We start from the raw sequence: 115,343 nt of genomic DNA, 5'->3' as shown, positions 1-115,343 counted from the left end.
GGAAAAAGGAATTAACTATTCAAATATAGAGGGTACAGGAATACATGGTTCAATAACAATTGATGATTTGAAAAATTTCATGAACAATAATCCAGTAGAAGAAGTTATGGAAGTCAATCAAAATAAAGTAGTAGAAAAAGAAGTACGGCAAGAAGTTACCAATATTTCTCAAGTTAATAACATTAAGGTAAACATAGGAGAAAATGATTTGGTAACTAAGATGACACCAATGCAAAATGTAATAGCAAAAAAAATGCATGAGAGTTTATTGACAACAGCTCAAACTACAATTGCCACTGAATTAGAAATTACTAACTTATCAAAAGTATATAAAGGATTGAAAGAAAAGTATAAAAAAGTAGGAGTTAAATTAAGTTATACAGCTCTTATAATAAAGGCTGTAGCTGAAGCACTTGAAAATCATCCTAAACTTAGAACACAAATAGTTGATGAAAATCATTTTAAAGTAAGTAGCGAAATTAATATAGGTGTAGCTGTAGATATTCCAAATGGCTTGGTGGTACCTATAATAAAAAATGCAAATTTAAAAGACTTAAAAACAATATGTATTGAACTAAGTGATTTAAGTGATAGAGCTAAAAATAACAAGTTAAATTCTGATGAAATGAGTAATGGAACTATTACTATAACTAACTTAGGGATGTTTGGAATAACATACTTTACCCCAGTATTAAATACACCAGAAAGTGCAATTTTAGGTATTGGAAGTATAATAGAAAAAGTTCTTGTAAAAGATGGTGCATTTTACGCTGGTTCAACAATGAATATGAGTTTAACTCATGACCATAGAGTAGTAGACGGAGCTCCTGGAGCACGTTTTCTTCAAGAAGTCACACAAAATCTTTTAGATTTTAGATGGATGTAATTCAGCCAGATTTAAAGTGATTTTATAGTATACCAGTAATCTGACAGATAGTTTGTTATGCGTTTCTCGAAAGATTTTTTCTCTCCAAACTATCTGTCAAAATTAAGATATAGCAAAAAATTATATGGAGGTTACTACATGAGAAAAGTAGATTTGATAATTAAAAACGCTTATCTAATTTCAATGAATAATGAGAGGGAAATACTAAATGATGCTTGTATAATAATTGAAAAGAACAAGATAATTGATATAGGAAAGAAGAATTTACTAGAAAAATACATCTCTGAAAAAATTATAGATGCTAGAGGTAAATTTGTTTTACCTGGATTTATAAGTACTCATTCTCATCTATTTCAGACTTTGCTAAAGGGATTAGGAAGAGATAAATTATTGTTAGACTGGCTTGATAGCTCTGTTAGAAGAGCTATACATAAAATAGATGAAGAATGTTGCTATTATGCAGCTTTAACAGGATGTATAGAAGCAATTAGAACAGGTACAACTACTATACTTGACTATATGTACTGTCATGGAAAAGAAGGTCTTGATGATAGTATAATTCAAGCATTTGAAGACTTAGGAATAAGAGGAATACTTGGTAGAGGATTTACAGATACAAGTAAATTCCCAAAAGAATTTGGTTGTACCTATCATGATACAGAACAAAAGTTTTTTGATGATGTCAGAAGATTAGAGAAAAAATATAGAGACCACTCGAGAATAAGTTTAGCATTAGCTCCTGGTATTATATGGGATAACACAGAAGAAGGATACAAAGAAATGAGAAATATAGCCAATGAGCTTCATATTCCAATAACTATGCATTTACTTGAGACTAAGGACGATGATAAATACTGTTTAGAAGATAGAGGTATGAAGACTGTGCCATATCTTGAAAAAGTAGGAATTTTAGGGCCTGACTTTATTGCAGTCCACTGCATACAAATGTCAGATGAAGATATAGAGTTATTTAAAAAATATGATGTTAAAATATCTCATAATCCAGTATCTAATATGGTTCTAGCAGCAGGAGTAGCACCAATTCCAAAGCTTATTGAAAATGGATTGACTATAAGTTTAGCTTGTGATGGCTCAGCGAGTAATGATACTCAAAATATGTTAGAAGTAATGAAAATGACTACATTATTACAAAAAGTTACTCATAGAGATGCAAAGCTTTTACCTTCGTCAAGTGTACTGGAAATGGCAACACTTGGAGGAGCAAAATCCATAAATAAATTAGACTGCTTAGGGTCAATAGAGATAGGAAAAAATGCTGATATTATAATTTATAATCCATATAAAAGTGCAATTTCTATACCAGTTCACGACCCAATTAGTTCATTAATATATTCATCTACTCCAAATAATATAGAAACTTCTATTATAGATGGAAAAGTAGTTATGGATAAGAATCAAATAGTTAATATAGATGAAGAAAAAGTAATCTATAAAACTCAAAAAATATCAAGTAAGTTAATAGAGGATGTTGGTCTAGGAAATATGCAATGGGGAAAAAGAATTTATGGATTATAAAAAATAATTGAGAGAAGGTGGTCAAAGTATGAATAAGCTTGAGTTTTTCAATATACCAAAACATAACTTAAAAATAAATGTATTAAATAGAAATGAAAAGATATTAGACAATATAAAAGAAGAATCTAATGAAAATATCTGTATACCAGATGCTTTAGAGTATTATACAGAGTTGTTTTTTCCAAAATCAAAAGATAAAAGACCATATATATTTTCATCTATGGTGCTTTCATCTGATGGAAAAATGGCATATGAAGACAATAAAGCAGGCCCTTTAATTGGAAAAAATAATTTTGTTGATCCAGATGGAGCCTTGGCAGATTTTTGGGTTTTAAATGTTCTAAGAGCATATTCAGATGCTGTAATTATAGGGGCTAGAACGTTGCAAAATGAACCTGGGATAACATGCCATGTATTTGATGAAAGTTTGACACAGCAAAGAAAAGACTATTTAAATAAAAAATATCAGCCATGTGGAGTAGTAGTTTCTTTTGATGCTAGAGATATTCCATTTGACCATTATACATTTAGAGTTGATAAGAGTCAGGAATATAAAATGGTTATAGCCACATCTCCAAATGGTTGGGATTATATAAAAGAAAATTCTCCTTTAAAACACATATGTATAGGGAGTTTTAATTCAATTAAGGATGTTGATGATTATAAATTTGAAGAATTATACAAAGATTTTGATGTTTGTCCTGTAATTGTTACTGGTAAAGATAGTACTCCAGACTCTAAGATATTACTTTATGTACTTAAAAATCTAGGGATAGAAAAAATGTGTATCGAATCTCCTTCATACTGTACTCACCTAATTGAAAATGAATTATTAGACGAATATTTTATGAATTATTCCATGGTATTTGTTGGTGGAAAAATGACTCCAGGCTGTACAACAGCTTATAGCCATTTAGAACATCCACATTCGGAACTATTGATAGTAGGAATGCATAGAAATAATTTTATTTTTACACGTCAGAAACTTTGCTATGGTATTAAAAATCAAGTAGATTTAACAAGCTATAAATATTGATACTAAAATTTTAATTATAGATATTAATATCTATAACTTAAAAGGAGGAAAAATAAATATGAACGCTGATTTAATCGTAATTGGTGGTGGTCCAGGTGGGTATGTTGCAGCGATTCGAGGAGCTCAACTGGGGTTAAAAGTTATAATTGTAGAAAAGAATGAATTTGGAGGTACTTGTCTAAATACAGGTTGTATTCCTACAAAGACACTATTTAAAGATGCACAGGTTTTAAATTATTTTAATCATGCTGAAGAATATGGGATAAAAGTTGATGAATATAAATTAGACTTGGAAAAAGTTCAGAAAAGAAAGAAACATATAGTTAAGACCTTAACTAGTGGTGTAAAAGGATTATTAAAAGCAAATAAAGTGACTGTAGAAAAGGGAGAAGCAAAGTTAATAAGTAAGGATTCTGTAGAGATAAAATTAGAAGATGGCTCAAAGAAGATAATTAAAGGAAAAAATATTTTAATTGCATCTGGTTCAAAATCTTCTAAGCCTCCTATTAAAGGGATTGATTTGGAGGGAGTAATAACAAGTAAAGAAGCTTTAGAAATAACTAAGTTGCCTCAGAAATTAGTAATAATTGGAGGTGGAGTTATAGGAATTGAGTTTGCAGGAATTTTAAATGAATTTGGTTCAGATGTAACTATAGTTGAGTTCTTGAATAATATAATTCCTATGGTTGATAATGAGGTATCTAGTAGGTTAACTAAACTACTTAATAAAAGGGGGATTAAAATACTACTTTCATCAAAAGTAGAAGAAATATCTAAGAGTGATAAAGAACTAGTAGTAGATATAAATCAGAATGGAGAAAAAACAAAGATTGCTTGTAATAATGTACTTATATCTACAGGAAGAGAGTTAGATGTAGATGGACTAAATCTAGATAATTTAGGCATCAAATATGATAAAAAGGGAATAAAAGTCGATGAAAATTACTGTACATCTGTACCAGGTATTTATGCAATTGGAGATGTAATTGGAGGAATAATGCTTGCACATGTTGCATCTGAAGAAGGCAAAGTAGTTGTTGAACGAATTGTAGGGGAAAAAACAAGTGTAGATTATGACTTAGTACCAAATTCCATTTTTACTTTTCCAGAGGTATCTACAGTTGGATTGTCTGAAGAAGAAGCCAAAAATAAAAACTTAGACTATGTCGTTGGTAAATTTCAGTTTTCTGGTAATGGAAAAGCTCTTACAATGAATGATTCAGATGGTATGGTTAAGGTAATTGCTTCAAAAGATAAGACTACAATATATGGGGTTCATATCATAGGGCCTAATGCTAGTGATTTAATTCATGAAGCTGTAATTGCAATGAAAGCAATGTTGACAGTTGAAGAAGTTGTAAGTACTATGCATGGACATCCAACATTATCAGAAGCTTTTGCAGAAGCTACTATGGGAATAGTAGGTAAAGCAATACATGTACCTCCTGCTAGAAGGTAGTCTTGCAAGAAGTAAAAATAAAGAGTGGTTATATGCAAGAATATTATGTTGAAAGTACTTAAATGTAAAAAGCATTTAAATAAAAAAGTAGTCAAATATTAAAGAGGGAAGTATATAATATGAAATTAAAATCATTTGAAAGACCTTTATTTATTGAAGAGCTAACTTTTAGGATAGATACTAAATTAATAGAAAAGTACTTACAATTAGATTATGAGATTTGGATTAAAGGTCTAGAATTATTAGAAGGATTTGCTGGTTCTGAGATATGGATTAGTGAAAGTAATCCAGGAGAAATAACATCAATAATATATTGGACAGATTACAAGTACTATAAAAATATTGATAAAGATTGGCTAAGTGATAGAAAGAAAAGAATGTCTGAATTAATGGGAGAAGGAAATTTAGAGTTTGTAAGAGCAGAGCATGATGTCAATAAAAAGTATAAACTTAGAGAATATAAATAATAAGATTAAGTGCACTAAACAACTATACATAAATAATATTTTAGTTAAAATAAATATCATTTAAGTTAAGAATTAACTAGATTAAGATGTGTATAGCTCAAAATTAATTGTTAATAAATTCATGGTCGTAAAGAAAAATAAAATTTATGGGAGGATTTATTTTATGAAAGAGCACGATACATCAAAATTTCATCTAGAGGGAAAACCGCCTTTTAAGGAAGCTTTACCTTTAGGATTACAGCATTTTGTTTCAATGATAGCTGGTAATATGGTTCCAGCTATGCTTATATCGAATATAGTAGGGCTTGATAAACAGATGTCAACTATGCTTATGCAAGGTGCTATGTTGGTAGCTGGAATAGCAACTTTACTACAATTGTACTCAATACCACTATTTAAAGGGCATAGGCTTGGTTCAAAGCTTCCTGTAATAATGGGAACAAATTATGTGTTTTTAGGTGCATGTCTTTCAGTAGCTGGCAAATATGGGCTTAAAGCTCTTTTTGGAGCTCAAATTGGAGGGGCAATAGTAGTGTTTTTTATAGCCTTTGGAATTAAGAAGATAAGACATTTATTTACTCCAATTATAGCAGGTACAATGATTGCCTGTATGGGTATTAGTCTATTTCCAACCGCTGTAAAAAATTTAGCTGGGGGAGAAGGCTCAGCCACATTTGGAGAACCTATAAATTTCGCAATAGGACTTATAGTTGTTGTAGTCATAATTTTGCTTATGAAATTTGGCAAGGGTTTGGTTCAAGATGCTGCAATTTTAATAGGTATAATATTTGGTTATTTAGTATCACTTGCATTTGGATTGGTTGATTTTTCTGCAATTCAAGGGACATCAATACTTTCTTTTCCAAAGCCATTGGTATTTGGTCTAGAATTTAGACTTGATTTGATATTAATGTTTGCCATTTTATTTATGGTAGCTATAGCTGATATGATGGGAGCAGCAACAATTGCTACAATGGGAGCTATGAATAGAGAGGTTACAGATAAAGAATTAGAGTCTGCTACAATGGGAAATGCATTAACATCTATAATTGCATCTGTATTTAGTTCAATACCAACAGGAGTATTTGGTCAAAATGCTGCAATCGTAGCTATAAATAAAGTTACTAGTAGATTTGTATTGTCAATTACAGGAGTAGTATTAATTTTAGTTGGATTTTCGCCATTATTGGGTGCAATAATAACTACTATACCTTCATGCATAATAGGAGGGGTCGCTTTAATCGTATTTTCATCAATTGCTATGGCTGGTTATGATATGATAAGTCAATGTGGATTTACGTCAGATAACAATCTTATAGCAGGAGTTTCAATTACCTTAAGTATAGGTATAACTTCAGTTCCTCAGACTTTAGAAAAGTTTCCAGAGATTATTAGAACCTTAGTTGGAAATTCTTGTATAGTATCAGTATTTATTGTAGCAATGATAATTAAATATATATTATCAATAAAATCGAATAAGTCTAATGATATAAACATAGAGGCTTAAATTAAAATTTGTGGGAGGTATAGTTATGGCTAAGATACTAGGAATATGTGGAAGTCCAAGAAAAGGAGCAACTGAATATGCAATACTACAAGCTTTAGAGGAAGCTAAAGAAATACCAGGAATAGAAACTGACTTTTGGACTGTAAGAGGAAAAAATATAGGTCCATGTATACATTGTGATGCTTGTATGAGAAAAGCAGAAAAATGTACTATACAAGATGATATGGGCGAACTAGAAAAAAAATTGCTAGAAGCAGATGGATTTATAATAGGTTCTCCTGTTTATGATATGGGAATAACTGCTCAATTGACTGCTGTGTTAAATAGATTAAGACATATGTATTTAGTACATGGATGTAATTTGCAAAATAAAGTAGGAGCTGCTATAACTACTGGTGGAACTAGATATGGTGGACAAGAAATGGCCAGATTACCAATAATAAATTTCTTTTTAATGCATGAGGTATTGGTAACAGGAGGACTTATTGGAGGATACACTGGTGCTAGTATTTGGAGTAAAGATGCAAAAGAACAAGGTGCAAAAGATGATGAAGTAGGCATGAATACGATAAAAAGACTTGGGAGAGGTCTAGCAGAAGCTGTTAAAATATCTAAATATGGTCTTGAAAAATGGAATATTGAAAAAGAAGAATTAGGAATAACAAGTGAAACTGAAAAAAGTCCTGTAAAAGACCACTAAAATTTATATTGCCCATACGTAAAATTTAATTAGCCCCTCTTAATATATGATACAACCCATCATAAATATTAAGAGGGGTAATTTTGTATTTAAAATTATTTGTAATAAAATAAGATATATTAATAAATATGATAGAATATATATTATAAATTAAATTTTATAAATATAAGGGGGGGAACTTTGAGTTCTTATAAATTTCTTATGTTATAAGATTATAAGGGCCAATATTTTATGCGGGAGTTATTAAATGTAACACTTATAATAGTACTTGTTTTAATAAATGCATTTTTTGTAGCTTGTGAATTTGCTATGGTAAAGCTTCGTAGTTCTAGGATAGATACTATGATAGCTGAAGGTAATAATAATGCTAAAAGGTGCAAAATAATAAAAGATAATCTAAATTCCTATCTTTCTGCATGTCAACTTGGGATAACACTTTGTTCACTTGCACTAGGATGGATGGGAGAATCTACAGTTAAAGAGTTAATATTGCCAATAATAAGTATATTTAATCTTAGTGAAAGTGTTATATATACAATATCAATTTCTATTTCCTTTTTAATTATAACAATGGTAGAAGTTGTAATAGGGGAGCTTGTTCCTAAAGCCTTAGCACTTTATAATACAGAGAGAATAATGCTAAGTACATCTTTTTTGTTGATTGGATTTTATAAATTGACATACCCAATAATATACTTTTTTAATCTAAGCACTGATTTATTTCTTAAGCCATTTGGATATTCACAAGCAGATGAAGTTGATGAGCCACATACAGGTGATGAAATAAGATTATTAGTTGAAGAAAGCTATAAAAGTGGGCTTATAGATGAATCAGAGCAAAGATTAGTTGACAATATTTTTGAATTTGAAGAAAAGAAAATTAGAGAGATAATGGTACCTAGAACTGATATGATTTGTATATATGAAAGTGACTCGGAGGAAAAGATATTATCTATTTTGAGAGATGAAGGTGTTACTAGGTATCCAGTATGTAAGAAAAATAAAGATGATATATTAGGATTTGTACATATAAGAGATTTGTATAATCAAAAAATAAACAGAAATAAAATTGAACTAGGAGAAATACTTAGAGATATTATATATATATCAGAAAATTGTACTATAGATAAGGCTCTTGAGAAATTAAGAAAAGAAAAACTCCAACTTGCTATAGTGGTAGATGAATATGGTGGTACATCTGGTGTAGTAACAATTGAAGATATACTGGAAGAGATAGTAGGAGAAATTCAAGATGAATTTGATAAAGAAGAAACTCATATTAAGAAAATAGGAACAAGTTCTTACTTAGTTGATGGAACTGAATCAATCAATGATATCAATAAATACTTTGGGCTTGATATAGAACATGATGGATTTGATAGTATAGGTGGTTGGATATCCTATATGCTTGGTTCAAACATTAAAGTAAATCAAAGTGTAACTTTTGAAAATTACAATTTTACTATATTAGAATTGGATAAATTGAGGGTTGTAAAATTAATCATAAAAAGTGTAATATAATTATATCAAAAAATATTGGAGGAATTGTATGCAAAAAGTAGAAGGAATTATTTTTGATATGGATGGAGTTTTGTTTGATTCAGAGAGAATCTCTCTTGAATTTTGGATAGAGACATTTGAAAAGTATGGATACACTATGACTAAAGAAATATATACATCTGTTATGGGAAGGAATCGTAAAGGGATAATAGAAGGTCTTACTAAGATATATGATAGCTCTGTGCCGATATTAGATTTGTATGATGAGAAAACTAAAAATATGATTGAATTTATGGATAGAGAAGGAGCTCCTATCAAATTAGGAGTTAATGAATTAATATCTTTTTTAAAGAAAAATGGGTATAAAATGGCAGTTGCAACTTCTACAAAACGAGAAAGAGCAGTTAAAAGATTAGCCAAAGCAAATTTAAAAGAATACTTTGATGCTATAGTTTGTGGAGATGATGTTGTAAACTCTAAGCCAAATCCAGAAATATTCTTAAAGGCAGCCAAAAAGATAAATGTTAATCCCGAAAATTGCATTGTTATAGAGGATTCCCCTATGGGAGTAGAGGCTGCTTATAATGGGGGTATAAAATGTATAAATGTACCTGACTTAAAAGAACCAGATGAACAAATTAAAGAACAATCACATAAGATACTTGAAAATTTATTGGAAGTTAGAGAATACCTAAAAAGTTTAGAATCTAAAGAATGTTGTAGCCTATAATATGAAATATTAAATCAAAGAATTTAAATTTAATTTCTTTGATTTAGAATAAATCCATGAATATGAGAAAAAATAATTATAAACAATTAGGAGGAATATTCATGGATAGTGTAGGTTCTCTATTATATTTTTTATTTAATTTTTTCTTGTATGGTTTTATAGGTTGGATAATTGAAAATTTATATAGTTATTTTACTCAAGGTCATTTTCAAGAAGATGGATTTTTGAATGGTCCGTTTAAACCAATGTATGCAATTGCAATGTCTATTATAATAGAGGTCTCAAGGTTTATTGACCCAAATAATATATTTGCATTGCTTTTACTATGTTTAGTAGTGCCAACAACAGTAGAGTACATCACAGGCATAATTATGAAGGTATATTTTAATAAGGTATATTGGGATTATTCAGACTATAAGTACAATAATAGAGGAATAATATGTTTAAAATTTTCTATGTACTGGACTATATTGACTTTTATTGGAGTAAGGTATCTTCAAGTGTATGTAGTTGATAATTTATATAGTTTAATAATACCTTATTGGCCAATTATAGCAACTGTATTATTGATAGCATTGTTTGTGGATGAAATTTTTACTATAAAATTCCTGAGAGGAAATAGAGATATAATATAACTTTAGAAGTATAAGGTAAGTTTAGATTGTAGTTAAAAGAAAGCTATGCTAAAATGGTGAAATCATTTAAAGTTAGCTTTCTTTTTTATTTGATGAAGTTAACATTCTAATAAGTTTCAAAAGTTTATATAGAGTATTATTTATTATATGGTATTACTTATTTAAAATAAATTATAAAAAATGAGGAGTGTTTGAATGGTGAGTAAAATAAGATTTTGTATTATTGGTACAAGTAATATATCAAAACTATTTTTAAGAGCTGCATCTAGGATTGAAGAGTTTGAACTAGTTGCTGTATATTCAAGAGATTTAGAAAAAGCTAAGGAATTTGGAAAGATGCATGGGGCAAGTCTGTTTTTTGACGATTTAGAAACCATGGCTAAATCAGATGTTATAGATGCTATATACATAGCTTCTCCAAACGCAATGCATTCAAAACAAGCTATTACCTGTCTAAAACACAAAAAACATGTGTTGTGTGAAAAATCATTAGCATCTAACTTAGAGGAAGTAAAATTAATGATAAAGGTTGCAAGGGACAATAATGTATTGCTTATGGAAGCTATGAGAATTACATGTGTTCCAAATTTTAAAGCAGTTAAAGAAAATTTACATAAGATAGGTAAAATAAGAAGATTTTTTGGAAGCTATTGTCAGTATTCTTCAAGATATGATAAATATAAAAATGGAATTATAGAAAATGCATTTAAAAAAGAACTGTCAAATGGTTCATTGATGGATATTGGAGTGTACTGCATACACCCTATGATAAATCTATTTGGTGCTCCAAAATGTGTAAAATCATTTTCTCATATGCTTCAAACTGGAGTAGATGGAGAAGGTTTGGCTATATTCCAATATGATGGTATGGATGCAGTAGTTCAGTATTCTAAAATAGCTGATTCTTACATACCATCTGAGATACAAGGAGAAAAGGGAAGTATAATAATCGAAAAACTTAATTTGTTTGAAAGGGTGGTTATTAGATATAAAGATGGAACTGAAGAAGATATATCTATTTTAAAGGAAAAAGAAGAAGAGAAACCTAGAGAAATAGAAGGAATATATCATGAACTTATTGAGTTTATAACTCTTATAAATAATAATAAAATAGAGTCTGGTATAAACTCACATGAAAATTCAAAGATAGTAATGGGAATTATGGATGAGATAAGAAGACAAGGAAAGATTGTCTATCCAGCTGACAGTCTGTAATTTATTTAAAAATATATAGGATATGAGGTGGTAAATATGGAGAATATAAATTGGGCTATATTGGGTCCTGGAACTATTGCATCAGAATTTGCACAAGCTATGAGTGAGGTGAATTGTAAAGTGTATGCTGTTGCTTCAAGAAGTCTTGAAAGAGCAAAAAACTTTGCAAATAAGTTTGATATAGAAAATGTGTATGATGATTATGATAAAATGCTAGAGAATAAGAATATAGATGTAGTGTATATATCTACTCCACATTGCAATCACTATGAATATATAATGAAAAGTCTAAAAAATGGTAAACATGTGTTGTGTGAAAAAGCTATAACAGTAAATGGAAGTCAACTAACTGATATTATAACTTTAGCTATTGAAAAGAACTTAATAGTAGCAGAGGCGATGACTATTTATTATATGCCTTTATATAAAAAATTAAAGGAGATAGTAGAGTCTGGAAGTTTGGGAAAAATTAAAATGATACAAGTATCCTTTGGAAGTTGCAAGGATTATGATGTTAATAATAGATTTTTTAGTCAAGATTTAGCTGGTGGGGCATTGCTTGATATTGGTACATATGCACTTTCATTTGCTAGGTACTTTATGTCATCTCAACCGAATGAAATTTTAACAACTGTTAAGAAATTTGAAACAGGTGTGGATGAACAATCTGGAATAATTTTAAAGAATTCTGAGAATGAGATGGCTGTAATATCATTAACTATGAGAGCTAAGATGCCAAAAAGAGGTATTCTTGCATGTGAATTAGGATTTATAACTGTAGAAAATTTCCCAAGAGCATCAAAAGCTACAATAACTTATACAGATGGTGGAAGAATTGAAACTCTAGAATATGGTGATACAGAAAAAGCTTTAAAATATGAAATTGAATATGTCAATAATTGTATATTAAATAAAACAAAAGCCAATACTCTAGAATCATCTATAGATGTCATGAATTTAATGGATGAAATAAGAAAGCAATGGGGATTAAGATATACTTTTGAGTAAATTTAATTTTAAAATAAGTTAAATTGTATACACAATTAAGTATTAAAATGTCAAATTATAAAAAGAAGAAAATCACTAAAAAGATTCCTTTTTCAGTGATTTTCTTCTTTTTTTTTACAAATTTGTAACAGAATAAAAAAAAGTTTTGGAGATTTTATTACAATTTTGTAGTTGAATATATACATTAAAACTAATATGATTAATAATAACATAAATTTGAATATTTTTAGAGGAGAGAAAATATGAGAAAATTGATATACTTTATTACACCATTTATAATAGGCGTAGTATTTTTATTTGGGTTAGACAAATTTCTTGATTCTAAAACTGATGAACTTTTGAGGGAGAAAAATCTACTTCCAATTATGGATGATACTTTAAGTGATATAAAGGATAAAGGTGTTACAGCAAATAATCATTTTTTGAGAGAAAAAGATATTATGATTTTGGGGTCATCAGAACTTAGTAATTCAACAAAACAACATCCAAAGTACTATTTTAATACAGATAGGAGCAAAAACAAAGTATTTGCAATTGGTAGAGCTTATACTCAGACATTACAAGATGCTGCAGTGTTAGGAAGTATGAATCCTAATATTGATAATAAGAAGGTTGTCTTGTTAATTTCTATGCAATGGTTTATGGAAAAAGATGGAGTCACAAGTCACCATTACCAGTCTAGGTTTTCACCAATACAATTTTATCGTTTTTTAGATAATCCAAAGATATCTAAACAAAATAAGATTGAATATATAAAAAAATCAAGTAAGCTTTTATGGGGTAGTGACGAATATAAGGCAGAAGCATTGTATGCCAAGCTATATGAACCTAAGACAGTGTATGAGAAAGCTGAGAAGGTGTTATTAGAGCCTTATTTTCAAGGGAGAAAATACTGTATAGAGCTTAAAGAAAAAGGGATACTTTATAAGAAATTAATTAGGCTAGATAAACACAAAAAAGAAGGAAGAAAAAAACCTATAAATTGGTCACATGAGAAAAAGAAAGCTATTGAAGATGCTAAGAAGAGAGTAGGTAACAATCCTCTAAACATTGACAAGTATTATTACAATGAGCATTTTAAAGATGGTCTAGAGCAATATAGAGGAAGAGATAAGGGCATAGACTTAGTAACATCTAAGGAATTTGAAAGTTATAAGCTTTTATTAAATGTATGCAAGGACTTAGATATTAAACCAGTTGTTGTACTAATTCCAAGTATGGGCAAATTTTATGATTTAACTGGTATCTCTGAGAAAGAAAGAAATCAGTTTTATGATAAGGCACAGAATATAGCAGAAAGTAAAGGCTTTGAAGTTATGAATCTTAAAGATAAAGGTAAAGAGAAATATTATTTAAGAGATGTAATGCATCTTGGAACGAAAGGATGGGTAGATGTCTGTGAGAGATTATTTAAAATATTTAAAGAGCAATAAAGAATTAGTAACTAGTATTTGTTTAACTATGATTATAATATTGGCAATAGGTGTTTTAACATTTACACCATTTAAAGAGTTGCCATTTATTTATAATGGATTTTAAAGGAGAATTTTTATATGAAAATTATTGAAGGAATAAAAAAATATTCAAATACAAATAGAATAGCATTGACATGTAATGGAGATAAACTTTCTTATAAAGATTTAAATGAGTATTCAGATGCTATATCAGTTTTTCTAAAAAATGTATACAAAGAAGAAGATACTCCTATAGTAATCTATGGTAATAAAGAAAATATGATAATGGCATGTATGATAGGAGCTTTAAAATCAGGTAGAGCATATGTTCCTCTTGATATTAGTTTTCCACTAGATAGAGTTTTTGAAGTTACTAAGGAAGTAAAGCCAAAAGTATTATTTAACTTTAGTGATGAAAAAGACTTTGGAGATATCAATGTAATTGATAAGAATAAATTAAATGATATAATAAGTGAGTATAAAGGAAAGTCATTACATAAAGAAAACTGGGTAAAAGGTGACGAGAATGCATATATACTATTTACATCAGGTAGTACTGGAAAGCCAAAAGGGGTTCAAATAAGTTCAAATAACTTAGATAGTTTTGTAGATTGGATAAGTCCTTATTTAAATATAGATGGAAGTGAAAAAGTAATAATGAATCAAGCAGCATATTCTTTTGACCTTTCAGTGACAACAATATACCCTGGTCTTGTTCATGGAGCTACATTATTTTCAATATCAAAAGATGTACTAGCAGATTATAAAGAGCTATTCAAACAATTTGGCGAATCTAATATTGCAGTATGGGTATCAACACCTTCTTTTGCAGGTGTATGTGTAACAGAAAAAGAGTTTAATAGTAAGATGCTTCCTAAACTTGAATCCATGATATTTATAGGAGAAGCACTTTCAAAAAATCTTACTAAAGAACTTATGAGTAGATTTCCAAATACAAGAGTTATCAATGGATATGGACCAACTGAAGCTACTGTTGGCGTAAGTGTAAATGATATGACTCAAGAAGCTATAGATGATGAAAAGAGCCTTCCAGTTGGATATCCTATGCAAAATTGTAAAATAAAAATACTTGATGAAAATGGAAATGAACTGAAAGAAAATGAAAAAGGTGAGATTATAATAGTTGGACCATCAGTTTCAAAAGGTTACTTTAATAATAAAGAGAAGACTGAAGAAGTATTTTTCTATGATGAAATAGATAGTGTAAAGTGGCGAGCTTATAAAACTGGTGATATGGGATATCTCTTAGATGGAACTATATACTATTGTGGAAGAAAAGATTTTCAAATTAAGTTAAATGGATTTAGGATTGAAATAGAAGATATAGAAAATAATTTGAGAAAAGTTCATAATGTAAAAAACGCAGTAGTTTTACCAATATATAAGGATGAAAAAATTGCTTATTTAAAAGGTATTGTTGAGTTAAATGAGAAGAATGATTTAGGTAATATCAAAAATGGGATGATGATAAAAAAGGAACTAGGAAAGTATATACCTTCGTATATGATTCCAAGAAATATTGCAATAATTTCTGAGTTTCCAACAAATATCAATGGTAAAATAGACAGAAAGAAACTTATGGAGGAAATTTAATGATTTTTTCACAGTATGGAGATTATTTTTATCTTTACATATTATTATTAACATCAATACCAGCAGTGATTTTAGGTTTAATGGGTAAAAATATAAAGTATTATGGTATGTTGGCAAGTTTATTTATGATATTTTTGATTGTAGGAATAGATGTTCAGTTTAAATACTTGTTGATATTTATCATTTTAGAAGTAATAATAGTCAAAGGATACGAATATGTAAGAAGAAAAACTAAAAACAAATATATCTATTGGGGATTTTTGTCTGCATCAATGCTTCCGATAATAATTAATAAAATATCTCCAGTTACATCTTTTGGATTGATTGGATTTATTGGAATATCATACTTAAATTTCAGGGCTATACAAATGGTTATTGAAATTTATGATGGTGCTATAAAAGAAGTTAAGATTTCAGATATGCTTTATTTTATGTTGTTTTTTCCAACACTGAGTTCTGGTCCTATTGACAGGTCAAGACGATTTGAACAGGATTTAGAGAATAAAATATCTAGAAAAGAGTATCTAGAAGAATACTTATTGCCTGGAATAAAAAACATTGTTATGGGAGTAGGTTATAAGTTTGTTATAGCATTTTTGATAAATACATATTGGGTGTCAATAATACCTAAAGATATGAGGTTTATAAACATTTTAAGTTATATGTATGCATATAGTTTATACCTGTTCTTTGATTTTGCAGGATACAGTTTATTTGCTATAGGTACAGGATATATATTTGGAATAAAAGTACCTATAAACTTTGATAAACCATTTATAAGTAAGGATATGAAAGAGTTTTGGACAAGATGGCATATAAGTCTTTCAAGATGGTTTGGAGATTATATTTTTTCAAGATTTGTTATGTCTTCAATGAGAAAGAAAAGATTTAAGAAAAGAACTACTGCTGCTCATGTAGCTCAGATGATAACAATGATAACAATGGGATTTTGGCATGGACTAACTTGGTTTTACATTGCTTATGGTGTGTATCAAGGCTTAGCACTTGTCTTAACTGATATATATCAGAGAAAATCTAAATTTTATAAGAAACATAAAAAAGAAAAATGGTTTGAGAGAGTTCAAATTTTCATTACATTCCATATTGTATGTTTTGGATTATTGATATTCTCAGGATATTTAGCTTAATTTTAAGGAGGCAAATTTATGCAGGAAACAGTTATAGAAATATTTGAAGATGTATTAGGAACTGATGAGATAAGAGATGATTTAGACCTTAACTTATTTGAAACAGAGCTTTTAGACTCATTAGCTATAATTGAAGTTTTACTTGAGATTGAAAATAGACTTGGAATAGAACTTCAACCAACTGATTTAGAAAGAAAAGACATGTCTACTGTAAATAATTTAGTAAAATTCTTAGAAACAAGAAAATAAATTAATAACTAAACGTTTAATTATTAATTTACATAATAAAAGATTATAAAGTCCATCTAATATTGATATTTGATGGATTTTTTTATTGTAAAGAGATATAACTTAGTTGTATAAATAATAAAATAGTGAAAAGTTTAAGGTATGAATGAAAGATTGCATGCTATATAAATTAATAGTAATATCTATTGTAAGATATACTATATTAAATTGAGTGAAATATCTTTTGTCATATATTAGAATTACTTTATGAGCTTAGATGTTAATTATAATCTTATAAAAGTAGAATACATATTTAGGAGGAGAACTTAATGTCTTTAAATTCAATAGATAGAAAAAAAGAAATATTAGAACTGCTAGATGCAAAAGGAAAGGTGAATACTAAAGAATTAGTAAAAAAACTAGAAGTATCATCGGAAACAATAAGAAGGTATTTGGAAGAATTAGAAAGTGAAAATAAGTTAAAAAAGGTTTATGGTGGTGCTGTAAAAATAAATTATGGAGTAATTGAGCCAGAACATATAAAAAGAAATAGCACTAATTTAGAAAAGAAACAAAGTATTGCTAAGTATGCAGCTAAATTTGTGAATGATAATGAATCAATTGTAATAGATGAAGGGACTACTAATTTACAAATTGTGGATTACATAGTTTCTATAAAAAATCTAAAGGTTATCACCAGTTCTTATCCTGTGCTATCAAAGTTGATTTCATATGAAAACCAAGGCGTATTTGATGGAGAAGTTATATTCATTGGTGGTAAAGTAAATTTAAAACATCAAAGAACAGCATGTCAGATGTCAATAGATGCTATGAAAAACTTATATGTAGATAAAGCATTTATATCTAGTGAAGGTATAATTGACAGCTTTGGAATTAGTAGCATAGACCAAAGTAAAGCTTTATTGTCAAAAGAGTATATAAGAAATTCAAAGGAAAGTTTTGTATTATGTGATAGTTCTAAGATAGGAATTGTAAGTATGTACAAGATAGCTGATTTGAATGAATTAGATTTTGTTATTTGTGATGCAGAACCTCCAAATGAATGGAGAGATAAATTAAATGAATCAAATATAACATGGATAGAAGCAAAATAGAAATGATAAATTTATAAAATTTAACCAATTCATAGATTTAACCTAAAAAGAAGATTACAAATTTTAATTTTTTGTATAGAGTTTTAATGTGATTTTTATATTGAAAACTAAAAACAAGTAAAAACAATTAAAAACATAAATTTAATATACATTTAACCTAAATATGATGTATAATTAACATGAAAAAGTTATACTTTAAAAGTAAAAACAATTAAAAACACGAAAATTCTAAATGAGAATCTATGGAGGTTATAAATATGAAAAAGTTATATGGAGAAAAAATAAAGGCAGTAGTATTTGACTGGGCTGGAACAACAGTAGATTATGGATGTTTTGCACCTCTTAATGTATTTATAGAGATATTTAAAAGAAGAGGTATAGATGTAACAATGGAAGAAGCAAGAAAACCTATGGGAAAATTAAAAATAGATCATATAAGAGAAATGTGCGAAATGGATAGAATAAAAAATATTTGGGCAGAGAATTTTGGAGGATTTCCAACAGAGGAAGATGTAAACAAACTTTATGCTGAATTTGAACCTATGTTATTTGAAACTCTAGAAGAGTATACAACTCCAATTCCTCATGTTGTTGAAACTATTGAGAGATTAAGACAAAATGGATTAAAAATAGGTTCTACAACAGGTTATACAAGAGAAATGATGAATATAGTTGAACCAAATGCAGCTAAAAAGGGATATTCACCAGATTTTCTTGTAACTCCATCAGAAGTATCTCAAGGAAGACCATATCCTTGGATGTGTTATAAAAACGCTGAAGCTTTGGGAGTATCTCCAATGAGTGCTATGGTAAAAGTTGGAGATACATTAAGTGATGTAAAAGAAGGTGTAAATGCTGGAATGTGGAGTGTTGCTGTAATAAAAGGTTCAAGTGAATTAGGACTTACACAAGAAGAAGTAGAAAATATGGATAAAGAAGAATTAAAAGTTAAGATGGAAGCAGTTTCAAAGAAATTTAAAGAAGCAGGAGCGCATTTTGTTATAGAAACTATGGCTGAATTAGAAGATGTTTTAGTAAAAATAGAAAATGAAACAATTAAGTCAGATTTTGTACCAGAAAATGATTACATATTACTTACACCAGGACCATTATCTACTACTAAATCAGTAAGAGCATCTATGTTAAAAGATTGGTGTACATGGGATGTTGAATATAATGATTTGGTACAAGATGTTAGAAGAAGACTAGTATCTTTAGCTACAAAAAATACAGAAAAATACACAAGTGTATTAATGCAAGGTAGTGGTACTTTCTCAGTGGAAGCTACAATAGGAAGCACTATCCCAAAGAATGGTAAACTTCTTGTAATTGCAAATGGAGCATATGGGAAGAGAATGAAGGACATATGCAGTTATTTAAATATAGAATATGTTGACTGTACATTTAGTGATGTAGAAGCAGTTGACTTAAACAGAGTGGAAAATTTATTGAAAGAAAATAAAGATATTACACATATATCAATGGTTCATTGTGAAACTACTACAGGTAGATTAAATCCTATACAAGATATAGGTAAGATTGCAAAAAAATATAATAAAGTTTACATAGTTGATGCAATGAGTAGTTTTGGTGGAATTAAAATTGATGTTGAAGACTTTAATATAGATTTTTTAGTGAGTAGCTCTAATAAATGTATACAAGGAGTACCAGGATTTGGTTTTATAATAGCTAACAGAGAAGAATTAGCTAAATGCAAAGGAATTGCTAAATCTTTATCTCTTGATGTATACGCTCAATGGGAAACTATGGAAAATAATAATGGTAAATGGAGATTTACTTCTCCTACACATGTTGTAAGAGCTTTTTATCAAGCATTACTAGAGCTAGAGGAAGAAGGTTCTGTTGAAAAAAGATATGCTAGATATAAAGAAAATCAATTTACAATATCTTCGAGATTAAAATCTCTAGGGTTTGATACATTGGTGAATGATGATGCTCAGTCACCTGTAATAACAACTTTCCTATATCCTAAGAATGCAAAATTTGAATTTATGGAATTCTACACTTATCTAAAAGAAAATGGATTTGTTATTTATCCAGGTAAATTGACTGATGTAGATACATTCAGAATAGGAAGTATAGGAGAAGTTTATCCAAAAGATATGGATAGATTAGCTGAGGTAATCGAGAAATTTATCAACATGTAGATTATATAAGTTCATTGATAGGTTATAAAGTTTAGAGACAAGTATATGTAAATAGTTAAATAATAGAGGGTATTTTATTTGAATTGGAAATCTAAGAAAGATTCATAGTTCATATAAAATATTTCCTCTATTATTTTTTTGTCTGTCTTTAAAGGAGGATTGTTTTATTCATCGAGATTATTATACTTGACAACGTAACAATGTTTTGTTATATTATATTCAAGAACAAAATAAGTTATTGAAAGGAAATCATTATGGATGGAGAATTACGTTCGCTAAATTTTAATGGAATGGGAAAATGTAAAGGTGGAATTTTTGATGAAGTTAATATAGCAGGTACAGGAAAAATAGATGGAAATATAAAATGTAATAAATTTGATTCTTCAGGTTCAGCAAAAGTGATTGGAACAACGGAATGTAATGAATTTTTTACAGCAGGATTGAGTAAAATTGAAGGAAATATATTGGCATCACAAGTGACAATATTTGGACTTCTTAAGTGTACTGGAGACATAAACTCAAGTAAAGTTAAGTCTGGAGGAATTATCAATGTTGGAGGAAACTTAAAGTCAGATATTATTAGCGGAGAAGGATGTCTAAAAATCAATAAAAGCATAGAATGCGAAAGTGTTGACTTAAGTGGAATTTTGGATTGTAATGGATTTTTAAATTGTGAAGAACTTAAGATAAGTTTGCATGGAACTTCTAATCTAAACGAAGTTGGTGCATGTAGTGTAAATATAAAAAAGGGACATGGCGATTATTGTAAAAGCTTTTATAGAGCTGAAAAAAAGAGTGGAGATTTTGAAAAGGCATCTTCTAATCTTAGAAATCTAGGTCTACTGTCAGTTAAAAAATATACAGAAAGTAGATTATTAGCAAATGTTATAGAAGCAGATGAAATCAGTTTAGAAAATAGTGAAGTTAAAATTGTAAGAGGTAAAAATATTAACATAGGCAAAGGTTGTTATATAGAGAGTTTGGAGTACAGTGAAAACATAGATATTGATGAAAGTTCAATAGTTGTTGAAATAAAGAATGTAAATGGAAAAGTAAGTCTAAATAATGAAAAAGTAAATCTAAATAAAGATAAGTAATATTTAGGCTTAAAATAAAATTTAAAATGAGGTAATGATATGGAAAATGGAACTATAAAAATACTTGGAGAAGGATTTATCAATAGTGGAGAATATGAAAGTATAAAAATTATGGGAAGTGCTAGGTCAAAAGGAAATATAAAATGTAATGAAGTAAATGTATTTGGAAATGTAAAGTTTGATGGAGATATTAGTATAAAAAACTTTGTAGTAAATGGAAAAGCTACTATAAAAGGGAGTCTTAAAGCTGAACGTGTAAGGGTTAATGGGCAACTTAGTATAGATGGAGATGCAGAAATAGATGATTTGATTATAACTGCTCAACAGAAAATTAATGGAAATTTAAAGTGTAATAATGTTACAGTAAAAGGTCAATTAATTGTAAGTGAAAGTATTTATGCACAGGATATAAAAGTTTATGGTGAAATGAGAAATAAAGAAAATATAGAATGTGAAGATATAAAGGTTCATGGAGCAATAAAATGTGATGGTCTTTTAAATGGAGAAAACATATATATCTATTCAGGAGGAGGTTCTTATTGTAAGGAGATAGGAGCAACTAATATAGAAATAGGTAGAAGTAAAGATATTTTTACATTTGGGATTAAATTTATTAACATTTTTTCAGGCAAATTTAAATGCAATTTGATAGAGGGAGATTCTATTGAATTAGAAGATGTTTCAATAAAGGATATACGAGGAAAAAGCATATCCCTAGTAAGCAATTGTGATGTTGAAAATATTGAATACAGTGACAAGTTGTTAGTTTCAGATAATTCGAGTGTAAAAAACAGTACAAAGGTGGGCTAGAAAAATTATGGAAGAATTGATATCTAAGAAAGATTTATTAAGCAAAACTAATATATCTTATGGGCAGCTATATAGATGGAAAAGAAAAAATATAATACCAGAAGAATGGTTTATAAAAAAATCAGCTTTTACAGGTCAAGAGACGTTTTTTCCAAGAGATAAAATACTAGAAAGAATAGAGTTAATACTATCTATGAAAGAAGATACATCTCTTGATGATATTGCAAACATGTTTACAAAAAAAGATACCAATAAAGAGTTTGACATTGACTTTATTTTAGAGAAGGAAGCTATATGTAATTACACAAAAGAAATATTTCAAAATTTATATAAAAAAGAACAGAGTATAGGCAAAAAGGAATTGCTTATATTGAGTATAATAGAGAAATTTTTAGTTAAATCCACAATAACATTTGAAGAATTAAAATTAATAGTAAATATAATAGAAGAAAATTTTAAATCAATATACAATGAAAATGGAAGAATTTATTTGTTTAGGAAGTTTGGTGTTCCATTTGTAATAGGATGCTTGGATTATAAACAAGTAAAATTTGAAAAGGATGTAGTTAAAATTGTTGAAATTGACTTAATGAAAGAAATAAATGATATAAGTATTAAGTTATCATAGTAGATTACTTATTATGTAGGAGAAGAGTTAGGATTTAAGTATGTAGAAAACGCACACTAATGCAAAAGTGTGCGTTTTTATTTTTCTATAAATTTTCTTAAATACTACATTTTTTTGAGAGTTTAAATATTCTATTGACTATAGTCCTAATTAGTACTATACTAAAATAGTACTAATTAGGACTTTTATATGGGAGGGATATTATGGAAATTCGTGAACAAATTAAACTTGTAAATGCTGTTTTAAGTGGAACTTTAGATTTATACAGGGTATGGGCTAAAAAACATGATTTAAATTATAATGCATTAGTTATCTTATATACTTTAGATGAGTATAAGGTATGTACGCAAAAGCAAATTTGTGAGTGGTGGGCTTTACCTAAACAGACGGTACATGGGATTTTGATGGAATTTGAAAAGAAGGGATATATTACTATTTCGTCTAATTCTGAAAATAAAAGAGAGCGTCTGGTTTCTTTTACAAAGAGTGGAAAACAATTTACTGATTCAATATTAGAACCACTTCATAGCATGGAAGAAAAGGCTATTGAAAAATTAGGAGATGAAAAATGGAATCAACTTATTGCTTGTAATACTGCATACTATGAATTGTTAAAGGAGGAAATTAAAAATGGATAATGTATTAGCTAAAAAATTTACATTTACTTCTTTACTATCTTTTGCAATTCCTAATGTTATTATGATGATTAGTTTATCTATGTACATTATTGTTGATGGTATGTTTATTTCTCGTTTGCTTGGTACAATAGCATTATCATCTACGAATATGGTATATCCAGCTATCAGTTTTGAAATGGCTGTAGCAATCATGGTTGCAACAGGTGGAAGTGCTATAGTTGCTAGAAAGATGGGGGAAGGAAAACAAGAGGAAGCAAGAAAAAATTTGAGTTTCTTAATCATTGTAGAAATATTGATTGGTATTTTTATTGCTATTATTGGAAACTTGTTTATTGATGAAATTATTTTGTTTTTAGGTGCAAGTTCAATACAAGCTCCTTTGTGTATTACTTATGCTAAAATACTTTTTAGCTTTGCACCTGCATTTTTTCTTCAAACAGCATTTCAGACTTTTCTGGTTACTTCTGGTAAACCAACACTTGGTCTGATTGTTACGTTGTTAGCTGGAGTTGTGAATATTGTGCTGGATTATATCTTTATGGTTCCATTGAATATGGGTATTGCTGGTGCAGCGATTGCAACTGGATTAGGTTATTGTATTCCTGCAATTGTAGGTTTAGCCTATTTCTTTTTTGCAAGAAATAATCCTCTGCACTTTGTAAAACCAGAACTAAATTGGAATGTGCTTTTTCGTTCTTGTACAAATGGGTCATCGGAAATGGTAACAAACTTAGCAAATGCTGTAACAACATTTATGTTTAACTATACTTTTTTGCAATATTATGGTGAAAATGGTGTTGCTTCTATAACAATTATCCTGTATTTCCAATACATCTTTACAGCTATTTATTTTGGCTATTCCAATGGAATAGCTCCAATTATCAGTTTTAAATATGGACATGGGGATAAAAAGCAACTACAAGATATATTTAAGAACAGTATATTATTTTTGATTATTAGTTCAATAGTATCGAATATTTTAATTCATTTGACTATAACAAAGTCATTGACTATTTTTACTTCAATTAACAGTGATGTTTACAATATTACACTTTATGGTTTTTCCTTCTATTCTCTAGCTTTTGTGATTATGGGATTTGGTATTTTTTCTTCTGCAATGTTTACAGCATTTTCTGATGGGAAAACATCAGCTATTATATCCTTTTCTAGAACGTTTATTTTTATTTTAGGTGCTATTCTTATTCTTCCAAATATATTTGGAGAAATAGGAGTTTGGATAGCTGTCCCTGTTGCAGAATTTTTAGGATTATTTATTTCTCTTTTATTTTTGATTAGAAAAAAACATTATGGCTATTGTAAATAAAACCTTAATTAAGGTCAATCCTATTACTCATACTACAACAGATAAGAATGTAAAAAGCAAGTTGTGAAATAAGATAGAAGTATACCCCAACAATACGAAATATATTGTTACAATATGTGGTGTAGGATATAAATTCAATGACAAATTGAAACAACAAAAGGAGAAGTGCCATTTTTAATAATTGCGCTTCTCTTTATTTTTATTGTATAAAAGTCTTTGATAAATATTAAATAAGTGGTAAAATTAGTTCTCAAGTTTTTTTATACTTTTAGAATACTGTATTTAATGGATAATATCATTTTTATAATATAATTTCATATTAGAATAATCTAATATTTATAAAACTAGATAGTATCAATATAATAAATTGCTTAAATACAGTAGATTATTTTTACTTATTCAAATAATGAATTTTTAAAGTCCAAGAAATATCCTTGTGGATGAAGACAAACAGGGCAAGCTTTTGGAGCTTCTTTACCAATATGAATATGTCCACAGTTTGTACATATCCATTGGATATCTTCATTTCTTCTAAATAAAGTACCTTCTTCTAAATCAGTAGCATATCTACCAAATCTATCACCATGAACTTTTTCTATTTCAGCTATATTTTCAAATAATTTAGCTATAGCTTCAAAACCTTCTTCACGTGCTGTTTTTCCAAAGTTTTTATATACATCATCCCACTCTTGAAGCTCATTATGTTGTGCAGCTTTAAGATGTTGAGCTGTTTTATCATATAAATCTACAGGATATGCTCCTGATATACTTATATTTTCTCCAGCAAATTCTTTTAATTTAGTAAAAAATTGTTTTGCATGTGACTTTTCTTGGTCAGCAGTATAATTAAATAAAGATTCTATTATATATAATCCTTCTTTTTTTGCTACAGATGCAGAAATATTATATCTATTTCTAGCCTGGCTTTCACCTGCAAAAGCTCTCAATAAATTTTCTTTAGTTTTACTGTCTTTTAAATTCATATTATACCTCTCTATTAACAATAAATTTTTACAATATTTGATTCTTTTTATTTATTATTCCAAAACTAGATATAATTATGCTCAATTTAGTCAGCATTTTTGAAATTATTATTGATTTTTTTTAAAATTCTAAGAAATTCTTGCTTTTCCTTTTCTGTGATATTACAGTAGGCTGTTTCTTTAACTTGTGATGAAATACTATTGAATGTATCCTCTATTAGCATTGCTTTCTTTGTAAGTTTTATATATGTAATACGTTTGTCATTGTCACTCTTTTGTCTTTCTATATATCCTAGACTTATAAGTTTATTAACTAATACTGTAACAGTAGATTTGTCTTTTCCTATTTTAGTTGCAATTTCTTTCATTGTAAGTATTCCATTATTTTCATAAAGTGCAGTGAGTATATTTCCATGTGTAGGCAACAATTCATTTAAACCGTTTTTATTGAGTTTATTTTCAATGAATTTAAGCATATTAGCTTTTGTCTTACTTATAAAATGTATAATATATTTATCTTCCATAAATTAATCTCCAATCTTTAAATTATTTGAGGTACTTTGAAATAAAAAGTAGTTTGACATAAAACTATTTTTCAACTATAATTAGTTTAACATAAAACTAAATGTATTGGGAGGAAATTTATGAGTAAAAATTTTAAATCACTATATATTACAGAAGAAGAGGGACGTTTTAAGAGAAATATAATCGAAAGAGATATAGATGAACTACCAGAAGGAGATGTTCTGATAAAAGTAAAATATTCTTCACTAAATTATAAGGATGCACTTTCAGCAAATGGAAATAAGGGTGTAACTAGAAAATATCCTCATACTCCAGGAATAGATGCATCTGGTGTAGTAGAATTTAGTAGTTGTGATGATTTTAAAGTTGGAGATGAAGTTTTGGTAACAGGTTATGATTTAGGAATGAACACCTCTGGAGGATTTTCAGAATATATAAGAGTTCCTTCTAATTGGGTTGTCAAACTTCCAACTAATCTTTCTCTAAAAGAAGCAATGGATTATGGTACAGCAGGATTTACAGCAGCTTTATCTGTATATAAATTTGTAAATACTGTAGACAAAGATATGGGAGATGTACTAGTTACTGGTGGTACTGGAGGAGTTGCTGTGATTGCAACTAAAATATTAGTTAAATTGGGATATTCAGTTGCAGTTTCAACAGGAAAATTGGAAGAACAAAAAGACACATTATTAAAACTAGGTGTTAAAGATGTTATACATAGATCAGAAGTAGATGATAATTCAGGGAGACCTCTACTTAGACCAAGATGGGCTGGAGTAATAGATACAGTAGGAGGAAATACTTTATCAACAGCAATAAAGACAACTAATTATTGTGGAGCAGTTACAACATGTGGTAATGCAGGTGGAATTGATTTTACAAGTTCAGTATATCCATTTATATTAAAAGGTGTTACTTTATATGGTATAGATTCTGTAGATTGCCCAATGAATTTGAGATTAAAAATATGGGACTTATTGTCAAATGAATGGAAGCTAGAAGATTTAGATGACATGGTAACTGTAGTATCATTAAATGAATTGAGTAAAAGCATAGATTCAATAATAGAAGGAAAGCATGTAGGAAGAACAGTAGTTGATTTAGGATTGTAGTGAAGGTTAGGTTTATAGTTAAGTTAACTGATTCTGAATATATAATTGGTTCTTAATATATAGTTAAGTAAGTTTTAATGTAAAACTATAACATCAAATCATAAAATAAAAAATGAGATACCTTAAAATTATTTTATTTAAGAGTATCTCATTTTGATTTTTATGTAAAAAGTTTATGTAAAGATTTTGGATAAAAAGACTATTCGTGAACAATTAATTCAAATACATCAGGTCTTGAATAGTGACCCTCTGAATCAAAATCTAGTCTACTAAGAACTATTTGTTCTAAATCTAAATCAGCTATTAATATTTCTTCTTTATTGAAAATAGGGCCTGCTACATATTTTCCAAAAGGGTCAACTATGCAACTTCCACCTGGACACATAATCTCTGGTTCTGCATCAAGTTCTTTATAATAGTTAAGGTCAGTTGGGTACATATTTTTTTCAACATATTGATTGCATCCAATAACAAAGCATCTTCCTTCTAAAGCGATATGCTTCATAGTTGATTGCCACTCTTCTCTTGAATCAGCAGTAGGGGCTATATAAAGTTTTACACCTTTAGCATAAAGAGCTGTTCTAGCTAGTGGCATGTAGTTTTCCCAGCAAATTAATGAACCCATTTTCCCATATGGAGTATCAACAACTGTAAGAGTACTTCCATCACCTTCACCCCAAATGCATCTTTCTGTTCCTGTAGGTTTAAGTTTTCTATGTTTACCAATAAGTTTACCTTCTGGTGAGAAAAATAAGTTTGTACAATAAAGAGTGCAATTTATATCGTTTCCATCTCTTTCTGTTATTCCCATTGATAGATATACTCCTGCTTCTTGGGCTGCTTTTCCTAATAAATCTGTTGTAGCACTAGGTACTGGTACAGAATTATCATAGTATCTTTTCCAATCTTCTCTACCTTTCATTGTTCTACTTCCAACAACAAATCCAAATGAAAGTCCTCTTGGATATGCAGGTATAAATGCTTCTGGGAAAACTACTATATTTGCCCCTTTTCTACCAGCCTCTTTAATTAATTCTAATGCTTTTTCAACAGTTTTATCTAAGTCCATTATAATTGGTGATGCCTGAACAACAGCAATTCTTACATTTTTATTTTCTTTGTTCATAAAAACCTCCTAAAAAATATTTGAATTTGTTGATTTGAACAGATTACATCAGGTTTTATTTGAGAAAAAAGTATCTTATCTTGTAAATAATGATGTAACTGTATATTTAAAATGATACATCATGATTTAGCAAATTACAATTATACAAAAAAATAATTCATATTAAGTACTTTTTTTATTAACATATAATATTAATTTTTCACATCAATATTATGACTATTAAATTATAATATTTGTAATGAATAGTATTTATTTCTTGGCGAACAATAATTAAAAATGAGATTTTCATATATTAATATTAGTTAATATTAAAAAAAATAAGCTTAATGAAATACGAATAATTAATTATAAAATACTAAAATAAATTTATCAAAATAGACAATTTAAGGAGAACTTTATGAAAGAAAAAATTTATTATAATGGAAATATCCTTACAATGGAAGATTCAATATGTGGAGATGCTATTCTTATAAAAGATAAAATAATAAAAAAAATAGGAACAAAAGAAGAAATTCTAGCTTTAAAAAATAATGAAACAGAAGTCATAGATTTGCAGGGTAAAACATTGATGCCTTCCTTTATAGATTCACACAGTCATTTGACAGCTTTTGCTACTACCCTAAGATTAGTTCCTTTAGAAGATGCAACTAGCTTTAAAGATATAGTAAAGAAAATACAAGATTTTAAAGATTCAAATGATATAAAAAAGGGTGAATGGATAATTGGTTTTTCGTATGATAACAATTTTTTAGAAGAAAATATTCATCCAGATAAAGATTTATTAGATAGTGCATCTTTAGAAAATCCAATACTAATTTCACATGCTTCTGGTCACATGGGAGTTGCAAATACTTTAGGATTAAAAAAATTAGGTGTTACTCATGAAACACAAGACCCAGAAGGAGGGCATATAGGCAGAGTCAAAGGGAGTAAAGAGCCAAATGGATACTTGGAGGAAAATGCCTTTTTTAAAGTATCATCTAAAATAAAACAACCATCATTAGATGAAGTTTGTAATCTAATTGAAAAAGTACAAGATATTTATTTAAGTTATGGTATTACAACAGCACAAGAGGGATTAATGGCAGATAATCAATTTAATCTCTTAAAACTAATGTCAAATCAAAATAGACTAAAAATAGATATTGTAGGATATGTAGATTTAAAAAATAGTAAATCTGTAAAAGATGATAATAAAAATTTTGTAAAGAAATATGTAAATAGATTTAAAATAGGAGGATATAAGATATTTTTAGATGGTTCTCCTCAAGGAAAGACAGCATGGTTAACGAAACCATATGAAAATTCAGAAGATGGTTATCGTGGGTATTCTATATATAAAGATGAGGAAGTAGAGAAATTTATAAACATTTCAGTAGAAGAAAAAATGCAACTTTTAACTCATTGTAATGGGGATGCAGCGGCAGACCAGTTGATAAACTTATTTGAAAAAGTTATAACAGGAAAAAATATTAAAGATAATATGAGACCTGTGATGATACATGCTCAAATTGTAAGAGAAGACCAAATTGATGAAATGGAAAAAATAAACATGATACCCTCATACTTTGTAGCTCACACATACTATTGGGGAGATATTCATATTAAAAACCTTGGGGAAGATAGAGCATTTAAGATTAGTCCAATTAAAACAACTATAGAAAAAGGTTTAATTTATACTTTACATCAAGATACACCTGTAATAGCACCTAATATGCTTGAAACAATATGGTGTGCTGTTAATAGAATTACAAAAAAAGGAGTATTGATAGGTGAAAATGAAAAAATAAGCCCATTAGAAGCTTTAAAAGGTGTTACTATAAATGCAGCATATCAATATTTTGAAGAAGATAAAAAGGGTTCAATCAAAGAAGGTAAACTAGCTAATTTAATAATACTAGATGAAAATCCACTTACTGTTGACTCTCTTAAAATAAAAGATATTAAAGTTTTACAAACAATAGTAGAAGGGGAAGTATTATATTCATTAAAATAGATATGAATTATATTCTTTTAAATATTATGTAAAAGTATTGTATAAAAAATATTATGTAAAAATAAAATCTAATAAAATAGGTAGAGTTAAATAATATTATATGTGACTGAAGGGCTAGCTTATTAGGTCTAAAGGTTCATTGCCATAATTTTATTAATTCTACCTTGAAAATTTGTGTTTTTAGGACACAACTATGTAGATTACCTTACTTTCAACTTCACTTGGATTTCCCCATTTATGTCTCATACCAAAAGGTATTTTTACACTATCACCTTCATTTAATTCAAATATATCATCTTCCAAACTAAGTTCAACACTTCCTTTAAGTATATAAGCAACTTCGTCTCCAGCATGCCCATTTTTTTCTTTACAGTAAGACTTAGGGGACAAATTCATAATGGCAAATTCGAATTTATTAAATGGATTATTGGATAACATTTCATATAAAATATTTTCTGATTCTGGAAAAATTACTATTTTTCTAAGATTGTTTCTTACAATTAATTCTGAATCATCAATAGAAGGAACGAAAAAAGTAATTAATGGTACATTTAAAGCATTTGAAATTGATTTTAAAAAATTTATGGATGGATTTACGCTTCCTTTTTCTATTTGACTAATTAAAGAAGGTGTAACTTTAATTAATTTAGATAAATCTTTTATACTAATGTTCTGTTTTTTTCTACATAAAGTCAATTTTTTACCTATACTTGAATTACTCATTAAAATCCTCCTATTCTAACATCTGACAAAGAATATATAAAGAATTATATCATAAGGTAAAAAAATTTATATGAAAATTGATAATTATATAAGATTGATAAAAAAAAAGTCAAAATAGATAATTGATTGCTAAAATTAGCATAATTATAATGAAAGTAAAAGTAAGATTAATGATGAAAAATTAAATTATATTAATTTAATTAAATATAATTTGACAATATGTAAAAAAGTGAGTAAAATATAACTAAATAAAAATAATAGGTTCGGATAAGACAGAAAAAGATTTCTTAACCTTAAGCAAATATACTATTATCAAAGTTAACTGAGATTAAGAGATAACATCCAATCTTAAAGTATTGAGGAGGAAAAAATGCTTGATATAAAAAGAATAAGAGAAAACTTAGATTGTATAAAAAAAGCAATGGAAAGAAGAGGTGAAAAAGCCTTTAATCTTGATGAAGTAGTTAAGTTAGATGATGAAAGAAGAAAAATTCTTCAAGAAGTTGAGGTTATGAAAAACGAATTAAATACTGCATCTAAAAATATACCAAATCTTATAAAAGAAGGTAAAGATGTAGAAAATGAAAAAATTAAGCTAAAAGAGTTATCTGACAAGATTAAAGTTATAGACCAAAACCTTAAAGATGTAGAGGAAAAAATGGAATACTTGTTAATGAGAATTCCAAATGTACCACATTCAGAAGTACCACAAGGGGAAACCGATGAAGATAATGTTGAGGTGAGAACTTGGGGTAAGACGTCTAATTTTGATTTTGAATCTAAAGCTCATTGGGAAATAGGGACTGAGTTAGGTATACTTGATTTTGAAACAGCTGGTAAAATAACTGGTTCAAGATTCACTCTTTATAAGGGATTAGGAGCTAGATTAGAAAGGGCATTATTAAATTTTTATCTAGATACAAATACAACAGTAAATGGATACACAGAAATTATTCCACCATTTATGGCAAATAGAAATAGTTTTTTGGGTACAGGACAACTACCTAAGTTTGAAGAGGATATGTTCAAAATAGAAGGATTAGATTACTTTTTAATTCCAACATCAGAAGTTCCTTTAACTAATATACATGCTAATGAAATACTTAAATTTGAGCAACTACCAATAAATTATACAGCATATACTCCTTGTTTTAGGTCAGAAGCTGGTTCTGCTGGAAGGGATACAAGAGGTTTGGTAAGACAACATCAATTTAATAAAGTAGAAATGGTAAAAATAGTAGCTCCAGAAGAATCTTACAATGAATTAGAAAAATTAACTAATAATGCTGAGAATATGCTACAATTATTAAATTTACCATATAGAGTAGTAAAAATATGTACAGGTGACTTAGGATTTACGGCTTCTTTTAAATATGATGTAGAAGTTTGGATGCCAAGTTATAACAGATATGTTGAAATTTCATCTTGTTCAAACTGTGAAGATTTTCAAGCCAGAAGAGCTGGAATAAGATTTAAAAGAGACAAAAATTCTAAAGCTGAATATGCACATACATTAAATGGTTCTGGACTGGCTATTGGAAGAAGTGTAGCAGCTATATTGGAAAATTACCAACAAGCAGATGGCTCTGTAATAGTTCCAGAAGTTTTAAGACCATATATGGGTGTTTCTGTTATTAAATAACAATTAAGATATATATTTTTAAATAATAAAGTAAGCTATAAATAATTAAAAAATAATAATTAATATAATAATGTGTACAAACTAATGAATATTGATATAGTATAGCTATCATATGAAAGAGTATGTGCACATTTTTATTTGATAATTTATTTAAGGGTAAATGAATATAAATAATCTATAAACAGAAAGGGTTTTTTTATGAAAATTCAAAATACTGAGTGGGGATATATTGAATGGAAACATACTTATGATGAGAATAACCCAAAACAAGCTATGAATATATATATCGCAGTTACTATGCCAGGTAAAAAACATTTTAATCATGTTCATTATGGTCAAGAACAGATGATATATATTTTAGAAGGAGAAGGGTTATATATTATAAATGGAGTTTGGAAGCCATTTTCGCAAGGTATGATTTTTTACATAGAATCTGGTAGCACACATGAGTCTATAAATACAGGAGATGGACCAATAAAAGAACTTATTGTTTCAAATAATGTAGGAAATATAGGAGAAAGTGAAGTTATAGAAATCAATCCTAATAGCGATTTAAAAAAGACCTTAATAAATTATAGTGAAAGTACTTTAAATTTATATGCAGCAGTAGAATCAATTCGTGGTCAGTTTATTGATCCATTTAAAATTCCACTGATTATATATGATGATTCTTGGAACATAGTTTTAAAAAATCCATATTTTCCATTATTTTGTTTTGAAAAGTGTAACCCTATGAAGTTTCCTAAAAATTGCGATTGTATGAATCAAAAAAGTAGCAATCAATTCATATGTAAGTATGGGATAACTATATATAATATTCCAATATTATACAAGAACAATAGTATTGGAGTTATTCGAGGAGGATATGTATTGTTATCTGATTTAAATCTAGATACTACTCATAGTAATTTATATGATATTCCAGAAGGTGCTGCTAGAAGCATAAAAAGATTATTAAAGCAAATATCTAAAAACATAATAAATTTTTGTTCATTTAATGATATAAGAAAAGATTTACAAGAGAAAGAACAAACTATTGCAAGAACATATCACTATGGAGAACAACTTGAAATGAATCTAAAGGTAGCACAGGATACGGTTACTAATTTGAGAATAAATCATCATTTTTTATTTAATACTTTAAATTCAATGGCAAGTATAGCACTTGATGATGGTTGCTATGATTTATATAGTGCAATAATAGATTTGTCTAAAATGTTTAGATATACAATGAGGTCGGATTTAAGGTTTGTAGAATTAGAAGCTGAAATATTATATATTAAAAATTATTTAAATTTGCAAAAGTTACGTTATGGTAATGCATTAAAAGTTGAATATGTTATTCCCAAAGAGTTATATAAGATTTCTGTACCTTTCAATTTTATTCAACCTATTGTAGAGAATGCTTTTACACATGGTTTTAGAGATATTGATAAAGAAAAGCAAATTAAAATAGTTGCAAGTGTAGATTGTCAGTATGCTGTTATAAAAATCTGTAATAATGGAACTATTTTGGATGAAGGTACTATTGAAAAAGTGAAAACAGGTATTCATAGTAATAATGGTCATGGTCTATCTTTAATATATACAAAGTTCACATCTGCTTATGGAAGTGATTTTGAGATGAATATTAAATCAAATAGTAAAGAAGGTACTTATATAATTATTAAAATCCCTCTTGAAAATGAATAAAGAATATGTATAAAACTTAGATAAAATTAATAAGTTTTATCAGTATAAAGAAATATATTAGATGTTTCTATATTATTTTTTACATCTTACTTTTTTGTACATCATTAAGCTAAAAGGGAGGAATTCTCATGAGAAGAGCACTAATAATAGATGATGAAGAAGCTGTTTTAAAAATAATAACACATTTTATAAAGATGAAAGATATGCCAATAGAAATTGTTGGGAGAGCAACTTCTGGTGACGAAGCAGTAGAAAAGATAATTAGTTTAGAGCCAGATATAGTATTTATAGACATTCAGATGCCGATATATAATGGGTTGGAAGTAATAGAAAGAACATCTCACATATCTAAAAAAATAAAATTTGTAGTAATAACTGCCTTTGATTATTTTGAATATGCCCAAAAAGCTTTAAGATTAAATGTAAAAGATATACTTCTTAAACCACTAGACTTGAAGGAGTTTACTAGGTCTGTAGAAAAGATTATTGGTTATCAGTATACTAGCAATGATTTGTTAAATGAAATACTAGAGTATATAAATTTAAATTATAGTGAGGATTTAAAATTAAATGATTGTGCTAAATTATTTTTAACTAATCCATCCAATATATCTAGGATTTTTAAAAGTAATTTGAATACTACCTTTATATCATATTTAAATCATATACGAATAGAAAAATCTATAGAATTGCTTGAAAATACAAAAAAAAGTATAAATGAGATTGCGGAAATAGTTGGATATAACAGTCTAAATAACTTTTATAAGAATTTTAAGATAGAAAAAGGGATGACACCCAAAGTTTATAAATTGAATATTAAAAATTGAAATTGATAAATAAAAAGTCAATATAGATAATTGTTTGAAAATGTCTGGATAAGTATACTTTAATTAATAACAAAAATTAAAGCGCTTTAAACATATTTAATAACATTGAACCTTATAAAAGATGTACCTATATATATAAAAAAATATATATAAATAAAAATTAAAAAATATACAAAATAAAAAAAGTGAATTAAATATTATTCCAAAAAGACAGAATATTCATTTAAATTCGCTGTAAATTTATATTTGTTAAAGAAGGTAACTTTATAATGGAGGTAAGTTGATATGTCAGACAAAGTAAATATTAAAAATGTTATCTGTATTGCAGGTGCTTATTTAGCAACAGCAATAGGTTCAGGATTTGCGACTGGTCAAGAAATACTCCAATTTTTTGCATCCCAAGGATATATGGGATTGATTGGAGCATTAATATCGATGGTACTATTCTCATTTCTTGGTGTTGAAGTCATAACAAGGGGGAGAGAGTTAAAACTTAAAGAGCCAACAAGAATTTACACTTTTTATTGTGGAAAGATTCTAGGAAAATTTTATGAATGGTTTAGTCCAATATTTTTATTTGGAATTCTGATAGTAATGATTTCAGGTGCTGGTTCAACTTTAACTGAATATTATGGAATAAATCCTTATTTAGGAAGGGTATTAATGTCTATTGCTACACTAATCACAGTATCCATGGGGCTTGAAAAATTAGTAAATATACTTGGGCGCATTGGACCAGTAATAGCAGTATTTACTATTGCAGTTGGATTAATAAGTTTATTTAAGCACTTAGATGGATTACCTGTTGTTGGAGAGGCAATGAAAAATATTGAAGTTACAAAAGCATCAGGAAGCCCAATAGTTTCAGGTGTAATTTACAATACATTAAATATAATTGTAATGATTGTATTTTTAACAGGTATGGGAGCTTCTGTTGAAAATAAAAAAGATGCTTTCTGGGGAGGATTATTAGGTGGTGTAGTTTTTATGACTGCTGGTATAGTTATGTATCTAGCTATGATTTCAGATATAGGTAACCTGTATATGAAAGAGATACCATCCCTTTATCTAGCAGATAATATATCTCCTATTGTAGGTGTATGTTTCTCAGTTGCACTTATATTAGGTATCTATACAACTGCTGTTCCACTTTTATGGTCTGTGACTAATAGAATTGTTGAAGACAAACACCCTAAATTTAAATTAGTTACAACAGTAGTAGCTATTTTGGCTTGTATTGGTGGCTTTTTACCATTTGGTAAGCTAGTAAATATTTTATATCCATACACAGGTTATATGGGACTTTTAATTTTAGTTTGCATGGTATATAGGGCAATTACATGTAGAGAAAAATCAACTCAAAGTCAGGAATAAATATAGTTAGGATAATTGATAGTTGAGAAAATTTCTTATTGTAATACAAATTATAAAAAAGTCAAAATAGTTAAATAAATTGCAAATTTTGATAATATAATTAATTAAAATATTATAGTAGAATATAAATATAAATAAAAATTAATTAAATTTATAAAAATAATTAAATTAAGAAGAGGTGTTATTATGTTAAAAACAACAAGAATTTCAGACCCAGAGTTATACGAAATTGTAGCTGGTGAATTGGTTAGACAAGAGCATAATATCGAGATGATAGCTTCTGAAAGTACAGCACCAACAGAAGTACTTGAATTAAGTGGATGTGTATTTACAAATAAAACAGAAGAAGGTTATCCAGGAGCACGTTTCCAAGCAGGTTCTGAAGAAGCAGATAAACTTGAAAATCTAGCAATAAAACGTGCAAAAGAAATATTTGGAGCAGAACATGTAAATGTACAGCCTTACTCAGGTTCTACAGCTAACTATTGTGTATATTCAGCAATATTAAAGCCAAATGATACTGTTTTAAGTATGCGTCTTGACCAAGGGGGACACTTAACACATGGTAGTACAGTAAACTTCTTACATGATATTTATAAATATGAATTTTATGGTGTAGATTCAAATACTGGTCGTATAGATTATGATGCTCTTGAAGCGAAGGCAAAAGAGTGTAAACCAAAACTTATAATTGCAGGAGCGAGTTCATATCCAAGATTGATAGATTATGAAAGAATATCAAATGTTGCAAAAGAAGTAGGAGCTTATTTTATGGTAGATATGGCTCATGTTGCAGGTTTGGTGGCAGCAAAAGTAATACCTAGTCCTGTACCTTATGCAGATTTTGTTTCTTCATCTACAACAAAAACTTTCTGTGGACCAAGAAGTGGTATTGTGCTTTGTAAAGCTGAACATGCAAAGAAACTTGATAAAGGTGTTTTCCCAGGAACATTAGGTTCTATACATCTTAACACAGTTGCAGCGAAAACGTTTTCGCTATTGTATTTAGGGACAGATGAGTTTCGTAAAATAATGGAGCAAGTAGTAGTAAATGCTAAAACTTTGGCAGCTGAACTTATTTCTCACGGATTTAGTATAGTAAGTGGTGGAACTGATAATCATATAGTAATGGTTGATTTAAGAAGTAAAAATTTGACAGGAAAGCAGTTTGAAAAGGCTCTTGAATATGTAGGAATAACGGTTAATAAAAATGTTATACCTGATGACCCACAATCACCATTTGTAACTAGTGGCGTTCGTATCGGTCTTACATCAATATCTCAAAGAGGTCTTAAAGAAAAAGAAGTTGTGCAAATAGCAGGAATAATGAATAAGGTAGCAGAAAATATTGATAATAAAGAAGTATTAGATGAATGTAGGGTAGAAGCTCAGGAACTTATAGCTAAATTCCCATTATATCCAGAAGGATATTTTGAAGATTAAGTATATTGATTTATATAGCTCACAACCTATAAAGCCTATAACATAAAACCCAATAATATATAATTATTATAAGGAGATGCCTCAAAATAAAACTTTGAATCATCTCCTTTTTTTGTAGAAAAATAGAAAATGGAATTTCTAAGAACTCCTAATCTATGTAATAATTTAAATGAAAGTTTATTTAAAATCTTAAAAAACTGTGAACCATTGATATAAGAGGAAAATAGGTATGTTATTGCCAACAATGGACAGCAGTATAGTCTATTTAATACTTATGATACACAAATGTAGATCTCATTGTGGAAAGCCGCACTTGTGTGTTATAATGTTGTAAAAAATAAATTTGGAGTAATGCCATGATTGAAAACTACGTTTTGTGTGAAATTGAGGAATTAAAGAGAAAAATACATGAAAACATTAATGTGAACGATGATGTTATTTGTGGGATTTGTGATAAACTGATTTCGATTTCAAAAGAAAGTAAAGATTGGCAAAGTGTGGCTTTTGGACATGTATGGCGTGCCGATTATTATTTCTATGTGGAATCAAATATGAAATGCGTATCAAAAGAGTTGGAGTATGCACAAGAGTATATTAATGAAAAGAATCCAAGTGAATTATTAGAAAAATTTTATGCACTGTGTAGTTTACTTTCTTTAAATTCATATGATAAACAGTCTGCATTTAGATACACTTTAAAAGCATTGGATGTTTCTGAAAGATTAGACATCAGACATCGCATTGGTATAAATTATGGGAATATTAGTGCTTATTATTTGGACTATGAATTATATGATGAAGCACTGTTCTATTTAGATAAATCAATGGAAGTATTGCGTTCTTTGCCAGATACGAAGCCACGTTTTCTGCGAATGCTGTTAATTAATTTCATTAATATATATTTAAAATTAGGTAAGCTTGAATTGATGAAATCAACTATTGAAGAATTGAGTTTACTTCCCTTCGAAGAGAAAGATTTAAAAATATATGTTGATTATGCATATTTGCTTTATTATGCAGAGATACAGAATCAAGAAAAGAGTTTATATTATCTACAGGAAATGCAGAATGATGGACTTATGACTTTTCCAAATCGTGTTTATCTCATAGAATTTTTGATGAATGCATTAGAAGCAATGATATCTATCAAAAACAAAGTAAAATCAAGTGAATTATTACAATCCTTACAAGAGCTAATAAAAGAAGATGAACCAGAGCCTTTATTGAAATTATGTAAATTGAATATTAAGTATTCACAGAAATTTGAGACAAAAAAAGAATTATATTACCATTACCACGAGTATTATGATTTATATTTAAAAGCACAAAATCAAGTAAATCTATTAAAAGTAGAAGGTTTACGTGCAAAAATTGAATTGAATGACACTTATACTAAGTATACTCAATCAAAAAAAGTATTAGAAGAATTATATGACCTTGTAAATTATGATGAATTGACTAATGTATACAATCGTTATTATTTTAATATTAAGCAAGATGAAATTCTCAATAGTAATAGATATACTAATATTGGTCTTGCAATATTTGATATTGATTACTTTAAAGAATACAATGATTATTATGGTCATTTGGAAGGTGATGAAATATTAAAACAAGTAGCAAGTAGCTTGAAAGAAAAGGCAAATGAACAAATGGCAGTCTTTCGCTATGGTGGTGATGAATTTGTTTGTCTTAGCTGGGATTTGAATTTTGAACAAATGGCTGAATATGTTAATCAAGTAAAAGAAGCAATAAAAGAAAAAAGTCTTGAACATATACATTCACGATGTGAAAAAATAATAACATTGTCAATTGGATATGGTAATAAGACAGTTTCAACTAAAGTTGATGTACTTAATTTATTTGATGAAGTAGATAAAGCACTATATGATGTAAAGAATAATGGTAGAAATAATGCTAAATCAATAATTGCTATGGAAGAGGTGCATAATGAATAACTATAATGTAGCACTTGAACAAATTCAATTGCTGATTGATCGAATTCAGTGTCGTTTTGAGCATAATTCTAGGTTTAATAAACACGATTGTGATAGGTTACTAATGATATCAGAACAGTTAAACTACTTCTATGGACAAGCATTGGCTCATGTGTATTTGGCACAATATTTTCAAATGAAATGGGATGTAGATGCTTATAATTTTCATTCAGAGAAGGCAAGAGAAATTGCTGAGAATAAAAATTATTTTGATGTTTTAATTGAATATTTTAAAATAGAGGGCTTGCGAAATGTTACTATTTGTGACGAAATAGCAGCTCTTACTATATATTTAGAAGGAATCCAAATTGCTTATAAAATTAAAGATAAAAAATCATGTGCTATTTTCTATAACAATATTGCTGATATATTTTACACAAGTGGTGTATATAAAATTGCAGAGCAATTCTATACAAAAGCATTAGATGTTATAAAAGATATTCCTATAAAAAGTGTGCTTTTTTATTACAAGTCTATACTTGTGAATCTATTACACCTTTCTTGTGTTCAAGGAGAATTAGATAAAGCCCTGAAGTATCATGAAAAATGTTTAAGCGTAAAATGTGAAGTTGGCATTTTACCTTTATTATTTATGGAAGGAGAAATACGTCTTTTATTATTAGAAAATAAGGAAACAGAAGCGTTACATAAAATAGATAGTTTGATAAATAAGTTGATTAAAAATAAGGAAGAAGCGTTTTTACTGAAATCCATTTATTTATATTTAATGGAATTTTTGCTTTTGTTGAAAAGAGAAGAAGATGCAGCATGGTGCTTAAACCAATTAGACACATTGTATAAAAATACGAATCAAAATATAATGATACAAATTCAAAAATTACATGTTCAATATTCAATTCTATTTGGGCATGAAACTGATGAACTTTATGAAACTTTTTATGAAACCATATTAAAAGGAGAAATGGACAGTAAGATATCAATGGGCGAAAGCTTCAAAAGTCTTCTTTCTCTCTATGAAAGAGAAAAAGAACAGAATCTTATGTTGGAAAAGCAAGTTAGTCTACAAACAGTAGCAGATATAGATGAACTTACAAAAATTTATAATCGAAGATACTGTAGTAAACTTATAAGTAAATTAATCCAAGATGATGAGGTTTTATCCATTGGATATGTTATGGTTGATATCGATTTTTTCAAAGAATATAATGATTACTATGGTCATTTAAAAGGTGATGAGGCAATAAAAGAAGTTACTACTTTATTAAAGAAGAACTTACCAAACAATGCTTTTGCTGCACGATATGGAGGAGATGAATTCACCTGTATATTTGTTGATAGAAGTGATGATGAAATTATTACATTTGTTGAATCAGTTCAAAAAGAGCTGAGAGACAAAAATATTGTACATTTAAAAAGTAAAAATTCCAAACAGCTCACTTTATCTTTTGGGATATATAATGAGATACATATGCATGGTTGTGATGAATTAACTCTTATTAAAAATGCTGATTTAGCCTTATACCAATCCAAAAATAAGGGAAGAAATGTATATACAATTTATAAACAAAGGAGCCAATCGTAATGGAAACGGAAAATAATAGCACCTTAAAGCGTGATATGTATGATACTTCATATATTTTGGAAAAATATTGTAAGATAAAAGGTAGTGATGAAAGATATGCTTTAATACACTTGAACATTAAAAATTTTCGCTATTTTAATACAAAGTATGGAAGTAAAGCAGGTGATGAAATTCTGACATTGGTTTTTCAAAAAATAACCACATTTTTAGAAGAAAAGGAGTACGCTGCATATTTATATGCGGATAACTTTGCTTTTTTAGTAAGGTGTGATGATTCTAACTATCTTATATATGAACGATTGATACCACTAATTGACATATTATATCGTATAGATGATGAGCGGATTTATAGAAATCTTTTTATGTCTATGGGTATTTATGTGATTATTAACCCAGAAGTCTCATTTTATGATGCACTAAATTATGCGAATTTGTGTAGGAAAGAAAGTGAAGCTTTACTTAATAGAAGTTCTTGTATAGAACTTTATGGTGATTCTTTTTATAATAGTTATATGGACCGTATGAAACTGGAAATAGAGACAGCAGATGCATATAAAGGTTATGAATTTGTCACGTACTTACAGCCCAAAATCAGTCTAATAAATGGAAAGGTTATAGGTGCAGAGGCATTACTTCGTTGGTTTGATAAAGATGGAAACAGCATCCCATTATATAAATTTCTGCCTATTTTAAACCAAAATGGCTACATTAAATTAATTGATATTGATACTTTTGAACAAATGTGTCAGTACTTGGATACAAGAATAAAAAACAATCAGAAAGTTGTGCCAATTAGTTTTAATATTTCAAAGTCACATTTTTATGACCCAGGGATTGTTCAAAATTACATTGATGTGTTTGAAAAATATGATATTCCAAAGCACTATATTGAAATTGAATTTATGGAATCAATTTCTTTAAATGATACTGAACGTTTAAAAAAAGTAGTATCTGATTTCAAAGAATATGGGTTTACATGTTCACTAGATGATTTTGGAGATGGTTATTCTTCTTTTAATGTATTACTTAATGCTCATTTTGATATTATCAAAATGGACCGTCAGTTTTTTTTAAATAACTTAAATGGCAATAGTAGTTTAGTAATAAAGACTATTATAGATTTAATTCATTCTTTAAATATGAAAGTGATTGCTGAAGGTGTAGAATCTAAAGAACATATAGAGTCTTTAAAAGAGTATAGATGTGATATGGTTCAAGGTTATTATTATTATAAACCTATGTCAATTGATTCATTTAATATGATATTGGATGTGCAGGATGATTGTTAGGAATTATATGAATTAATTATTTAGAGGGAGAAAAATATGAGATACAAAAAAATTATAACATTATTAGTAGTAGCTATACTTGCACTAAATTTGGTGGCATGTTCCACACCTACTCAAGGAGATGCAATAAAAGGCTCAGTTTTTCAGGGGACTCAAGGAAAAGAAATGGTAACGTTAAATGTTACATCTGAGCCAACAGAATTGAATCCAATGAGAATGAGTGATACTATTGCACAAAGTATTCTCTATCATTGCATGGCTGGATTCACAAAGTTGAATGAGAAGGATGAGCCAGTGGCTGATTTAGCAGAACGTTGGGATATAAATGATGCGAACACTATTTATACAATGCATCTAAGAAAAGATGCAAAATGGTCAAATGGAGACCCAGTAACCGCGAATGATTTTTACTATTCCTGGGTGACACAGATGACGCCTTCTACTGGAAGTATATTTGCTTCGTATATATACAAGAATATTAAAAATGGAGAAGCATTTTATAAGGGTGAGATTGACGAATCACAGCTTGGGTTAAAAGTATTAGATGATTATACATTAGAAATTCAATGGTCTCATCCAATGACTAATGGCTTGTTTTATTTGTCACAGCCATATTTTTTGCCAATAAATAAAAAGGCTTATAAGGCAATTGGTGATAAACAGTACGCTAAAGAGGCCGATAAAATGGTAACAAATGGTGCATATAAAATAACAGAATGGGTTCATGATGACCATATTACAATGGAGAAGGCTGAAGAATATTATAATGCATCAGAAATTAATATTCCTAAAGTTAAGTTGGTTATGATAGGAGATGCAAATACAAGTTTGAATGCATTTACTGCTGGAGAAATTGACCTTTGTAACCTATATAACGAACAAATTAAACTCGTGAGAGACAAAAGTAAAGATACTATTCAATCCTATATAGATGGAGGATCTTGGTATTTAAGCTTTAATACACAAAATGAGTATCTTTCTAACATAAACCTAAGAAAAGCACTTGCCTATTCTATTGATGTACAAAGTCTACTTAATAATGTAATTAATGATGGTTCTATAGCAGCCAATGGTCTTGTACCAGGTGTTATAAAAGGTGTTGATGGTAAAAGTTATGCAGAAAAACGTGGTAGCTTATTTAAGTATGACAAAGATAAGGCAAGGGAATTCCTTGACAAGGCACTTCAAGAACTTGGGATAGAAAAGAAAGATATTAAACTTGTATTTTGGACATCAGATACAACATATAATCAGAATCAGGCTGCCTACTTGCAACAACAATGGAAAGAAAATCTTGGACTGGATGTAGAACTGAAATCTACAGCAGTCAAAGCTTTGTCTGAAGCAAAAAGAAATGGTGATTATAGTTTTGCAGTGGATGCTTGGGGTCCTTCTGAGAATGATGCAATTACATTTTTGGAGAACTATACAACAGAAAATATGAACAATTATGGAAAGTATTCCAATCCAAAGTATGATAAGTTGATTGAGGATTCAACTCATGAGAGTGATTCTAAAAAGCGTCAAGAGATACTGATACAGGCAGAAAAAATTCTAATGGATGATATGGTTATAGGACCGATGTATTTTACATGTACTACTTATGCAGTTTCTGACAAACTAGTTGGTCTAGTACGTACACCATTTCAATTCTTTAACGTTTTAAATGCACATATTAAGTAAATAAAAAACATGACAGGAGCAGACAATATGTCTTTACAAATGAGGTATATCGCTAAGCGACTTATTTATGCGGTACTTACTGTATGGGTTTTGATTTCCATTACATTTTTACTGATGCAGATGCTTCTAGGAGACCCTTTTTCTGGACTTAAGGTAATTAATCCTGAGATAAAAGCTTCTTTAGCCACAAAATATGGTCTAGATAAACCTGTATTAGAGCAGTACGGAATATATGTGAATAATTTGATACATGGAGATTTTGGTTCTTCAATTGTTTCTGGTCGTCAAGTCACAGATATTATAGCCCAGGCATTCCCAGTTTCTTTAGAACTGGGAATACGGGCTTTGATTTTTGCAATCATTTTGGGATTTTTGTCAGGTATTATAGCTGCTTTGAAGCATAGGACAAAGTGGGACACATTGATGATGATTTTGGTGCTTCTTGGGGTGTCTGTTCCATCATTTATTATTGGTGCTTTGTTGCAGTATTTTTTTGGAATTGTGCTGTTTCAATTTACTGGTATCCATTTTTTTGCAATTATAGGATGGGGGAGTGAAAATAGCAAGATTTTACCTGCATTTGCGCTAGCTTTTGGCTCTATGGCAAGTATTGGAAGATTAATGCGCTCTAGTATGCTTGATGTACTTGGGCAGGATTATATTCGTACAGCAAAAGTGAAAGGAATCAAGAAAAAAGATATTATCCTTCATCATTGTCTACGCAATGCATTAATGCCAGTGATAACAGTTCTTGGTCCTATGACAGCAGTTCTGTTGACTGGGACATTTGCTGTAGAATATGTATTTTCTATTCCAGGTCTTGGAAAATACTTTGTGGACTCAGTACAGGCCAATGACTATCCAGTGATTATAGGAACAACATTATTTTTTGGTATGTTTCTTGTGTTGTGTAATCTAATCGTGGATATTTTGAACAGCTGTATAGACCCTCGCGTGAGATTAGGAGGTGAGGAAAATAGATAGTAGTAAAAGAGTACTTGTTCATGAAGATTTTTCATCTATTGATGGCTGTAATTCAGATATGACTAATAACGAACAGGTGTATCCCTCTATGAGTTTTGCAAGGGAGACCATATCCATACTACGCCACAATAAAATTGCAATAGTATCATTTATAATGATACTTATTCTTATGATAGGTTCAGTATTTTTTCCAATATTTTGTAATTTTGATTTTTCATCTCAGAATGTGGCATATGCAAATAACCCCTTTTTTAGTAAAGATATGAGTAGTGGTTTTACTCATATCTTTGGTACAGATAATCTTGGGCGTGATATTTTTGTACGTATCTGGTATGGGACACGAGTATCACTTCTAGTAGCAGGGGTGGTAGCTATCATAGACTGCATAGTAGGAGTAGTATATGGTAGTATTTCTGGATATATAGGTGGTATGGTTGACAATGTAATGATGCGTACATTGGAAATCATTAGTGGAATTCCATACCTTGTTGTTGTTCTTTTACTTATGGCAGTGCTTCCACAGGGAATTGGAACTTTGATTATTGCCTATACCCTTGTAGGATGGACTAGTATGGCACGATTGGTAAGAGGACAGGTGGTTTCTCTTATGGGGAGAGAATTTATAATTGCTGCAAAAATTATGGGAGCAAGTATGGGACGGATTATTTTCTTCCACTTAATTCCTAATATGTTAGGTATTATAATTGTACACATGACATTGAGCATTCCAGGAATTATATTTACAGAAGCATTCCTATCAATGTTGGGAATGGGAGTTCCACCACCATATCCATCATTGGGAATTATGGCAAATGAAGGTGTTGCTGTTTTTCAGACTTATCCAGCAAGGCTTGTAGTGCCAGGATTATTTATTTGTCTGATAATGCTTTCTTTCAATCTCTTGGGAGACCAACTTCAAGATGCTCTAAATCCTAGATTAAGGAGGTCTGCTTATTATGGACGACATTCTAAGAATTAAGGAATTAAATGTATCTTTTGATATGTACGAAGGAACAGTAAATGCAGTTCGAGGTGTATCGCTTTCCATGAACAGTGGCGAGATTCTTGCGTTAGTGGGTGAAAGTGGTTGTGGTAAAAGTGTAATGGCACAGTCAATTTTGCAACTAAATCCTTCACCACCAGCTAAAATTATGGCTGAGGAATTGAAACTTCTCAATTTTGATATTTTGAATGCATCAGAAAAAGAGATGGAACGAATAAGAGGTACTTTAGCAAGTATGATTTTTCAAGACCCTTTGACCTGTTTGAATCCTACAATGAAAATAGGTAAGCAGATTACAGAGTCACTATATAGAAAAGAGAAAATGTCATCATCTGATTGTAAGAAAGAGGCAGTTAGATTACTTGAAATGGTACAGATACCAAATGCTGAACTACAAGCAGAACAGTACCCTCATCAATTTTCAGGAGGTATGCAACAACGTGTAATGATTGCTATGGCTTTGGCATGCAATCCTAAACTACTTATTGCAGACGAACCAACAACAGCTCTTGATGTTACTACACAACTGCAAATCTTGAAATTGATTGCTAAAATTAGAAAAGAGATGGGAACAGCTGTACTTTTGATTACTCATGATTTTGGTGTTGTAGCAAACTTGGCAGACCGTGTAGCAGTGATGTATGCTGGAAAAATTGTGGAAGAAAGTGGTGTGAAAGAACTTTTTAATAGAGCAACACACCCATATACACAGGCACTGTTAAGAACACTTCCTACATCAGGTGTTATAGGGGAACGCATATCTATATTGGGAAGTCCACCAAACTTATCTGATTTGCCAGTCGGTTGTTCTTTTTCAAAGAGGTGTCCATATTGTATGAAGATTTGTTTGAGAGAAGAGCCACCTTTATTTGAGGTTTCAAATAGTCACAGTGCTTCTTGTTGGCGTCTGCATGAAAGTTTTCCAAAGGAGGAATTGGATGATGGAAAAATTACTTGAATTAAATAATGTATCCAAGAGCTTCCCTCTAGGAAGAAAGCGCAAAAATATTGCTGTCAATCATGTGAACCTAACTATTTATAAAGGTGAAACTCTAGGGCTTGTTGGAGAATCTGGTTGTGGAAAATCAACTCTTGCAAGAGTTATTATGGGTGTATATCCATCAAGCGAAGGTGAAATATTATTTCAAGGCAAAAAGTTAGAACTACATAGACAAAGTAGAAGAAAGGCATTTGCACAACATACACAAATGATATTTCAGGACCCATATATGTCTTTAGACCCACATATGACAGTAGAATCTATTATTGCAGAAAATTTAAAGGTTCATGGGATGTTGGATAAAAATACAAGAACACAAAAAGTATATGAATTGTTAGAAATGACTGGGCTTTTGAGAGAACACGCAGGACGTTTCCCACATGAGTTTTCAGGAGGGCAAAGACAAAGAATTAGTATTGCACGTGCACTCGTGGTTCAGCCAGATTTTATTATATGTGATGAACCAGTGTCAGCACTGGATAATTCTATTCAGAGTCAGATTATAAATCTTTTATATAAGTTAAAGATGGAGCTTGGTCTTACTTATCTATTTATTTCACATGACTTAAGCATGGTACGTTATATTTCTGATAGGGTTGCTGTGATGTATGCTGGTAGAATCGTGGAAATTGGAAATGCTGAGGCGGTTTACAATACACCTTTACATCCATATACACAGATGCTTTTGCGTGCAGTTTTGACTCCAAATCCGAATAGCAGAAATATACTAGATGAAGAAGTAGATTTACAAGACGAAGTTAAAATTTTTTCGAATTCTGAAAAAGGATGTCCTTTTGTGGAGCGTTGTCCAGTATCAGCAGAATATTGTAGAAAAGAAATGCCTGAATTATTTGAACATAAACAGAATCATCTAGTTGCTTGCTATATGGAAAGTGAAGGATTTAGCTATTATAAAAAGTAATTTTTTAGTGTAATGATAAATTAATTTTATTTAAAATACATATGCTTTACCTCTTGTACTCAAATTTCTTAAATATTAAAATCTAGAATATTAATTAAAAAAGAAGTAGTAAAAAATAGCTTATAAAAATTCAACAGAGGAGTTGAACTTAAAATTTGATTAGAAAAAAATCAATTTTGAGACAACTCCTTATTTTTTTTGAAAAGTAATATACAAGCTATCATAAGCATATAATTCTCTATAGATAATTAACAAGGGGGATAAAGTTATGAGGTATTATAATAAACCTACCAAAGAAGTCTTAAAATACTTAAAGACAAATCCAGAAGTTGGACTTGCTGATAATGAGGTAGAAGAGAGGAAGCTTAGATATGGATTAAATGAATTTACGATAAAAGAAGGACGAACATTTTGGGACGAGTTGGGGGAAAGTCTGACAGAACCTATGATATTAATTCTTATAGGAGCAGCAGTAATAAGCTCATTTGTGGGAGAATTGCATGATGCATTAGGTATTTTAGGAGCTATCTTTATTGGTATTTCCATAGGTATAATAACTGAAGGGAAATCTAAAAAAGCTGCTCATGCTCTATCAAAATTAACAGAAAATATAGAGGTAAAGGTACTTAGAAATGGAAAGATAGTTAAAATATCAAAAAATGATTTAGTACCAGGAGATATTGTATATATAGAAACAGGAGATATGATACCAGCAGATGGAAGGCTTATACAATCTATAAATCTAAAGCTTAGAGAAGATATGTTAACAGGCGAATCTGATGATGTAGCTAAAAATGCTGATGCTATATTAGATATGGAGGTAGTTTATTCTAAAACAGAAATAATTGAACAAGATACAATACCCGCAAAACAAATCAATATGGTATTTGGGGGAACTCTTGTAGCATATGGTAGAGGGATAATGGTTGTTACTCATATTGGTGATAAGACAGAGATGGGTAAGATAGCACAGAACTTATCAAATGATGACCAGCAAACTCCACTTCAAATTAAATTAGGTAAGTTAGGTGCTAAAATAGCAGGTATATCAGGTGTAATAGCTACATTATTATGTATGTTTATGATTATACAAATGCAAAGAAGAGGTATGCTAATTTTGGATACAAGCAGTATTTTATCTTTTTTACAATCATTAGAGCCTGCTAAAAATGCATATATGGTTTGTATTGCTTTAATAGTTGCAACAGTACCAGAAGGTTTACCAACTATGATAAATATTACTTTAGCCATAACAATGCAAAAGATGGCAAAGATAAATGCATTAGTAACAAAGAAAGAAGCCTGTGAAACTATAGGTTCTGTCTCTGTAATATGTTCTGATAAGACAGGTACTTTGACACAAAATAAGATGATGGTAGAAGTAGCATATGTTGATGGTAAGTATATAAGTAGTGGAGAATATCAAAGTAATAGTTATTTTGAACAAAACTGTATAGTGAATTCAACAGCTGATATAGAAAAGGAAGACAATTCATTTAAATATATTGGAAGTGCAACAGAGTGTGCATTACTTTTATATCATAACGATAAAAATTATAATGAAATGAGAAAACAAACTTATTTAATATCACAAATCCCCTTTAGTTCAGAAGAAAAGAAAATGTCAACATTAATTCGTCAAGAGGATTCAGATATACTACTTTCAAAAGGAGCTCCAGAAGTATTATTAAAGAAATGTTCTTATGTACAACAAGGAAAAAGTATTGTCCCAATAACTCCTAAAATAGAAAAAGGTATTCTCGATGAAATTAAAAAACTACAAATTAAATCTATGAGAACATTGGGGTTTGCTTATAAAAAGATGACTAAATCTAGAACAGAAGTTGCAATAACTTCAGAAGGAGAATTGAATTTAATCGGAAATCCAAGAGGGTATGAGAAGGAAGAAAATTTAGTATTTAGTGGCTTTGTAGGAATAGTAGACCCATTGAGAGCAGGTGTTAAAGAGTCTATTGATAAGGCATTTAATGCAGGTGTAGATGTAAAAATGCTTACAGGGGATAATATCAATACAGCAACTGCTATTGGAGATGAATTAGGATTATTGAATGATGGTAAAAAGGCAGTTGAAGCAACCTATATAGATGTACTGACAGATGAAGAGTTAAGAGAAGAAATAAAAGGAATATCTATTGTCGCAAGAAGTAAACCAGATACAAAGATGAGAATAGTTTCTGCACTTCAAAAAAGTGGTGAGGTTGTAGCCGTAACAGGTGATGGTATAAATGATGCTCCAGCTCTTAGTCAAGCAGATGTTGGTATCGCTATGGGAATCTCAGGTACAGAAGTATCTAAAAATGCAGCAGATATAATATTGACTGATGATAGTTTTAGTACAATAGTAGAGGGAATAAAATGGGGAAGAGGTATTTATGAAAACTTCCAAAGATTTATACAGTTCCAGCTTACTGTAAATATAGTAGCATTTATAATTGCTATAATATCTCAACTTACTGGTAAAGATATGCCATTTACTACAATACAATTATTATGGGTAAATATAATAATGGATGGTCCTCCAGCTCTTGCATTAGGATTAGAACCTGTTAGAGATTATGTATTGAAAAGAAAGCCAATAAATAGACATTCTGGAATAATAGCTAGGTCTATGTCTGTTAATATTATTATAAATGCTATACTTATGATTACAATTGTATTTACACAATCAGCTTTTAATATATTGGGAGCAACTCCAGAAGAACAAGGTACAGTTATATTTTCATTATTTGCATTCAGTGCTCTTTTTAATGCATTAAATTGTAGAGAATTTGGATTAAACAGTACAATACCAAATCTATTTAAAAATAAATTAGCATTACAAGTAATAGTTGTGACAGGGGTGATTCAAATAATATTTACCCAAGTATTCCAAAGTTTCTTCAATTCAGTGTCACTAGGGTTTGATATGTGGATAAAGATAATATTATTCGCATCGACTATTCTATTGTCAAATGAATTTGTAAAATTACTTCTTAGAACAGTAAAAAATAGTAAGAAAGTAAATCTTAATAATAAAAATTAGATTATAAAATTTCGCAAAATCGTATTAATACTACGCTTTTGCGGTTTTATTTGTTTTTGTGTAAGTGATTTCAAAATACTATTTATCACTTTTTTGTATGGTACATTATTATACTTAAAAAGATGATTGACCATTAAAATATGGTATTTAGCAAAATATTCGTGAGATTTAAAGATTATTATTGCTACTAATTTACTGCCATTAAATGAGTCCTGATATGATGTAAAGAGTCTTGAAGATATAAACTGATAAACAACATAATTTTAAAAGTATTTGATATGAAATAATGATATATAATCTTTTAATGGTAAAGAGTTTCTTTACCAATGTCGCAATATTTATTTTGTCTGATATAATGGTTAAAGAACATTAACGAAACATATTGAGGAGAACTAAAAGAGTAAAAATACAAATAAAAAGTATATCTGAGTATTTAAGTAAGTTAAAAATATGTATGGGTTTAAAAATAGGAATTTTATAAAGGAGTTGCTAAAATTATGATTGTATATTTTTCTGGGACTGGTAATAGTGAATATGTAGCAAAAAGAATGGGTAAAGAGCTTCAGAATGAAGTATTGAATATATTTGAAAAAATTCGAACTAGGGATTATTCTCATTTAGCATCTGAAAGACCATGGGTTATCGTTGTACCAACTTATGCATGGCGTATTCCACGTATTGTGCATGAATGGTTGATGAAAACAGAACTTAGTGGAAATAAGAATATTTATTTTGTAATGACCTGTGGGGCTGATATTGGCAATTCAGGCACATACTTGAAGAAATTGTGTAAAGCAAAAGGGATGAATTACAGAGGATGTGCTTCTGTAGTCATGCCAGAAAACTATATTGCGCTTTTTAGTACACCAAGTAAAGAAGAAGCTCTAGTAACGATTGAACAAGCTGAGCAGAAAATATCATCTACAATACAATGTATTAGAACTGATATAGCATTCCCAGAATCGAAAGCAACATTTAAGGCTAAATTCAGTAGTGGATTGGTCAATAATATATTTTATCCAGTATTTGTTCATTCTAAAAAATTTTATGTGACAGATGCTTGTGTTTCTTGCAAGAAATGTGAAAATGTATGTCCACTTGGAAATATACACCTTAATGATGGAAAGCCAAACTGGGGAAATCATTGCACTCATTGCATGGCTTGTATATGTCGATGTCCAAAAGAAGCTATTGAATATGGCGAACATAGCAAGGGGATGGCACGTTATATTTGCCCAAAGGAAATATAAAAATAAATGACTTAAATTAATCCTGATGTATTTTGATGAGGGTGCTTTAAAAGCAATCATTATATAACATAGATTTTATTTAATGGAGTATTAACTTAAAAGACAGTTGATAAATAGTCAGCTGTCTTTTTTTAATCAATTAAATTAATTAGTCATCATAATTAAATTATAATGAAACTTGTATTATAGATATTTTTCAATTTTACTTTGTTCAATTACACGTTTACCTAATAAGGTAATTGCCTGTTTTGGGCAATTATTAACACAGCGATAACACATAGTACATTGATTTCCTGGTATAGCAACACCATTTTTCACAACAATATTTTTCAAGCAACATAGGCTTACACATTTTCCACAGCCAATACATTTATCAGCACTTATTTTTAATTTGTCTGAATAGTATTTTGTTTTATTAATAAAATATAACCTTTGTCCAAATAAACCTGCTATATGATGAAAAATTCCGATTCCATCTTGTGGTGGAGTTCCATCTTGTATTTTTCTTACAGCATGCTTTATTTTTTGTTCTGCATTTGTTATGAGTTTCTTGTTGCTTTCTAAAGTCTTTTTTAATGCCTTTTCATCAGCAATGCTATCAGGCATTTTTAAATGTAAACCTCCAATAGTGACGGCACCATATTTTTTAAGCAAACGAGCTAAGATACCTGCTCCATCTCCACTGAATAACCCCATTGTTGTAATAATAAAAACTCGCTTGTCTTTCCATAAATTTTGATGATTGATTATAAAGTCCTTTAATATCTTAGGTATGTTGCTGTATTGTGTAGGATAGCTAAATACAATATCTTTATGCTGACTAATTTGATGTAACAATTGCTTATCTTCAATAGAAAATGCCTTTGATGTCATATCATATTCCTGCAAAAACTTTTCTATACAATATTTTGAATTGCCTGTTCCACTGAAATATATTCCTAACATAATTTTTCTCCAAATTTTAATTTATTGACTTATTTGTTTTATTCTACCATGAGTATATTTAAAAGTCATTTTTTATGTTTTGAATAGATATTTGAGTAAAAATTATGTGAATTAATTTTGATATGTAGAAAATAGAGTATTTTTTATTGATTTAAAAATGTTGTTAATAAAGAATTTTTTATTTTACTTAGATATAAATTAATATAAAAAATCTGCTATAAATATGTTGGTTTGATTATAAATAAGATATTTCTATGCTACTTAATAAATAAAAGTTGTCAATTAAGATGCATATAAATAACTAGTATTATGAAAAATATAATAGAGAATTTGTTTGTGATATTATTTTATATTTATATGAGTAGAAAGTGACTATAGGTTATAATAGTAGAAAGCTTAATAAGTGAATGTTAAGGAATAAATGCAATTAATAAAAATTTAAAAATTTTATCTAAAGGGATATATAGAAAGGAAAATATTTATGAAGTTTAAAAGGTGGGTCAGTATAATTTTATCTATAATAGTTATAAGTTCTCTTCTTGTGGGTTGCACAAATAAATCTAATTCGGATACAGTATCAAATGAAAAAATATCATATGAAATAAATTCAACAAAAAATAGCAATAATAAGGTTGAAACTAATAAATTTAATTTAGGAACATCAGAAATGGTTATAAGAGGTAAATCTATACCATTTAATATGGAAGGAATAATATCAGTACCTGAAAATATAAAAGAAAAAGCACCTGTAGTATTAATCTTTCATGGACAACATGGAGATGGAGAAAATGATTTTGAAGATGGATTTAAATATCTTACTGAGGCTTTGGCAAAAAATGGTATAATAGGAGTATCTATTGATACCTCAGTAAATTATACTTTTAAGTATGGAGAACCAGTGGAAAATGAAAGAATAACTTATTTAGCTCAAACATATATACAAACTTTTAAAGACATAAACGAAGGTAAGAAAAATGGATTTGGGTTATACCTCAAAGATAAAGTTGATTTAAATAGAATTGGTCTTATAGGACATTCTGTAGCAGGTTCAGGGGTAATTAAAATAGCAGAAGACCAAATACAAAAAGGATTCAAAGGGATAAAAGGAATTATATCACTTACACCAGCGTATAATAGTCCGATAGAAAAGTTTCCTGATATACCAACAGCAATAATAGTTTCAGAGTATGATGGAGATGTTGTTCATAGTGGAGATGATATTTTTTATGATATATCTTTAGATAAAAATAGAAAAAGCCCATTGGGTCTAACTTATCTAGTGGGAGGAAATCATAATGCATACAACTCAGTTTTAGGAGAAAAAGAGTTTTCTAAGCCACAGACTACTAATGGAACTTATCCTGAGAAATTAGGACAAGAAGAACATAGAGATTTTTTCTCTAATTATGCAGTTGACTATATGAAATCTATTTTTGAGTTTGATAGTAGTGAATCACCTATCTTCAATAAAAAAGGATTGCCTTATAAAATGTATGGATATCAGACTTTAAATAAAGTTAAATATAGTGAATCTGTAGAATTATTCAATAAAAAGACATTTAAAAATATAAGTTCAAGTAATGTTGATATAAAAGAATTGGTTGAATCAGAGAGATTGAATAAAGATACTGCAAAAATATTTATCAATACTGGAGTGAATGAAGATTTAGACTTGTTACAAGTTGATTGGAAATCTGAAAGTGGAAAAATAGAACTACCTTTAAATAATAATAACTTAGGAGCTTATTCTGCACTAAAGTTTAGATGGGCATTAAACTCTCCTAGTAAATTAAATAATAAAGATAATGTAGTTTCTTTCAAACTTAGCTTAGTTGATTCTAAGGGAAAAGAAAGCAGTATCATTGTAGAAAATGATGAAGTATCTGCTATGAAGTATTTTGAAGGAGAAGTTATAAAAGATGAATATGTAGAAGGGAAGTTTATGGAATTCTGGTCAAGATATACTCCAATAAGTGATACAGTAATACCACTTGAAAAATTTAGAAATATAAATTTATCTAATATAAAGAATGTTACAATTGAATTTGAAAGTCCAGAAACTGGTTCAATTATGTTAAATAAAATAGTTGGTATAAAATAATAAAAGTGGTTCTAGATAAAAGTATAAAGTATCTAGAACCAATTTTATTAGACATTATTAATTTTAGTCAGAGATATAAAACTACTTCATATTAACTATAAGAAAAGAAAATTAAGAATATTTTACTGATATAGAACAAGTTTAAAGAAATTTTATATCTAAATTGTGTTATCATGAGTAAAGATATCAAGTTTCGAGTTTATTAATAAAATAAAAGACAGGGAGGTAAGTTTCATGTTCTCAAAAATCCTAGTCAAAACATTTATCAAAGATAGTGAGAATGTTCAAGATAAAGTTGTTAGAAATAAGTATGGTTATGTAGCAGGAATAGTAGGCATAATATCTAATCTAGTTTTATTTATAGTAAAGGTTTCTATAGGTATACTTACATCAAGTATAGCTATAATGGCTGATGCGTTTAATAATCTTTCTGATATGGCATCTTCAGCAATAACTATGATAGGGTTTAAACTAGCAAGTAAACCAGCTGACAAAGAACATCCTTTTGGGCATGGTAGAATAGAATATCTATCAGCATTAATAGTAGCTTTTATGGTTATGTTGGTTGGACTTCAATTTGTGAAATCGTCTATAGAAAGAATAACAAATCCAGTTCCTATAAAGTTTGAATTAGTACCACTGATACTTTTAATTGCATCTATAATGGTTAAAATATGGTTGAGTCGCTTTAATAAATTTATGGGAAATAAAATTAATTCATCAGCATTAAAAGCAGTGTCATTGGATGCTTTGGGAGATGTATTTACATCAAGTTGTGTAGTTATATCTTTTATTTTGGCTAGATTTACTGATTTACCTATAGATGGATATGTAGGTATTGTAGTATCATTAGTAATACTTTATGCAGGATTTTCTCTTGTAAAAGATACTATAAATCCTCTTCTTGGGGAAGCTCCAGATGAAGAAATGGTCAAATCTATTTTAGAATTATTATTATCTTATGAACATATAATAGGTACACATGATTTAATAATCCATAATTATGGAGTTGGAAGATGCATTGCATCTATACATGCAGAAATTCCAGCGAATATAGATATAATGGAAATTCATGAAATTATAGATACTGCTGAGAGAGAAATATCTGAAAAGTTGGATATATATTTGGTAATTCATATGGACCCTATATGCCTTGATGATGAAGAGGTTATATCATCAAAAAGAGAACTTGAAGAAATACTTAAGAAAAACAGCCTTATAAAATCTATGCATGATTTTAGGATAGTTGGAAAAGGAAGTAAGAAGAATTTAGTCTTTGATATAGTAGTTAATCCTTCTGAATTTTCTAAAGGTATGTCAGAAGAAGATCTAAAAGCAGATATAACAAAACTAGTTAAGGAGATGAATCCTGATTATAATTGTGTAATTGTTGTAGACAAGGATTTTATTTAATGATGATAAAAAAATAAAGGAAAAAAATGTAAAAAATATAGACAATAAAACATAGACATAATATAATGGATATATAACTGTATTTAATTTGAATATAATAATTTTTAATTATTTTTATAAAAAAATTATAGAGACGTTGAAGTATATCCTATTACTGGGCACCTTATGGGTATACAGAGTCAATGGTGCAACCGGCTATGAATATAAATTTTATTTATTTCATAGCTTTTTTTGTATAGTTTTTTGATAAAAAAAGTTAAATTATATTGGGTATTTATGGAATTTTACAAGAGTGTAAATAGATTAGAGGGGAGCAATCTATATGAAGAAAGGAAATAAAAAGGCATTATTAATCAGTTTAATTATGATTTTAAGTATGATAGTTACTACAATATATCCATCTGTATCTTATGCATCAGAATTAGAAGGCAGTGGGTCTATACAAAGCAATTCAAATAATTTACCAACTGGAGATGGAAAACAAGAAGAAAATAAGAAACCAGAACAGACTCCAGAGGGAGATAAGCAAGAAGAAAATAAGAAACCAGAACAGACTCCAGAAGGGGATAAACAAGAAGAAAATAAGAAGCCAGAGCAAACGCCAGAAGGAGATAAGCAAGAAGAAAATAAGAAGCCAGAGCAAACGCCAGAAGGGGATAAACAAGAGGAAAATAAGAAGCCAGAACAGACTCCAGAAGGAGATAAGCAAGAAGAAAATAAGAAGCCAGAGCAAACTCCAGAAGGAGAGAAACCAGAAGAAAACAAGAAACCAGAACAAACTTCGATAGAGGATGAAAATTTACTTAAGACTTTAGAAGAAGAACTTAATGAAGATAATGAAGACCACGGATTTATCGTAAAAATTAATAATGATGCAATAGAAACAGAGTCAATGAAAAAAATTACATTTAATTTAACTTATACTCCAACATCAAAAGGGATAAAAGCAGGTGACTCAATAACTTTTAAGGTTCCAGATGTATTTAATAAAGTTAATTTAGATTATACAAGTGAATGTTTTGATAAAACAGAGAGTAATGGAGAGTATACGCTTACATTTAGAGAATTACCTAATGGTCAAAGTGTAATGCAAGGAAAAATTGGATTAGAAGCATATGTGAATAAAGTTAATGAAGAAACAAGTGCCAAAATTCATATTGAAACTACTGGAAAGATAGAAAGTGGAAATGGAGATGTGGATATAGAAATAAAACCTGGCGATAAAGAAGACATTGAAGAAGCTAAAGGAACACTTAAGAAGCTTGTTGAAGGAAGAGAGTCAACTACTGTATTTATGCCAGTTAAAAATAAAGATGTAAATTATACTATACAAGTAAATGAAAAAGAAGAAGAATTAAAAGATATTACTTTATATGACGAACTCCCTGAAGGAATGACATTAATAAAAGATTCTGTAAGTATAGTAGCAAGCAATGGAAAAGAAGTAAGTGATTTTAATATTGAACAAGGTGAAAATTCTATTTCAGTTACTTTTGGAGATATAGATAAAGCGTATACTGTTAAGTATAAGGCTAGAATTAGTGATGAAAATGCAAAACATGGTAACAAATATAAGAATATAGCTAGATTAGAATCTGCAGGTAATAAAGTTCAAGAAGATGATGCTATTGTAAGTATATTTGATAGAGGAAATGATTATCTTTTGACTAAGGGGCATTCAGGAGCAACAAATATTACTCAAGTAGGTCAAGTAATCAACTATCAGATTTCAATAAATGATGATAAATCACCAGTAAGTAATGTGGTTATAACAGATAATATACCAGAAGGTATGAGATTAACTACTGCTGGAGAAGCTGGGCATGATTTTAGAGTTGTAGAAGTTCCAATGAATGGTGGCTGGACTCCTTGGAGTAAAGAAAAAATTGCAAATAATATTTCATATAAAACAGAAGAAAAAAGAAATGAAAGTGGGCAAGTAGAAAAAGTTATAACTGGATTTACAATTAATCTTAGTGAAGAAGAAGTAGAATCAAAGTTCTTTATAGCATATACATTAAAAGTTATTAGTATTGAAGATAGTTATACAAATAGAGCTGTTCTTGATGCGAATAATAGTCAAGTAGATAAAAGAGATGAGATAAGTTTTAAGAAGAACTCTGGATTAATAAGTGCCAAAAAAGAGGTTGATAAAAAGGTATTAGATGGAAATGATAACCAAATAGTTAAGTATAAAATAAACATGTCAACTTATGGTGTTTATGATGCAGGGCAAGTAAATATTTTAGATGAAGTAAATCCAACATTAAAAATATCTAATATAAAATACTCTGATAATCTTGAACTTAAAAAAGAAGCTGAAGATGGAAAAAATACTATAAGATTAGTAAATAAATATGAATTTAAGCAAATAAAAGAAGGTGAACCTGTACAAGGTTGGGTTACATTTGATGCAGATTTTACAGATGTAAAAGTAGGGAAGACTATACAAAATGTAGCTCAGATTAATGGTTCAAGTCCTCCTGGTGTAGAAACTACTAAACAAGGATATGCTTTTGAAGCTAAGAAGGTAGACAGTTCAGATAAAAGTGCTCTTGAAGGTGCAAAATTTAATTTGGAAAATACCTTTGGAATAGTAGTAGTTAAGGATTTAGTTAGTAATGAAGATGGTATAATTGAATCTAGTGTCAAAAATCCAGGAACATATTATTTAGTGGAGACAATGGCTCCAAGTGGATATGAAAAATTAAAGGGTAAAATAAAGGTGGAAATTGATAGAAAAAATATTGGTAAAATTGTTGATATTGGGAATATAGAAAATGTAAAACAAGAAAATATTCCAGTAAATCCATCAGTACCACCAGGTACAGATGAACCAACAGTGAATCCACCAGTGCCACCAAGTACAGATAAGCCAAGTAAACCATCAAGACCATCTGATACAGAGGAAGCAACAATAAATCCACCAATACCACAATCAGAAAACGTGGTAAATCCTCCTATACCAGAGGTAGTAAATCCACCAATACCACCATCAGAAGATGTAATAGAAAAGCCTGTTAAACAAATTGTTCCAATACCAGAAGTAGTAAACCCACCAGTGCCACAGGAAAAGAATAATACAGTAAAAGATAATACTGTAGTAAATCCACCAGTGCCACCAAAGACAGGTGATAGTACTACAATTACTGTAGAAATACTTTTAGGATTAGGAGCTATTGTAGGACTTATTATATTGAGAAGAAAGAAAAACATCAATTAGACCCTAACATTATAAAAATATAAGTAATATTAAAAAATATCTTCTAAAACAATATTTTCAAGTGAGAATATTGTTAGAAGATATTTTTTTTTGGAGTATTATGTAAAAAAACAATCGTTTTTTAGAAGAAAAATCCAAAAAACTATAGACAAAGAGACAGATATAAGATATAATATAAATATAAAATTAAACGAGGCAAAACTAGGGAAACCTAGTCACGCAAAGCTATAGGGGCTAAAGTTTAAATAAACTACGCCAGCCAGTTGCCGAAAAGAGTAAAAATTTCTTTTTGTATATACAAAGATACTCTTGGGTATCTTTTTTATTTTGAAATTTATTACTCCCGGCCTAACTCAAAGGAGGGAATAATATGAAACCAAGTAAAAAATTATTAATCGCTATAATATCAATATTTTTAATAAGTTCAGTTCCAGTAAGTGCACATGCAGATAGTGCAACTTTAAAAAACAATAAAGAAACACTTAGTGAAATAGTGGTTCTTCCAAATGGAAATTACGATAAAAAAGAAGCTAATGCTATGATAAATAGACTTGCTAATATAGATGGAAAATATTTAAATGTATTAAAACAAGATAACTTAAAAATAAAATTATTAAGTGGAAAATTAACAGATGAAAAAGAATATGCTTATTTAAAAGGTGTAGTTCCTAAGGGATGGGAAAATACTGGTAAAACTTGGGATGATGTTCCTGGTTTAGGTGGAAGTACAGTAGCTCTTAGAATAGGATTTAGTAACAAAGGTAAAGGTCATGATGCAATAAACTTAGAATTACATGAAACAGCACACGCAGTAGACCATCTTGCATTAAATGATATTTCTAAATCAGCACAATTTAAACAAATATTTGCTAAAGAAGGGCGTTCTTTAGGAAATGTAAATTATTTAGGTGTATATCCAGAAGAATTCTTTGCTGAGGCATTTGCATATTACTACTTAAATCAAGACACAAATAGTAAATTAAAAGCAGCTTGTCCACAAACTTATAGCTTTTTACAAAACTTAGCAAAATAGAAAATTTATATAAAAAAATTAAGAGATGCTAGTATGCTAGCATCTCTTTTATATTGCGTGAAAAACTAATTAATTTAATCTTATGTATATATTTATTACTGACTTTTATATAATGACTCAATATGTTTATTATGAGATTGAGTTATTATTGTAGGTATAATAGAAACTATTGAACCAATTACTATCAATAGAATTCCTATAATCATATTAATAGGAATAAATTCTTTAAGAATTAGTAATGCCAGTATTGGAGATATTACTGGCTTAAAGAAAAATACTAAAGATGTAAGGCTAGTAGATGTAGCTTCCATTGCCATAAAATAAAGTGCATAACCAACACCTGTAACAAATACAAATACGTAAATCATAGTAGGTATGTTGTGTAAGGTATAACCACTAAAAATAGGTATATTTGCAAATACATGTAGTCCTTTTTTATTTAATATATTTGATATAAAATTAATCTTAGTAAGTAGAACCAATACAAGCATTTCTAAACTACCAAATATAAAGCTGAAACAAGTCACAACTATTCCACCAAATTTTAACGTTTTTCTTTTACCAAAAACAGTGTACATTGAAAAAATAATGGCAGAAGATAGTGTTAAGAATATACCACTAAAAGTTAATTTTGTGTGCAGTGGATTTATAATAACTATAATTCCAAGGACTTCTAATATAAGTGAAATTATATTGTGCCTATAGATTTTTTCCTTTAGAATCAAATAAGCTAGAAGCATAACAAATACTGGATTACAACTAAATAAGACAGCAACTACAGATGCTTTTGTGTTTAGTACAGCTAACTGGTACAATGACATACTTACTACAACACACATAAAACCTAAAAAAGCAAAGTATTTTAAATCTGATTTTGTAATAGAAAGACTAAGGGATTTTAATCTTTTTATAGCAAAAGGTAATAAGACTAAGCCACCAACAAAAAATCTTGATAAGGTTATTTGTATGGGATTAAAGTCATTAGTAACTGTCTTTAGACTAATTTCCATTGAACTAAAAAATAGGGTAGTTAGTATTATATAAACATAACCTTTTTTCAAATCAAACACCTCCTTGTAATTTATACTAGTACTATAAGCTACAATATTCAAGTACATTGGTATAAAATGGTATATAAATATAAGCTATAAAATTATAAGCTACCTTAATATAGAATATAAAATTCTACACTAAGGTAGCTAATTATTTGTAATTATATTTATTTAATTATTTTAAATTGTACAATTTAGATAATTTTTCAAATGCTGGTAGAGAACTCTTAACTTTATCGTAAGATACACAGTATGATACTCTAAAGTGTCCTGGGCAACCAAAAGAAGAACCTGGAACCAATAGTAAATTAAATTGTTTAGCATCAGCACAGAATTTTTTATCATCTTCAATTGGAGCTTTTGGGAATAAATAGAATGTACCACTAGGTTTAACACAAGAAAATCCCATTTCTATTAAGCTATTATATAAAAGGTCAAAGTTCTTTTTGTAAATATTTACATCAACTTCTGCATCTAAGCTTCTTGCAATAACTCTTTGGAAAAGAGAAGGAGCATTTACAAATCCAAGTATTCTATTTGCAACATTTAATGAAGACATAACATCATCAAAATCATCCATTTCTCCATTAGCCACAATATATCCTATACGTTCACCAGGTAGAGACAATGATTTACTATAAGAGTATCCTATAAATGAATTTTTATAGTATTTTAATATACAAGGAACTTTAGCATCATCATAAATTATTTCTCTATATGGTTCATCAGAAATTAAATATATATTTGTATTAAATTCTTTTTGTTTTGTATCTAGTAATTCTCCAAGGTTTTTTAGCAATTCTTCAGAATAAATAACACCAGTAGGATTGTTTGGAGTGTTTATTATTAGAGCTCTTGTCTTTGGAGTAATAGCATTTTTTAGAGCATATAAATCTGGTTCAAAAGTTTCTATATTTGTAGGGACTTCGATTAGTTTTCCATCATAGTTTTCTGTATAATTTTTATATTCACCAAAATATGGTGCAAAAGCAATAACTTCGTCATCAGGATTTAAAAGAGTTTTTAAAATGATATTTAGCCCACCAGCAGCTCCACAAGTCATAACTAAGTTATCTCTTGTAAGGTTTAATCCATTTTTTTTATTTATGTGGCTGGCAATAGCATCTCTTACATCTTCATATCCTGAGTTGTTCATATATCCATGAACTAGATTTGGAGATTCTTCATTTAAAATATCGCTTATAACTGCTTTAATAGTTTCTGGAGGCTCAACACTTGGATTTCCTATACTAAAATCAAAAACATTTTCTTCTCCGTATATATCGGAAAGTTTTTTTCCCTCTTCAAACATGGCTCTTATAACAGAGCTGTTTGCAACTAAAGTTTGCATTTTATTAGATATCATATGTAACACTCCCTTTTATAGATTTATATTGCTTATGTATATATTACCATATTTTTACTGAATTTAGACAATTTTCGAAAAATTATTTGCTTGAAAATATAAACTTTTATATAAAATATATTTATGTATGATGTATATAAAAAATTACAAATTCTAACTAAAGAAGAATTATATTTTATGATAATTTTATAAGGTAGTATAAAATTATACAGTTATAAGGCAAAATATTCTTGACTGTATCAAGTATTTAATATAATATAGTTGATATAGTCAAATATATTATATTAGAATTATAGAGGGGAAATTAAAAATGGATTTTAAAAATTTACAGAATGAGAGTTTATCGTATATTATTTGTTATTTACAAAGGAACTTTAAACTTTATTGTGAAAAATGTCTAAAGCCATATAAGCTTACGAATGGTCTATATTTTTATTTAATTTATATCAATAAGAATAGGAATTGTTCTTTGAATGATATTTCGACAGAATTCGAGGTGGATAAAGCACATACTACAAGAACTATCTCTAGATTAGAACAAGATGGTTACATAGAAAAGATTCAAAACCCTAATGATAGTAGAGCTTTTCAATTGAGAGTAACAGATAAGGGTGAAGAAGTACTGGGAGATATAAAAAACATATTTTCAAAGTGGGATAGTAATATAAAAAAAGAGTTTTTGGATGAAGAATACAAAGAATTAGTAAAGAAATTACATACAGTAAAAGATATAAAGGCAACAGTGGAGGAAGAATAGGATGTATAGCAACTTATTAAAGTCAATTAAAATTGGAAACTTAGAATTAAAAAATAGAGTATCTTTTGCACCTACAAGTATGGGTCTTAATCTGGAAGAACGAATTAACAAGCTTTGTAAAATTGCTAAATCAGGAGTAGCTTTAATTACTATAGGAGATGTATCAGTTAGACCTAGTTTTCATAAAATGGCTCTAAGCTTATCCAATGAAGATGGAATTAGAGAGTATAAAAAAATTGTAAATGCAATACATGATTCAGGGGTGAAAGTTTCAGCACAAATATTTTGTTCAGATTATGACATAAATTTAATCAGAAATACTATGAAATCGGGAATTACTTCACATGACGAAATAAAAAAAATTATGGATGATGGAGTAAAGGATTATGTAACAAATATGACAAAAGAAGAAATAAAAAATATTATAGAGTTGTTTAGAGTAACAGCATTGAATGCAAAAAAAGCAGGATTTGATATGATTCAAATTCATGGAGATAGACTTATAGGAAGCTTTTCATCCAGTATATACAACAGTAGAACTGATGAATATGGTGGAAGTTATGATAATAGAGGTAGATTTGCAAGTGAAATAATTAGTAGTATTCGTAATAATATAAAGGATGTTCCAATAGACTATAAACTTGCAATTAGACAAGAAAATCCTCATTATGGCAATGCAGGAGTTTTATTTTCTGAAGTAGAGCATTTTGTAAAAAAATTTGAATCACTTGGAGTAAATAGTTTTCATGTAACATTAGCAAATCATTCCAAATTAGAAGACACCATACCAGTTAATAATCATCCTTATTTTAAAGATGAAGGATGCTTTTTGTATTTAGCTGATGAAGTTAAAAAACACACAAACCTTCCAGTTTGTGGTGTTGGCAAGCTATCTAGTCCAGACTTCATAGAAAGTGTTATATCAAATAACAGAGTAGATATGGTTGCTATGTCGAGACAACTATTGGCAGACAGTGATTGGTTGCAGAAAGTAAGAGAGGAAAGAGTAGATGATATCAAGAAGTGTTGCTACTGCAATAAAAAATGTGCAGATGCATTACAGACACATTCTCAATTTGGTTGTATATTAGATTAATAAAATCTTATAGTAATTGAAAATTTAATGGTATTAAGAAATTTTAGATAAATACTTAACAGATAGGAGGATATATCATGAAAAGTTTAATTTTATATTCAAGTTTAACTGGAAATACTAAAAAAATTGCTCAATCTATATATGATGCAATGCAAGGCGAAAAAGAAATTAAAAATATCAGTGAAGTAACTGATAATAATGTTGACTATGAAAAATATGATATAATATTCTTGGGATATTGGGTAGATAAGGGTATTTGTGATAAAAATTCAAAACTAGTCTTTGAAAATATTCACAACAAAAAGCTAGCTTTATTTGGAACAATGGGAGCAAATACAAAGGGTAACTATGGAATTAACATTATGGACAAAGTGAAAGATGTCTTTTCGAAAGATAATGAAATAGTTGGGTCATTTATATGCCAAGGAAAGATTGCAGAAGGTTTAAAGGTAAAATATGAAGAAATGCTAAAGCTTCATCCTGAAAATGAACATATTCGTGAGCAATTAAAAGGTCATGAAGAGTCTCAAAGTCATCCAGATGAGCAAGATGTATCTGAAGCTGTTAGATTTACAAAAGATATAATGGCTAAAGTTAGTGATATGTAATAGTTTAAATTAGATAGAAAGGGAGTTTGCAATATGAAAGAGAGTAACGATATTATAATTTCAGTTGGCTCTAAGCAAAGACTGCAAAATACAATTGCAATAAAACTTTGTTTAGAGCCTAATAGATAAAGATAATATTTAGGCTAAATTGTTTTTGTGCAGTCTTTGCTTTTATTTACAATTAAAAATGTAGATGGGAGCAGAGTATTATGAAGTATGAAAAAGCACAAAATATATTGCCAGAAGAGATACTTGAATTAATTCAAGAATATACAGATGGTAGTTATTTATATATACCACGAAAGTCTGAAAATAAAAAAGCTTGGGGCGAAAATAGTGGTTCAAGAAATATCTTGAAAGAAAGAAATAGGGAAATACTTGATAAGTACAATAAAGGTATTTCTGTTAAAGAACTTACAAAAGACTACTATTTAACGGAGCATAGTATAAGACGAATAATCAGAGAAGAAAAAAGTGATTGAAAATAGAATATTAATGTTCTAAAGATAGATTTATATAACAAAAAATTAAGAAGAGACTTTTTAACAAAGTCTCTTTTTTCGTACAAAATTAGTACAGGTTTGTTTATGAACTTGAGGGATAATCTATTTAAATGATATGATTTTATTGAGGAATTTCTAAATTTTAAGAAGAGGAATAGAACAATGAGTATTTTAAATGTAAATAATATAAGTTATGGATTTGGAGATAGAACATTATTTAAAGACATATCTTTTAGATTGTTAAGAGGAGAGCATGTAGGTCTTGTTGGAAAAAATGGCGAGGGAAAATCTACATTTATGAATATAATAACAGGTCAGCTAATTCCAGATAGTGGTGATATACAATGGAGTAGTAAAGTAAGAGTTGGATATATGGATCAACACACTAAACTAGAAAAAGGTAATACAATAAAAGATATTTTAAGAGAATCTTTTAAGGAACTTTTTTATATGGAAAGTGAAATGAATAGCATATACAGTAAAATGGGAGAAATGAATGAACATGAGATAAATAAGTCTCTTGAAAAAGTTGCAAATATACAAGAATTTTTAAATAACAATGAATTTTACAATATTGATTCAAAGATAGATTCAATTGCCCTAGGTCTTGGGTTTAGACATATTGGACTTGATAGAGATGTTTCAGAATTGAGTGGAGGTCAAAGAACAAAGGTATTATTAGGTAAATTATTATTAGATGAACCAGATATATTGCTTTTAGATGAACCTACAAACTATTTGGATGAAGAACATATAGAATGGTTAAGAAAATATCTTCAAAATTATGAAAATGCATTCATATTGATATCACATGATTTGGAGTTTTTAAATAGTGTTGTGAATGTGGTGTGTCATCTTGAAAATATGACATTGACAAGATATATTGGTAATTATGAAAATTTTCAAAAGATGTATAAAGAAAACAAGAGAAATTTAAGAATAGCTCAAGAAAAACAAATTAGAGAAATATCAAAGATAGAAGAATATATTGCAAAAAATAAAGTTAGAGCATCAACCAGTAAGATGGCAAAATCAAGACAGAAAAAATTAGATAAAATAGAAAGAATAAGTATATCAAAGGAAAAAGTAAGACCTCACTTTGACTTTAAAATATCCAAAAAATCTGGGAAAATGATATTTGAAGCTAAGAACTTAGTTATAGGATATGAAACAGCATTAAGTAAACCTATAAATTTAATTATGGAAAGAGGAGAAAAGATAGCTTTAATAGGTGCAAATGGTATAGGAAAATCAACCTTATTAAAAAGCTTGATTGGAATAAATAAACCAATAAGTGGAAGTATTGAAGTAGGAGAAGAACAAAATGTTGGATATTTTGAACAGGAAGTTAAAGAAACAAGTGATAAAAAACTTATTGATGAGGTGTGGTATGAATTTTCAACATACACAAGATATGAAATAAGAAAAATGCTATCAAGATGTGGTTTAACTAATCAACATATAGAAAGCAAGCTTTCTATATTAAGTGGTGGAGAACAAGCTAAAGTAAGGTTATGTAAACTTATAAATAATCCTAGTAATATATTAATACTAGATGAGCCAACAAACCACTTAGATTCTGAAGCAAAGGAAGAACTAAAAAAAGCTTTAATATCATATGAAGGCAGTATAATTTTAGTCTGCCATGAGCCAGAGTTTTATAATGATATAGTTAATAAAATTTGGGATTGTGAGAAGTGGGCAATTAATTATTTAATATGATAGAAAATCTTATACGACTTGTTATATCTTTTATCAATTTTAATATAAGACAGGCTAATTTGACTTTTGGACTGAGAAAGATATGAAAAGACTAAATTAATAGAAAGGCATGGCATTTATTTGCGATGCCTTTTTTAATAGAATCAAAAAAATGATAAAAATACTTGACTGTAAACCATGTTTATACTGTATCTTATATAATAATCAAGCAGTTTTAGATACACACAAGGAGGAGATTATTACAAAGTGTGGTATTATTGAGAATGGAATATTGGCGAATCAAATAATGAAATAAAACATTAAAGAAGACTTAGAGTAATAAAAAAGAAAGATATTAGGTAATTCAATAAATCGAAAGGTGGTGTTTAAAAATGACAATTAAAGAAGTTGAAGAAAAAACTGGACTAACACGTTCTAATATTCGATTTTATGAGAAAGAAATGCTAATTCAGCCCATTCGTAATGAGAGTAATGGTTATAGAGAGTATTCAGATGAAAATATAGAGGACATCAAAAAAATTGCATATTTACGTACATTAGGGATTTCTATTGATGATATTCGTAATATTATACTTCAGCAAATATCTTTATATGAGATTGTTGAAAAACAGGAACAAGTTCTCAAAACTCAAATATATGATTTGGAAAATGCAAAAACTATGTGTGAAAAAATGCTTAAATTTAATGAACTAAGTTATCTAAATTTAAAAGTAGAAGAATATATAACTGAGATACCAGAATATTGGAATGAAAATAAACATACTTTAAAACTGGACTCTGTAAGTTTCTTATATATGTGGGGAGGAAATATTACATGGGGAATTATAACCATTGCTTGTTTACTGATTGCAATCATAGCATTTCCAAAACTGCCAACTCAAATTCCTGTGCAATGGAATAATGGTGTAGCCAATAGTGTAGATAAAAAATTTATTTATGCTTATCCAATTATTTGTGTTGTATTCAGATTTATTTTACGTCCATTTACATGTAGATGGTTACAAATACGAGTTTTCTATAGTGATACTATTGCAGATTATTTGACGAACTTTTTATGTTTTGTAGCTTTATCCGTAGAAGTATTCTCAATATTTTTTGTCTACAATATTGTCAAGAACGTTACAGTTATTCTTTTTGTAGATACCTGTGTATTTATGATTTTATTACTAGTAGGATGGAATAAAATATACCAAAAAACAAGCAACTCTCAAAAAATGAGTAAGGAGTGAACTTACTTTCCATAAAGAATTTAGGGTACGTGCTAAGGTACATTTTCCATGTTGATGAAGTAAGATAAAAGTAAAAGCTTACTTTAGCATCATTTGTTTAAATTTTGATAGCGAAATAAAAAAGAATGCCAGAGTTGATAAAAATATAGTGTTTATGAGGATTCTGGCATTTTGTATATTCATATTTAAAAACTTTGCTTATTGAGAATCAGTGGAAAATTATTATTTTTATTGGAAAAGCTAATAATTCAGACTTCAATCTCTACATGTTATCTCTCTACATATTATCTAAAAAAGCTAAGAAATCAACTTTGTATATTTTTCGTGGTCTACCTCTTTGATTATCCAGTTTTGTGTTTACAATAGTTGCAATACCAGCCTTATATAAGATACTTAGGATTCTATTTGCACTTCTAAGAGTTATATTCATATAGTCTGATAATATTTCTGCTGATACATTATTTGAATTTCTATCATTAATCATACTCATAATTTTAGATACATTTACATTAGATAAAGGAATGAAAGAAGCAACTTTATTAGCTATTGAACTTTCTTCTAGGTCATTAGAATTTTTATTTGAATATAAAGGTCCTATTATATTATTAGTGTCATTTACTATAAACGTACAATTTCCACCTAGAGAAGCTGATTTACTATTTGCCTGACGAGCGTTCTGTTCTGCATGAATATTTGTGTTGCCAATTCCCCAACCAATATTTAAGCTATACTTGATTTCTTTTAAGTCTTCTGAAATAAAAAATTCTGTATAATCCTTAGTCATATTATTTAGCATTTCTTTAGTAGTATGTATTTCTATTTTCATGTCATTTTTTTTGACTTGAACTCCATAGAACCCATTTCTTGATAAAGAATTTAAGATAGTATTGTATATTTGATTTTGTATCTCATCATTTTTAAATATTAGGTCATCATTTATATACTCTGAGCTATTTATTGTGACTATACAAGTTGCAGATTTATTTTTATCTAAATTTTTTAATGTTATTTCGTTTATTACAGATTTAAATGTGTTTAAGATTGATTCAGTAGATGGCACCATATAAATACAATCATATCCAAGTCTATTTAATTCACAATTAATTATATAATTTCTAGTAATAGAAAGGTTAATCTTATTATTTTTTAATAAATCTAAGTGTATCTCCAATAATTTATCATTTAATTTTTTAAAGTCATATACAGGTTGAGGAATATTGAAATCTCTAATTGTATATGGACAGTTTTTAGAATCTATCAATGAATAGATGTCATAATAGTTATTATCTTCTCTTAAAAAATCAATAAATGATTTTGTAAAATCAATCTCTCTTTTACTATTTAATAGTTTAAATAAGTATTTATAAAAATCTCTTTCATCAAGCTTTAAGAAACTTAATGGGACCTTTATATCCTCTATATTTATTATAAGCTCACTATATGGAATTAGACCACTACAAACAAATCCATCAAAATTATCTACTTGTTCATTATATATATTTGGCAAATTACTAAAAGGATTTTCACCTTTTAGTTCAATGTATGTAATTTCGCAAATATCTTTTAATTCTTCGAGAGCTTGTTTAAAGTTATCTGCCATAAAATAAGATGTTGTTAAAAAGCCAATCTTATATTTCATAAAACCTCCTTTAAAATTTCGAAAGTATTGTAACTAATTATCAATTTATAACCTCATTTTATAATAGTAGATAAAAAGCGTCAATTTATTTTACAAAGTAAAAATTAAAAGAAAAATCAGAAAATAAAAAATATACTGAAAAAATGTTGACTGATGAAAATAATTGTGTTATTTTGTAATTAAGGACTAGTCTTTTAAAATTTCCTAAAGTATAAACTCAGCTTTTAGGAAAAAAATTTTATTCAAAAATAAAGGAGATTATTATGATTACATATTTAAAGGAGATTTCTAAATTTGTTGACGAGAATAGAGAAGAAATCATTTCACTGTGGAAAGAGATTGTTAATATTGAAAGCTATACAAACTGTAAAGAGAGTGTAAATAAATTGGCTGATAGATTAAAATGTGAGTTTGAAAAAGAAGGATTAGATTGTGATTTAATAGATGCTGGAAATAATGGCAGTACATTAATAGGTACACTTGGTTCTAACAGAAATAAGAAACCAATAATTTTTTCAGGGCATATGGATACTGTCTTTGAAATAGGTACATTTGGAGAAAATCCATTTAAAATAATGGAAGGAAAAGCATATGGGCCAGGTGTGTTAGATATGAAAGGTGGAATAGTAATTTCTTTATACGTTATCAAGGCTTTAAATAAGATAGGATACAAAGATAGACCAATAAAAATAGTCTTTTCAGGTGATGAAGAGATAGGACATAAGGATTCAAACGGAGGAGACATTATATTAAAAGAAGCAAAAGGTGGTCTATGTGCATTTAATATGGAAACTGGGTTGGTAGATAATAGCTTATGTGTAGGTAGAAAAGGAAGAATCGGGTGTAATATAAATGTAAAAGGTGTAGAAACACATGCAGGAAATGATTTTGAAGGTGGAAGAAATGCAATAGAAGAAATGGCTAATAAGATATTACAAATACAAAAATTGACTAATCTTGAAGTTGGGACTACAGCAAGTGTAAGTATAATTAAAGGAGGAAGAGTATCAAATTCTATTCCTGAAGATTGTAGTATAGAAGTAGACCTTAGATTTGAAAAAGTAGAAGAAATGGAGAATGTTAAAAAAAGAATTCAAGAAATATGTGAAGATACTTACATAGAAGGAACCTCTACACATGTTGATTTTGTAAGTGAAATGATGCCATTTGAAACTACAGAGGATGTTATGAAGTTTCACAAATTTGTAAATACAGTATCAAAAGAAAATGGGTTTGGTGAAATAAATTCTAAGAGACTTGGAGGAAGTTCAGATGCTAGCTATTTAACTATTGCAAACGTTCCTGCGATATGTTCTTTTGGAGTAAAAGGAGAATGGAATCATACCTCAAGAGAATATGCATTAGTAGATTCTATGTTTGAAAGGGTAAAATTGATTTCTACAATTGTTTTAAATTTAGATAAATTTGATATATAAAAGGGGGATTTTATATGGATACAACAGCTGGAGATAATAAGGTAACATGGAAAGGATATATGTCTTTATTTGTATTGATAATACTATTTTCTGGTATTTTTAAGGAGAGTCAAGGATTTCTAAAAGCTTTAGACTTTGCTAACTTAACTGGCTCATTTGGTACTATTTCAGATGGCGTAGACTTTATGGGAAAGGGTGGAACTGGTGCAAAGGATGGTTTTTTATTTGCACTTACTTTAATACCAACTGTGTGTTTTGCTGTAGGACTTATTGATGTAGTTGAATCTATGGGAGGGATGAAAGCTGCATCAAAAATATTTAATCCATTACTTAAACCTTTACTTGGGATACCTGGAATAGCGGGTATAGCATTTGTATCTTCATTTACTAGTTCAGATGTAGCCTCAATAATGACAAAAGAATTATGTGAAAGCGGAGAAATAACGGATGATGAAAGAACTATATTTGTAGCTTATCAATATGCTGGTTCAGCAGTTATATTAAATACAATAAATACTCAAGCTCCACTTTTGCCAATAGCATTATTGGCATTAGGTCCAATAATACTTATAGAGATATTCTGTAAGATACTTGGTGCCAATCTAGTTAGACTAATTATAAATATAAAAAATAAAAAGAATAAAAATAAGGAGGCTGCGTAATATGAGTCAACAAAATACTGGAAGTACAATTGTAAATAGTAAACCAAAAAAAACTGTTGTTGAAACATTTATGGGAGGCGCAAAAAAAGGTTTTTACATAGGTGTTGAACAAATATTGCCAGCCATGATAATGGGGTATGTAATAGTACAATTTCTACAATTGACTGGTCTAGTTGATATTTTAGGAAATGTTTTTGGTCCAGTAATGGGGATTTTTGGACTACCTGGAGAATCAGTCGTAGTTTTGATAGCGGCTTTCTTTGCTAAGGCAGCAGGAGCAGCTACAGCCGCAAATTTATTTGCACAAGGTATAATTACAGCATCACAAGCAACTATTTTGATTATGCCATGTATGTTAATGGGTACTCTAGTTGGTCATTACGCTAGAATAGTTCTTGTAGCTAATACTAGCACTAAGTATAGAATGTTACTATTAGCAGTTCCTATATTTGATGCAGTGGTAGGTATGTTGATAGTTAGAGTTTTACTTACTTTTATGGGATTAATGTAAAAATTAAATAAAACTAACATAATAATGTCATGATGATGTACTAATTAAAAAATGATATGTTAGTTAAAAAAGAAGTTTACTAGTATAGCAGTAAACTTCTTTTAGATTTTCTATGTTTTTTAGAGTTTTTTCTTTTTAAACTTTCTATGTTTTGTTTTAATATCTTTAAATCAACAATAAATTAAATTCATTTTTAGTTAATATCAATATAAATTTATTATGATTTTATTTTTAAAGTACAATATGTTTTGAATTTTCTCGTATATCTACTTCAATGACTTTTTCTATTGTATCTCCTCTAAAGCCTAGTAAATTACTTGTTAAGTTTGCAGTAGAACAAGAGTGGTTAGGTATGATTCTTATCCTATCACCTATTTTTATATTAGTTTTTCCATTTACTTTAATTTTACCAACTTCTTCTGAAAGTGAATCAATAATAAGTTCTGGATGTCCACAAACTATACCATAGCCAACAATACTACTATTTCCATGAGCACCCTTATCTAGTCCAAGGCATTTACTTCCACAATCAACTAAATAATATCCATCACTATTTTTTGATATTACAGTACATACGACAGTAAGAGCACACATCTTTTCAGTAGCACATCCTAAAGCTATTTGTATAGCATCATAATATACATAGTTTCCAGGTCTTACAGCAGTGATAGTTTTAGAAGTGGCTTCAGTTTCAACTGTTGGAGTGCTTCCAGAAGCTACAATATCTATATTAAATCCATTATCAGTTAATAATTTAGATGCCTTTTCCATAGCAGAATTTTCTTGAACACAAACATCTGGTACACCTTCTGGAGAACTGCAACCGTATACTTGACCTGGATGTGAGCTTATTCCAACAATCTTTATACTTTCTAGTTTTGAAATTTCAATAGCAAGTTCTACTACTTTTTCTGGTTTAACACCAAAACGGTGTAATCCGCAATCTACAATAAGAAGTAGTTTACATTCAATTTTAGCTAGAGAAAAAGCCTTGCTGTAAGCTCTTGCACATTCTATATTATCTGTAGCACATATTAAATTTATTTTTGAAGCCATGGTTACTACCCTATTTATATTTGCATCTCCCATGTAAGGGTAAGCCAACATAATATCTTTAAAGCCAGCATTTATCAAAGCTTCAGCTTCATCAAGAGTTCCAACAAGAAATCCAGTAGCACCTGTATCTTTTTGAAGTTTTGCAATATATGTACTTTTATGAGTTTTAAGCATAGGCCAAAGCTGTTTGTTATTCTTTGTACAAATTTCTTGTATTGTATTTATATTTTCTTCTAACTGGTCTAAATCTAGTAAAAAGCTTGGTGTAGCAATTTCTGAAATTTTCATATTGTTTACCACCTTTCAATAAAAATAAAATCAATCACAGGTCTTAATTTTACGATATTAATAAATATTATGATAAGATTAATTTTATAATATAAATATCTTCTAATTATATTATAGAACCAGTATGAGGTTAGAGCAATATTTATTTAGATTAATTAGAATTTTCAATATATTTATTGGTTATCAAATTATGTAACTATTAAACTGTATATATAATAATGTTTTATTTTTGTGGTTTTACTTAAAACTGTTTGAGTTTTATTTAATAGGGTATTTTAAGTAAGTGAAAATTTTATTTCAGCATAAAAAACTTATATTATAAATTTTGGAGGTAGCAAATATGAGAAAAGTGGTACTTTATATTGCAATGAGTTTAGATGGTTATATAGCAGAAGAAGATGGTAGTGTAGCTTTTTTAGATGAAGTAGCTTCAGATTCTCAACAGGAAGATTATAATACTTTTTACGATACAATTGATACCGTTATTATGGGAAATTCAACATATACACAAATAATAAATGAACTAAGCCCAAATGAATGGTTTTATAAAGGGAAAGAATGTTATGTGTATTCAAAGACTACTAGTGGAGTTAATGAAAATGTAAAGTATACCAATTTGGAACCTAAAAAACTAATTGAGCAAATTAGAGCAGAGAAAAATGGGAAAGATATCTGGATAATTGGAGGAAGTGAAATAGTAGAATTATTTACAAAAGATAATCTAATTGATGATTATTTTGTATATGTATTGCCAATAATATTAGGTAGAGGAATTCCATTATTTAAAGCTGGAATACAGAGAACAAACTTAAATCTTAAAAAGGTTAGTAATATAGAACAACTTGTAAAATTAGAATATAGTAAAAAACAAGTATAAAGTATGTGCTGGCTTGTTATCATTTTATAAAATAAAGTATTTAAAAACTTAAATTATATATGAATTGACATTACTTGTCAAATATGGTAACATATAAGCGACTTATCGGAGGGTGTATTAAAAAGAATATGCTGGAGAAGAGAGTGCACTAACTCTTTTCTCCTTTTTTTATAAAAGCAAGTATTCATAAGCTTGGCATTACTACATAATAATTACACTGTCTCAAAAATTAAGAAAGGAGTAGAATATGAAATTAATTTTAAATTATTTAAAAAATTATAAGTTATTAATAGCATTAAATATACTGGCTATATTTAGTTTTGCATTAGTTGAATTAGGTATACCAACAATAATAGCTAAAATAATTGATAATGGTATTGCAAATCAAAACACAACTTACATAAAACAAATGGGAATAGTAATAGTTGTTATTTCTATTATAGGAGTTGTAGGTAGTGTATTATTGGGTTATTGTTCTGCAAAAATATCAACAGGAGTAACTAGAGATATAAGAAATGATATATTTAAAAAATCTCAAGAATTTTCACACACTGAATACAATAAATTTGGGATTTCTTCAATGATTACAAGAACTACAAATGATGCATTTCAAATTCAACAATTTGTAAATATACTTCTTAGAACAGCTTTATTAACTCCAGTCATGTTTATTATAAGTATAATCATGACAATTAGAACAAGTGTAGAGCTTTCTTTGGTATTAGCTATATCAGTTCCTTTTATAATTATTGGAGTAGCAGTAATAGCAAAAATTTCTCAATCAATATCGTCTAAACAACAAAAAGGACTGGATAAACTAAACCTTATATCAAGAGAAAATTTAACGGGAATAAGAGTAATCAGAGCATTTGGGAATGATGACTATGAGACAAAAAGATTTGAAGAAACAAATACATATTATGCTAATGTTTCTAAAAAATTGTTTAAGCTTATGTCAATTACTCAACCCGCATTCTTTTTATTATTAAATATAGCTGTTTTGGCTGTGTTTTGGATTTCAAGTGAAAAAATAAATATTGGAGAAATTCAAGTTGGACAATTGGTTGCGTTTTTGGAATATCTTTTCCATGCTATGTTTTCAATTATGCTTTTTTCAATGGTATTTATCATGTATCCAAGAGCAGAAGTTTCAGCAAATAGAATAAAAGAAATTTTAGAAGAAGAACCACTTATAAAAAATCCTAAAAATGGAGTAAAAGATACTGAAAATAAAGGACTTATAGAATTTGACAATGTAACATTTACTTATCCAGATGGAGAAGCTTCTGTGCTTAAAGATATTTCGTTTACTGCAAAGACTGGTGAAACAGTTGCCTTTATAGGTAGTACTGGTAGTGGAAAAAGTACCTTAATTAACTTGATACCTAGATTTTATGATGTAACAGAAGGTAGTATTAAGATAAATGGAGTAGATATAAGGGAATATGACTTAAAGGCTTTAAGAAAAAAGATAGGGTTTATACCTCAGAAGGCATTGCTTTTTACTGGTAGTATAGCAAATAATATTAGATTTGGTAAAAATAAAGCAGGAACATCAGAATTAGAACATTCAGCCAAAGTTGCACAGGCATATGAATTTATATCAAAAAAACCTAGAAAATTTGATGAATTAATTAGTGAAGGTGGAGCTAATGTATCTGGAGGTCAAAAGCAAAGACTTTCTATTGCCAGAGCTATTATAAGAAAACCTGAAATATATATATTTGATGATAGCTTCTCTGCATTAGATTTTAAGACTGATGCAATACTTCGTTCTAAGCTAAAAAAAGAAACAAAAGATGCAATTGTATTGATTGTTGCACAGAGAATCAGCTCAATTATTGATGCTGATAAAATTGTAGTACTAAATGAAGGACAAGTTGTTGGAATGGGAACTCATAAGGAATTATTGAAAAATTGTGAAATATACTATGAAATTGCAACATCTCAGTTGAAAAAGGAGGAATTGGAATAATGAAAAAGTCTAAAGGTTTTAAAAAAACAATTGGTAGACTTCTTCCATTTGTAAAGCAATATAAATTTTCATTTATTATAGCTATTATATGTATAATTTTAGCAGCTACTATGAATGCAATTGCTCCTAAAACAGAGGGATTAATAATAACACAATTAACTAAAGATGTAATTCGTATAGCAAAAGGAATACCAGGAGCATCTGTGAATTTTAACTATGTAGTAAAAATTTTGGCACTCTTAGCATGTATATATGTTGCTAATGCAATTTTTACGTATGCTTCAAGTTTTTTACTTACAAATGCTATTCAAAATACGATGAGAGACTTAAGAAATGAAGTAGAAAATAAGATAAGAAAACTGCCTATTAGTTACTTTGACAGCAATAGTTTTGGAGATGTACTAAGCCGTATATCAAATGATGTAGATACAATATCAAATGCCTTACAACAGAGTTTTATGCAAATTATTAACTCAATTTTAGTAATAATTTTGGCAATTTCTATGATGTTTACAATTAATGTATATATGGCATTTATAGCTCTTTTTATAATTCCAATTAGTTATTTTGTATCTAAGTTTATAGTAAAAAAATCACAAAAGCGATTTTCATTACAACAAAATGCTCTTGGAAAATTAAATGGAAAAGTACAAGAGATGTATACTGGATTTAATGAAATAAAATTATATGGTAAAGAAGAAGACTCTATAGAAGAATTTAAAAAAGTAAATCAAGAACTTTGTGAAAATGGATTTAAGGCACAATTTATATCAAGTATGATGAATCCAATGGTTTCATTAGTAACTTATTTTGGAATTGCAGCAGTAGCAGTAGTTGGTTCTATATATGCAGTGAGTGGAGGGATAACAGTTGGAAATTTACAAGCATTTGTACGTTACATATGGCAAATAAATCAGCCTCTTTCACAGATGACACAATTATCAACTGTAATACAATCTTCTTTTGCAGCAATAGAGCGTGTATTTGAAATTTTGGATGAAGAAGAGGAAACTCCTGATGTTGAAAATCCAGTTAAGATAGAAAATGTACAAGGAAATGTTACATTTGAACATGTGAATTTTGGATATGGAGAAAGTGAGACTTTAATAGAAGATTTAAATGTAGAAATAAAAAGTGGTCAAATGGTAGCTATTGTTGGTCCTACTGGAGCAGGTAAAACAACATTAATAAACTTATTGATGAGGTTTTATGATGTAAAGGGAGGAGCTATTAAAGTAGATGGAGTAGATATCAGAAATATGAGACGTGAAGATTTACGTTCAATGTTTGGAATGGTACTTCAAGATACATGGTTATTTAATGGTACTATTTTTGAAAATATAGAATATGGTAGATTTGGAGCTACTAAGGAAGAAATTATACAAGCAGCGAAAGTAGCAAATGTACATCACTTTATAACTACACTTCCAGATGGCTACAATATGTTTTTAAATGAAGAAGCATCTAATATATCGTTGGGAGAAAAACAACTTTTAACTATAGCTAGAGCTTTTATATCAGACCCTTCAATATTGATATTAGATGAGGCTACTAGCTCTGTTGATACTAGATTAGAATTGATGCTTCAAAAGGCAATGAGAAATCTTATGAATGGTAGAACTAGTTTTGTTATAGCACATAGACTTTCTACAATTCGTAATGCTGATTTGATTTTGGTTATGAATAATGGAAGTATTATAGAGCAAGGTAATCATGATGAACTAATGGAAAAAGGCGGATTTTATGAGAAGCTTTATAATAGCCAATTTGCAGATACAGAATCTGAATAGTAAAATATCTGCCTGAATAATAGCTAAAATTTAAATTGATAATGTTAGAATTGAAAAGAGTATCAGCAAAGTTATTTTTTTATAAACTTACTGATACTCTTTATATTTAAGCTTAAAAATATTTATATTTGACAACTAATCTTGTTATATCTGATAGCTAGAATTGCAGTATTTTTCTTTTTTACCTTTTTGTTCTCTGACATATAATAACTCACTTAACTTATCGATGTAATAACAATCGTCACTTATGCGAATTAAACTAGTTAGATAATATCCGTCTTTACTTCGAGGAATTTTTTTGTTTATAGCTAAGTCAATAGCTGTCTTTGCTGCCTCAAAATGTTTTAAGTGTGTATGACCTTCTTCAAAATTCTTTCTAGTATTATAAACTACATAACCTTTTTTAACTTGAAAAACTATAAATTCTTTTTTTTCATATATTTTATTAAACATTTAATCAGCCTTTCTCAAGATAGTTTTATAGTATAACAATAGAAGCTTCTAAAAAATTTTATAAAGAGTATAAAAATTATGTAAATTATAGACCTAAAGGCTATAATTTTATAAAGATAAATTTTTTATTACTTATATGTTAATTCATAGAAGTTAAAAGTAAATTATCTTTAAGTTAAACAAAAGTAAAATAAAAGACTAGTTATAATATTTATATGAAAAAGTACAAAATATAGTATAAAAATATAGAAAAATTAAATTATTTACTTGCAGTTTCTAGTTCCGTAAGTATATTTACCTTGAGATATATTATCATCATGAAAATATATTCTCTCACAAACTTTATCACCCCATAGAATATTTTTTGTTATTTTATGTGATGTATCTCCTGTAAATACCTCAGCAACAGTGGTATCAGTAACATCACAATAAAGGGATGCAAACTGCTTAAACCAAGGATTTTCTTCAAAGCGTGAAAGCCAGGAAGCTCCATAAGGACAGTGTAACTCTTCAAATTCAGGAACCCAACCTAAAAATGGAACATCAGTTATACTAGCAATATTGTCAGCAATCAATTCATCTCCATTTTCATTGGCTCTTTCTCTCATAGAAATAGCTCTTTCTTCTGATCTTTCAAACAAAACTTTTTTTAATATTTCAGCAGTTTTTTCATTTCCAAATTCCTCAACTAATACTTTGGTAAAATAAAAATATAAATCACCAAAATGTTTACAAGCCATACGAACTTCTTCAATAGCATAATCTTTGTCAATAGTTTCATTAGTTACAGTATCTTTGTTCAAAAAAATCACTCCTTAAAATAATAGTAGTTACATTATAATTATAGAGTATTTTTTATAAATAAGAAATTGATTTGAGATAAATAACATTTTAGTAAATGTAAATAGATTATTAAAATAATTTATTATTACAAAAATCTTCTAAATTGATGTATTTAGGAGTCTCCATATGAATAAGTGTTGTTTTGTAAATATCTTCAGTACATCCATTAGATATATTGTTAAAAATATCTGTATGCTCTTTTAATGTTGTTTCTAGTCTTCCCTCATGTGATAATGAATCAAGAGCTAATTTTTTTATTCTGTACATATAGCTGTTGAACATCTTATCAAATTCAGTATTTTGAGCATATGAGACGATTGTTGTGTGAAATAAAGTATCATATTCTGCAAATGTGTTTAAATTCTTATCACTTGATACAATCTCTTTTTGTTTATCTAAAAGATACTTTAATTTATCTATAGTTTGAATTGCTCTAGGCTCTTTGTATTGGCTCGTAATCAAAAAAGTACAAAATCCTTCTATTGCAGAACGTATTTGAAATATCTCTACAATTTCATTGGCTGTGATTTGATGAATTTTGAAACCCTTACTTGGAATGATATCTATAAAACCATCTTGACTGAGTCTTTGAAGAGCATCTCTTATAGGAGTTCTTGAGATTCCTATTTCACTTGCAAGCTTTGTTTCAGAATATATTTCATTTTCTATTATTTCACCAGATAGTATTAATTCTTTTAAATAGTCATATGCTTGTTCTTGTAATCTTTTAAATGTAGCCATATTTTACCCCTCCTAAACAATGTAAAAATACAAAAACTTATATAATGTTAAGAATACAACATAGTAAAATTAAGGTCAATCCTTTGAAATTTAAATTATATATTGGTTGATATGGCGATATAAATAAAGGTTTAGTTGAATGATACTTAATTATTGATAAAAATAGTTGATATAAAGAAAAATAATTAATATAAAGTATGATTAAATATAATATAAAAATAGTGTGGTTTATTTAACATAAATAGTATGCGTTAAATATAATGATTATAGATAAAATCTATTATATAAATCTAAAAATCGTGTTTTATTGTTAAAATAAATACTTTTATATTTTATATTGACCGGTATACTGGTGTGTAGTATACTTTAAATCATAAAAAACGTTTTCAAAAATATGAAAATATGGAGGGGTATATAATGAAATTAGGATTTATCGGATTAGGAATAATGGGAAAACCAATGGCCAAAAACTTACTAAAAGATGGATGTAATCTTTTAGTATATGACATTAATAAATGTGCTGTAGATGAGCTTGTATCGTATGGTGCAAAATATGCAAGTCTTTCAGAAATAGGTGAAGAGTGTGAGATTGTATTTACAATACTTCCAAATGGAGCTATTGTTCAAGATATATTATTTGGAGCTAATGGTTTAACAAATACTTTAAAAGAGGGAAGTATAATTGTAGATATGAGTTCAGTTACACCTACAGAATCTATGTTATGTGCAGAAAAATTAAAGCAAATGAACTTAGAATTTATAGATTCGCCAGTAAGTGGAGGTGAACCAAAAGCAATTGATGGAACACTTGCTTTTATGGCTGGTGGTAAAGAAGAAGTATATAAAAAAGTAGAGCCATTCTTTAATATAATGGGAAGCTCAGCTATCTTAATTGGAGATAATGGTAGTGGAAGTGTTACAAAACTTACAAATCAAGTAATAGTTAATCTTACAATAGCAGCAGTATCTGAAGCATTTGTACTTGCAGCCAAAGCAGGAGCAGACCCAGATAAAGTGTACAAAGCGATAAGGGGAGGTTTAGCTGGCAGTACAATATTGGATGCAAAAATACCAATGATTATGAATCGTGATTTTAAACCAGGTGGGAAAATATCTATCAATCTAAAAGATATAAAAAATGTAATGCAGACAGCACATAATTTGGATGTGCCACTACCTATGACAAGTCAGCTATTAGAAATTATGCAAACATTAAAAGTACATGGACACTTAGAAGATGACCATGGTGGAATAGCTCAATATTTTGAAAAATTAGCAGGTGTTGAAATAAAAAAACACAATAACTAAGGGCAAAGATATTGATGATATAGTAGATATGTATTATTAAAATTAGATTTAGATTATATTATACAGAGATGATAGAGTTACAATATCATAATAAAAGAAAAAATAAGGTCAAGAGATAATAAAGTAAATTATAAAGGGGAAAAGATTATGATTACAGGATATGGACTTTTGATAGCATTTATTATATCTATAGGAATTTTGCTTGTGTCAATTATCAAGTTTAAAGTAAACCCATTTTTGGCATTACTTATAACATCAATAATTACAGGATTTATGGTTAAAATGCCTATAAATGAAATTTCAACTACAATATCAACTGGATTTGGAAATACATTAGGTAGTATTGGTATTGTAATTGGACTTGGAATAATATTTGGAAATATACTTTCAGAATCAAGAGCAACAGAATCTATTGCAAAGGGATTGTTGGCTAGAACTGGAGAAAAAAATAGTGCGTTAGCTATAACTACAGCAGGATTTTTAATTTCAATTCCAGTGTTTATGGATGCTGCATTTGTTATAATGATGCCTATAGTTAAATATGTTTCGAGAGTAACTAAGAAGTCTCTTATGGTTTTTGTATGTGCATTAGGCGTTGGTACAATAGTAGGTCATGCACTTGTAATACCAACACCAGGGCCTTTAGCTGTTGCAGCAAATGTAAATGCAAATGTAGGTAGTTTTATACTTTATTCTATAATTGTTGCATTTCCAGCAGCTCTTGCAGGAGGATGGATTTATGGAAAACGTTTTGAAAAATATCCAGCTTATGCAATTGACGAAAATAATAGAGAAAAAAATTTAGAACAAGAAAAAGAGAGTATTGAACTTGAAGATGATAACTCTAATAAAGTCCCTGGTTTTGGAGTTTCTATGTTTTCTTTATTATTCCCAATACTTCTTATACTTGTATCAAATGTATTTAGTATGTTTTTAGAAAAAGGTTCTAAAATGAGTGGAATACTTGCTTTTATAGGCGATAAGAATATAGCAATATTACTTGGAATATTGGTAGCAATAGTATTTTTAAAGAAGTACATAAGTAAACCTATGGGAGATGTTGTTATTGAAGCTGCCGATTCAGCAGGATTGATACTATTAATAACAGGTTCAGGGGGAGCATTTGGTAGTGTTATAAATGCTAGTGGAATAGGAAACTTCTTAGTTGACACTATGTCTGGACTTAGTATATCAGTTGTAGTACTTGGATTCTTATTAAGTGCATTACTTAGAATTTCTCAGGGTTCTGCTACTGTAGCACTAGTGACTACCTCATCAATTTTAGGACCGACAATTTTAGCAACTGGGATGTCACCAGTTTTAGTAGGGCTTGCTATATGTGCTGGTGGTGTTGGTTTTTCTCTTCCAAACGATTCTGGATTCTGGGTACTTTCAAGATTTAGTGGATTGTCAGTTAAAGATACTTTAAATTCATGGACAATAGGAGGTACAATAGCTGGTATTACAGCATTTGCAATGGTTTTATTACTTAGTGTTATAAATGGTATTATACCACTTCCAGGCTTATAAAAAATATAAATATTAAACATATGCATACTGTAATAAATTGCATAAAGGGGGATTTTTAGTGAGAGAAGTCAATTCAATTAACATAGATATACTCGATACTTTTAAGAACGTAGATGAAGATAAATTAAATAAATTACTTGTAAATGAACTTAAAAATTTAAATAGAAAAATTATTGTATTAGATGATGACCCAACTGGAGTACAAACAGTTCATGATGTTTCTGTATATACTGATTGGGATAAGAATAGCATAGAACAAGGTTTTGATGAAGAAAATAGTATGTTTTTTATACTTACTAACTCAAGGGGATTTACAGTTTCTCAAACAACAGAAGTGCATAAGAAAATTTCAAAAAATATTGTGGATATTTCTCAAAAAGTTAATAAGGATTTTATTATTATAAGCCGAAGTGATTCAACAATGAGGGGGCATTATCCTCTTGAAACTAATCTGTTGAAAAATGAGGTGGAAAAATTATCAGGGAAAATATTTGATGGTGAAATAATAATGCCATTTTTCAAAGAAGGTGGAAGATTTACGATAGACAATGTACATTATGTAAAAGAAGGAGAAATGCTTGTACCAGCGGGAATGACTGAATTTGCAAAAGATAAATCTTTTGGATATAAATCTTCTGATATAGGAGAATGGTGTGAAGAAAAAACAAATGGAGAATATAAATCTAGTGATATGATATACATTTCATTAGAGGAACTTAGAAGTTTAAATATTGATAGGATAACAGAAAAGCTTAAAATGGCAAAGAATTTCAACAAAATCATTGTAAATGCAATAGATTATGTAGATGTAAAGGTATTTACAATTGCGTTTATACGTGCAGTAAACAGTGGCAAAGAATTTATATTTAGAAGCGCTGCTGCTATAACAAAGATACTTGGAGGTGTAAGTGATAAGGAATTACTTACTAAAGAGGAATTAGTATCAAAAGATAATACTAATGGAGGTATTATACTTGTTGGTTCACATGTAAATAAAACTACTCAACAACTAGAAGAACTTAAAAATTGTAAACATCCTATAGAATTTATAGAGTTTAATCAACATTTAGTTTTGAGAGAAGATGGATTAAAAAATGAAGTAAAAAGAGTTATACAAGTTGTAGAAGAGAAAATAACTAATGGAAAGACTGTTGCTGTGTATACTAGACGTGAGCGTTTTGATTTAGATACGAATGATAAAGATAAACAACTTATGGTTTCTGTAGAAATTTCAGATGCTGTAACTAGTATAGTTGGTATGCTTAATGTAAGACCAAATTTTATTATAGCAAAAGGTGGAATTACATCTAGTGATGTTGGAACTAAGGCGCTAAAAGTAAAAAAGGCTACTGTAATGGGTCAAATAAAACCTGGTATACCAGTATGGATGACAGGAGAAGAAAGTAAATTTCCTAATATGCCATATATAATTTTCCCTGGCAATGTTGGAGAAGTTAGTACACTTAGAGAAGCTGTTGAAGTATTAATGGGCTAGAAGATTTGATTTAAAAATAAGGATAAGTCAATAGTAAGTTTTAGAATATATTAAATAAGGTTTAGAATATTATCAATAATATTCTAAACCTTATTTGTATTTATAAATATTTATATTATAATATGGCATATAATTTAGATTATTTATTTTTTTTGATTGATTTAATATCTTCTTTGATTTTATTTAAAATATCTTTATGCTTATTAGAGCTTATATTAGGGAACGCCTTAATAATACGTCTATGAAGTAATTTGTGGCTAGATAGTAGAGTATTAAGCTTGTTTTTAAGTTCTTCAATTCTATTTTTAGCATAACGATAATTTTCTCTTTCTTTTAATATTTCAAATCTATCCTCTAAAGTCTCAAGTCTATTTTCAACCAAAGTCTCAAGTTTATTCTCAATAGTTTCTTGTGTAATAATTTTGTAGTATTCCTTTTTATCTTTTAATTCCTTAATTATAAGATTGATTTGTTTTAATTTACCATTTAATTGTAAAATTGTGTGTATTGTAATTATTAAATCTAAAACAAAATAAATTTCTATGGATATACCAAGAATAAATAGTATATTTTTAGGAATATAATCTATGAAATCAACTACAATAGGATGTATTATCAGCATTACAATTAATGACAACACACCAAACATAAGTGAATTTTCTAGGCACACTCTTCCGTGAATATTGAACTTGTGATTGGAATAATCCCACCACTTCATATTAAATATTTTTTCTAATACAAAACTTGTAAAATACTCCATTATACTGGTGATAATTATACTAAACACAAATAATAAGGGAATATTATGAACAAAAGGAGTTAATGTAGCTACTATTGCTAGTGCTCCAAATCCATATATAGGACAAAATGGCCCATTTAAAAAACCTCTATTTACAAATTGTTTTTGTAAAACAGAACAATATGTAGTCTCACAACACCACCCTATAAAACTATAAATTACAAAATAAAGAAATTGGATATAAAATGTACTCATAAGCACCTCATTTCTAGTTAATATAACATTATATAATACTATATATCTGGTATTTTCTTTCACAATTAACTATATTACTTTAAATTTAATTTACATATTGATTATACCAATTTATAGAAATTTATCAAATTTAATTGCAATTATAATATTATATGCAAAACTATAATAATGAGATTTTATTTAAAATAAATAAGGGTGTCAAGTATAATCAAATCAATATCTGTAGATACTCTACAGTATATTGTTTTGATTACCTTTGACACCCTTATATTATTTATATTTTGTTTATTTACATTTAAAACTAGAACAACATGTTTCAGTGTAAAGATTTACTCTATCAGTTTCAGGAGCTACTACTATATTATCAAGATTACATAAGCTACCATCTTTATTATACTTACAAGTCTTGACACTACAAACTAATTCTTCACAATTTCTATTGTTAACATTATTAGATAGATTACTATAAATAGATTCATCTAAAAACGAACTACAGCAAGTATGTCTATCATTATGGGCTTGTTCACCATTTATAAAAATTTTATCTGCATAACATATATGGCTGTTATTATGTGAGCAGTTAGTTACATTACAATTGATTCTTTCCAAAGTTATTACCTCCTAAACTATTATTTATTATAAATTATGTCCATATAATTGCAAGAATATAACCTTTAAGAGAAAACTTCCTTTTAGAAGATATCTATTTTTAGATTAATTTGAAATACAGATATATTTTCTTCTAAAATTTACCTAAATTGTATAAAAACTTACAGCTTGGAGAAAATAATAGAAAAAGGAGGCGTAATCAATGTTTGAAAAGAAGAAAAAAGAATTATTTCCTTGGAAAATATCTGCATTAGTACTAGTAGGAGTATTTGTATTAAGTAGTGGAGTTTATATAGGAACAAAGTTAAAAAATAATGGAGTTCAAACTGGTAAAGTTGTAAGTGCTAGTGCGAATATGAATGAAGAATCAAAAGAAGCTTTTGGATTAAATAAAAACTGCGAAGTTTGGCTTCAAAGCGAAGGTGAGAATGAAACTAACTATAAGAGAGTACTTACAATGGCTGGAGTAGTTCCAGAGTCATTATTAGATAAGACAAAATCAGAAATAGTATCATATTTTAAGCAAGAATATCCAACTAAAACAATAAAGAGTATGGATAAAAATGAAATCATATTAGTAGAATCTAAAAACAGTGATAATAAAGATGTACAAGCAATGAACACTACTATAAAAGGTAAATATACAATTGAAAATGATAATGGAAATATAGCATTGTATAAATATGATGATATTGGAAATAAAACATTAGTAGAAAAAACTAAAATAAGAGTAGATTCACTTCCTAAGACTGTTCAAGATGAACTTAAAAAAGGTGTAGTTATGGATACAGAGGAAGAGGCCTATTCAAGATTAGAAGATTTTGCAAGTTAATATTTCAAATTGATATTAAGATTCAAAACATATTTAATGCCTATTAAAATACAATAATTTATTTGTACTAAATATAAAAGTTATATTGGAGTGAGAAGTTCGCTTTGATATAACTTTTTTATTTGATTTTATTAAATCTCTAAGAATACTCGTGACTTTAGTCATGAGATGAATTAGGGAAATAGTAAGCGTATAGAGAAGTTTGTACATAGAGATAGTAAACAATCTATCCAATATACCACTTGAATTGCTGGAAACCTCTAAAGCTTATGTGAACGACAGCCTCTAATACGACTAATGTAGAATTTAGCTACAGGTTAAATTTTCTCTACTGTCATTGTTTTTTACCAAAACATTGGCTTTACAGTAAAGATATGTTATAATCATCTTAGAAAGCGAAGTGATATATATCATGTATTTAACTGTAAAACAGCAGGTAAAACATCTTTCAAAGGAAGATTATAAGAATATTAAAGAGCTTTCTCGTATAGCTAAAAATTTAGCTAATGAAGCAATCTATAATATTAGGCAATATTACTTCCAAGAAGGCGAATATCTAAATTATGAAAAGAATTATGTTCTTCTGAAAGATAGTCCTAATTACAAAAATTTAAATTCCAATATGGCTCAACAAATTTTGAAGGAAGTAGATGGTTCATTTAAGTCTTTTTTTGGACTACTTAAATTAGTGAAAAAAGGTAAATATTCTTTCAAAGATATAAAATTACCACATTATCTTCCAAAAGATGGATTTACTACACTTGTCATTGGTTTTGTTCGATTAAATAATAATCAATTAATAATTCCATATTCACGTCAATTTGGAAAAGAACATAAAAAAGTTATAATAACGATTCCGCCAATTCTTAAAGATAAGAAAATTAAGGAAATTCGTATTATACCAAAAGCAAAAGCTAGGTTCTTTGAAATTCAATACACTTACGAAGTGAAAGAAGAACAAAGAAAATTAAATAAAAACAAAGTACTAGCCATTGATTTTGGAATTAATAATTTAGCAACTTGTATTACTTCTACTGGTGAAAGTTTTATTGTTGATGGAAAGCGTTTAAAATCAATAAATCAATGGTATAATAAACAAAATGCACGACTTCAAAGTATTAAAGATTTACAGGGTTATGTAAAACGAAATACCAATCAACAAAAATCGAATACTCGCAATCGAAACAATAAAGTAAATGATTATATGGCTAAAACAGCTCGTATTATTATTAATTATTGTTTAAAAAATGATATTGGTATTTTAGTTTGTGGGTATAATGAAACTTTTCAATACAGAAGTAATATCGGGAAAGTTAATAATCAAACATTTGTACATATTCCTTTTGGTAAATTACGTGATAAATTAGAATATCTATGTAAACTATATGGAATTACTTTTTTAAAACAAGAAGAAAGTTATACTTCCAAAGCTAGCTTTTTTGATAAAGATATTATACCAGCTTATAATGACGATAATCCAAAGGAGTATGAGTTCTCTGGAAAAAGAATTAAAAGAGGATTGTATCAAACTAAAAAAGGAATGATTTTAAATGCTGATGTTAATGGTGCATTAAATATTTTGAGAAAAAGTAATGTTGTGTCCTTAGATGGACTATACAGTAGGGGCGAACTGGACACGCCTGTACGTATCAAAGTAGCTTAGGTTATTTTGAACGTAATCGAACTCTGCGATTTTAGTCGTGGGAGGTTCAGGGTATAATAATTTAGAACATAAGTTTTTATGAGAAATACATTTTGGTATTTCTTTTATTTTTAGGAGGAATTTTTTAAAATGATGATATTGGGGATTGACCCAGGTATAGCCATAGTTGGATATGGTATAATTGAATATAAAAATAGTAAATTTAAAGTAATAGATTATGGAGCAGTGACAACACCTGCGCATATGAATATCTCTAAGAGGTTAGAACTTGTATATAAAGGAATTGATACAATAGTAAAGAATTACAATATAGATGAAGTTGGAATGGAGGAACTATTCTTTAACAAGAATGTAAAGACTGCTATAACAGTAGCACAGGCTAGAGGGGTTACTATGCTTGCTTGTGCACATAATGGTAAACCAATATATGAATACACTCCGCTTCAAGTAAAACAAGGTGTAGTTGGATATGGTAGAGCAGACAAAGCACAAGTTCAACAGATGGTAACCTCATTTTTAAGTTTAAAAAAAGTTCCAAAGCCAGATGATGTTGCAGATGCTCTAGCTGTGGCTATTTGCCATGCTCATTCAAATAAACTTGAAAAAACTTTAAAGAATATAGGTGGGAAGTATGTATAGTTATATAAAAGGTACAGTAGAAGAAATTTATATAGACAGTATAGTTGTTGAAAACAATGATATAGGATATAAGATAAATGTGTCATCCAATACAATAATGAATTTGCAAATAGGGAATACTGCAAAAATATATACTAAACTAATAGTAAGAGAAGATGATATGAGTCTTTGCGGTTTTGCAAGCAGGGAAGAATTAAAGATGTTTGAATTGCTTACATCTGTATCAAAAATAGGACCTAAGGTGGGGCTTTCAATACTATCATTTGCATCACCAGCGCAACTAGGAGCTTATATTTTAAGCGAAGATGTTGGGAAACTATCTAAAGCTCCAGGCGTTGGTAAAAAGACAGCAGAGAGAATCGTTTTAGAACTTAAAGATAAAGTAGATAAAAATAATATAGACTTTGAACCAACATTATTATCACAAAAACCTACTTTCATATCTCAAGATGAATCTATAGATGCACTTGTAGCTTTGGGGTATACCTTAGCAGAATCAAAAGAGGCAGTTCAAAAATGTAAAAAAGATGGTATGAATACAGAAGACATTATAAAAAAAGCACTTACATATATAATGAGTAAATCTATGAAGTAGCATTTAATTTGTGAATGTAAAATAATATTTAAAATAAAGTAGATTTGCAAAATTACGGAAGGAGGGGTATAAATGCAAGATTTTGAAGATGAAAATAGGATAATAACTTCTACTATGAAGGTGGAAGATATAGATATAGAAAATAGTTTAAGACCAAAAACACTAGAAGATTATTTGGGTCAAGAAAAATCCAAAGAGCAACTTAGTATATTTATAGAGGCAGCAAAATCAAGAAATGAGCAGTTAGACCATGTACTTTTATATGGACCACCAGGGCTTGGAAAAACTACACTAGCAAGTATAATAGCTAATGAGATGGGAGTAAATTTGAGGATTACATCAGGACCTGCAATAGAAAGAGCCGGAGACTTAGCAGCTATACTTACAAATTTGAATGAAAATGATGTTTTATTTATAGATGAGATACATAGAATCAATAGGAGTGTTGAAGAAGTATTGTATCCAGCAATGGAAGATTTTTGTTTAGATATAATAATAGGAAAAGGACCATCTGCGAGAAGTATAAGGCTTGACCTTCCTAAGTTTACACTTATTGGAGCTACTACAAGAGCTGGTATGCTTACAAATCCACTTAGAGATAGATTTGGTGTTATTTGTAAATTAGATTATTATACAGTTGATGAACTTTCAAAAATAGTGCTTAGGTCATCAAATATTTTAGATGCAGAAATACAATCTCAAGGAGCTTTAGAGCTTGCAAAACGCTCAAGAGGAACTCCAAGAATAGCAAATAGATTGCTAAAAAGAGTTAGAGATTTTGCACAGGTTAGGGCTGATGGAAGGATAACTGATGAAGTTGCGAAGGATGCTCTTGAACTTTTAGGAGTTGATAATTTAGGTCTTGATTTTGTGGATGAAAAGCTTCTTATAACTATAATAGAAAAATTTAGGGGTGGTCCTGTAGGTCTTGATACGTTAGCAGCTTCAATTGGTGAAGATAGAAATACAATAGAAGATGTGTATGAGCCGTATTTACTTCAACTAGGGTTTATAAATAGAGGGCCTAGAGGTAGAGTAGCCATGCCATTAGCCTATGAACATCTAAAAATACCTTATCCTAGCGATAGATAAGAATAGAAGAAAGAGGTATCAATTAAAAAAATAATCATTAAATTAAAATATTTCTAAAATGGGCAAAAATTCAAACATATCCACAAAATGGTAATTATATCTGTAGATACTGTGGATAAATACAAGGAAAAATGTGTGTACTGTATCTATATATTGTGGATAAGACGTGTATAACGTGGAAAAATATCTATATATTGTGGATATGCTGTATGTTAAAAATAGGGATTTATTGATAGATTATGGTAATATTGTAGAAAATAAGTTGTTTTTTTGATATTATTGTAGCTAGAGAAATTTTAAGAGAGGAAGTTTGACATTGAAAACAAGTGATTTTAAATTTGATTTACCACAGGAACTTATAGCTCAAGTTCCTATAGAAGATAGAGCTAGTTCAAGATTGATGGTATTAGATAAAGAAACAGGAGAAATTGAGCATAAAGTATTTAGAGATATAATAGAATATTTAAATCCAGGAGATTGTTTAGTTTTAAATAATACTAGAGTTATACCTGCTAGATTAATAGGGGAAAAACTTGAGACTGGTGGAAAAATTGAATTTTTATTATTAAAAAGAACAGAGGAAGATACTTGGCAAGCTTTAGTAAAGCCAGGTAAAAGAGCAAAAGTGGGAACTAAGTTTTCTTTTGGAAATGGGAAATTAATTGGAGAAGTTGTAGATTTATCAGATGAAGGTTCAAGAATTATAAAGTTTCATTATGATGGAATTTTCGAAGAGATTTTAGATGAGCTTGGAAATATGCCACTTCCTCCATATATAACTGCTAGATTAGAGGAAAAAGAAAGATACCAAACTGTTTACTCAAAACATAATGGCTCAGCAGCGGCACCTACAGCAGGTCTACACTTTACAGAAGAATTATTAAATGAAATAAAAGAAAAAGGTGTAGATATAGCATTTATAACTTTACACGTTGGTTTAGGTACTTTTAGGCCAGTAAAAGTAGATGATGTTTTAAATCATAAGATGCATTCAGAATATTATATGGTTAGTCAAGAGGCAGCTGACAAAATAAATAGAGCAAAAAAAGATGGGAACAATGTAGTATGTGTTGGAACTACTAGTTGTAGGACTATAGAATCAGCTTGTGATGAAAATGGCAAGATGAAAGAAACTAGTGGATGGACAGATATATTTATATATCCAAGTTATAAATTTAAGGTTTTGGATAGACTTATAACTAATTTTCATTTACCAGAGTCTACCTTAATCATGTTAGTAAGTGCTATCTGTGGAAAAGAAAATGTTTTAAATGCATATAATGAGGCAGTAAAAGAAAGATATAGATTCTTCAGTTTTGGAGATGCTATGATTATAAAGTAGGGAGGGAATAGATGCATAGCTTACAAAAACAAAAAAAGAATAACCCTATATTAAAGATTGCTTTTATCTTTGAACGTGTATTAGCAGTAGTAGTTTTAATAGCAGTATTTTTAGGTACAATAGATGTATTAAGACTTATGTGGGGAGCATATATAGTTGATTTTCAAAACCCAGTACAATACAGTCAGCTTAATGATTTCTTAGCACAAATATTACTTTTGGTGATAGGTGTTGAGCTTGTAGTAATGCTATCACTTCATATACCAGGAGCATTTATTGAGGCACTACTATATGCTATAGCTAGAAAAATGTTATTGCTTCCTAAAAATGAAGGAATGATAGATGTTTTAATTGGAGTTATAGCTATTGCAGGACTATTTGCTATAAAAAAGTTTTTAGTAACAAAAGACAAGAGTGCTCTTAATATAACGAGTATTCATGATGAAGAAGCAATCAAAGAACAACAAAGTAAAGAAGATAAAGATAAATCTATTTAGAAAATATATTAGATATTTAGATTAGTGAAAATATATGTTATGAATAACTAGAAATAAAAATTATTAAGGAGATATTTATGTACGCAGTAAGATACGAACTGATAAAAACTTGTAAACAAAGTGGTGCAAGGCTTGGAAGATTACACACGCCACATGGGATTATAGAAACACCAATATTTATGCCTGTTGGGACTCAAGCAACAGTAAAGTCTATGACACCAGAAGAATTAAAAGAGATTGGCTCACAAATAATACTTAGTAACACTTATCATCTATATATGAGACCAGGACATGAACTTATAAAAAAAGCTGGTGGACTTCATGAGTTTATGAACTGGGATAAGCCAATACTTACAGATAGTGGAGGATTTCAAGTATTTAGCTTAGGGCCTTTGAGAAAGATAAAAGAAGAAGGTGTAGAATTTAGGTCACACCTAGACGGTTCAAAACATTTTTTAACTCCAGAAAAAGCTATGGAAATACAAAATGCGTTAGGTTCAGACATAATGATGGCATTTGATGAGTGTGCGCCATACCCAGCAGATAGAGAGTATGTAAAGAATTCATTAGAAAGAACAACAAGATGGTTAAAAAGATGTAAAGATGCCCATAATAATACAGACAAGCAAGCTTTATTTGGTATAATACAAGGTGGAATGTATAAAGATTTAAGAGAGCAATCAGCGAAAGAAATAACAAGCATTGATTTACCTGGATATGCGATTGGTGGACTTAGTGTTGGAGAACCAAAGCCACTTATGTACGATGTACTAGAACACACAACTCCATTTATGCCAAAGGACAAACCAAGATACTTAATGGGAGTTGGTAGTCCAGATGATTTAGTGGAAGGTGTTATAAGAGGAGTAGATATGTTTGACTGTGTTTTACCTACTCGTATAGCTAGAAATGGAACTGCAATGACTAGTCAAGGTAAAGTAGTAGTTAGAAATGCAACTTATGCTGAAGACTTTACTCCACTTGACCCTGAATGTGATTGTTATGCTTGTAAAAATTATTCAAGAGCCTATATAAGACATCTTGTAAAAGCAAATGAAATACTGGGTGCAAGATTGATAACTACTCATAATCTTCACTTTTTACTAAATTTAATGAAACAAATAAGACAAGCAATAATGGAAGATAGATTACTTGATTTTAGAAATGAATTTTTTGCAAAATATGGATATGAAATATAGGTTTTGCACTATTAATTATAATCATTTTAATATATAATATTCAATAGTACTCAAAGCTAAAGAAAGTAAATTGTTGTATAAACATTTATTACGATTTGCAAAAGAGTATAATTTACAAAGGAGTGAAAAATTAATGCCACAGCAACAAATAATGATGAGTATAGGTCTATGGGTAGTAGTAATTGCAATCTTTTATTTCCTAATGATTAGACCTCAAAAGAAAAAAGACAAACAATTGAAAGAAATGAGAAGTAGCCTAGGTGTAGGAGACAAAGTCATTACAATAGGTGGAATAGTAGCTAATGTAGCTAAAGTTGAAGATGATGTTGTAATATTAGAATTAGGACCAAACAGAACTAAAGTTCCATTTGAAAAATGGGCTATAGGGACAGTTCAATCTAGAAAAGAAGAAATAGAAGAACAGTAAAATAGTAATTTAAAAGCCTTTTCTCGAATATATATTAATTTGAGAGGAGGTTTTTTTATGGGAAAATCTAATTATATTTTTAAAGGTTTGGGATATGCATATATAATAACTTTGGCTGTTTTATTAGTGTATAACTTATTTTTGACATTTACAGATATCGGTGGAGATAATATAACTATGGTTGCATCATTTATAACTACTATTTCTGCAGCTATAGGCGGTTTTTACACTTCAAAACACATGCAAGAAAAGGGACTTATGTATGGACTTTTAGTTGGACTTTTGTACATAGTGTGTATTTTTTTGACTGTGTTTTTAGCACAAGAGAGCTTCATATTTGAAGTAGGAATGATTTATAAGTTATTGCTTATATCAGCAGCAGGAGGTATTGGAGGAGTATTAGGTGTCAATTTTAAATAGAGTTTATATTAAAGTGGTTTTGTGATATAATCAATAGGAAACAATTAGAAATGGAGGCGTTGAAAATGGAAAATAAACATGTAAAAACTTTATCTCAAGCTACTTTAAAGCAAAGTGCTGCAAAAGGTGGATGTGGAGAGTGTCAAACTTCTTGTCAATCAGCTTGTAAAACTTCTTGTACAGTTGCAAATCAAGAGTGTGAAAGATAGAAAATTATTGATTTAGTTGTTTGTAAGAGGGTATCTCAAAATGGTTCTTTTATCATTAATGAGGTATCCTTTTTTATTTTTTGTCTCCATATAAAATGTTTAATATGTTTATAAAAAATAAGGTTTGACTTGTTAGTGTTTAATTTTTTATATATTCAAAATCTAACTTTTTATTCTTATATTTCTAATATATGCATTAGTAAATTATGTAAACTTATAAAATGTATTGATAAATAATATTATATATAATATTATCTATATGTGGGAAATACGAATATAAAAAATTAAATACAATATTCGGAGGACATAAATATGTTAAGTAACAAAAAGAGAAGTATGGCAATAGTAATGGCAGGAGCTACAGTTATGAGTGCAGCAGCACCAATATTCGCAGACAACACTGTGTCAGAAAATGTTGATAAAAATTACACAGTAAGTGCAAAAGATTCTACTAAACTAATCGAAGAGGTTAGAAAAGCATTAGAGATTAAGTTTGAAGAGACAAAAGCAGGAGCGAATGTAAATGATAGAGTTTATGATATAAAAGTAGATAATGTAAACTTAACTAATGCAACTCAATTACAAAACAAGATAAACTCATTAGTAGAAGGACAAAGTTTAAAAGTTACTATACAAGATAAAGGCCATCAAACTATAGGTGGAAAAGTAGTTGACTATAAAATTGAAAACTACAAAACAGCTCAAGAAATAGTAGATGCAGTTAATGCTTTCAATGCAACTTTAGCAGAAGATTCTGATAGCAAGTTAACAGCAACTATAAAGTCTACTAGTACAGTTGAAGTAAAAAGAGCAAAAGATTCAAAAAATACAATTACAGTAAATGTAGGAGACCAACATTTAGACTTTGCAAAACCAGTAACATCAGAAGAAGGTACTTTTGAAGGCTATGAAAAGCGTTACAGCGATATAGAATCAAAAGAATTACATACAATAACAGTTAAAAATGCAGATTTACAAGACATATCAGCAGAAGATTTATTTGATGGAGTTAGATTAACTACATTAGGTAGAGAAATAGTTAATAAAGTTAAAAATGGATATACTTTAACATTTGAGAATGAAGCAATACTTACTCAAGAGCAAGAAGATAGTGATGATAAAGATAAGCCAGAAAAGTCAAGCTTTGATATGGTTTTAAGTAAGACAAATGAAAAGCCAGAAACAATAAGTGTATCAAGTAAAAACCATAAATTAGTTAGAGATTTACACAAAGTACTAACTGATGTAAAAGACGGAAAAGAATTAAAAGTAGAAGTTTTATCTGGAGATTCAAGATTTACAACAGCAGTAGAAGTTAGTAAGGAAAGATTCAAAGATGGAGAAGCAGATTCAATAATTTTAGTTGGAGAAGATGCTATAGTTGATGGATTAGCATCAGCACCACTTGCATCTCAAAAAAATGCACCAATACTATTATCTAAAAAAGATTCATTACCATCAGAAATAGAAGCTGAGATATTAAGAGTACTTGGAAGTAACTTATCTTCTAAGAAAATATATATAGTAGGTGGAGAATCTAAAATATCAAAAGAAACTGAAGAAAAACTTTCTAAATTGGGTGTAAGTAAAGTTGAGAGAGTTTCTGGAGATGATAGATTTGAAACTTCTTTAGAAATAGCAAAACAATTAAAAGATACATTTAAAACTGCATTTGTAGTAGGTGGAAATGGAGAAGCAGATGCTATGAGTATATCTGCCAGAGCTGCTCAATTTGGAGCTCCAATAATAGTTACAGGTAACGAGTTAGATGCAAGTGCTGAAAAATTATTAAAAGGAAAAGAATTAGAAATCGTTGGTGGAGAGAATTCTGTATCAAAAGAAGTTGAAGATAAATTAGTTGAAATAGATTTAAACAACAAAGTTGAAAGACTAGCTGGAGAAAACAGAAAAGATACTAATGCTAAAGTAATCAACAAGTACTATGCAGGAGCAACTAAAGCATATGTTGCAAAAGACGGTTATGTAGGTGGAAATGGACAATTAGTTGATGCACTTACAGCAGCACCACTTGCAGCTAGTTCAAAAGCACCAATAGTATTAACTACAGAAGAACTTTCTAAGTCACAGGAAGAAGTAGTTGAGTTAAGACTTAAAAATGCAACTAAGTTAGTACAAATAGGTGAAGGAATAGCTAAAAATGCTATTGAGAAAATAGCAGAAAAAATAAACTTATTTAAATAAGAACTAATAGTATATAAAAATTGATACTATAAGTTTGTTTAGATAATATAGAATGTCTATAATGTACATTTATACAAGATGCTTAGATAATATATGATGTCTACAATATAAAATATATACAAATAATGAAATGAAAAGAATAACAGTAAAGAATAAAAATAAGGTATCTCATTTATATTTAATTTGAGATACCTTATTTTTTTATTTTTTGATTATAATACTGCAAAATTCATATTATAAAAAAATTATTATAAATGATATTGTTTATAATGATTAAACATCTTATTAACATATATTATTTTGAATTTATTACTTAATTAAATAAAATGAGTTATAATGTTTTGAATTTACGGAGAATAAAGACTTTAATTATAGTATTTGAGTTATATGGATAACTATGGTATTATATATAAAATATGGTAACAAAACTGTAACTTTTTATTGAGAATGGATAAAATTATTGATAAAAAATACGAAAAATATATTGGGGGTAAATAATAATATGAAGAAGAGTAAAAAGATATTAGCTATAGGACTTACACTATCTTTAGTAATGGTAAATACTCCTATAGTAAATGCGTTGACATCTGTCGAACAAATAAAAGGTAATGACAGGTATGAAACAGCGGCAAAAATAGCAGATAAACAAAGCTATAATACAGCAATACTAATTAATTCAGATAATAGCTTGGCAGATGGTCTTAGTGCAAGTGGTTTAGCTGGAGCTTTAAATGCGCCTATTTTAATGACAAAACAAAATCAAATTCCAAGTACTACTATGGAAAGACTGAACAAAGCAAATACTGTGTATATAATAGGTTCAGAATCGACAATAAGTAAAAATATTGAAAATCAATTGCTTTCTAAAAAGAAGGTTGTACAAAGAATATTTGGTGAGAATAGATTTGATACGAGCGTAAAAATAGCTGAGAAAATCAAAGAAATCAAGCCTATTGATAAGGTAATTATAGCTAATGGAATTACAGGAGAAGCAGATGCGATAAGTGCATCACCAGTAGCTGCAAGAGATGGAGTACCTATAATACTTACAGATGGAAATAGTGTAGGGTTTGATACTACAGGATTAAAGAGTTATGTACTTGGTACTAGTGAAATAATAAGTGATGAATTGGTCAAAAGTACAAATTCTGTTAGGTTAGGTGGAACAGATAGATTTGACACCAATAAGAGAGTTATACAAGAGTTTTATAAAAACAGTAAAGAGTTTTACTTAAGCAAGGGTCTACAATTAACAGATGCATTAGTTGCTTCTACAATAGCAAAAAATGCTCCTGTAGTATTAGTAGAAAATGGTAGCAATAAGAGTATTTTAAGTGGAGCAGATAAACTTACAGTACTTGGAGGAATAAATCAGAATGTAATCAAACAGTGTATAAATCAAGCTTCTCCAAATCAACAAGGACTATATTATAATCCAAATGATAGAGCATTTAAGGACAGAATAAAGGGAAAAGTATATGCTCATATAAGACAATATAGAAAAGAAAACGGAGTAAAAGAGTTATCTGTAGCAAGTAGATTAGAGGGATTAGCAAATGATTGGTCTAACTTAATGGCAAATAAGAAGACTTTATCTCACACAATAAATGGCAAAAATTCATACTCTACTTTTCTAAAGTACTTAGATTGGAGTGAGATTAAGCCTGGATATGTTGCAGTTCAAGGTGAAAATATAATTAAATATAAAATTCCAGATAAACCTGTTTATACAAATAGAGATGCAGATGATATAGGAAATTTTATTTTCAATGAGTGGAAGACAAATCCTGAAGAAGGTACCAATATGCTACATAAAGGATATGAAATAATGGGATTTGGAATAGCCATGACAGGAGATAAGACTATATACGCAACACATGAGTTTTATGGAAGATATAAAGAATAAATATTTGTTATAATTTAGGTATCTTACGGAATGTAACTACACACAAAATGATAGCTGTGAGAAAATAATATATAAATAATAAAATTATAATGGAAAATAACATTTATATTAATACAATAGTATAAATGTTATTTTTTTTAAATTTAGTGAAAAAAATTGTATCAAAAAGTTTAAATATAGTATAAAATGGGTAAGAAAGTAGTGAAAATTAAATGGCAAAATTAGGGAAACCTAATGACGCAAAACTATAGGGGTTAAAGCTTTTAAAGCCATATCAGCCAGTTGCTAAAAAGAGTAAAGTCTTTTTATTTTATAATTAAGATTCTCTTTGAGTGTCTTTTTTTATTGTCTGAAACTATAGTATTTAAATTCATGAGAAATTAGAAATTTATTGAGGGAGGATTGTTGTTTCATGAAAAAAGCAATATCTTGTGTACTAGCAGTATCAATGTGTAGTGCACCACTAAACGTTTTTGCAGAACCTATCTTAGAGGGGAAGTTAAGGGCAGTTGAAAAATCAGTTACAGAGAAGTTAAAGGGGAATCTTGAAGTAGATTTAAATTTTTCGCTTCCAATAAAAAATAATGAATCAGAAAGTATGACTAATATACAATTGGAATTAAAAGATGATAGTAATAATAGTGGAATAATAAATCTGGGAGAAAAAGATTCAGGAACATTAAATATTGGGGCAGATAATATAGAATATACTATAAAAAAACTATCTGCAAGTAGAAGTGAAATAAAAAATAAAGATGAAAATATATCATATTATAATATTGTATTTAATAATTTACCTGTTGGAAAATACAATGTAGAAGTCTCTGGAGGAGGATTCAAGAGTAAGGAAATTAAGGACATTGATATATCAAGTTATTCACAAAGAGTTTTGTTAAGTAATAGAGCAAGTGTTGATGATAAAAATAAACCTCTAAACTATGAACTATTCTTGATGGGCGATGTGAATAATGATGGTAAAGTTGATAAGAAGGATTATGAGGATGTATTGAAAAATATAAACTCAAATAAAAGTGAATATGATTTAAATAGAGATGGAAAGGTAGATATTGCTGACTTAGACTATGTTCAGAAAAATTTAGGGCAAAGTGAAGATGAAAAAAGCCTAGAGAGTATAGTATCTACCAATCCTATAGTAGATACAAGTAAAGTAACATTAGAAAAAAACAGTGATACAAATATTCAAGGTACTGTAGAGGATTTATTCAGTGGAGAGAATAGTGGAGTTAAAATATCTCCAGCAAATGCAGACGATAAGATATCAGAAGAAAAACCAGCAGTAATGGATATAGCTTTATTAGAAGCACTTGATATGGAAGTCATAAATATAAAAGCACCTGAAGGGAATGCTCCAGCAAAAGGAATAGTTGAAGTTACAGATAAAGATGGTAATGTTCAACAGGTTCCTTATGAAAATAAAGAATATGTAGAAACTTTAAAAGAAGAGCAGAAGCAAGAGGAAGTAAATAATGAGCAAGAAGAAACAAATAATAAAGATGAAAATATAGAGCAGTCTGATAATAATTTAGACAATAATCAAGAAGAAAAAAATGATAAAGAAGATTCAAATACAACTGATAAAGAAAACAACGATAAAGAAAACAACGATAAAGAAAATTCATCAACAGATAAGTCTGATTCAGACAAAGATACATCAAAACAAGAAGACAATATCAGCAAAGATGATAATTCTACAACATCTACATATGGTAGGTCAGCAGTAGAAACATATGCAGAAGTTCAAAATAGTGATATAGTAATAAATCTTGGTAAACAAGTAGCAGTAAAAAAGATAACAATAAAAATAACAGCTACAACAGCAAATGATAGAAATCTTGCAGAAATATCTAAAGTTGAATTTTTAAATAATGTTTATAAAGAAATACCAAAACCAGATATGAATATACCTAAAATCAATAAAATATCGACTAGTACTGCTGTTGGAAACGAAAAAGTATCTTTTTATTGGAATAATGAAGTAAATGTATCTGCATATGAACTTATATTAGATACGATTGACAGTAAAGGAAAAGTACTATCGACTAAAAAATTACAAACTAGTAAAAACACTATAGATGTCAGGGATATACAAGCATATGGATTATATAGAGTGAGCATACAGTCTTTAAATGGAGATTGGGCTAGTGGATATAAAGAGGCAACAGCAGAAAACTTAGATGGAGTTCCAGAAAATGTAGACTCAAACTATAAGCCTATACAATTTAGTCCAGACAGTATAATAGAATTTCAAGTTGTTCCAGATACAAAACCAGAACCACCAGAAGGTATAAATGTCAAAGGTAGATTTAAGGGTCTTGATGTAAGCTGGAAAAATCATAAACAAGCTAAAGACTTTGATTTATATTATAGAGAAAAAAGTTCTAATGGCTCTTGGATAAAATATAATGACAAACTTATTCGTGGAACAAGTTTAAAAATAGAGGGGCTTAAGGATAATACAACATATGAAGTTAGAATGACAGCTACGAACCATTTAGGTACGAGTGGAATGTCTAAAACATATATAGGAACAACTGAGAGTGTTGATGCTCCAACAACACCTAACTATAGACTAATTAATACTCCTAAGTTAGATGCAGGTTTTGGGATACCAACAAATCATATAGTAGATGTTACTTATCCAGCTGGATATGACAAAAGTGAATATAGTGACAAAAATCCATTTAATAAATTTAATGTAGTAGATGGAGATTTTACAACACATTGGACATTCCCACGTTATAATGCGGCTGAGGGAACGAATAGAGGCCCAATAATAACTTTTGATAAAGCTTATACTATGGATACTTTTATGGCTACACCTCGTTTTGATATTTCTGATAAGACAATCAATGACTTTGAAATAAAATACTGGGATGAAAATGGTCAAGTACATAATTTAGGGGATGTACCTTTTGAAACAAAGACAGACCCTGTAAATAATAATAAATATGTAATGGTAAGATTAAAGGAACCAATAAATGCTACTAAGATACAAGTAAGTGTTTGTTCATCTTATTCATATGATAAAGCTAATATATCAGAACTTAAATTCTATGAATATGACAGTATAGAAAAAGATGTAAGAAATCTATTTGTAGATGACTTACAAGTTGAATTAAAAGAAGATGTAACTCAAGAAAAAATAACAGAATTAAAAGATAGAATTAGTACTCCTGATAAAGTGAGTGGGGAATATCATCCATACAAGACAATTATTGATAGAGAATTAAAATTAGCTCAAGACTTATATAATGATAGAGCCGTACTTGCTGATGTAACAACTGTAAATCAAGATATAAATGTATCAGGAAAGTATAAAGATAAGAGTGGAAAATATACTGTTAAGTCGAATAATTTAGGTATGGGAAATGACTGGCAAGCATTGGGTGTAGCTGCTAGAGCTGGAGATGAAATCACAGTATATGTTGGAAGTAAAAGTGGTAGAACTCCTAAGTTAATATATACACAATACTATGGAGAGTCGGGTGCATATAAGAGTGGAGAAATAAATCTTAACACTGGTAAAAATGTAATTCAGTTAAGTAAGCTTCATAGTCTAGATGTAGAATGTGGAGGAAGCTTGTATATAAGATACCCTTATGATGCTCCAAGTGGTGGAGATATAAAAGTACGTGTAGCAGGAGCTACTAAGATACCACATCTTAACTTAAATGGAATGATAAATGATAAGAGCCCTGAAGGAGTTTCTGCATCTAAGAAAAAGATAAGAGCCTATATAGAAGAATTAGCTAAATATAAGAATGATATAAAGGGAGAGCCATATTATCCAGGAACGAATATTGGCAATTCATATGGATATTCAGAAACAACGGGTGTATTAAACACTACAGATATTGAAAGTGATAAAGTTACGTTAAATGTTCCTGCAACAGCTGTATACCAAGGAATATCAAGTGGAAATTCTGATTTAAATACACAAGTAGATAGATTATACAATAGTATGCTTGCATGGGAACAAATAATGGACTTAATATACTCAGAAAGAGGAGTATTTAAGACACAAGATTTAGATGGCAATGGAACTATAGATGATAATGAATTTGACATAACTAAAAATGATATGGCTCCTAAATCTCGTATGAATATAAAATATCAAAGAATGTTTATTGGAGCATTTATGTATGCTTCTGGTTTACATGTAGGAGTAGAATACGGTTCAGTTCCAGGACTTATGAATGGAGTACCTTTCCAAATAGATGCTACTGGAAAAGCTACAGGAGGAAGTTTGTTTGGATGGGGAATAGGTCATGAGATAGGACATGTTACAGACATTGGGAAGATGACATATAGCGAAACTAGTAACAATGTACTTGCTTTACTTGCTCAAACATTTGATGATAAGACACATTCAAGACTTGAAGGTTCAACAATGGACAAGATATATGAACATGTAACTTCAAACAGTGTAGGTATACCAAGTAATGTATTTGAGAGACTTGGAATGTTGTGGCAACTACATTTAGCTTATGATAATGATTTTACTGGTTCAATGCTAAAGAATAACTCAGACGCTGATTTAAGCAATGACACATTCTATGCTAAGATTTCAAGAAAATATAGAGCACTTTCAAGTGATGACCCAATAAATAATTTACCAAAAGACCAAATGTTAGTAGCAATGGCATCAAGTGTTGTTGAAAAAGATTTAAGAGATTACTTTAAAGCATGGGGAGTAGAAATTACACCAGAGTTAAACAGTATAATGGATGGTAAAAAGTACGAAAAAGAGTCTAGAAAGATACAATATATAAATGATGAAGCTAGAAGAAAGATTTTAAATGAAAATATATCTAGTATGGCAGAAGATACTAAAGTAAGTGCTGGTTTTGCTGATGGAGTACAAAGTGGTTCTCTAGTTAAATCTAATAAAATATCAATAGACCTAGATGTCGATAAAGACAAAGACAAGATATTGGGGTACGAGATAATAAGAAGTGATGGAAACTACTTAGATGGTGAAAATGGAACTCAAGTAAAATACAGAACAGTAGGATTTGTAGATGCAAAAGGAAATAGTCAAGCTAAATTTACTGATAATATATCTCCTCTTAATAATAGAGCATTTACATATAAAGTAGTTGCATACGATTATCATCTAAATCCAACAGATGAGTTTGAAATTGGTACTGTAAAATTATCGGATGAAGGAAAAATAAACAAATCAGCATGGTCATTTATAACAAACACTGTTTCTGATGGTGATGTTAGAACTGAAAATGACTCACATGGACCATTACAAAATCCAGAGATTGATAACATCAAGGATAATGATGCAAGTACTACATATAAAGGAAAGAGAATAAGTAAAGCTGAGTGGAACAAAGACCCTCAAAAAGACCCAGATATAAATGTAGAAGAAAATCCATATATAATAGTAGATATGAAGGAAACATTACCTATAGTAGGGCTAAAATATACAAAGCCAAAAACTGAAGCTAGAAAGTTCTCATTAAAAGGATTATTCAACCTTAGAAAGGATACTAGTACAACATACAATCCTTTAACTAATTACAAAATACAAGTAAGTAATGATAAAAAGAATTGGGAAGATGTTAGCCAAGGAACTTTTGAATACGGACAAGACTTAGTTGGTGGAGGAAAAGACCAAGATAATGAAGCTAGAGTTACATTTAATAAAGATGGTAAGCTTTGGACATACCAAGCTAGATATGTAAAACTAATATCAAACAATAAGTCTAATATAGAGGTTGCAGAGCTTGATGTAATAGGACCTCCAGGTGACAATATAGAGATTGGAACAGTAAATAGTGTAGACCAAACTCGCACTAACGGAATTGGAAAATTAACAGAAGACTATGTATATCAAAAGGATGATACTAATACGAGTGAAGATGAAACAGCTAAGATTCCAGCAGGTTCAATAGTAATTACAGGTGAATACAGTGGAAATCCAGCATTTAATTTACCATTACTTATAGATAAAAATAATAAAACTATCTCTGGGGAAGCACTTTTATTTGCAGAGGTACCAGAAAAAGGTGAATTAGGTGAAATAAGCAAAGGTACATGGGTTTACTATATGGCAAAAGAAAGCTTTGATTCTTTAAGTGATAAAGTTAAGGCAGAATTATATAGATATAATGACCTTCAAGGAGATACTCCAATAGGTCAAAGATTTGTAAGTGATACAATGTATGTTCCTGTGGAAGCTAAAACTTATGATGAGTTAAAGACGATAAGTCTTACTGATAGTAATAGTAAAGCGAGAAAAGCTACAAAGAATACTATTGATGTTAGCAATAAGAAGGTTATATCTATAAATAATAAAGTAAAAGGTAATATTGTCAGAGATAAATAAGTAATAGAAATCTAAAAAAAACTAAACATGCTAGTGCCAATAGTGGATATTTAGTAGGATTAGGTACTAGAAAAGTTTTAAAAGAGTAAGATGTTAAAAGTAAAGTATATATAATGTAACTATAAGTTTAGGGTAATTTATAAATTAAATATAAAAGCCAGATAGATAAAGGATTTTATCCATCTGGCTGATGGTAGATAAGGACGGGTGTTAATGAGTAAAGGAAAATTTCTTATAAGAACTATTGCAGTGTCAACTATGGCAGTAGCTGTAACTGGTAGTGCTACATGTGCATATGCTGCTCCAGTGTTACAAGGAACAAAGACATATGAAAAAGTAAATACTATAGATATATCTGTGGATTCAGTAGAAAATATAGTATATTCATTTCAAGCTAGTATAAAAGTACAAGGTGAGGTTGAAGTACTAGATAATGAGCCAGGCCAAAAGATTAAGTGGTCTGATAATATAGAAGCTCAGATAAAAAGTGGAAATGCAAATGCCAATTGTGTTTCAACATATGATAAAGCAAGTAATACAACAACATTAGATATATATGTTACATCAAATGAAGATTTGTTAGATGGAAATACATTAAATATAGGAAGAATATCAGTAAAAAAATCTGGAAGTAATTCAAGTGCTAAGTATAAAATATTGGGTAATGGGGAAAATTCCAAACCAGCTTTAAAAATTGTAACTTACAACAATAAAACCGTTGATTATGAAAGTATAGATTCTAGTGAAAGTTTAAACTTTACTCTTATCAATGAGAATGAAGTAAAACCAATAGGAGGAACTGGAACTAGTAAAAACGATCCTGAAAAATATAAGGTTGAGAAAAGTGAATCACTTGAATATTTATTAAATAATATTAGAATAAACTATTCTGTTGTTAGTAAAGAAACCGAAGAAAGTGGTTCAAATATAATATTAAAGCTTGGATTATCACAAAAATCAAGTAAAGGAAGAAAAGCTACAATAAGTAAGTATGTTGAAGTTACACTTCCAAAAAGTTTAGAGTATGTAGTTGATAATGAGTTAGCTAAACCAGATGAATTACCACCAGACAATTCTGATGACAATAATAATGGTGGAAATAATAATTCAGGTGGTTCATCTGGAGGTAGTAGTTCTTCTAGTGGAGGAAGTTCAAGCGACTCTACATCTAATGTTACAGTAAAAAAATTAAAAGGTGCAGATAGATTTGAAACTGCTGTTAAAATATCTCAAAGTGGATGGACAAAGTCAGATACAGTTGTGATAGTAAATGGAGAAGACAGAAGTATGGTGGATGGGCTTACTGCTACACCACTTGCTAGTGTAAAAAATTCACCAATTCTTTTATCTTCAAATGATAAACTTCCTCAAAAAACTATAGAAGAACTAAAAAGATTAAATCCATCAAAAGTAATTGTAGTAGGTGGAAATAACTCAATGCCAAGTTCAGTTGTTGAAGCTATTAAAGGCATAAATTCAAAGATATCAGTACAAAGAATAGGTGGAGAAACAAGATATCAAACTTCTATTAATATAGCAAAAGAAATTGATAAGACAAATAATGTAAGCAAGTTGTATATAGGAGCAGGAAATGGAGAAGCAGATTCATTATCAATAGCATCATTAGCTGGAAAGGAAAAAACTCCAATAGTACTTACACAAAAAGATGGTGTAGACAATGAAGCTGAACAATTTATTAAATCGAATAAAGTATCAAATGTATACTTTATTGGTGGAGTAGAAAAGATATCTAACAAGGCTATTGAGCAAGTTGGAAAAATAACGAATAAAGATGTGTCAAAAAATAGAGTTGCAGGTCAAAATAGACAAGAGACAAATGCTAAAGTAATAGATAAATTCTATTCTCAATCTAAACTTGATGGGGTTGTAGTTGCTAATCAAGATAAACTTATAGATGCTTTGGCAGTTGGTCCATTGGCAGCTAAAAATAATTCGCCAGTTGTACTTGCTACAAATACGTTAGATAAATCACAAGAATCATCATTAAAAAATAAAAATTCATCTAAGTTGTTTGAAGTGGGTGGAGGAATAGCTTCATCTGTAGTAGATAAGATTAAGAGTTTAATTGAATCAAAATAAATATCAAAGTAAATATAAGTAAGCTTAAAATAAGAATGCATTTAGATATAAATCATATGTCTAAGTGCATTCTTATTTTTATTTATATTATCTTAATAATATTATGCTGGAATATATGTGAAAATTTAAGTAGAATTAAATTTAATTTGTAAAGTGATGTAAATTATTTTTAATAATGAAATATATCTTACAAATATTTAAAATATAACTAGAGATAGTTTTTGAATTTTTAATTAAATAAAATATTAATATATAGACGTAATATATTTATATAAGATATACTTTATAATATACAAAAAATAACAAAATAATAAAAAAAAGTAAAAACCATATAAATATAAAACATAAAAATCATCAGGGGGATATGAAAATGAATAAAAAAATATTATCATTAGGTCTAGCAGTATCATTAATCTTGGTAAACTTCAAAAGTGTAAATGCATCATCAGTAGTAGAAAAAATATATGGCAAAGATAGATATGAAACAGCAGCAAAGATAGCTGATAAACAAACTTATGAAACAGTTATTTTAGTAAATACAGAAAAATCGCTTGCAGATGGATTAAGTGCAAGTGGGTTGTCAGGTGCAACAAAAGCACCAATATTATTTACACAAAAAAATAAGATACCAACAGAGACAAATAAGTGTCTAAAAAATATCAAAAAAGCATACATAATAGGTACAGAAGATACTATAAGTAAATCAGTAGAAAAAGAACTAGATTCTAAACATATAGAAGTAAAGAGAATTGGTGGAGAAGATAGGCTAAAAACAAGTTATCTAATAGCTAAAGAAATAGCAACTATAAAAAAGGTGGATAAGGTACTATTAACTAATGCCTACAGTGGAGAAGCAGATGCTATGAGTGTATCATCAGTAGCTACTAGAGATGGAGTTCCAATAATACTTACAGATGGGAAGAGCTTACCTTTTGATGTTAAAAGTATACAATCATATTGTATAGGCTCAGAAGAAATAATGAGCAATGCTCTAGTTAAAAATACAAACTCAGTAAGAATAGAAGGAACTGACCGATTTAAAACTAATGAGAAGGTAATAGACTATTTTTATAAAAATGTAGATAGGTTCTATGTATCAGATGGCTATCAATTAGTAGATGCTATAGCAGCTGCACCATTAACTAAAGATTTTCCAATGGTATTAGTTAATGATGGTAGTAGTAAAGTTGTGTTAGAAGGAGCTAAGCATATAACTTCTATAGGTGAGTTAAGTGACAAGGTGATAGAACAATGTGTAAGCGCATCAAAGTCAAATGGGCAATCTCCAACAATCACAATAGGAACTACAGAGCTATATAAAGGGGAAAAGTTTGATAGGATTAAGTTGAATATAGTAGCTAAAGATAATACTGGGAGGGTTTTACCAATAGAAATTGATGGATTTATAGATACAAATAGAGTAGGTACATATATATTGACACTAAAGGCTACAGATGAATGGGGGAAGAGCACAGAAAAAAGGGTAGAAATAAAAGTGCTAGACGATAAAACTCATGACTACAATAGCCCAGAGTTTAAAAAGATGGTGTCTACTGAAATGTATAACCTAATTAATTCTTATAGAAAAGAAAAAGGGAAAGATTCTTTAGTAGTATCTAGTAGGCTAGAAGGAATGGCAAATGCATGGTCTAAGTATATGATGGATAAAAAAGTTTTTGCGCATTATATAGATGGGAAAAATGCTCCACAAGTATTTTCTGATTTTGGAATGAGAAGTGAGGAAAATATAGCATATATTTATATTAATTCTAAGAATGTGCAAACGACTCAAGATGCTAAAGATATGGCAAAGACTATATTTGAAGTGTGGAAGAAGTCTCCTGAATACAATACAAATATGCTTAGTGATGATTTTTCTAGTACTGGATTTGGACTTTATATATTATCTGATGGTCAGGTACATGCTACTCAAGAATTTTTAAATGGTAATGAAGGTAGTTTGTAAAAAACTACCATAAATCTTGTTTTTTTGTTAATTTACTGATATCATAAAATTTAAAATCACATCTAAAGTACTTTTTGTAATCTGTTTTGTTATTTGCTTTACAGGTTATGGTATTTTAGATGTTTTTTATTTTAGAATTTATAAATTTTAAGGGAATAACTACTGAGGATGTAATTTATAATGAGTTGAATTATTAAAAGATTGGTAGGAGGAGTTTTATGAAGGTAAATAAGAGAATATTATCAATAGGATTGACAGTATCATTAATAATGGCAGGGGCAATAAATATCAATGCATTTTCAAGTATAGAGAAGATACAAGGGAAAGACAGATATGAGACTTCTGCATTGATAGCAGATAAACAAATATATGATACAGTCATATTAGTAAATACTGATAATTCTATAGTAGATGGATTAAGTGCAAGTGGATTATCAGGAGTGGCTAAAGCACCTATAATGTTGGTACAAAAAGATAAGATACCAGCTGATATCGAAAAAAGGTTAAAGGGTATTAAGAATGCTTATGTTATAGGTACAGAAGATACAATAGGTAAATCTGTAGAAAATCAACTTAAGAATAAGGGGATTGAGGTTAAAAGAATTGGTGGTGAGGATAGAATAAAGACTAGCTATCTTATAGCTAAGGAAATTTCATCTATTAAACCAGTAAATAGTGGTGATAAGGTCTTTCTTGTAAATGGGTATACAGGTGAGGCTGATGCAATGAGTGTATCTTCTGTTGCAGCTAGGGATGGTGTGCCTGTGATACTTACAGATGGGAAGAGCATACCCTTTAAGGTTGATGATGTTCAATGTTATTCTCTTGGGTCAGAAGAGATAATGAGTAATGAACTTGTAAGTAAGACTAATTCTGTTAGAATTGCTGGTAAGGATAGATTTGAGACTAATAAGAAAGTTATACAACGTTTTTATAAAGGAACAAAGAAGTTTTATGTTTCTCAAGGGTATAAATTAGTTGATGCTGTGGCAGGTTCTCCATTGGCTAAAGATAAGCCAATAGTACTTGTTAATGATGGTAGTGATAAGAGTGTGCTTAGAGGTGCTGATGAAGTTACTTCTTTAGGTGGAATGGATAAGAAGATTGTTGATCAATGTGTTAGTTCTGCATCTGATAAAAATACATTGCCTACGATAACTGCTAATAATGTTGAGATTTCTGTAGGAGATAAGTTTGATAATAGTATGTTAAATATAGTTGCTGCTGATTATTATGGAAATGATTTAAAGCCTAATATTGAGGGCAATGTGGATACTAATAAGGCAGGAACTTATGTCTTGAAAATAAGTGCTTATGATAATTTTGGTCAAAAGTGTGAGATTAGTGTAAATGTCAAGGTAATTGTAAATACAAATACAAAGGAACCAAATAGTTATGAGTTTAAGGCAATGGTTTCTAATGAAATATACAATCTAGTTAATTCTTATAGAAAGGAAAAAGGTAAAAAGCCTTTGAAAGAATTGGAATCTTTGACTGGAATGGCAAATGCATGGTCTAAGTATATGTATGAAAAGGAAATATTTGCTCATGAAATTAATGGGAAAAATGCAGCTGAGGTATTTTCTGGTTTTGGAATGAGAAGTGGTGAAAATATTGCATATCTACCTATGAATACTAAATCTGTATATGGAGATAAAGAAGCAAAAGAAATTGCAAAGTCTATATTTGATTTATGGAAAAAGTCTTCGAAATATAATGATAATCTATTAAAAAGTGAATTTTACAGTTTCGGATTTGGTATGTATGTATCATCAAATGGTGAAGTACATGCTACAATGGAGTTTTTAAATAGTTGATTTAAAATAGAAAAAATGATTTGGGATTTAAAAAAAATTTAAAAAAATATAAAATTGTAAAAAAAGAAAGAATAATGTTGGAAAAAACTTCTAATAATTTTGTATAAATCATTGAAAAATTATTTTAGATAGTCTATCATAGAGATGTGAGAAATATTTGGATTAATATGAACATGAAATTTTAATGTACATAATAAGAGATGTAATTTAATATAATGTTGGGAGGAATTTTTAAATGAAGAAAAGAAATTTAGCAATGGCTATGGCAGCTGTTACTGTAGTAGGTTCCGCTGCTCCAGTTTTTGCAGCAGCTTCAGATTTAATATCATTACAAGATGGAGCAGTTGTTGGAACAGCTAAAAAATACTCAGTAGCAAATACTAAGTCTAGTGATTTAGTAAAGGATATTTTAGCTGCACAAAGTTTAACAACAGGTGCGAATGTAATCACTTTGAAAGATAATACAAAGGTTACTTTCTTTGATGCAAATGATGGGGATAAGAAAATTTATTCAGAGCAAACTTTAAATAAGACAACTGGTAGTGAAGATTATGTAAAAACAACTTTAAAAAATTTAGAAGCAGGAGAATATGCTCTTATAGATTTAGAGTATAGCAATAATAAGACAGTTCAAATTAAAGTAGTAGCAGCTAGTGAAAAAACAGTAGTTGTATCTAGTGATGCTAAAGATAGTGCAAAAGATATAGCTGAAAAATATGTATTTGAAGATTCAGAGTTACAAACTGCATTAAATACTATAAATAAGTCAGATTTTTCTAAAGTTGACAGTTATTATCAAGTAGTACTTTATCCAAAAGGTAAGAGATTACAAGGTTTCTCAAATTATAGAGCTACAAATTATAATGAGGGAGAGGCACATGGTAATACACCAGTAATCTTAACTCTAAAATCTACTAGTAAAAGTAATTTAAAGACTGCTGTTGAAGAATTACAAAAATTAAATGCTAGTTATTCTAATACTACAACTTTAGCTGGTGATGATAGAATACAAACAGCTATAGAAATAAGTAAAGAATACTATAATAATGATGGTGTAGATAGCAATAAGCATTCAAAAGATGTTAATGATAATGTTAAAAATGTTGTATTAGTAGGAGCAAACGCATTAGTAGATGGACTAGTTGCAGCACCTTTAGCAGCAGAGAAAGATGCTCCATTATTATTAACTTCAAAAGATAAATTAGACTCATCAGTAAAATCTGAGATAAAGAGAGTTTTAGACTTAAAAACTTCAGAAGAAGTAAGAGGAAAAACAGTTTATATAGCTGGTGGAGTTAATAGTGTATCTAAAGAAGTTGTAACAGAATTAGAGTCAATGGGTCTAAAAGTTGAAAGATTCTCAGGTGATGATAGATATGAAACTTCTTTAAAAATAGCAGATGAAATAGGTTTAGACAATGATAAAGCATATGTGGTTGGTGGAACAGGATTAGCAGATGCTATGAGTATAGCTTCAGTTGCTTCTACTAAGCTAGATGGAGATGGAGATGTAGATAGAGAGAATGGACATGCTACTCCAATAGTAGTTGTAGATGGAAAAGCTGATAAAATATCTGACGATTTAGATAGTTTCTTAGGTAGTGCAGATGTAGATATAATAGGTGGATTTGCAAGTGTATCTGAGAAGATGGAAGAAGCTATATCAGACGCTACTGGTAAGGGAGTTACAAGAGTTAAAGGTGATGATAGACAAGACACTAACTCTGAAGTTATAAAAACTTATTATGCTAATGATAC

91 protein-coding genes, 1 pseudogene and 3 riboswitches (2 of these 95 cut by a window edge) are annotated in these 115,343 nt (G+C 29.0%); of the genes and pseudogenes, 78 read left to right on the top strand and 14 right to left on the bottom strand.

The window, feature by feature from the left end; genetic code table 11:
• From IC175_RS04590 to IC175_RS04475, 24 genes are all read left to right on the top strand, one after another.
• Positions 1-886 carry the 3' portion of a dihydrolipoamide acetyltransferase family protein gene (locus tag IC175_RS04590; protein ID WP_227846033.1) on the top strand. It extends 380 nt beyond the left edge of the window, so 886 of the gene's 1,266 nt are visible here — the last part of the coding sequence; the start codon falls outside the window, past its left edge; it ends in the stop codon at positions 884-886.
• A 138-nt stretch (positions 887-1,024) separates the two neighbouring features.
• A complete protein-coding gene (locus IC175_RS04585) occupies positions 1,025-2,422 on the top strand; it encodes an amidohydrolase (RefSeq protein WP_227482060.1) in 1,398 nt (465 codons plus the stop codon).
• Between the two features lie 28 nt (positions 2,423-2,450).
• Positions 2,451-3,458, top strand: coding sequence for a dihydrofolate reductase family protein (locus IC175_RS04580; RefSeq protein WP_227482061.1), 1,008 nt, complete (start codon positions 2,451-2,453; stop codon positions 3,456-3,458).
• Positions 3,459-3,516: 58 nt separating this feature from the next.
• Entirely contained in the window at positions 3,517-4,917 is a 1,401-nt protein-coding gene (lpdA, locus tag IC175_RS04575) for a dihydrolipoyl dehydrogenase (protein ID WP_227482062.1), read from the top strand.
• A gap of 119 nt (positions 4,918-5,036) precedes the next feature.
• Entirely contained in the window at positions 5,037-5,384 is a 348-nt protein-coding gene (locus IC175_RS04570; protein WP_227824339.1) for a TIGR03792 family protein, read from the top strand.
• 163 nt (positions 5,385-5,547) lie between these two features.
• Complete coding sequence (locus IC175_RS04565; RefSeq protein ID WP_227824338.1) at positions 5,548-6,891, top strand: uracil-xanthine permease family protein; 1,344 nt, start codon at positions 5,548-5,550, stop codon at positions 6,889-6,891.
• 25 nt (positions 6,892-6,916) lie between these two features.
• Complete coding sequence (locus tag IC175_RS04560) at positions 6,917-7,591, top strand: flavodoxin family protein (RefSeq protein WP_227434358.1); 675 nt, start codon at positions 6,917-6,919, stop codon at positions 7,589-7,591.
• Between the two features lie 231 nt (positions 7,592-7,822).
• Positions 7,823-9,112, top strand: a complete 1,290-nt coding sequence (locus tag IC175_RS04555; protein WP_227434359.1) for a hemolysin family protein — start codon at positions 7,823-7,825, stop codon at positions 9,110-9,112.
• Positions 9,113-9,140: 28 nt separating this feature from the next.
• Complete coding sequence (locus IC175_RS04550) at positions 9,141-9,821, top strand: HAD family hydrolase (RefSeq protein ID WP_227434360.1); 681 nt, start codon at positions 9,141-9,143, stop codon at positions 9,819-9,821.
• Positions 9,822-9,922: 101 nt separating this feature from the next.
• Entirely contained in the window at positions 9,923-10,456 is a 534-nt protein-coding gene (locus IC175_RS04545; RefSeq protein ID WP_227434361.1) for a putative ABC transporter permease, read from the top strand.
• Positions 10,457-10,651: 195 nt separating this feature from the next.
• A complete protein-coding gene (locus IC175_RS04540) occupies positions 10,652-11,671 on the top strand; it encodes a Gfo/Idh/MocA family protein (protein ID WP_227851177.1) in 1,020 nt (339 codons plus the stop codon).
• Between the two features lie 36 nt (positions 11,672-11,707).
• Complete coding sequence (locus IC175_RS04535) at positions 11,708-12,679, top strand: Gfo/Idh/MocA family protein (RefSeq protein ID WP_227824333.1); 972 nt, start codon at positions 11,708-11,710, stop codon at positions 12,677-12,679.
• 242 nt (positions 12,680-12,921) lie between these two features.
• Positions 12,922-14,112 carry a D-alanyl-lipoteichoic acid biosynthesis protein DltD gene (dltD, locus tag IC175_RS04530; RefSeq protein WP_227434364.1) on the top strand — a complete coding sequence of 397 codons (1,191 nt, stop codon included), beginning with the start codon at positions 12,922-12,924 and terminating at the stop codon, positions 14,110-14,112.
• A complete protein-coding gene (locus IC175_RS04525) occupies positions 14,078-14,218 on the top strand; it encodes a hypothetical protein (RefSeq protein WP_227434522.1) in 141 nt (46 codons plus the stop codon). The genes dltD and IC175_RS04525 overlap by 35 nt, the downstream gene beginning before the upstream one ends.
• Before the next feature lie 14 nt (positions 14,219-14,232).
• Positions 14,233-15,747 carry a D-alanine--poly(phosphoribitol) ligase gene (locus IC175_RS04520; protein ID WP_227830874.1) on the top strand — a complete coding sequence of 505 codons (1,515 nt, stop codon included), beginning with the start codon at positions 14,233-14,235 and terminating at the stop codon, positions 15,745-15,747.
• Positions 15,747-16,895 (top strand): D-alanyl-lipoteichoic acid biosynthesis protein DltB, encoded by a 1,149-nt coding sequence (gene dltB / locus IC175_RS04515; protein ID WP_227851176.1) that lies wholly within the window; start codon positions 15,747-15,749, stop codon positions 16,893-16,895. The genes IC175_RS04520 and dltB overlap by 1 nt, the downstream gene beginning before the upstream one ends.
• Positions 16,896-16,913: 18 nt before the next feature.
• On the top strand, positions 16,914-17,144 hold the full coding sequence (gene dltC, locus IC175_RS04510; protein WP_227434367.1) for a D-alanine--poly(phosphoribitol) ligase subunit DltC: 231 nt from the start codon (positions 16,914-16,916) through the stop codon (positions 17,142-17,144).
• Between the two features lie 308 nt (positions 17,145-17,452).
• Entirely contained in the window at positions 17,453-18,238 is a 786-nt protein-coding gene (locus IC175_RS04505; protein WP_227434368.1) for a DeoR/GlpR family DNA-binding transcription regulator, read from the top strand.
• Positions 18,239-18,495: 257 nt separating this feature from the next.
• A complete protein-coding gene (gene phnW / locus IC175_RS19585) occupies positions 18,496-20,406 on the top strand; it encodes a 2-aminoethylphosphonate--pyruvate transaminase (protein ID WP_227830873.1) in 1,911 nt (636 codons plus the stop codon).
• Positions 20,407-20,660: 254 nt separating this feature from the next.
• The gene (locus IC175_RS04495) at positions 20,661-21,503 is read left to right on the top strand and encodes a hypothetical protein (RefSeq protein WP_227851175.1); all 843 of its coding nucleotides are present in this window, start codon (positions 20,661-20,663) and stop codon (positions 21,501-21,503) included.
• Positions 21,504-21,542: 39 nt separating this feature from the next.
• The gene (locus IC175_RS04490) at positions 21,543-22,313 is read left to right on the top strand and encodes a polymer-forming cytoskeletal protein (RefSeq protein ID WP_227482069.1); all 771 of its coding nucleotides are present in this window, start codon (positions 21,543-21,545) and stop codon (positions 22,311-22,313) included.
• A gap of 7 nt (positions 22,314-22,320) precedes the next feature.
• Entirely contained in the window at positions 22,321-22,941 is a 621-nt protein-coding gene (locus IC175_RS04485; protein WP_227434372.1) for a YhbD family protein, read from the top strand.
• Positions 22,942-23,144: 203 nt separating this feature from the next.
• Positions 23,145-23,579: a MarR family winged helix-turn-helix transcriptional regulator gene (locus tag IC175_RS04480; RefSeq protein ID WP_227434373.1), complete on the top strand. Its 435-nt coding sequence runs from the start codon at positions 23,145-23,147 to the stop codon at positions 23,577-23,579.
• Positions 23,572-24,903 (top strand): MATE family efflux transporter, encoded by a 1,332-nt coding sequence (locus IC175_RS04475; protein WP_227434374.1) that lies wholly within the window; start codon positions 23,572-23,574, stop codon positions 24,901-24,903. Before IC175_RS04480 ends, IC175_RS04475 begins: the two co-directional genes overlap by 8 nt.
• A 395-nt stretch (positions 24,904-25,298) precedes the next feature.
• On the opposite strand, the gene rbr is transcribed toward IC175_RS04475, so the two are convergent.
• The gene (rbr, locus tag IC175_RS04470) at positions 25,299-25,886 is read right to left on the bottom strand and encodes a rubrerythrin (RefSeq protein WP_227434375.1); all 588 of its coding nucleotides are present in this window, start codon (positions 25,884-25,886) and stop codon (positions 25,299-25,301) included.
• A gap of 86 nt (positions 25,887-25,972) precedes the next feature.
• Positions 25,973-26,410: a MarR family winged helix-turn-helix transcriptional regulator gene (locus IC175_RS04465; RefSeq protein ID WP_227434376.1), complete on the bottom strand. Its 438-nt coding sequence runs from the start codon at positions 26,408-26,410 to the stop codon at positions 25,973-25,975.
• 120 nt (positions 26,411-26,530) lie between these two features.
• Between IC175_RS04465 and IC175_RS04460 the strand changes: the two genes are divergently transcribed.
• Positions 26,531-27,526 (top strand): YhdH/YhfP family quinone oxidoreductase, encoded by a 996-nt coding sequence (locus tag IC175_RS04460; RefSeq protein ID WP_227482070.1) that lies wholly within the window; start codon positions 26,531-26,533, stop codon positions 27,524-27,526.
• Between the two features lie 199 nt (positions 27,527-27,725).
• Here IC175_RS04460 and IC175_RS04455 read toward each other — a convergent pair whose 3' ends face one another.
• The gene (locus tag IC175_RS04455) at positions 27,726-28,652 is read right to left on the bottom strand and encodes a carbon-nitrogen hydrolase family protein (protein WP_227482071.1); all 927 of its coding nucleotides are present in this window, start codon (positions 28,650-28,652) and stop codon (positions 27,726-27,728) included.
• Between the two features lie 397 nt (positions 28,653-29,049).
• On the opposite strand from IC175_RS04455, the gene IC175_RS04450 reads away from it, so the two are divergent.
• A complete protein-coding gene (locus tag IC175_RS04450) occupies positions 29,050-30,648 on the top strand; it encodes an amidohydrolase (protein WP_227851174.1) in 1,599 nt (532 codons plus the stop codon).
• 180 nt (positions 30,649-30,828) lie between these two features.
• On the opposite strand, the gene IC175_RS04445 is transcribed toward IC175_RS04450, so the two are convergent.
• Positions 30,829-31,371, bottom strand: coding sequence for a helix-turn-helix domain-containing protein (locus IC175_RS04445; protein ID WP_227434380.1), 543 nt, complete (start codon positions 31,369-31,371; stop codon positions 30,829-30,831).
• Positions 31,372-31,741: 370 nt separating this feature from the next.
• Between IC175_RS04445 and serS the strand changes: the two genes are divergently transcribed.
• The 15 genes from serS (at position 31,742) to IC175_RS04370 (ending at position 53,063) form a co-directional block, all read left to right on the top strand.
• A complete protein-coding gene (serS, locus tag IC175_RS04440; protein WP_227482072.1) occupies positions 31,742-33,013 on the top strand; it encodes a serine--tRNA ligase in 1,272 nt (423 codons plus the stop codon).
• Between the two features lie 198 nt (positions 33,014-33,211).
• The gene (locus IC175_RS04435) at positions 33,212-34,705 is read left to right on the top strand and encodes a histidine kinase (RefSeq protein ID WP_227434382.1); all 1,494 of its coding nucleotides are present in this window, start codon (positions 33,212-33,214) and stop codon (positions 34,703-34,705) included.
• Positions 34,706-34,833: 128 nt separating this feature from the next.
• Positions 34,834-35,532: a response regulator gene (locus tag IC175_RS04430; protein WP_227851173.1), complete on the top strand. Its 699-nt coding sequence runs from the start codon at positions 34,834-34,836 to the stop codon at positions 35,530-35,532.
• A 285-nt stretch (positions 35,533-35,817) separates the two neighbouring features.
• Complete coding sequence (locus IC175_RS04425; RefSeq protein WP_227434384.1) at positions 35,818-36,906, top strand: hypothetical protein; 1,089 nt, start codon at positions 35,818-35,820, stop codon at positions 36,904-36,906.
• 186 nt (positions 36,907-37,092) lie between these two features.
• Positions 37,093-38,349, top strand: a complete 1,257-nt coding sequence (gene glyA, locus IC175_RS04420) for a serine hydroxymethyltransferase (RefSeq protein ID WP_227434385.1) — start codon at positions 37,093-37,095, stop codon at positions 38,347-38,349.
• Positions 38,350-38,705: 356 nt separating this feature from the next.
• Positions 38,706-40,307, top strand: a complete 1,602-nt coding sequence (locus IC175_RS04415) for a GGDEF domain-containing protein (protein ID WP_227434386.1) — start codon at positions 38,706-38,708, stop codon at positions 40,305-40,307.
• Between the two features lie 103 nt (positions 40,308-40,410).
• Complete coding sequence (locus IC175_RS04410; RefSeq protein ID WP_227482073.1) at positions 40,411-41,889, top strand: GGDEF domain-containing protein; 1,479 nt, start codon at positions 40,411-40,413, stop codon at positions 41,887-41,889.
• Complete coding sequence (locus IC175_RS04405; protein ID WP_227824329.1) at positions 41,889-43,178, top strand: EAL domain-containing protein; 1,290 nt, start codon at positions 41,889-41,891, stop codon at positions 43,176-43,178. Before IC175_RS04410 ends, IC175_RS04405 begins: the two co-directional genes overlap by 1 nt.
• A 36-nt stretch (positions 43,179-43,214) precedes the next feature.
• On the top strand, positions 43,215-44,861 hold the full coding sequence (locus IC175_RS04400) for a peptide ABC transporter substrate-binding protein (protein ID WP_227830863.1): 1,647 nt from the start codon (positions 43,215-43,217) through the stop codon (positions 44,859-44,861).
• Between the two features lie 27 nt (positions 44,862-44,888).
• Entirely contained in the window at positions 44,889-45,845 is a 957-nt protein-coding gene (locus IC175_RS04395) for an ABC transporter permease (protein WP_227851172.1), read from the top strand.
• On the top strand, positions 45,829-46,824 hold the full coding sequence (locus IC175_RS04390; protein ID WP_227851171.1) for an ABC transporter permease: 996 nt from the start codon (positions 45,829-45,831) through the stop codon (positions 46,822-46,824). Before IC175_RS04395 ends, IC175_RS04390 begins: the two co-directional genes overlap by 17 nt.
• On the top strand, positions 46,802-47,806 hold the full coding sequence (locus IC175_RS04385; RefSeq protein ID WP_227482078.1) for an ABC transporter ATP-binding protein: 1,005 nt from the start codon (positions 46,802-46,804) through the stop codon (positions 47,804-47,806). Before IC175_RS04390 ends, IC175_RS04385 begins: the two co-directional genes overlap by 23 nt.
• Entirely contained in the window at positions 47,790-48,770 is a 981-nt protein-coding gene (locus IC175_RS04380; RefSeq protein ID WP_227846080.1) for an ABC transporter ATP-binding protein, read from the top strand. Before IC175_RS04385 ends, IC175_RS04380 begins: the two co-directional genes overlap by 17 nt.
• Before the next feature lie 268 nt (positions 48,771-49,038).
• The gene (locus tag IC175_RS04375) at positions 49,039-51,813 is read left to right on the top strand and encodes a calcium-translocating P-type ATPase, PMCA-type (RefSeq protein WP_227835224.1); all 2,775 of its coding nucleotides are present in this window, start codon (positions 49,039-49,041) and stop codon (positions 51,811-51,813) included.
• 497 nt (positions 51,814-52,310) lie between these two features.
• A complete protein-coding gene (locus IC175_RS04370; protein ID WP_227835225.1) occupies positions 52,311-53,063 on the top strand; it encodes an EFR1 family ferrodoxin in 753 nt (250 codons plus the stop codon).
• 183 nt (positions 53,064-53,246) lie between these two features.
• Here IC175_RS04370 and IC175_RS04365 read toward each other — a convergent pair whose 3' ends face one another.
• A complete protein-coding gene (locus tag IC175_RS04365) occupies positions 53,247-54,008 on the bottom strand; it encodes an EFR1 family ferrodoxin (RefSeq protein ID WP_227824323.1) in 762 nt (253 codons plus the stop codon).
• Between the two features lie 481 nt (positions 54,009-54,489).
• Here IC175_RS04365 and IC175_RS04360 point away from each other — a divergent pair, with 481 nt between their 5' ends.
• The 4 genes from IC175_RS04360 (at position 54,490) to IC175_RS04345 (ending at position 61,778) form a co-directional block, all read left to right on the top strand.
• On the top strand, positions 54,490-56,109 hold the full coding sequence (locus IC175_RS04360; RefSeq protein WP_227851170.1) for a hypothetical protein: 1,620 nt from the start codon (positions 54,490-54,492) through the stop codon (positions 56,107-56,109).
• Between the two features lie 234 nt (positions 56,110-56,343).
• Entirely contained in the window at positions 56,344-57,522 is a 1,179-nt protein-coding gene (locus IC175_RS04355) for a cation diffusion facilitator family transporter (protein ID WP_227434398.1), read from the top strand.
• Between the two features lie 120 nt (positions 57,523-57,642).
• A riboswitch (cyclic di-GMP riboswitch) is annotated at positions 57,643-57,728 on the top strand.
• Positions 57,729-57,844: 116 nt separating this feature from the next.
• Entirely contained in the window at positions 57,845-60,745 is a 2,901-nt protein-coding gene (locus IC175_RS04350) for an SrtB-anchored collagen-binding adhesin (protein ID WP_227851169.1), read from the top strand.
• A 184-nt stretch (positions 60,746-60,929) separates the two neighbouring features.
• Positions 60,930-61,016: riboswitch (cyclic di-GMP riboswitch) on the top strand.
• 99 nt (positions 61,017-61,115) lie between these two features.
• Positions 61,116-61,778 carry an anthrax toxin lethal factor-related metalloendopeptidase gene (locus IC175_RS04345; protein ID WP_227434400.1) on the top strand — a complete coding sequence of 221 codons (663 nt, stop codon included), beginning with the start codon at positions 61,116-61,118 and terminating at the stop codon, positions 61,776-61,778.
• Between the two features lie 95 nt (positions 61,779-61,873).
• On the opposite strand, the gene IC175_RS04340 is transcribed toward IC175_RS04345, so the two are convergent.
• Positions 61,874-62,839, bottom strand: coding sequence for a DMT family transporter (locus IC175_RS04340; protein WP_227824319.1), 966 nt, complete (start codon positions 62,837-62,839; stop codon positions 61,874-61,876).
• Between the two features lie 166 nt (positions 62,840-63,005).
• Positions 63,006-64,196, bottom strand: a complete 1,191-nt coding sequence (locus IC175_RS04335) for a pyridoxal phosphate-dependent aminotransferase (protein ID WP_227851168.1) — start codon at positions 64,194-64,196, stop codon at positions 63,006-63,008.
• Between the two features lie 310 nt (positions 64,197-64,506).
• On the opposite strand from IC175_RS04335, the gene bilQ reads away from it, so the two are divergent.
• The 6 genes from bilQ (at position 64,507) to IC175_RS04305 (ending at position 70,111) form a co-directional block, all read left to right on the top strand.
• On the top strand, positions 64,507-64,953 hold the full coding sequence (gene bilQ, locus IC175_RS04330; protein WP_227434403.1) for a bilirubin utilization transcriptional regulator BilQ: 447 nt from the start codon (positions 64,507-64,509) through the stop codon (positions 64,951-64,953).
• Position 64,954: 1 nt separating this feature from the next.
• Complete coding sequence (bilR, locus tag IC175_RS04325) at positions 64,955-66,049, top strand: bilirubin reductase (RefSeq protein WP_227851167.1); 1,095 nt, start codon at positions 64,955-64,957, stop codon at positions 66,047-66,049.
• Positions 66,050-66,126: 77 nt separating this feature from the next.
• Positions 66,127-66,657, top strand: a complete 531-nt coding sequence (gene bilS / locus IC175_RS04320; protein WP_227434405.1) for a flavodoxin family protein BilS — start codon at positions 66,127-66,129, stop codon at positions 66,655-66,657.
• Positions 66,658-66,866: 209 nt separating this feature from the next.
• Complete coding sequence (locus tag IC175_RS04315; RefSeq protein WP_227434406.1) at positions 66,867-67,139, top strand: CD3324 family protein; 273 nt, start codon at positions 66,867-66,869, stop codon at positions 67,137-67,139.
• Positions 67,140-67,322: 183 nt separating this feature from the next.
• The gene (locus tag IC175_RS04310; RefSeq protein ID WP_227851166.1) at positions 67,323-68,882 is read left to right on the top strand and encodes an ABC-F family ATP-binding cassette domain-containing protein; all 1,560 of its coding nucleotides are present in this window, start codon (positions 67,323-67,325) and stop codon (positions 68,880-68,882) included.
• A gap of 371 nt (positions 68,883-69,253) precedes the next feature.
• Complete coding sequence (locus IC175_RS04305) at positions 69,254-70,111, top strand: MerR family transcriptional regulator (protein ID WP_227851165.1); 858 nt, start codon at positions 69,254-69,256, stop codon at positions 70,109-70,111.
• A gap of 277 nt (positions 70,112-70,388) precedes the next feature.
• Here IC175_RS04305 and IC175_RS04300 read toward each other — a convergent pair whose 3' ends face one another.
• The gene (locus IC175_RS04300) at positions 70,389-71,750 is read right to left on the bottom strand and encodes a hypothetical protein (RefSeq protein ID WP_227434409.1); all 1,362 of its coding nucleotides are present in this window, start codon (positions 71,748-71,750) and stop codon (positions 70,389-70,391) included.
• Between the two features lie 263 nt (positions 71,751-72,013).
• Here IC175_RS04300 and IC175_RS04295 point away from each other — a divergent pair, with 263 nt between their 5' ends.
• The 3 genes from IC175_RS04295 to IC175_RS04285 are packed head-to-tail and all read left to right on the top strand — an operon-like array spanning position 72,014 to position 74,359.
• Complete coding sequence (locus tag IC175_RS04295; RefSeq protein ID WP_227824315.1) at positions 72,014-73,186, top strand: M20 family metallopeptidase; 1,173 nt, start codon at positions 72,014-72,016, stop codon at positions 73,184-73,186.
• Between the two features lie 14 nt (positions 73,187-73,200).
• Positions 73,201-73,848: a nucleoside recognition domain-containing protein gene (locus IC175_RS04290; RefSeq protein WP_227434411.1), complete on the top strand. Its 648-nt coding sequence runs from the start codon at positions 73,201-73,203 to the stop codon at positions 73,846-73,848.
• Between the two features lies 1 nt (position 73,849).
• The gene (locus tag IC175_RS04285; protein WP_227482092.1) at positions 73,850-74,359 is read left to right on the top strand and encodes a YjiG family protein; all 510 of its coding nucleotides are present in this window, start codon (positions 73,850-73,852) and stop codon (positions 74,357-74,359) included.
• A gap of 231 nt (positions 74,360-74,590) precedes the next feature.
• On the opposite strand, the gene IC175_RS04280 is transcribed toward IC175_RS04285, so the two are convergent.
• Positions 74,591-75,703 (bottom strand): alanine racemase, encoded by a 1,113-nt coding sequence (locus IC175_RS04280; RefSeq protein ID WP_227434413.1) that lies wholly within the window; start codon positions 75,701-75,703, stop codon positions 74,591-74,593.
• 340 nt (positions 75,704-76,043) lie between these two features.
• On the opposite strand from IC175_RS04280, the gene IC175_RS04275 reads away from it, so the two are divergent.
• From IC175_RS04275 to IC175_RS04265, 3 genes are all read left to right on the top strand, one after another.
• Positions 76,044-76,580 (top strand): dihydrofolate reductase family protein, encoded by a 537-nt coding sequence (locus tag IC175_RS04275; RefSeq protein WP_227434414.1) that lies wholly within the window; start codon positions 76,044-76,046, stop codon positions 76,578-76,580.
• 247 nt (positions 76,581-76,827) lie between these two features.
• On the top strand, positions 76,828-78,555 hold the full coding sequence (locus IC175_RS04270) for an ABC transporter ATP-binding protein (protein ID WP_227434415.1): 1,728 nt from the start codon (positions 76,828-76,830) through the stop codon (positions 78,553-78,555).
• Positions 78,555-80,345, top strand: a complete 1,791-nt coding sequence (locus IC175_RS04265; RefSeq protein WP_227434416.1) for an ABC transporter ATP-binding protein — start codon at positions 78,555-78,557, stop codon at positions 80,343-80,345. The genes IC175_RS04270 and IC175_RS04265 overlap by 1 nt, the downstream gene beginning before the upstream one ends.
• 144 nt (positions 80,346-80,489) lie before the next feature.
• Here IC175_RS04265 and IC175_RS04260 read toward each other — a convergent pair whose 3' ends face one another.
• The 3 genes from IC175_RS04260 to IC175_RS04250 form a co-directional block, all read right to left on the bottom strand.
• Positions 80,490-80,798, bottom strand: coding sequence for a hypothetical protein (locus IC175_RS04260; protein ID WP_227434417.1), 309 nt, complete (start codon positions 80,796-80,798; stop codon positions 80,490-80,492).
• 263 nt (positions 80,799-81,061) lie between these two features.
• A complete protein-coding gene (locus IC175_RS04255; RefSeq protein ID WP_227434418.1) occupies positions 81,062-81,610 on the bottom strand; it encodes an L-2-amino-thiazoline-4-carboxylic acid hydrolase in 549 nt (182 codons plus the stop codon).
• Positions 81,611-81,710: 100 nt separating this feature from the next.
• Positions 81,711-82,382 carry a GntR family transcriptional regulator gene (locus tag IC175_RS04250; protein WP_227434419.1) on the bottom strand — a complete coding sequence of 224 codons (672 nt, stop codon included), beginning with the start codon at positions 82,380-82,382 and terminating at the stop codon, positions 81,711-81,713.
• A gap of 399 nt (positions 82,383-82,781) precedes the next feature.
• Here IC175_RS04250 and garR point away from each other — a divergent pair.
• The 3 genes and pseudogenes from garR to IC175_RS04235 form a co-directional block, all read left to right on the top strand.
• A pseudogene (gene garR, locus IC175_RS04245) lies at positions 82,782-83,690 on the top strand (2-hydroxy-3-oxopropionate reductase); the annotation flags it as partial.
• A gap of 147 nt (positions 83,691-83,837) precedes the next feature.
• On the top strand, positions 83,838-85,220 hold the full coding sequence (locus IC175_RS04240; protein WP_227824312.1) for a GntP family permease: 1,383 nt from the start codon (positions 83,838-83,840) through the stop codon (positions 85,218-85,220).
• A 58-nt stretch (positions 85,221-85,278) separates the two neighbouring features.
• Positions 85,279-86,715, top strand: a complete 1,437-nt coding sequence (locus tag IC175_RS04235; RefSeq protein WP_227434422.1) for a four-carbon acid sugar kinase family protein — start codon at positions 85,279-85,281, stop codon at positions 86,713-86,715.
• A gap of 139 nt (positions 86,716-86,854) precedes the next feature.
• Here IC175_RS04235 and IC175_RS04230 read toward each other — a convergent pair whose 3' ends face one another.
• Together IC175_RS04230 and IC175_RS04225 are read right to left on the bottom strand one after the other, a co-directional pair.
• Positions 86,855-87,709 carry a putative ABC transporter permease gene (locus tag IC175_RS04230; protein WP_227851164.1) on the bottom strand — a complete coding sequence of 285 codons (855 nt, stop codon included), beginning with the start codon at positions 87,707-87,709 and terminating at the stop codon, positions 86,855-86,857.
• 285 nt (positions 87,710-87,994) lie between these two features.
• Positions 87,995-88,318 carry a DUF1540 domain-containing protein gene (locus tag IC175_RS04225; RefSeq protein WP_227434424.1) on the bottom strand — a complete coding sequence of 108 codons (324 nt, stop codon included), beginning with the start codon at positions 88,316-88,318 and terminating at the stop codon, positions 87,995-87,997.
• A 202-nt stretch (positions 88,319-88,520) separates the two neighbouring features.
• On the opposite strand from IC175_RS04225, the gene IC175_RS04220 reads away from it, so the two are divergent.
• The 18 genes from IC175_RS04220 to slpA all read left to right on the top strand — a co-directional run.
• On the top strand, positions 88,521-89,150 hold the full coding sequence (locus tag IC175_RS04220; protein WP_227851163.1) for a hypothetical protein: 630 nt from the start codon (positions 88,521-88,523) through the stop codon (positions 89,148-89,150).
• Between the two features lie 412 nt (positions 89,151-89,562).
• Complete coding sequence (locus IC175_RS04215) at positions 89,563-90,813, top strand: RNA-guided endonuclease InsQ/TnpB family protein (RefSeq protein ID WP_227824310.1); 1,251 nt, start codon at positions 89,563-89,565, stop codon at positions 90,811-90,813.
• Positions 90,814-90,942: 129 nt separating this feature from the next.
• Positions 90,943-91,452 carry a crossover junction endodeoxyribonuclease RuvC gene (ruvC, locus tag IC175_RS04210; RefSeq protein WP_227434427.1) on the top strand — a complete coding sequence of 170 codons (510 nt, stop codon included), beginning with the start codon at positions 90,943-90,945 and terminating at the stop codon, positions 91,450-91,452.
• Positions 91,445-92,047 carry a Holliday junction branch migration protein RuvA gene (gene ruvA / locus IC175_RS04205; RefSeq protein WP_227824309.1) on the top strand — a complete coding sequence of 201 codons (603 nt, stop codon included), beginning with the start codon at positions 91,445-91,447 and terminating at the stop codon, positions 92,045-92,047. Before ruvC ends, ruvA begins: the two co-directional genes overlap by 8 nt.
• A gap of 72 nt (positions 92,048-92,119) precedes the next feature.
• Positions 92,120-93,139: a Holliday junction branch migration DNA helicase RuvB gene (ruvB, locus tag IC175_RS04200; RefSeq protein WP_227434429.1), complete on the top strand. Its 1,020-nt coding sequence runs from the start codon at positions 92,120-92,122 to the stop codon at positions 93,137-93,139.
• Between the two features lie 316 nt (positions 93,140-93,455).
• A complete protein-coding gene (queA, locus tag IC175_RS04195; RefSeq protein WP_227434430.1) occupies positions 93,456-94,481 on the top strand; it encodes a tRNA preQ1(34) S-adenosylmethionine ribosyltransferase-isomerase QueA in 1,026 nt (341 codons plus the stop codon).
• A gap of 11 nt (positions 94,482-94,492) precedes the next feature.
• Positions 94,493-94,978, top strand: a complete 486-nt coding sequence (locus IC175_RS04190; protein WP_227482100.1) for a phosphate-starvation-inducible PsiE family protein — start codon at positions 94,493-94,495, stop codon at positions 94,976-94,978.
• A 77-nt stretch (positions 94,979-95,055) separates the two neighbouring features.
• Complete coding sequence (gene tgt / locus IC175_RS04185) at positions 95,056-96,177, top strand: tRNA guanosine(34) transglycosylase Tgt (RefSeq protein WP_227434432.1); 1,122 nt, start codon at positions 95,056-95,058, stop codon at positions 96,175-96,177.
• Between the two features lie 133 nt (positions 96,178-96,310).
• Positions 96,311-96,604, top strand: coding sequence for a preprotein translocase subunit YajC (gene yajC, locus IC175_RS04180; protein ID WP_227434433.1), 294 nt, complete (start codon positions 96,311-96,313; stop codon positions 96,602-96,604).
• A 57-nt stretch (positions 96,605-96,661) separates the two neighbouring features.
• On the top strand, positions 96,662-97,024 hold the full coding sequence (locus IC175_RS04175) for a TIGR04086 family membrane protein (protein ID WP_227434434.1): 363 nt from the start codon (positions 96,662-96,664) through the stop codon (positions 97,022-97,024).
• Positions 97,025-97,089: 65 nt separating this feature from the next.
• Positions 97,090-97,233, top strand: coding sequence for a six-cysteine ranthipeptide SCIFF (scfA, locus tag IC175_RS04170; protein WP_009891067.1), 144 nt, complete (start codon positions 97,090-97,092; stop codon positions 97,231-97,233).
• A gap of 312 nt (positions 97,234-97,545) precedes the next feature.
• Positions 97,546-99,435 carry a cell wall-binding protein Cwp8 gene (locus IC175_RS04165; RefSeq protein ID WP_227851162.1) on the top strand — a complete coding sequence of 630 codons (1,890 nt, stop codon included), beginning with the start codon at positions 97,546-97,548 and terminating at the stop codon, positions 99,433-99,435.
• 502 nt (positions 99,436-99,937) lie between these two features.
• The gene (locus IC175_RS04160) at positions 99,938-101,341 is read left to right on the top strand and encodes a cell wall-binding protein Cwp9 (RefSeq protein WP_227851161.1); all 1,404 of its coding nucleotides are present in this window, start codon (positions 99,938-99,940) and stop codon (positions 101,339-101,341) included.
• A gap of 204 nt (positions 101,342-101,545) precedes the next feature.
• A riboswitch (cyclic di-GMP riboswitch) is annotated at positions 101,546-101,631 on the top strand.
• A gap of 122 nt (positions 101,632-101,753) precedes the next feature.
• Positions 101,754-107,702, top strand: coding sequence for a M60 family metallopeptidase (locus tag IC175_RS04155; protein ID WP_227851160.1), 5,949 nt, complete (start codon positions 101,754-101,756; stop codon positions 107,700-107,702).
• A 213-nt stretch (positions 107,703-107,915) separates the two neighbouring features.
• A complete protein-coding gene (locus IC175_RS04150; protein WP_227851159.1) occupies positions 107,916-109,802 on the top strand; it encodes a cell wall-binding repeat-containing protein in 1,887 nt (628 codons plus the stop codon).
• Between the two features lie 364 nt (positions 109,803-110,166).
• The gene (locus IC175_RS04145) at positions 110,167-111,768 is read left to right on the top strand and encodes a cell wall-binding repeat-containing protein (protein WP_227851158.1); all 1,602 of its coding nucleotides are present in this window, start codon (positions 110,167-110,169) and stop codon (positions 111,766-111,768) included.
• 218 nt (positions 111,769-111,986) lie between these two features.
• Positions 111,987-113,585 carry a cell wall-binding repeat-containing protein gene (locus IC175_RS04140; protein ID WP_227851157.1) on the top strand — a complete coding sequence of 533 codons (1,599 nt, stop codon included), beginning with the start codon at positions 111,987-111,989 and terminating at the stop codon, positions 113,583-113,585.
• Positions 113,586-113,820: 235 nt separating this feature from the next.
• Positions 113,821-115,343 carry the 5' portion of an S-layer protein SlpA gene (gene slpA / locus IC175_RS04135; protein WP_227851156.1) on the top strand. 310 nt of this gene lie beyond the right edge of the window, so the window shows 1,523 of its 1,833 coding nt (coding positions 1-1,523); it begins with the start codon at positions 113,821-113,823; its stop codon lies beyond the right edge, outside the window.

The organism is Clostridioides sp. ES-S-0123-01, from assembly GCF_020658415.1.
In the GTDB taxonomy this organism is placed as follows: Bacteria; Bacillota; Clostridia; order Peptostreptococcales; family Peptostreptococcaceae; genus Clostridioides.
Note: the sequence above shows the minus strand (reverse complement) of the source record. Positions and strands in the feature narration are given on the sequence as shown.

Bases quoted from the DNA above. Each gene is read 5' to 3' on its own strand.
- IC175_RS04585 (WP_227482060.1), top strand. From the start codon at position 1,025: ATGAGAAAAGTAGATTTGATAATTAAAAACGCTTATCTAATTTCAATG.
- IC175_RS04580 (WP_227482061.1), top strand. From the start codon at position 2,451: ATGAATAAGCTTGAGTTTTTCAATATACCAAAACATAACTTAAAAATA.
- lpdA (WP_227482062.1), top strand. From the start codon at position 3,517: ATGAACGCTGATTTAATCGTAATTGGTGGTGGTCCAGGTGGGTATGTT.
- IC175_RS04570 (WP_227824339.1), top strand. From the start codon at position 5,037: ATGAAATTAAAATCATTTGAAAGACCTTTATTTATTGAAGAGCTAACT.
- IC175_RS04565 (WP_227824338.1), top strand. From the start codon at position 5,548: ATGAAAGAGCACGATACATCAAAATTTCATCTAGAGGGAAAACCGCCT.
- IC175_RS04560 (WP_227434358.1), top strand. From the start codon at position 6,917: ATGGCTAAGATACTAGGAATATGTGGAAGTCCAAGAAAAGGAGCAACT.
- IC175_RS04555 (WP_227434359.1), top strand. From the start codon at position 7,823: ATGCGGGAGTTATTAAATGTAACACTTATAATAGTACTTGTTTTAATA.
- IC175_RS04550 (WP_227434360.1), top strand. From the start codon at position 9,141: ATGCAAAAAGTAGAAGGAATTATTTTTGATATGGATGGAGTTTTGTTT.
- IC175_RS04545 (WP_227434361.1), top strand. From the start codon at position 9,923: ATGGATAGTGTAGGTTCTCTATTATATTTTTTATTTAATTTTTTCTTG.
- IC175_RS04540 (WP_227851177.1), top strand. From the start codon at position 10,652: ATGGTGAGTAAAATAAGATTTTGTATTATTGGTACAAGTAATATATCA.
- IC175_RS04535 (WP_227824333.1), top strand. From the start codon at position 11,708: ATGGAGAATATAAATTGGGCTATATTGGGTCCTGGAACTATTGCATCA.
- dltD (WP_227434364.1), top strand. From the start codon at position 12,922: ATGAGAAAATTGATATACTTTATTACACCATTTATAATAGGCGTAGTA.
- IC175_RS04520 (WP_227830874.1), top strand. From the start codon at position 14,233: ATGAAAATTATTGAAGGAATAAAAAAATATTCAAATACAAATAGAATA.
- dltB (WP_227851176.1), top strand. From the start codon at position 15,747: ATGATTTTTTCACAGTATGGAGATTATTTTTATCTTTACATATTATTA.
- dltC (WP_227434367.1), top strand. From the start codon at position 16,914: ATGCAGGAAACAGTTATAGAAATATTTGAAGATGTATTAGGAACTGAT.
- IC175_RS04505 (WP_227434368.1), top strand. From the start codon at position 17,453: ATGTCTTTAAATTCAATAGATAGAAAAAAAGAAATATTAGAACTGCTA.
- phnW (WP_227830873.1), top strand. From the start codon at position 18,496: ATGAAAAAGTTATATGGAGAAAAAATAAAGGCAGTAGTATTTGACTGG.
- IC175_RS04495 (WP_227851175.1), top strand. From the start codon at position 20,661: ATGGATGGAGAATTACGTTCGCTAAATTTTAATGGAATGGGAAAATGT.
- IC175_RS04490 (WP_227482069.1), top strand. From the start codon at position 21,543: ATGGAAAATGGAACTATAAAAATACTTGGAGAAGGATTTATCAATAGT.
- IC175_RS04485 (WP_227434372.1), top strand. From the start codon at position 22,321: ATGGAAGAATTGATATCTAAGAAAGATTTATTAAGCAAAACTAATATA.
- IC175_RS04480 (WP_227434373.1), top strand. From the start codon at position 23,145: ATGGAAATTCGTGAACAAATTAAACTTGTAAATGCTGTTTTAAGTGGA.
- IC175_RS04475 (WP_227434374.1), top strand. From the start codon at position 23,572: ATGGATAATGTATTAGCTAAAAAATTTACATTTACTTCTTTACTATCT.
- rbr (WP_227434375.1), bottom strand. From the start codon at position 25,886: ATGAATTTAAAAGACAGTAAAACTAAAGAAAATTTATTGAGAGCTTTT.
- IC175_RS04465 (WP_227434376.1), bottom strand. From the start codon at position 26,410: ATGGAAGATAAATATATTATACATTTTATAAGTAAGACAAAAGCTAAT.
- IC175_RS04460 (WP_227482070.1), top strand. From the start codon at position 26,531: ATGAGTAAAAATTTTAAATCACTATATATTACAGAAGAAGAGGGACGT.
- IC175_RS04455 (WP_227482071.1), bottom strand. From the start codon at position 28,652: ATGAACAAAGAAAATAAAAATGTAAGAATTGCTGTTGTTCAGGCATCA.
- IC175_RS04450 (WP_227851174.1), top strand. From the start codon at position 29,050: ATGAAAGAAAAAATTTATTATAATGGAAATATCCTTACAATGGAAGAT.
- IC175_RS04445 (WP_227434380.1), bottom strand. From the start codon at position 31,371: ATGAGTAATTCAAGTATAGGTAAAAAATTGACTTTATGTAGAAAAAAA.
- serS (WP_227482072.1), top strand. From the start codon at position 31,742: ATGCTTGATATAAAAAGAATAAGAGAAAACTTAGATTGTATAAAAAAA.
- IC175_RS04435 (WP_227434382.1), top strand. From the start codon at position 33,212: ATGAAAATTCAAAATACTGAGTGGGGATATATTGAATGGAAACATACT.
- IC175_RS04430 (WP_227851173.1), top strand. From the start codon at position 34,834: ATGAGAAGAGCACTAATAATAGATGATGAAGAAGCTGTTTTAAAAATA.
- IC175_RS04425 (WP_227434384.1), top strand. From the start codon at position 35,818: ATGTCAGACAAAGTAAATATTAAAAATGTTATCTGTATTGCAGGTGCT.
- glyA (WP_227434385.1), top strand. From the start codon at position 37,093: ATGTTAAAAACAACAAGAATTTCAGACCCAGAGTTATACGAAATTGTA.
- IC175_RS04415 (WP_227434386.1), top strand. From the start codon at position 38,706: ATGATTGAAAACTACGTTTTGTGTGAAATTGAGGAATTAAAGAGAAAA.
- IC175_RS04410 (WP_227482073.1), top strand. From the start codon at position 40,411: ATGATATCAGAACAGTTAAACTACTTCTATGGACAAGCATTGGCTCAT.
- IC175_RS04405 (WP_227824329.1), top strand. From the start codon at position 41,889: ATGGAAACGGAAAATAATAGCACCTTAAAGCGTGATATGTATGATACT.
- IC175_RS04400 (WP_227830863.1), top strand. From the start codon at position 43,215: ATGAGATACAAAAAAATTATAACATTATTAGTAGTAGCTATACTTGCA.
- IC175_RS04395 (WP_227851172.1), top strand. From the start codon at position 44,889: ATGTCTTTACAAATGAGGTATATCGCTAAGCGACTTATTTATGCGGTA.
- IC175_RS04385 (WP_227482078.1), top strand. From the start codon at position 46,802: ATGGACGACATTCTAAGAATTAAGGAATTAAATGTATCTTTTGATATG.
- IC175_RS04380 (WP_227846080.1), top strand. From the start codon at position 47,790: ATGGAAAAATTACTTGAATTAAATAATGTATCCAAGAGCTTCCCTCTA.
- IC175_RS04375 (WP_227835224.1), top strand. From the start codon at position 49,039: ATGAGGTATTATAATAAACCTACCAAAGAAGTCTTAAAATACTTAAAG.
- IC175_RS04370 (WP_227835225.1), top strand. From the start codon at position 52,311: ATGATTGTATATTTTTCTGGGACTGGTAATAGTGAATATGTAGCAAAA.
- IC175_RS04365 (WP_227824323.1), bottom strand. From the start codon at position 54,008: ATGTTAGGAATATATTTCAGTGGAACAGGCAATTCAAAATATTGTATA.
- IC175_RS04360 (WP_227851170.1), top strand. From the start codon at position 54,490: ATGAAGTTTAAAAGGTGGGTCAGTATAATTTTATCTATAATAGTTATA.
- IC175_RS04355 (WP_227434398.1), top strand. From the start codon at position 56,344: ATGTTCTCAAAAATCCTAGTCAAAACATTTATCAAAGATAGTGAGAAT.
- IC175_RS04350 (WP_227851169.1), top strand. From the start codon at position 57,845: ATGAAGAAAGGAAATAAAAAGGCATTATTAATCAGTTTAATTATGATT.
- IC175_RS04345 (WP_227434400.1), top strand. From the start codon at position 61,116: ATGAAACCAAGTAAAAAATTATTAATCGCTATAATATCAATATTTTTA.
- IC175_RS04335 (WP_227851168.1), bottom strand. From the start codon at position 64,196: ATGATATCTAATAAAATGCAAACTTTAGTTGCAAACAGCTCTGTTATA.
- bilQ (WP_227434403.1), top strand. From the start codon at position 64,507: ATGGATTTTAAAAATTTACAGAATGAGAGTTTATCGTATATTATTTGT.
- bilR (WP_227851167.1), top strand. From the start codon at position 64,955: ATGTATAGCAACTTATTAAAGTCAATTAAAATTGGAAACTTAGAATTA.
- bilS (WP_227434405.1), top strand. From the start codon at position 66,127: ATGAAAAGTTTAATTTTATATTCAAGTTTAACTGGAAATACTAAAAAA.
- IC175_RS04315 (WP_227434406.1), top strand. From the start codon at position 66,867: ATGAAGTATGAAAAAGCACAAAATATATTGCCAGAAGAGATACTTGAA.
- IC175_RS04310 (WP_227851166.1), top strand. From the start codon at position 67,323: ATGAGTATTTTAAATGTAAATAATATAAGTTATGGATTTGGAGATAGA.
- IC175_RS04305 (WP_227851165.1), top strand. From the start codon at position 69,254: ATGACAATTAAAGAAGTTGAAGAAAAAACTGGACTAACACGTTCTAAT.
- IC175_RS04300 (WP_227434409.1), bottom strand. From the start codon at position 71,750: ATGAAATATAAGATTGGCTTTTTAACAACATCTTATTTTATGGCAGAT.
- IC175_RS04295 (WP_227824315.1), top strand. From the start codon at position 72,014: ATGATTACATATTTAAAGGAGATTTCTAAATTTGTTGACGAGAATAGA.
- IC175_RS04290 (WP_227434411.1), top strand. From the start codon at position 73,201: ATGGATACAACAGCTGGAGATAATAAGGTAACATGGAAAGGATATATG.
- IC175_RS04285 (WP_227482092.1), top strand. From the start codon at position 73,850: ATGAGTCAACAAAATACTGGAAGTACAATTGTAAATAGTAAACCAAAA.
- IC175_RS04280 (WP_227434413.1), bottom strand. From the start codon at position 75,703: ATGAAAATTTCAGAAATTGCTACACCAAGCTTTTTACTAGATTTAGAC.
- IC175_RS04275 (WP_227434414.1), top strand. From the start codon at position 76,044: ATGAGAAAAGTGGTACTTTATATTGCAATGAGTTTAGATGGTTATATA.
- IC175_RS04270 (WP_227434415.1), top strand. From the start codon at position 76,828: ATGAAATTAATTTTAAATTATTTAAAAAATTATAAGTTATTAATAGCA.
- IC175_RS04265 (WP_227434416.1), top strand. From the start codon at position 78,555: ATGAAAAAGTCTAAAGGTTTTAAAAAAACAATTGGTAGACTTCTTCCA.
- IC175_RS04260 (WP_227434417.1), bottom strand. From the start codon at position 80,798: ATGTTTAATAAAATATATGAAAAAAAAGAATTTATAGTTTTTCAAGTT.
- IC175_RS04250 (WP_227434419.1), bottom strand. From the start codon at position 82,382: ATGGCTACATTTAAAAGATTACAAGAACAAGCATATGACTATTTAAAA.
- IC175_RS04240 (WP_227824312.1), top strand. From the start codon at position 83,838: ATGATTACAGGATATGGACTTTTGATAGCATTTATTATATCTATAGGA.
- IC175_RS04230 (WP_227851164.1), bottom strand. From the start codon at position 87,709: ATGAGTACATTTTATATCCAATTTCTTTATTTTGTAATTTATAGTTTT.
- IC175_RS04220 (WP_227851163.1), top strand. From the start codon at position 88,521: ATGTTTGAAAAGAAGAAAAAAGAATTATTTCCTTGGAAAATATCTGCA.
- IC175_RS04215 (WP_227824310.1), top strand. From the start codon at position 89,563: ATGTATTTAACTGTAAAACAGCAGGTAAAACATCTTTCAAAGGAAGAT.
- ruvC (WP_227434427.1), top strand. From the start codon at position 90,943: ATGATGATATTGGGGATTGACCCAGGTATAGCCATAGTTGGATATGGT.
- ruvA (WP_227824309.1), top strand. From the start codon at position 91,445: ATGTATAGTTATATAAAAGGTACAGTAGAAGAAATTTATATAGACAGT.
- ruvB (WP_227434429.1), top strand. From the start codon at position 92,120: ATGCAAGATTTTGAAGATGAAAATAGGATAATAACTTCTACTATGAAG.
- IC175_RS04190 (WP_227482100.1), top strand. From the start codon at position 94,493: ATGCATAGCTTACAAAAACAAAAAAAGAATAACCCTATATTAAAGATT.
- tgt (WP_227434432.1), top strand. From the start codon at position 95,056: ATGTACGCAGTAAGATACGAACTGATAAAAACTTGTAAACAAAGTGGT.
- yajC (WP_227434433.1), top strand. From the start codon at position 96,311: ATGCCACAGCAACAAATAATGATGAGTATAGGTCTATGGGTAGTAGTA.
- IC175_RS04175 (WP_227434434.1), top strand. From the start codon at position 96,662: ATGGGAAAATCTAATTATATTTTTAAAGGTTTGGGATATGCATATATA.
- scfA (WP_009891067.1), top strand. From the start codon at position 97,090: ATGGAAAATAAACATGTAAAAACTTTATCTCAAGCTACTTTAAAGCAA.
- IC175_RS04165 (WP_227851162.1), top strand. From the start codon at position 97,546: ATGTTAAGTAACAAAAAGAGAAGTATGGCAATAGTAATGGCAGGAGCT.
- IC175_RS04160 (WP_227851161.1), top strand. From the start codon at position 99,938: ATGAAGAAGAGTAAAAAGATATTAGCTATAGGACTTACACTATCTTTA.
- IC175_RS04155 (WP_227851160.1), top strand. From the start codon at position 101,754: ATGAAAAAAGCAATATCTTGTGTACTAGCAGTATCAATGTGTAGTGCA.
- IC175_RS04150 (WP_227851159.1), top strand. From the start codon at position 107,916: ATGAGTAAAGGAAAATTTCTTATAAGAACTATTGCAGTGTCAACTATG.
- IC175_RS04145 (WP_227851158.1), top strand. From the start codon at position 110,167: ATGAAAATGAATAAAAAAATATTATCATTAGGTCTAGCAGTATCATTA.
- IC175_RS04140 (WP_227851157.1), top strand. From the start codon at position 111,987: ATGAAGGTAAATAAGAGAATATTATCAATAGGATTGACAGTATCATTA.